Source organism: gamma proteobacterium symbiont of Lampromicra miyakona (assembly GCF_059730895.1).
The window spans coordinates 57,672-170,820 of record NZ_AP035934.1 but is presented as its reverse complement, the minus strand read 5'-3'; the positions used below and the strand labels follow the sequence as shown (position 1 = coordinate 170,820).

Sequence of the window (113,149 nt, the reverse complement as noted above, 5' to 3'; positions counted from 1 at the left end):
CTAGCGAGGACTGAAAATCCACCAGGAGGGCATTGGCGCTGGTCAGTTTTTCTGCCTGAAGGTAATTCTGTTTCATCCATCTGAGCCAGTGGGTGCTCAGCTTCAGGTGATGACAGGAAATCTAATCGGCGGGATCTGTTATTTAATGTGTATGACCACACTGGCTGAATACATGTTTGACCATCTGTATGCTTTTTCACTGACTGCGTGCGTTCTGATTGCCTTTTCCCGGCGCCGAGCCGTTGCGGAAATGGCAGATTCGGTCTTCCAGGTTTTCATACTCTTTTCAGGCAAGCGTCACAATATTACCGTATTGACAGTAGTTTCTAACACCACGCTTTCAGTGATCCGGCCTTGTATGTCCCGGCATGCCGGGACGCTGGGGTTAATCAGAAAGTGGTCCAGTTTTCGTCCGTACCGGCTGGCATTTCCTGCCTGACCCTTATCGGGACCGTTGATGTACTAGCGGCGGTCTGTATCGGGTAACGTGAAGGGGACTCTGCTGCAAGCGTGAATACTGACACTGACTGCAGCAGCATGGACGCCTGCTCACGCAGGCTCTGCGAGGCCGAGGCCGATTCCTCAACCAGCGCGGCGTTCTGCTGGGTCACCCCGTCCATCTCCGTAACGGCGATGCCTACCTGCTCAATGCCGCGGGCCTGCTCTGTGCCGGCAGCGGTGATTTCCTCAACCGTGTCGGCCAGTTGGCCCACGGAGGAGACGATGTCAGACATGGCCTCCGCGGAGCGGCCTGCCAGCGCACTACCCGCATTGACGCTGGCTGAGTTCGCCTCAATCAGCTGACGGATTTCGCCCGCCGCCGTGGCGCTGCGCTGTGCCAGCGTGCGCACCTCCCCGGCCACCACGGCAAAGCCCCGCCCCTGCTCACCCGCGCGGGCCGCTTCAACGGCCGCATTGAGCGCCAGAATATTAGTCTGGAAGGCAATGCTGTCAATGACAGACGTGATGTCAGCAATACGCGCAGAGCTTTCGCCGATGGTTTTCATGGTGCCGGTGATGTCGGCAGTGACCGCATTGCCTCTGTGAGCGACTTCACGTACGTTCACGGCAAGCTGCGCCGCCTGCCGGGCGTTGTCGGCGTTATTTCTGACCGTCACGCTGAGTTCACTCATGGTGGCAGCGGTCTGCTCCAGCGCGCTGGCCTGCTCTTCGGTGCGTTGGGAGAGATCCGAGTTACCCTGTGCTATCTGCAGGCTGGCCGTGGCCACGCTTTCAGCGTTGCCGCGCACGGTACTCACGGTCTGCACCAGTGATTCCTGCATCTCGCTGACGGCGCGAAGCAGCCTGCCGGCCTCATCCCGGCCGCTGACGGGCACGGTCTGGCTCAAGTCACCGCGGGCGATGCGCTGCGTTGCGTCCAGCGCCACGTTGAGCGGGCGGGTGATGCTGCGCGTAATCACCACTGCGGCAACAATGCCCAAAAGCAGAGCGGCAAGTGCCGCCCCGGCAAGCAACACCACTGCATGCTGGCGCTCCTGCACGGCCTTTGCAGCAGACGCCCTCATGCGCCCCTCCTGGAACTGCTGCATTTCGTTCAGGGATGCCATGTAATCACCCTGCGTATGGTACCGTTGCCCGAACAGCAGCTGTGTGGCTTCATTGTTTCTGTTCTGACGCCCCAGCGCCACCACCTCATCAATAAAGGGCAGGAACAGCTCGCCGCGAGCCTTTAGGGTAGTAAAAATTTCCTTACCGCGTACAGAATCAATCTGACCCTGAATGAGAGTCGTCAGCTCATCAACCTTCCGCCGCTCTGCCTGATAGTCAGTAAACACTTTATCTCGCCGGGCTGGATCGTTAATCAGGATGACGTTGCGCGCAAGCCGGCTCATGTCGGCGGTATAAAAACGCAGCTCTGAGGATGCGGTGGATTTTGAGTAGAGGCTGCCGGCAATCAGTTCTGTGGTACTACCCAGCGAAACGAGACGGCTGATACCGATGAGGGCCATAAAAAATACCATCAGCATCATGAAAGCGAAGGCCACACTCAGGCGAACGCCAATTCTGGTGTTGTTCATAAATTAAATTTCCTGCAGGGAAATACGAAAGAACATAGGTACCTGGCAGCATGAGCCGGAACCTGTTTTTTGTGAACGGGCAAGAAAGCAACCCTGATCCTTTTCTGTTATCGGCTCAGTGAAAAGCGTCTTTAGAGAATACCTTCTCTGGGATAAGGGAGGGCGGCGCTCCCCACTTGACGTTTTCGTCTGCTGAGCCGCACTGACCACAGGAGGAGATTCCTTTTCAAAGAAGCTAATTAAGCGGCTCCGCAAGGGAGCGCAAAGAAACGCCGCATCGCGCCGAAGCGCGTGAGCTGGATAGCGCTGAACCTGGTTCTGCCGGCGTGGGAGGTATCCAGTTGGAGTCGCCATGCCGGACGCAATTACTCCCGCCTGTGGCAGGGCCTGCGCGAGGTCACGGCAGGGCGCGGCGCCGGAGACTACTGCCGCCGATGCTGACTGCCGCAGGCAGCTGCATCGGCGGGACCGGCTGGCTACGGGTAGGCTGCGTTTGCTCGTGCTGATGCTGCTGGCGGCGACCGGGTTAGTGCAGGCGCTGGTCACCTGCTTCCGCCTGTAGCAACTGACTGAAAAGAGGGTGTCGGCGTCAGAAAAGGGCAGTTTTCAGGACTTCCTGCAGGAAATGCGCTGGTGCCGGCACGCGCTGAGTAACTGCCTGCTCTGAGTAAAAGGTGAGAAGCGAAACAGAAAAGTTAGCGTCACATAAAAACCGTGTTGACAACTACACAGGGAGGCTATGCTTAATTATCTGATGGATTTGATACTGAACTGAGAAGGCTTTGATACATGAATTCCATAGCCGAATTTTGTACATGTAACATATAGTCATTGGCTTCTTTTACATGTCCAGCATTTCTTCAGTTGAAACCTCAATGCCACGAGTTAGAGGGCTACAACCTCGCAGAAAACGTATACGTTAATCGACTAACCGCAAATGCCGCTCCCCTAACTCCGCCAGCGACGCCGCACCTAACATGCCTAAATCGCGGCTCACCTCGCTGGTAATCAAATCAATGGCTAAATTAACACCCGATAAACCGCCCACCGCACAAGCATAATTAAACGGCCGCCCGACAAAACAGGCTTGCGCTCCCAGCGCGATGGCTTTGATGGCGTCGGTGCCGCGGCGAATCCCGCTATCAAACATCACTGTCATTTCACCCGCAGCTTCAACGATTTCCGGCAGCACATATAATGGAGGGATCACCGTATCCAGCTGTCGGCCGCCGTGATTGGAGACCACAATGCCGTCGATGCCGATGGCTTTACAGCGCAGCGCATCGTTGCGGCTGAGAATGCCTTTAATCACCATCGCGCCAGGCCAGCGCGCGCGGATATGCCCGATATGCTGCCAGGTTAAGTGGCTGCGACCGCTGAAATCCCGCACCGCGTTTTTCGAAAACAGCGGCGCGCCGCGTTGCGCATTATTGTTCTCAAAATAGGGCATGCCGCTTTTCATCAGCGTCTTTAATAAGGTGCCGTTTAACCAGCGCGGATGCGTAATGCCTTGCCACGCCAGACGCAGGCTGGGACGGAATGGCGTGGCAAATCCGGCGCGCACGTTGTTTTCCCGATTGGCTTTAACTGGCGTATCGACGGTGATCACCAGAACCGGGATGGCGGCACGTTTAACGCGATCGATCAGCGCATCAATCTCCTCCAGCGTTTTCGGCAGATACGCCTGGAACCACATATCACGATTCACCTGCGCCACATCTTCCAGCCGCGTCAGCGAGGAGCCGCTCATGATAAACGGCACCTTCTTCTCCATCGCCGCGCGGGCCAGCGTGCAATCTCCGTCAAAACCGGTCAACGCCGAGATGCCCATCGGCGCGATGCCAACCGGTGCCGCGTAGCGCTGCCCAAAGAGCTCAACCCCAATGCTGCGCTGCGACACATCCACCATGTTTTCCGGGATCAGGTTGTAGCGCGCGTAGGACGCCAGCGTGTTGCGCAGCGCGATATTGTCCTCGACGCCGCCAGCAACATAGGCGAACAGCGGATGCGGCAGATAACGTTGAGCGTACTTCTCGAAGTCGTTCAGAGACAGGCAACGCGACTGCATATTGCGCATGATGGTGATGATCCAGTTGGGGGAGAAGGCAGCGGAAAACCAAAGGGATCAATGCTATTGCACTGGCGGGATTTCACAAATCTATAATTTGGCAATACTAATGTGATATTTGCATAAGAACAGTTTTCGGAAATGCAAACGCCACATACAGACCGTATTGAAGCTCCATATTTATATGGTATTAACCAGTAAGTAAGGATGATCCTGATCATCCCGGCGCACGTGGCAGGGTGTCCAGTAGGCCCTAACGGTGCAACTTGCGCCAGTTGAACACAAGGTTGTCGTTGTGGCCGTATTCCCGGGCCAGCTGGGCCATACAAGCATCCGGCTGCAGGCTCATTCCGCCATGCGGATTTTGAACTCAAGCAGCCAGTCCGGACGCCGTTTTTAACGGGTCGGGTCGTTTCAAGGTTGAAAGCGTAAAGCTCCTCTTCAAACCTTCAGGCGTGTAGTCTTCGGGCAAGGGCCAGTTGACGCCGCTTCGCCGGAAGCGCGTGAACATCTTATGTGTAGCGCCCGAACTGATGTTTAGGTGCCCTGCAATCTCCCTTAGGTCAGTCCGTCGTTAACCGGAGGCCAAGTGCCTGAGTGACCCATCGTCTTATAATACAGGGCGTGTTTTTGTCCACGGTAGTGTCCATCTTCGCGAAAGTGTCCATGGTAGGAAACACGGGCAGAAATGGAAGACGGTGTAAACGTGACGCTTACATAGAAAACGTGAACAGCGGCTTATCCGGAACATTATCCTGCTGGATGGGGCTGAGCTGAGGGGCGATCGCAAACGTATCATGGATTTGCGGCATAGCGCCCGGCGGGAGAGCCGGGAAGGGGGCAGCGCTGTCGCCTTTCAGCACAGTCATAACGCGCTCCGTGCGCTCAACGCGTTAAGCGGGCGTATGCAGGTGAACGGTGCCGCAGAGAATACGCTCGCCCCCTGGTTACGGCAGTAGATCTGCTGCCGCCGGATTTTGTAGCGTGGGAACAGAGTGCTTACGGGGTGTTCATGGCCCAGCCGCCTGGCTGGCGCCAGATGGTGCTGGTATTATCCCATTAAGTATCTGCGTTATTTACGAGTTGTGGCAGCTGCTGAACACCTGACGCGTTGTAATGTCATGTGACATTAACATACTGGTCTGGCGGATCATCCGCTGGCATCTATACTCCTCCAATAGGATTAATCTCAGTCACCATAGCATGTATGCCCGGGACCCGCGATGGACTGCCTTACACACATCAGACAGAGGTAAGACATGTATATTCGACTGGATCTTTTTGCCGACATGCTCGGCATCCGGCCGGGCGACCTCCTGCGCGCAACGCGCACGGATGGGATGCTGGCTGGCCTCCCCCTCCCCCGGCGTCGTCAGGTACGCGGCGCCGCCGTGATGTTCCTGAAAGATGAAGCCATCGCCTTTTCTAGGCAGTGGCAGACGCGATCATCTGAACCCTCTCCTCCGTACGCCGGTGAAGCGCTTGTGTCGCTGGATGAATTTGCGCGCAAGTCGGGTATTGCCCCGCTGGCGCTCTGGCAGGCCGCCAGTACCGGAAAGCCTCTGCGGGGGATTGCCCTGCCGGTAGCGGTGAAAGCTCAAGGTAACCAGTTAATGTTTTCTGCGTCGGCCGTTGAACGGTTTACCACAGAATACAGGTGCTGCTTATCGAAAAAGTAAATTAAATCAGCTTATTGCCAGTTTTTTTATTTTTTGCCGGGTTTCCTCATCATCCGGCTCTTCTATGATTATTAACTTACAGACGGAATACTGATGAATCGCACCGAATGGCTGCTGAAGTTCCGGCGATACAAGAATCTGGAAACGCTGGAAAAGGTTTACGAGCACCTTAGCTATACCGGAAACCCCGATGAAGAATTTGCCATGACGCAGGCCTATGACCATCGCAAAGCCGAACTCGTTGCGGGCAATCTGTTTGACCGTGTACCTAAGCACGTCTGGCAGTACGTAAAGTAATCCACTACAGATGCCGTCCATCCTGACGGCATAATCTCTGCCAGTAAACGGCTGTAAGTTCCGGATATCCGGTTCGCGTCAGAAGGCCGCGCACGCCTGAAGCACGCCCTCAGCGAAAATATCATCCACGTCAGCCGCTTAGCTAGACCGCCGGAATGCGATCATGCGTACAAAAACACGCCGCCTTCACGTCCGCCATCCTCGTTTCTGAATTATCCACATTAACCGCGAGACGGTTTTAATATATCTTTAAACCGAAAAGACGGTTAACTGCTAACCGGACTTTTACAATCCGTGATGATCCTTCCCAAAAAACCCGATTCCCTTTCTTTTGAAATCCGTTATTACTTACTTTTGAGAGTAAAACCTATACGGCTGCGCCCTGTGAACTATTAAATGCCCGCACTCGCCGCCAACAGACGTTCGCGCCGGCCCGTTACAGCCGCTTCGCGACTGAAGGCAGCTCCCGCAGATTGCGGTCAAAAGGCAGCAATTTCAGTAACACCAGACCCAATGGCCAGATACCAGAAATCATCAGAATCGGGTTCTATATGGCATTGAGTGAAACCCACCCTGAAAAGCATCGCGACCCTATCCGGAGGGCCGGAACAGAGTCGCTTAATAGATGGATATTGTAACTTCAGTATTGTATCGCTGTAAGGCAGATGCCCGCGGTATCTTTCTTTTGTTTCCGACCATCAGGATGATGCGCGCCTAAATGGCCGGAGCTTAAACGGCGTCCGTCAGGAGGGGTGTTGAGCTTTCGCCCCTCCGTTCTGTAACCGGCTCTGCCGGGCTCGCGGCGCCCGATGGCATCAGCGCCGTACTGAACGGTTTCCGGCGCCTCCAAGCCGCTGAAGCGGCATTCACAGGACGGACTGCGCACTGCTCGCCCGTCTGTATCGGTCTGGAGGAAAATGCTATGCAGGTCACCGAAGAGATGCGTGAAAACTCAGAAGAAGCTTACCGCCTGACGGGCGAGGTGGTGCTCAGGCTGGCCGACGCCGGACTGGAGACAACACGGCTGCGGATTGCAGAAATATTTCGCGAGGAGCTGAATACGCCGGGGAAATGGTCTCCCAGGATGAGAGAGGTGTTGTCAATAGTCATCGATAAACTGGAGATTCTTCCGGATACGCAGGACGCAGAGCCTCACCCGAGGCCGTAAGCGGCCGGCGCGGGGTTTAATGTGAACCTTAACGGCTCTGGAATAGTCGTCATGCATGAGCCCGTCTGAGGGACGCGGCGCTGCCTGAACGTAAAGGGTATGGATAAAGCAAACCCTAACGTCAGCCACCTTGCCTGGTGCGGACTCGTGGCGCTTCACACGGCCCGTCGCGACGGGCTTTCGGGTTCGGCCTCACAGGAAAACCTGTTCTTGACCCGCTGGCTGCTGAAGGAGGGACGGGGAAAAGGGCTGCGCGCCTACTTACCCGGTAAGCTTGACTACCTCTGGCGCGCCGCCAACGGCAATCTCCGGGCCCGGAACGACCTGTTCCGGCTGCAGCTCGCGCTGCACGCGGTGAAGCTGACCTCCCTGCATTTCCCGGATAAGCATCTGCAGAAGTTCCGGTGTGAGTGTCCCGCGGATACGCAGCGTACCGGCGGGCAGAACCAGTTCGCAGCAGGAAGACGCCTCCGCAGAGGGTATCAGCGTGGGAGCCGGTCTTTCGGCAGCGGTCAGCGTCACGGGGAACAGTGCTGGCGTATTGGCCGGAGTCCCCAACAGCCCCTGCTGATAAAGCCGGCGCCAGTTGAACAGCAGATTGTCATTGATGTCATTTTCGCGGGCAAGCTGCGCCACGCTGACGCCCGGCATCATCGATTTCTCCACCAGGGCGATTTTGAACTCCCGGGGGAAGTTGGGGCGGCGTGGCCGCCTGTGAACTGCCGGTGTTTCAGCAGCGGCAGGGGTAACTACGGGAAGAACGGACGATTTTCGGGAGTCCTGCCGGTACAGGCGTTTATCCAGGTTTCTGGCATCGACGCTGACCGGCAGAGGCCAGACCAGGCCAGCGTTCTTAAAGCGAACGAAGAGTTCGCAGACGGTGGTTTTGGGGATGCCTAACCTGCGCCCCGCTTCTATTCGCGAAAGATTTTCATCGAAATGAAGGCGCAGTGCCTCCATGATCCATATCCGGTTTTTCACGCGATAATGTCCATTAAAAATGATGGACACTATTGTCCCGCAACGGGAGGCAACCGGACAGACGGTCTACATGAGCCGCTTACGAGAGATCCGCCATCAAGCTGGACATTTCAGTGATGCAACCGCACAGAATTTTATTAGTGTATCTCCAAAACTTCATGAGGATATAGCCCATAAATTGGCCGAGTCCTTTTATGAAGAAAAGCAAAAATAATGGCGTATAGGGGGGATACTTAAGCTTAATTTTTAGCTTTGTGTATCGCCCAGATTCTTTTTACCTGACTTATGCTGCAGCCTGCCAGGGTGGCGGTCCGTTCAATCGTCATGCCGGATTCACGAAGCGCAATAATGCGCTCGTGCGTTTTATTGTCTGGCCTTCGCCCTTTGTACTTACCCGATGCCTTTGCCAGCTCAACGCCCTGCCGCTGTCTTTCCCTTCGCGTTTCGTAGTCGTCACGCGCCGTCTGCAGGGCAACCTTAAGCAGCATGTCCTGGACTGACTCAAGCACGATTCTGGCCACGCCGTCCTGACTTATGGCCAGCTCGGACAAATCCACTATGCCGGGGATGGCCAGCTTTGCCCCTTTAGCTTTTATCGAGCCTATCAGCTGCTCTGCCTCATTAAGGGGAAGACGGCTGATGCGGTCAATTTTTTCGGCCACAACCACTTCACCGGGTTGCAGATCGGCAATCATGCGCTGGAGTTCAGGCCTGTCAGCTCTGGCACCAGATGCTTTCTCTTTATAGATGCCAGCGACATAAAAACCCCTGCCCCGGGCATCTTCAATAATGCTGTTCTGTCGCGTCAGTTCCTGTTCATCCGTACTGACACGAAGATAAATACGTGCAATCTGCATAGCTTTAGCGGCCCCACCCTCTTAACGTAAATAATCCCTGAGCGCTTCCCGGCCGCATGTCGCTCACAATGCGCCTCAGCGGGGCTTTGTGTAAGGGCGTACTGTTCACGAGCGCCATTAGCTTCCGCTGTGCCTCGATCGCCGAACGGCTGGCTGACGAATATTTACGGGTTCTTAAAAGACGGTCCCATAAGCTGATGTTCATCAGGCGGTTTGTCAGAACATACATGGCTGTAAGCGCCTGACGCACCTCAGTCTCCTCTTCGGGCAATTCACCCTCCGCACAGAAGTCTCCCGGGGGACTGAGATAAGTTTCATCCAGTGGATGGTTTACTAAAAGGCTGAAGGGTTTCACTGCGATCTCCGGGAATGTTTTCAATACGGGCAAACGATGTTAACTGAGGGAGTGAAATTCTTTGTACGTCGTCCCCTGGATATTTATGTCGTCCCGTACCCTGATTTCAACGTGAGCATCCGGGCTGAGAAACGCAATTTTCTCTGCCTGTTTAATCTCAGTCGTGCAGATCGCAACCATTCCGGCTCGCCAGAAAGCAGAACGCCATACAGCATCAGGTTAACGTCATTGACAGTGGCCACATGTACGACGCGCTCCACCCTTCCCGAAAAAGTTTTCGTTTTTGTCACCGGCATGCATCACCCCTTTTTTATTAAGGTCTTGTGGCGGTCAGTTAGAGTATACTTAAAATGGCCGTAAGTATTATGAATGTTCAACCTGAATAGAAACCAGAGAACTGGAATAATTAAGATAAGCAATGTTAAAAGATAAATTATATAATTTGGCCCTGGTAAATTAATATGCATTACTCAGTATTTTACCGGAGCACCGTCATAAAAGGCACAATAAGAAACACATATTCTTTGATTATAATATGCCAAAAAATCCCCCCCATTATTTCACCAACCTATCACAGTACTACTACAGTAATGTGAATGTTTAATAAAATTTCATGAAAGTATAAATTAACATTGACCTTTATACCGTCAGCCATCAAAAATCACCCTGCCTATAATGATATAACACAGGGAAAACAATGGAGAAAATACTGGTTACAGGTGGTGCGGGTTATATAGGAAGTCATGTTGTAGAAATTTTGCTTCAGAATAACAAGCAAGTTCGGGTGCTGGACAATGGCATGTTTGGGCTAGGGGCACTTTACCCCTTTTATGAAAATCCTCGTTTTGATTTAATAAAGGGTGACCTGAGAAATATGTCTGACCTTAAAAAATCACTTAAAGATATTGAGGGGGTGATTCATCTCGGAGGGATTGTTGGTAACCCGGCATGCAGCTTCGACAAATTAACCTGCCAGGATGTCAATGTGACAGCCACAGAACGTCTCGCCAGTGCATCAGCAGAAGCAGGCATCAGCAGGTTTATATTTGCATCAAGCTGCAGTGTTTACGGTTATGGGGACAATCTGTTTACAGAAGAGTCTGAACTCAACCCAGTAGACTATTACGCAGAGAGTAAAATTTCTGGTGAGGAAGTGATAAAGCAGTTTTCGTCAGATATGATAATGACGAACTGCCGTTTTGCTACAGTTTTTGGTGCATCTCGCAGAATGCGTTTCGACCTTGCCGTGAATGGGATGACGGCCTTAGCGCTGAGTGAGGGTATATGTCACGTTCATGGCGGTGGCCAGTGGCGTCCATTTATCCATTGCCATGATGTGGCAAGGGCCCTGTGTAAAATCATCTTTTCCCCGGAGAGCTCGGTAATTAACCAGACGTTCAATGTTGGATCAGATGAGCTGAATATGACTCTGGCACAACTGGGGGACAAAATTGGACAATTAGTTCACAATTCAAAGGTAGAAGTCCACGGAGCGCTTTCAGATAACCGCAGCTATCAGGTTTCCTTTAAAAAAATAAGGGAAACGCTCGGTTTTGCTTCCAGCATTTCCGTAGATAAGGGCATTAGCCAGATTATCAGTCTTCTGGACAGCCATATTATCCCCAGCCCCACCTTGAACATCTATAGTAATCTTAAAACCACTCAGCAACAGGCGGCATAAATGGAAATTATAAAAAAGTCCATGACTGGAAATCATCAACAGGAGTTCCCTGAAGGCCTTCCCTTCCTGAACCCCTTTCTGCCTGAATTCAGCGAGATTGAGAATAACTTAAAGTCAGTTATTGCTTCTGGCATGCTGACGAAGGGTAAACTTAACGCCCTTTACGAAAAAAATGTCAGTGAGTTCATTAAGTCGGAAAACGTCATTGCCGTTTCTTCAGCAACCACAGGCCTTATTCTCGCCCTGCTTGCCATGGAAATCACAGGAGAAGTACTTGTTCCGGCATTCACCTTTTGTGCAACTGCAAATGCCATTGTACGGGCCGGCGCCAAACCGGTATTCGTAGACTGCCTTCCTGATACATATACAATTTGTCCGAAAGATCTGGAAAGTAAAATCACATCTGAAACGCAAGCCATCATGGCTGTTCACGTTTTTGGCATCCCTGCAGAGTGTGAAAAGTTACAAGAAATTGCGAATAAATATGACCTTAAGCTTATTTTTGATTCTGCTCATGCCATGGGATCAGAGCTTAATGGCCTGAAAATCGGAAGTCTCGGGGACGTTGAAGTGTTCAGTACTACACCAACGAAAACCCTGGTTACCGGAGAAGGCGGGTTAATCTCGACCAATAACGCAGCGCTGGCAGAACGCGTCAGAATACTTAAAGAATATGGTAACGGTGGAGATTATGATAACGCCTTCGCTGGATTAAACGGGCGGCTCAGCGAGATGCAGTGCGCACTTGGCATCGCCTCTCTCACTCATCTGAATGAAAGTATCCGTCTTCGCACAAATCTGGCGGAGATTTATAAAGCGATTATCTGTGAAATACCCGGCATTGCGCTTCAAACTGTTCCTCACAATGTGAAAACCACTTATAAAGACCTGTCGATCGTTGTCGATGCAAATCGCTTCGGCTGTGACAGAGACAGACTGGCTGAAGCACTGCTGGAAATGGGGATCCCCACGAGGAAATACTTCTATCCGGCACTGCATGAAATGAAAGCCTTCTGTAAGTACTCTCACACGCCTCTCCCCGTCACGGAAAGTATTGCGCGGAGTATCCTTTGTCTTCCTTTATATCCTGATCTTTCAAAAGATGATGCCGAAAAAGTGGCTCGAGCAATACGTACTGTTCAGGAACATCATTCATAATTGCGGGTAGAGCATGTCATACGTCAAACATATACGAAGCATGATAGGCCATCAGCTACTGCTTTTGGCAGGGGCTAACGTTATCATTCTGGACAAGCATCAACATGTGCTGCTGCAACATCGCACGGATGGAAGCTGGGGACTCCCTGGCGGACTGCTTGAACCAGGTGAATCACTGGAACAGACGGCAATCCGTGAGGTAAAAGAAGAAACCAACATCGATATTCATGAGCTGCATCACCTTAATGTTTTTTCTGGTCCTGAATATACCTTTACTCTGAAAAATAAAGATGTAATTAATGTCATCACCTCTCTTTATTATTCAGCAGACTGGTCCGGAGAGATAATAAACGATCCGGAAGAAGGGCGAGCGCTTGATTTTTTCAGTCTGAATAACCTTCCGGATACCATGGATGATGAGTATTTACACTATCTGCGATATTATCGGGAAAGGAAATGTTAAATGGGTCAGTTTGATTCGCATCCTGACGATTTATTCATACGGGCTTCGGCCCGTTTTACATCAAAGAATTCAACCTTATTCATCGCTTTGCTTTCGTTATTTCTCTACATGGGGTCTGATTTTCTTTCAAAATTGCTTCTGAGCAACGTTCCTGTTGCATGGATAGCACTATTTCGTTTTAGCTTCGGGTTGCCTCTTTTATTTTTTTGCAAACGAGGTGCTTTCAAAAGCAGTAAAACGTTAACTTTCGCAGGTGCTAACATAATCAATTCCGTGTGCGGAGTTTATGCCATTGTAGCAGGCAGTCTGTCGGGTTTTGCACTGGCAGGGCAATTAAGACCCGTTTTCTTGATTTTATTTAGCGCAGTTATTTTTAAAGTGAGTTACAGTCCAAAGTCCTGGTTGTTATTCATTTTAATAATCTCAATTAGTTTTTTGATATTCAGAGTAGATAGTAACATTGGCCTCTACGCGAATTACATTTACATTGTTAGTGTGGCGCTCCAGGCTTTTGTTTTTGCTGGGTTAAGCCGTGAGAAAGATAATCTTGTAAATTATCTTTCTGTTTATAACTTTTGCGGATTTATTCTGACTCTTATTTGTATTTTATATAACAAAATCCCGGCGCCGGACGCCATTAAATTCAACTGGATGGCTATCAGTGGAGCGCTGGCAATGGCCGGAAGCATCCTGAACATTATTTCCCTCTCTACACCATTCAGGCTTGAAGTTAGCTCAGTGAGTTATATCAGGCTTCCTTTGACACTCCTTCTTTCAGGTCTGTTTATGGGTGAGAGAATTTTATCATCAACATGGATATGCTGTATTTCTGTTCTCTATCTCGTATATTTACTGAGCAAAACTTCAGCCAAGACTCAGTAAGTCCTGTTGGCTTCGTAACCATAGTGCTGAATAAAGTGTTATGGTTACTATCAACAGTATGAATAGCCACGGCTTTAACAGACACCTCGGAGTCATTTAAGATGGCTTAAAGAGAGGTGCCCATGAGCGGTAAGCGTTATCCCGAAGAGTTTAAAATCGAAGCAGTCAAACAGGTTGTTGATCGCGGTCATTCTGTTTCCAGCGTTGCAACACGTCTCGATATCACCACCCACAGTCTTTACGCCTGGATAAAGAAGTACGGCCCGGACTCATCCACTAATAAAGAACAGTCAGATGCTCAGGCCGAGATCCGCCGACTCCAGAAAGAGCTGAAGCGGGTTACCGACGAGAGAGACATACTAAAAAAAGCCGCGGCGTACTTCGCAAAACTGTCCGACTGAGGTACGCCTTTATCCGCGACAACCGCCGTTGCTGGCCTGTTCGTTTGCTCTGTCGGGTTCTGGACGTCCATCCGAGTGGATTTTATGTCTGGCTTCAGCAGCCACATTCACAGCGTCACCAGACAGACCAGATGCTGACCGGGCAGATCAAACAGTTCTGGCCTGAGTCTGGCTGCGTCTATGGTTATCGCAAGATCCATCTGGACCTGCGGGATAGCGGGCAGCAGTGCGGAGTGAACCGGGTCTGGCGGCTGATGAAGCGTGCCGGTATAAAAGCTCAGGTTGGGTACCGTAGCCCACGGGCACGTAAAGGCGAAGCCAGCATCGTGGTACCGAACAGGCTCCAGCGGCAGTTCAATCCGGACTCACCAGATGAGCGTTGGGTGACGGACATAACCTACATCCGAACTCACGAAGGCTGGCTGTATCTGGCCGTGGTGGTTGACCTGTTCTCCCGGAAAGTTGTCGGCTGGTCAATGCAACCCCGCATGACAAAAGAGATTATCCTGAACGCATTATTAATGGCGGTGTGGAGGCGTAATCCTCAAAAACAGGTACTGGTTCATTCTGATCAGGGCAGTCAATACACGAGCCATGAGTGGCAATCGTTCCTGAAATCACACGGTCTGGAAGGCAGCATGAGTCGTCGCGGTAACAGCCATGACAACGCGGTTGCGGAAAGCTTTTTCCAGCTACTGAAACGCGAACGGATTAAGAAAAAGATCTACGGAACACGGGAAGAAGCCCGCAGTGATATTTTTGATTACATCGAAACGTTTTATAACAGTAAGCGTCGGCATGGCTCGAGCGATCAGATGCCACCAACTGAATACGAAAACAAATATTATCAACGGCTCGAAAGTGTCTAGATTATCCGTGGCGATTCAATTGTTTATTCAGGCAGCAACTACCTCTCACAGTCATCGAACTGGAAAAGGCCAAGATACTCCTTTGAAAATATATTCATGGCCCTCAACGCTACGTTCTCAGTCGTCGAATCAGGCACAGCTATTCATCTACATGTACAAGGGGACTGTTAGTCCCCGTATGTAAATGAACAGTTAGAACCGGATCTTCTCTCCCCGGCGGCGCATGCTATGCTCCCGCTAAAGCCGTAAATCAGGCAGAAAGCGGATCCACCGGATGCCGCCTTACGTTAATTGCAGGTTGGTAATATCACCTGTGGTATGTGTCCGGCCTTTACTGAATGCAGGGTAACTATCACAGAGGGTTTTGCCATTACTGTTAATTATTGCATCAGAAATAATAAGGTGGATTACAGTGAATCTGATCGACAGTCACACGATGGACGACATTGCTGCCCTCACGCGGGGCGTGTTCCGGCTGCGCGAACTCTGGCTCAGGGAAACGCGGATCGCCGGGGGAACGTGGCAGGCGGCGCAGGTGCGGCGCGAGATCGTCACCGGCGGTGGGCGGGTCATCTGCACCCTCAGCGGCGACGGCGGCCTTGTGCCGGGGTTGCATCCGCGCCGGCGGTTCAGGGGGGACGCGGGCAGCCCGGAAATCACGCACGCCGGGGATGCCGGCGTCCGGCTGGAGCGGCTTGACGCGCACCGCGACAGGATACTGGCGCAAGCCGCCCTCCCGGGGCTGAGCCGCGACGGCGATCGCGCCCGCTGAACCTGCCGGTTCCGGATGACAGGTGGGAAAACACAACAGAGCAGGAGCACAGGGGTATGGATGGCGGGATTTCGGTTTGGGTGCCAGTTATCAGCGCGGGCGCCGGTATTGCAGGCGCGCTGGGCAGCCAGTTGCTGTCGCATATTTTCATTACACGTCGTGAAAAGCGGGCATCAGAAGAAAAGCTGAACCGGGAGCGGTACTTCATCGCCACCGAGCTGGTCTTTATACTGGAAAGGTTCAGTGAGGGCTGTGTTCCTGTCGCATCAGATGCAGGGAAACCTGATGAACAGCAGGGGGGCTGGTATGCCGAAACAGACTTCCCGTCATTTGATTTTACAGAGGTCAGCGGAGACTGGCGGTCCCTGCCCCAGCGTCTGATTTACCAGTTACGCGAGCTGTTTATTCAGCAGGAAGAAGCAAAGCGGATTATTCAGAGCGCCTTCGAATTTGACGATCCGCTGGAGCCCACTGAAGGTTTTTTTACCCGGCAGTATCAGGCGACGCGTCTCGGACTTCGCGCGCTCATACTGGCTACGCGCCTTCGCAAAGTTTGTGGCATGCCAAATGCTCAGCTTCTTCGCGGCCCTAGTTCTGCGGGAGACTTACTGTGGCTGCTGTGGCGTAAACACCATCAAACTCAGGTCGCCCACCTCATCCAGACAAAGCTTTTCTGGGAAAATGTTCAGAGTCAGTTAAAGGAGTCATAAACATGGCCACAACGTTAAACAGGATGTCTGCGATGTGACCGGCCTCATCTCTTACGGGAACACCACACCGCCCGCACACCTGCCGGTGGCCAAAGACTACCCGGCCGCGCTGGCCCTCCGCCAGATGGCCGCGCTGGTCGACGACCTTCCGAAGAACCTGCTGGCGCAGGAGGTCAGCGCCCTGCTCCACTTCATGCCAGACCTGCGCCGCAAGATGCTGTTCACCACGCTGTGGAACACCGGCGCGCGCATCAGCGAGGCGCTGGCGCTCACCCGGGGAGACTTTCTGCTGCGCCAGCAGTACCCGTTTGTGCAGCTGGCCACGCTCAAGCAGCGCGAGGCAAAGGCGGATCTCCGCGCAGGACGCCTGCCTGCCGGCGTGGTGCCCCACCGCCAGGTGCAGCTATCCGGCGCGCAGTACGTTAACCAGCCTGAGATGATGATCGCCACCCTGCATCTTTAAAACCTCATATGAGTAAATACTCATATGAGGTTTGGTTCAAGGGATGTTTTGAAGGTGTATTTAATGTTTTATATCAATGAGATAGTGATTTTATTGTGAGCGTATACTCATTTGTGTTTTTGAGCTAATGTGTAAAAACTCTTTATTCCTGCTCTTCGAGTCTTTATACTCATTTACTCACGGCTTCATTTGAGTTTTAACGAAGGGATTATCTAATATGAAGGTTATTTCTTTTCTGAACCCAAAAGGTGGTTCTGGTAAGACTACTGCTGTTATCAATGTCAGCACAGCTATGGCCAGAAGTGGGCACAATATTGCTGTAGTTGATACAGACCCCCAGATGAGTCTGACAAACTGGAGTAAGTCTGAAAAAGCAGCATTCGATGTATATACTGCTGCCTCAGAAAAAGATGTCTATGGAATACGCAAAGATCTTGCTGATTATGATTACGTTATCGTTGACGGTGCTGGTTCGCTGTCCGTAATCACCTCCGCTGCCGTGATGGTCAGCGATCTTGTCATAATTCCTGTTACCCCAAGTCCTTTAGATTTCTCTGCAGCTGGCAGTGTTGTTACGGTGCTTGAAGCGCAAGCATACAGCCGAAAAGTAGAAGCCCGATTCCTGATCACTCGAAAAATTGAGCAGGCAACCATGCTCAATGTTCTTAAAGAAAGCATCAAGGATACCGGTGTTAAATGTTTTCGCACTGCAATAACTCAGCGACAGGTGTATGTAAAATCAATTCTCGACGGTGACAGTGTGTTTGAATCCAATGATGGAGCAGCTAAGGGGGAAATAGAAATCCTTACAAAAGAGATAGTTAGTAGTGTTGAGTGAATGAGTAGTTACACATATGAGTATTGATGATACTCATGCACTCAATTACTCATTTGGCTAAAATTTTTGATGCTCTATTACTCAAAAGCTCAAAAGCTCAAAAGCTCAAAAGCTCAAAAGCTTAAAAGCCTAAAGGCTCAAATACTCAGGTACTCAAATACTCAGTGAAATTATCTCGTGGAGAGTCACATGGCGCTTGAAAAGGCTCATAGCAGCAGTAATAAGAAAATGACTTTTGGTGAAAACAGAGATCTTAAAAACGTTGTCACCCCTCCAGTTGTGACTGGAAAAACTAAGCGTGTAAACGTCAATTTTGATGAGGAAAAGCACCTGAGATTCAAGGCTGCTTGCGCCAGAAAAGGTACTTCTATAACAGACGTCATCAACCATCTTGTTGATGACTGGCTTAAAGAAAACGAATAAAAGCGATCCCATGATTAATCTGCTGGCTATAAAGTTACAAGCCATTTGAGAAGATGTTAGGGGCACTGAATCTGAAGGTCATAATGAACAGACTGGTTACTTTAATTTTAGGATTTATGGGGCTTAGAAAGCTCGATGGCAAAGACAGCAAAAGCGCTGCTGAATGGGGCTTTCTCCTGAGTGCCCTGTTCATCGTGCCGCTCTTTTTCTTGCCGCACGCCAGCGAGCTGATCAAAATTGGCCTTCAGCTGCTGTGGGGGGGCTGCGTTTCGCGCGCGGCATTCATGGCCAACGACAGCTGGAAGCAAAACAAATCACGCTGAGCGATTGCAGCGTGATGGAGAGTCAATAATGTTAATGCATGAACTGTTTAAGCAGGTCCGCGGGCAGGGAAGGGTAATGACTACAATCACCCAGTCTGCAGATATGTTTAAAGGCAACGTTCGCCGGCGGCGTCCCGCGTTTGACGAGTGGGTCCGGAAGCTGCATCCTGGCGACAGACTGCCCCGGGGGCGTTACTTCAGGGACAAAAAACCGGGGCTTCCATTCTTACTCATGGATGAATTCTGGATTTATAACCAGTAAGGAGAGCAGCTCCCCGACCGAGACCCTGAAACGTCCGGAACATCCGTGGTATCTCAGAGCACCCGAGCAACGGGAATGTCGCTCCAGCGCGTTGTCCAGGCAGGAGATAACATCTCCCGCTTCATTTTCCATTCTGTATTCACGCCCTGACCCGCAAACCACAGGCTGCCGAGCCCGGACTGGTTGATGCCGTCCAGTACTTTCATCAGCTGCGCGCTGTTGGCCCGCGGCTTATCCTCATCGAACAGGTTCAGCTGACTGACGCCGTCTGGCGTGAAGTCATCGAGCATGATGCCGGCCTTCATGTAGCGTCGCCCTTCAAGCCAGATGCGGTCGAGCGATCGCATGGCCACCTCAATCACGTCGCGCGTATCCTGCGTGGGTAGGGTGAGATTCTCGCCGGCGCTGTTGCCGTAGAAGACTTCTCCCTGCGCGTGCGGCGAGGTCCGGATAAAAACGCTGATGCGCCGGCAGAACTGGCGCTCATTTCTCAGCTTCTCCGCCGCACGGGCGGCGTACTGACACAGTGCTTCCTGCATGGCCACTTTTGTCGTAATGCGCTCACCAAAAGAGCGGCTGCAGACGATCTGCTGTTTCGCCGGCGCAAACTCCTCGAGGGGAATGCACGATTCCCCGTTGAGCTCGCGAACGGTGCGCTCGAGTACCACGCTGAAGTTTTTCCGGATGAGGGCAGGGTGCGCGCGTGAGAGCTGCAGGGCGTTTTCAATGCCCATCAGATTGAGTCGTTTGCCGATGCGCCGGCCAACGCCCCATATCTCCTCTACGGGCTGGTTTTCCAGCAGCGTCGCGGTACGCTTCGGATTATTCGGCGTCAGTGCCAGCACCCCGCGGAACTGCGGCCACTCCTTGCTGGCCCATTGTGCTGATTTTGCGAGGGTTTTTGTCGGCCCCATGCCCACGCCGACGGTCAGGCCGGTCGTGGCCAGCACGTGGGCGCGCAGGCGCCGGCCGAAGTGCTCAAAGTCCTCGCAGCCATCAATGCCGGTTAAATCGAGGAACATCTCGTCAATGGAGTACTGCTCGACCTTCGGCGTCATTTCCTCCAGTGCCATCATGACCCTGTTCGACAACGAGTGGTACAGGGCGTAATTTGAGCTAAACACATGTATTTTATCAGGATATTCCTCATTTTTGATCTGAAACCACGGTGCGGCCATCTTTATGCCGAGTTTTTTGGCAGCGGCGCTGCGCGCGATGACGCAGCCGTCATTGTTGCTCAGCACCACCACCGGCCTGCCGCGCAGGTGAGGGCGGAAGAGCGCCTCGCAGCTGGCGTAAAAGGAGTTAACGTCGGCCAGACCAAACATGGGCATGATCACCTCCGGCGGGCACGGGTACTGTTAAAGAACCATGTCACGACGCCGAGCAGCTGCAGCTCATCCGGGTAAATCACCGGGTAGGCCGGATTCATGGGCAGCAGCGCGAGTCTGGGCTGCAGCTGCAGACGCTTAACCGTAAACTCGCCGTTGACCTCGGCAATCACGATATCGCCGTGAGCGGCTTCCTCGGCCCGGTCAACCACCATGACGTCGCCGTCGTAGAGGCCCAGGTCCCGCATGCTGTTGCCGCTGGCGCGCACGAAGAAGGTTGAGGCGCGCCGGCGGATACACAATTCATTCAGATCGAGCTCTTTCTCGAAGTAATCCTGTGCAGGGGAGGGGAAGCCGGCGGCGCACGGATTGGCATAAAGCGGTACCCTGACCCTCGGCGTAAAAATGGGTGGCCAGAGCAGCGTCAGGCCGGCGGTATAGCTGCCCGGGTTCATGATCTGATGCCCCGGCCATGCTGCAGTGTGACTTCAAAAGTGCTGAGTAAATCGCGCATAAAATTCCTCCTGTTATTTTACTGTTTATACATACAGTATTATCGAGGGGGAATTATCTGGCAAGAGGGAGCGAAACGGGTTGGCGCAGAAGCGAAGCCATCTGACTGACCCACCGGGAAATATTTAGAAAGGTCGGCTGGCTGATACTGAGTGACGACACCCTGCTCAGGTCAGGGTCGGCAGACGTGGAGAGGCGTTTCCGGTTGTACCCTTACAGCCCGGCGCTCAGGGGCCGGGCTGGTTTTGTTGAAATGCTGAATAAGCGTAATGTGCGTAAGCAGTCTATGCCGGCATCGGTGAAATGACGCTTCCTCGGCACGACTGTTCGTTCCTCGCGCTGCTGCGGTACGCCTCAGCCGTGACTGCGGCGAGCGTGGCGGGCTGGCAGTTAACGGCAGGTTTTTTTTCCGGACCCGTTGTGCAGGCCTGACGGATCGTTCTAATCTGGATGAAACTCCTCATCAGCTTCCGGGGCAATCTATGGATGGCCACACCTCTCCCGCCCGCTTTCTCGCTTATCTTCTGACGGAGCACGATATCTCCGTGACGCAGCTGTGTGACCGCTGCGGGCTGGACAGCGATATCGCCTGGGCTTTCCTGGCGGGGAGCCTGCCGGTGACGCAGACGCTGGCGGAGCAGCTGGGCACTGTGTTCCACTCCCCCGGCTTCTGGCTCACCCGTCAGGCCCTCTGGATGCGGACTGAATCAGATGCTGACGCACCCGCCGGTGGCGACGGGACACCACCGTGCTAAATTAACCGGTGCCGGTACGGGATTATATTCTCCGCCTTCACCAGGGGGTAAATAAACTGCAGCCCGTACCGGCACCCTGCATAAGCAGATGTCCGGACACTCTGTCAGCCATCGCCGGTGTTCCGGATAATGTCAGGCCCCTGGTTGTGAACGTTGCCGACCTTTGCCGCTACCGGATGCCATGTGAAGACGGACTCAGGCAGCGCCCCGTCACGCACAATTTCTGCCGCGCGCGCCGGCGAAGTGTCATGACTCAGCCACTCCCGGACCGCGTCGGGCTTCAGAACGAGAGGACGGCGATCGTGTATATCTACCATCCCCTGATTGCTGGCTGCGGTGACGATGACGAAACCCTCCTGCCCGTGCTCCCGGTCAAAAGGCGGCTTCCCGATGGCCGCAAAAAAAAGCGGCTCTCTGTTTCGGTGATAAATGAAGTAGGGCTGTTTCCTGGCACCGCTTTTTTTCCACTCAAACCAGCCCGATGCCGGCACAATGGCCCGCCCGTGTTCCCACAGGGGCTTAAACATACGCCCTGTCGCAGCCGTTTCGCTGCGGGCATTGATGAGCGGCGGTTTATCCCACCACTCCGGACCGTAGCCCCAGTAAACAGGATCAAACTTCAGCTCGCCGTCACGTTCACTGAGCAACAGAACCTTAGTCCCCGGCGCCACGTTGTACCGGCCAATGGGTTCAGCATCCCGGGTCAGTTCTTCCGGGCCAATACCCAGAGCGTCAAAGTAGTCATCTCTGCTGCTGTACTGCGCAAATCGTCCACACATAAGCCCCTCCTGCTATTCAGCATAGGCGGTATACTTTTGTCCGGAGGGATTATCATGTCACATAACCTTGCCGACCGGCCCCGGGAAGAGCGCGATCGGATCAGCGTGGATTTAGCCGCGGCCGGTGTCGCGTACAAAGAACGCCTGAATCTGCCGGTGAACCCGGCAGAGGTAGAGCGTCAGCAGTCAGAAGCGTAGCGCGAGTATTACAGGGAGCGACTGGCTTTCTCTGATGATATTAACGTCCGTTTCTGGCACAAAGTGGACCGTACTTAGGCGAATTTCCGCTTTGAGCGAAAAGCGGGCATTAACGCCCAATTAAAGTGTGAAGCACGTATTCACCATACTCAATTTGAATACCTTAATCACTAAATTTGAACCAAACTGAAAATGCCAAGCGTGCTGAGCCATTCTTAAATTGTTTGTTATATTTCAAGCACGACAGAGTCAATAGACAACCTTGAGTTATCAGAAATATCCTCGACAAACTCAGCCCACGTACCTCTCTCGACTCTTCGACTGCAATAATGCGAAGTAGCCCTAATGAAGCCAATAGCGACGTCATACAAATCTTGGATAAATTCTTCTATAATAGCTTCGTTGTTGTCACCGTAGGATAAAAATATAGAGTCACGATAGTTCGCTTTACCACGGTATCTAAATGCCTGAATAAGGAAATTAACTTGTCCTTTTTCTAGTGCGTGATCGCGAACTTCGCGAGCAGCTTTCGTGCGAAAGTTGTCAACACCAAGAGCTTTGAAATCACGAGAAGTTCTCACCCTCTCTTCTGTTTCCCACTTTTTGTAGCCATGAGTCCCCTTTAGATAGGAAACCAGTGCACCATGAGCAGTTTCATTATCATAAGCTCTATCATTCAGGTCGAAACGGTTAGCACCTCTATATGCAGCAATCTCGGCATCTGCAGTGTTTGAAACTAAACTAGTTAGAAGAAGATTAAATGGATATGGGATAAGTTCTTTTTCCGCGATATCTGACTGCCAAACTTTTGCTGTGGCTGTATGTGTCTCTTGAATAGAACCAGAAGATGCTGCAACCATCGCGCTAGCGGAAAAATAGATACTGTAATACCAAGAAATAATAGCTGAACGACATATGTCATATTTATCTTCGACATCTTTATTCATACTTTTCAAAGATGACAGATTATGTAAGGCCATCATTGTGTTCTCAAACACAAGCGTATCAGCTTCACGATTGACAGGTCTACGTTGTACCCGAGCATATAAATCATTTAGTTTATCATCGGCACAAGCGCCACCGTTAACGACTTCGGCAAGGGCCCTCATCCAATTTACAGTCCCCTGAAACGCAAACCGGGGCTCTGCCTGATCACCGGCTTCAAATAGCCTGTCTAATAGCCACTTACTCATGATAAACCTTTGGAAACATGCGGTTATTCAGCGGAAAAATCTGTATCTAAACACGGACTTTTCCACGTTTGTAAATTTAATGTGTGGAACACTACATCGCTTTTGTATAACTGACAACAGCTTATAGGTACAGCCGGGAATTGTATTTGTTATAAATACGGATTAATCCACCTAACAAGTGGTGGCGATACCTTGATCCGGACAAGATATTTTTGCAGTGCAACAACGTCTGCAATTGGCACAAAGCAGCCCTTGATGAAGATACCTCGCCGCTTCTCTTTACCAGATATGGCAGCTTATCTGTAAGCGGCACATTAAAACCGTATTGACTCTCAGCAATAATGAAATCTGTTTTGACAGCGGTGGGGTTGAATATGTACGGAGACTGTTCATTCAAGGTGACCGGTGAGCCAGCGCACAATTCTTTACTAAAATTTTTGCGACATGGTTTACTAACCTTCTGAAATAAATGTCTTTTTGTTCGAATGCCCAAAACACCTCGGGCATTCACACAGTACCCCACGAATTAACAATGTATATATCTATATGCAGTGTTTCTTACCCGAAAGGTGACACATGGCAGCGCAACAATATGCTGATTTCTCAGCCAATCACACCCTGCTGTTGACTACCGCTATCAGCAAATTCTTCCGCCGGATTATCCCTATGTTGGCGGTAATGCTGATTATCAACCAGATTGACCGGGCCAACATAGGCTTTGTCAAAGCAGAGCTTCAAACCGATGCCGGCATCAGTGCGGCAGCATTCGGTCTCGGAGCCGGACTCTTTTTCATCGGTTATGCGCTGTTTGAGGTGCCGAGTAATATCATGCTGAAAAAGCTCGGTGCGCGGGTGTGGCTGACACGTATCATGATCACCTGGGGCATGGTTGTGGTACTCACCGGTTTCGTCAGTTCTCCGGTGCATTTTTATTTGCTTCGTTTTCTACTTGGCGTAGCAGAAGCGGGATTCTTCCCCGGAGTTTTATTCTATTTCAGGCAGTGGGTGCCCAATGCCTGGCGCGGGCGCGCCACCGCGATGATACTGAGTGCAACTGCCAGTGCGTTTCTGTTCTCCGGCCCGCTGACCGGAGCAATTCTGATGATGCACGATTTTATGGGCATCGCCGGCTGGAAATGGGTGATGTTTATCGAAGGCAGTGGATCTATTGTGGTTGGTCTGCTGGCGGCAATGGTACTGGTTTCCCGACCGGAACAGGCACGTTGGCTGTCTGCCGATGAAAAACAGGCCCTGACGTTGCAGCTGGCTCAGGAAGATACTGCGCGTAATGAGCTCTCACAGGAATATGGTCGCTGGGGATTGCTGAAAGATCGCAGTCTCCTGTTTTATTGCCTGATATTTTTCACTATGACTATGACTGGCTACACGCTGGTATTCTGGCTGCCGCAGATCATTCAGCGCATTCAGGGATTCAACAGTTTTGAATCCGGGTTGCTTACAGCTGTTCCCTGGTTATGCGCCATCATTGCCCTGTTTCTTCTGGGTAAAACCACCGACCGCTATTGCGACAGACTTGATAAAGGGCTGGGGCTGGCAATGCTGCTTGCCGCCTGCGGTACATTTATGGCTACTACAGGTACTCCCTGGTTCGGTTTTGCCGCGATGATAGTTGCCTGCATTGGCTCAAAAGTCAGTGCGGCTTTTTTCTGGCCGATGCCACAGGCGCAATTGCCCATGGCTATTGCTGCACCGGGCATTGCATTAATCAATTCTGTCGGCAACCTTGGAGGGTTCTTTGCTCCGACAGTCTTTGGCTACCTGGAAATGCAAACCGGCAGCACCCGTGGGGGACTGTATGCACTGACCAGCATCTCGGCGATCACCGGCATCTGGTTGTTGATGCGGCGCAGGCCGGTTCCCCCCGCCTTTGGTCATATGGAGAAGGAGAAGCACCATGTCAGAGAGTCCAGTCATTAAATCAATGCGAATTGTGCCTGTTGCCGGTTACGACAGCATGCTGCTGAATATTGGTGGCGCGCATAACTGTTACTTTACCCGTATTCTGGTAATTATGACCGACTCCGCAGGACACCAGGGGGTAGGCGAAACGCCCTGTCATGCGACAACGTTAAAATTGCTGGAACTGTTCAGACCGCAGATTGAGGGGAGTTCATTGCTGCGCCTCAATGCCACCCTGAGTCAGTTATTTGCCAGCGATGCCCGCCATCAGCAAACAGCACATACCCGTGATATTCATATTCCGCAGATGAACCCTGAGAAATTCTACAATGCCGCGGCCGCAATTGAAGCAGCATTGCTGGATTTGCAGGGCCAGTTTCTTAACCTCCCGGTGGCGGATCTGCTTGCCAGCGGCAGGCAACGCGACCGTATTCCTGTGCTGGGTTATCTGTTCTATATCGCTGATCGCAGTAAAACCACCATGAATTATCAGGCGGGCCGTCGAGACAAAAGTGACTGGTTCCGGCTGCGGCATGAACCAGCGATGGACAGTGCTGCGGTGGTACGGCTGGCAGAAGCTGCACAGGACCACTATGGTTTTCGCGACTTCAAACTGAAGGGCGGTGTTCACCACGGCGACGTAGAGGTCGAGACAGTTGAAGCGTTATTGAAAAATTTCCCGCAGGCCCGTGTGACAGTTGATCCCAATGCCTGCTGGTCACTGGGAGAGGCCATAAGCTACGGCCGGCAACTTGCGGGAAAAGTGCCCTATCTGGAAGATCCCTGCGGGGCAGAACAGGGCTACTCCGGCCGGGAGACGCTGGCTGAATTCCGGCGTGCCACGGGTGTGCCGGTCGCAACAAATATGATCGCCAATGACTGGCGTCAGCTGAATCATGCTTTGCAGTTGAATGCTATTGATATCCCGCTTGCTGACCCGCACTTCTGGACGATGCGCAATGCTAACGTGGTGGCACAATTGTGCAATGAATGGGGACTGGTCACCGGCTGCCACTCCAATAACCATTTCGATATCTCTCTTGCAATGGTGGCGCACCTGGGCGCGGCTGCTCCGGGAGAGCGTCAGACGGCGTTTGATACGCACTGGATTTGGCAGGATGGCCAGCATCTGACAAAGCAGCCGCCGCAAATCCGTCAGGGTTACCTTGAACTGCCCGAAGGGCCGGGACTTGGCATCTCACTGGATATGAAACGCGTAGAGGAAGCACATGAACTCTATAATGCACTGCCGGATAAAAATCGCAACGATGCACTTGGTATGCAATTTCTGATTGAGAACTGGCGGTTTGATGCAAAAAGACCGGCTCTGATCCGCTCCTGAGTCAGGAAAAACTGGTATCGGATAGCCGGTATTGTAAGAACCCGTATTCATTCTCAGAGAGATGTAATACCGGCTTTCCACGGCATCAGATCACGTACACGGTTAGCCGGCCAGTCCTGGATATGTCCCAGTACATAACGGAGCCACGCTTCGGGATCAACACCGTTCATCTGGCAGGTGCCGATCAACGAGTACAGAACAGCAGTTCTTTCTCCCCCCTCGTCTGAACCGGAAAATAACCAGTTTTTTCGGCCGAGAGCCACACCGCGCAGCGCGTTCTCCGCAATGTTGTTGTCAATTTCTGCCCAGCCATTTGTACAGTACAGGTTAAGGGCGTCCCACTGTTTCAGCAGGTACGCGAATGCCTTCGCCGTGTCGGAGTGGCGTGACAGTTTTGTCATCCGGCTCTGTATCCAGTCGTACAGCGACTGCATCAGCGGAACAGTTCTGGCCTTTCTCACCGCCAGTCGATTTTCTGCCGGACTGCCGCGAATCTCGGCTTCAATGGCGTACAACTCGCCAATACGCCTCAGTGCCTCGGTGGTGATATCGGTCGGCGTATGGACATGCACGTCGAGGATTTTTCGCCGGGCATGTGCCATGCAGGCCGCTTCAGAAATTTGGCCATCCTCATACAGGGCATTGTACCCGCCGTAAGCGTCGGCCTGAAGAATACCACTGTACCCGCTCAGATGCTGCTGTGGGTGCATGCCCCTGCGGTCCGGCGAGTACGCGAACCACACCGCAGGTGGGAGCTGTGACCCCGCGTTGCGGTCATCCCGCACGTACACCCACAGCCGGGCCGTGCGCGTTTTGCCGCTGCCCGGTTCCTGCACCGGTACCGGAATATCATCAGTGTGAACCTTGCCCGGCATCAGCACGTACTGGCGCAACAGTTCATACAGGGGTTCCAGCAGCTCACTGACCGCACCGGACCAGCGTCCCAGCGTGGCGCGGCTCAGCTCAACGCCCTGCCGGCGGTATATCTCAGACTGGCGGTAGTGCGGTGTGTGTTCTGCGAACTTCGCTGTGACGATACGTGCCAGCAGACCGGTGCCGGCGTAGCTGCGCTCAATGGGTTTTGAGGGCATGGGTGCCTGAACGATCTGGTCGCACTGACAGCAGGCCAGCTTCGGCCGCTGCGTTTCGATAACCTTAAAGGCGCTGCTGATGAGATCCAGCTGTTCTGAGATGTCGCAGCCCAGCGGACTGAGGTCACCGCCGCAGGCCGGACAGACCGCATCTTCCGGCAGCAGCGTGATGGTTTCGCGTGGAAGTGAGTCCGGCAGCGGTTTACGGGTTGAAGACTGGCGCAACGACTGTGGGAGTACCGGGTCATGCTTCTCACCCAGCACTTCCGTCATCTCCTCCTGCAGTGCACTGATGCGTTCTTCTGCCTCCCGTACCTGGCGCTGCATTTTGTCGCTCAGCTTTTCGGAGCTTTTGCCGAACTGCATGCGCTGCAGCTTCGCAACCAGCGCCTTCAGCCGGCTGATTTCGCTGGCGTACGCCGCCACCCGCTGTGACAGGAGGCGGTTATATTCGGCCATCTGCTTAAGGCTTCGCTGCTGCGTATCCAGCAGGGCCCGGAGCCGGGTGTTTTGTGCAGAAAGTGAGCGTTCCATTCCTCCACCTTACTCCGGTTCAGATACGCAGGCCAGGCCGTTCTGTCCGCTGCGGATGCTTCCAGTTGATGCCTTCCAGCAGCATCGCAAGCTGTGCCTGAGTGAGGTGTACCCTGCCGTCACGATTCACCGGCCAGACGAAACGCCCCCGCTCAAGGCGCTTCATAAAAAGACAAAGACCATCGGGGCCTGCCCAGAGGACCTTAACCATATCGCCGCGACGGCCACGGAAGATAAACAGATGACCGCCGAACGGGTCGGCGCGCAGCGTATTCTGCACCTTTGCCGCCAGCCCGTTAAAGCTGCAGCGCATGTCAGTCACACCGGCAACCAGCCAGATACGCGAGCCTGCAGGAAAGCTAATCATATTTCATCTTTCCTTAGTTCACTGACCAGCGACCGCAGCAGTTCCGGTGTCATGGGGCCCGTCAGGCTCAGAGTGCCGCCCGGCAGGGTAAGCTTGCAACTGATTACCGGCATCGTCTCCGCAGATACGACATTACCTTTCCGGGCAGGAGCCGGAAGGGGTTCTACTGTAACCGGGATAAGCCCGGCGCGGGTGGCGGGGGCAAGCATGCCGTGCCGGTGCTGATTTCGCCAGTTAAAAATCAGGTTATCGTTAACGCCGTTTTCCCGCGCCAGCTCAGCCACACAGATGCCGGGTTGCAGGCTCAGCTCCGCCATGCGGATTTTGAACTCCAGCGGCCAGTCAGGCCGGCGTTTTTTGACGGGCTGATTCGTCTCAAGATTAAAAGCGTAGAGTTCAGCCTCGAGCTTTTCCGGCGTGTAGTCCGCCGGAAGCGGCCAGGCAATGCCGGTGCGCCGGAAACGCGTAAACATCTTGTGGGTAGCCGAGGCGCTGATGTTCAGCTTCTCCGCGATTTCACGGTATGTGAGAGCGTCATTGTACCGCAGGCTCAGCGCTGAGATGATCCAGGGCCTGTTGGTGTAAGGCGTGTTTCTGTCCACGGTAATGTCCATGTTCGCGAAAGTGTCCATGGTAAGAAACACGGGCAGAAATGAAAGACGGTCTGAACGATACGCTTACTCAGGTTCGGCGCATCCGGGCGAAGAAGCGGAAGCCGCTCCGTCGCCAGTCCCTTGCGGCGTCGCCTGCGTTTTACACTCAGGCCGTTGAGATGGTAGATGCGGTATACCCGCTTGTGGTTGACATGAAGGCCCTCCCGACGCAGTAGCTGCCAGATGCGCCGGTAACCAAAGCGGCGGCGCTCAAGTGCCAGCTCTGTGATGCGTAAGGACAGCTGCGCGTCAGCAGCCGGACGCTGAGCCGAGTAACGGCAGGTTGAAAGTGACAGACCTGCCAGCCTGCAGGCACGGCGTTGCGACAAACCTGCGGCCTCGCACATGACTTCCACGGCTTCCCGCTTCTGGTCTGTCGTCAGAACTTTCGGCCAAGAGCCACCTGAAGCGCCTCCTTATCCAGCATGGCTTCAGCGAGCAGCTTCTTGAGGCGGGCGTTCTCCTCTTCAAGCGACTTGAGCCGCTTCACTTCGGGAACTTCCATGCCACCAAACTTCTTGCGCCAGGTGTAAAAGGTAGCGTCTGAAATGGCATGCTTGCGGCAGAGTTCCCGGGCTGAAACCCCGGCTTCTGCCTCGCGGAGAATACTGATGATCTGTTCGTCGGAAAATCGCTTCTTCATGGGGATGTCCTCATGTGGCTGATGAAGACATTACTAACATCGCGGTGTATTAATCAACGGGGAGCAGGTCACATAAACAAGCCTCACTTGGACTTCTCTACCAACGACTTCGTATCTATCGAGTTTGAAATCACTTCTGCTATTTTCTAATAGTAATAACTTAGAGATTCCACTCTTTTTGTCATACATGTTTGCATCTCGGAAATCAGCAACTTTTCGCGCCTCAATATTTTTAGAAACTTCCGCAGGGTCATCAGTAGGTTTAATTGCTGAAGACATTTCTATAACCAAGTGCTTTACTTTTCCTGGGGTTATTTCAAATTTACGATTGAGGGGCTGGCTAGGGTCTGCATTTTTAGCCGCATTTCTGACAATTATGGCTAAAGAATCATAAATAAGATGATAAAAGTTGCCTACAAGCTCAATCTCATCCTCACTGAAATCAGCATCTTGGGGATCAAAATCATGAATAGTATCTTTAATTTCTGCAACTGTCGCTTCAAACAGAAGAGATACCGAAGCCTTTGGTGCCACAATTGATGGTCTTTTAAACCAACCTAGCATCGTGTTTAATTTCCTGTCGATAGAGAAATCTAATTCACGTCTAAAAGCTTCTGCAAGTTTTTCTGAATCGCCACGGGTTTAACAGACACTTCGGAGTCATTTAAGATGACTTAAAGAGAGGTGCCCATGAGCGGTAAACGTTATCCCGAAGAGTTTAAAATTGAAGCAGTCAAACAGGTTATTGGTCGCGGTCATTCTGTTTCCAGCGTTGCAACACGTCTCGATATCACCACCCACAGCCTTTACGCCTGGATAAAGAAGTACGGTCCGGACTCATCCACTAATAAAGAACAGTCAGATGCTCAGGCCGAGATCCGCCGACTCCAGAAGGAGTTGAAGCGGGTTACTGACGAACGGGACATATTAAAAAAAGCCGCGGCGTACTTCGCAAAGCTGTCCGACTGAGGTACGCCTTTATTCGTGACAACTCCCGTTGCTGGCCTGTTCGTCTGCTCTGCAGGGTGCTGAATGTTCATCCCAGTGGCTTTTACGCCTGGTTTAAGCAACCGTATTCTCAGCGCCACCAGGTAGATCTGAGACTGACGGGACAGATCAAACAGTTCTGGCTGGAGTCCGGTTGCGTTTATGGTTATCGCAAGATCCATCTGGACTTGCGGGATAGCGGGCAACAGTGCGGAGTGAACAGAGTCTGGCGACTGATGAATCGTGCCGGGATAAAGGCTCAGGTCGGGTACCGGAGCCCGCGGGCACACAAAGGCGAGGCCAGTATCGTATCGCCCAACAGGCTCCAGCGACAGTTCAATCCGGATGCTTCGGATAAGCGTTGGGTAACGGACATAACCTACATCAGGACCCACGAAGGCTGGCTGTATCTTGCTGTGGTTGTTGATCTGTTCTCACGCAAAATTATCGGCTGGTCAATGCAATCCCGGATGACAAAGGACATTGTCCTGAATGCACTGCTGATGGCTTTATGGCGGCGTAATCCCCAAAAACAGGTGCTGGTTCACTCGGACCAGGGCAGTCAGTACACCAGCCATGAGTGGCAGTCGTTCCTGAAATCACACGGCCTGGAGGGGAGCATGAGCCGTCGCGGTAACTGTCACGATAATGCGGTTGCAGAAAGCTTTTTCCAGTTGCTGAAACGCGAACGGATAAAGAAAAAGATCTACGGAACGCGGGAAGAAGCCCGCAGCGATATTTTTGATTACATCGAAATGTTTTATAACAGTAAGCGTCGGCATGGTTCGAGCAATCAGATGTCACCGACAGAATATGAAAACCAGTATTATCAACGGCTCGGAAGTGTCTAGATTATCCGTGGCGATTCACATTGTAAATCTCAGGTGTCAAAAATCCTAATGGCTTCAATTTGGATTGTACATGCAAACGTTCAGCAATAATCTCTTCTATTGCTTTATTATAAGTATCTTTCCAATAGTTCCATTTGCAATAAAACGCATAGTTTGTAAATAATGGCCTGAACTTTTCCAAATTTTCTATAGAATTAATAACACTCGAAAACATGTGACCATGGAATGTCCCATGACGGATTCGCCGGCCTATATAAGAGGCAATACCGAATACAGGATTTGAACAAAAAGCGTTGTAACTTTGGGTCACGACCATGGACAAGACAGTTTCATCACATGTGACTGAAACCCCCTTCTTGCCTGCGCCAGTTGAATTTAGCGCGCTATTTATCTCTAACATCATTTCATCCTCAATCCATGAGATGAAACGCATTGGGTCTACATATATACGATGATCATCGATTTCATTCCTAACCCTATTGATCTGGTGGTCAATTCTTACAGCTCGAGCTCGTTGAAGATAATATTCATCTCCGCCTTTGAATCCTGCCATCCATTCATGCAATGATGCTCGTATTTCAGGAATATCTGCTCGGTGAGGCGCGAGCTTGGTCAGCTTCGCTAGAAAATCTTCAGTGGCGATATCATAAATATATTCTGCGATATAAGGGTGAGTTTTCTCATAAAATTTTACCAGTTCAACTAAAGAACCATTATGATATCTGAATGTGACATCTTCCAATTGCTTCCTTAACATAAAACTATCAAGTTCATTTTTGCTGCGTTTAGCCAACAAAAGAAGAAAAATTAATTTTATTAGTTCGTTTTTTGATAGTTTTGCTGCGGTTCGTGCAGCACTAATAGGAATAGTTCTTGCGAGATCTCTAGTCAGGCCCATGAGCTTGAATAAATCCTGATCTTCAAAACCAATCTGTCCTTCTGAAGTAGAAAGCCAATAATTAAAAATCGCAGAACGAGAGGCATAACCAGAAGTTTCTAATTTTGCTAAGCTAGAGAGATTATGTGAGGTAAATTGCTTGCCAGAAACAAGAAGCTTGGGATTGGTAGCGCCAACCCAGCTATCAAGTGCTGAACTTAAACATTCAGGAAGGTTAATGATGTTTTCATGTGAAGAATCATAATAATTGTCTAACAGCGCGCGATAATGTTGAATGGGTTCATATTCTAACCATGCGCTAGATTGTTTATAAAATACGTATTCACTCTCGCCTGAAGAAGTGTCATAAGTATCAATTAATCTTTCTAAAATGTCCTTTTTTCCAAATTCTTTCGTGATTTTTGATAGTGTTGGGTAGTTCTCAATCTTGAAAAAAGCACTATTGAACTTGGCCAAAATAATACCATCTATCAAAGAGCATTTAATAGCTTCTTTCAGATAGTCCGCTAAATCTTCTCTAGACGTAGCAAATGGATGTACGCTTAGTTTTGATAATGTGCGGGAGTAACGATTTATGACACCTCTATCAGGAATATTAAGGACTGACCTTTTGCTCATCAAAATACTTTGTTCAGGTGAATATGCGTGTATCAGCGAGGAAACAACTACACCCTTAATTCCAGCTTCGTTGATTAGCTCTTCAATTTTTTCATTAGCACTATTTTGACCAAGATTCTCACGAATAAGCACAATCTTTCTTAACAGGATGTGGCTCCACCCATCTTCTTCAATTGTATTGATTATCTTAACTAAGCATTCTTCGATTTTCTGATAGGCATAAAGCTCGTCAATATCCCTTAAGGAGCATATTAGGCGCTCAAGTCTGGTGTGATACTTAATAATGCTATTTTCAAGTGAAGTAAGCACATGATTCAAGTCTACTTGATTATTAGCTTGGAGAATATCGTGAAATTGCGGTGTTTTTGGAAACAGAATTGGTTTTTTAACGGCTTTGGTTAAGACAGCGCTATTAATAATTTCATCTAAGGTTTTGTTTTTTGATTCACCAAATCTAGTACTTAATTTGGCTAATCGGGGGATTGCATTTTTTTCATCATCACTCAAAATAGCACGAAGTTGATTTCTGGTTTTGATATCAAATTTTTTATTTTCTCATCCCTGCGCATGATTCTGCTCCTTTGTATCCATAAATAAATTTTTATATAAAAAATAATATTCCCAGCGACTATGGCTTAGGGAACTCAACTTTTATTTGTAGATTGAGAAAAGAAGTGGCGTGAAACCTAAAATTAAACCTACCATACCTAAGACAAAAAACACTATTCGGAAGCATCTACCGTATGTCCAGATTGATAATAAACCAGAATTAATATTAGATTGTTCTTCCTCGCTTGAGAAAATTCGAGCGGAAGAGTGTTCATAATTGATTTCCAAATGCTTTAAAGCATTTTCTGACTTCTTAATGAGTGCAGAAACTCGACCATCAAGTTTGTAAAATATAAATGTAATGAAGCTAATAAAAAAACCTAGTATCACACTGAAATACATGAACTTGCCGCCTTGTTGTAGAGCTATTCCGCAACCTGCAACAAGTAATCCCACCACCGTTATATAAAAATTAAATACAGTCATTCGTTGCTGAGAGTGAACTTCAAAAAACTTCCAAGCATGCTCAAATGTTAATTCATTAAACTCTTTCATTTTCTTTATTTTCCAGATGCGTAGTCATAATGATGAATATTGTTTCTGAAGCTACATCCCAATGCGTTCTTATTGATTCAAGTAGTAGTATCATTTGTTATGCAAAACTGGTTGTTTGTCGGCTGGAATGTTGAAGTTAATTGATGAATTCTACCTCACTTCCGTCGTTCGTCAATAGCACGTTAAAATAAAATCATTGATGATAAAGAAAAATCCACCTTTTTAACTCAAGGTGTCTTTTTTCAATACGAGATAGAAACTCTTACCTTTTTGATGATGTCGGTCATCCCTTACGCGGATCTCTTTATTTTAACTGATTAAAATGTGAGCAGTTTAAGTTACCTCAAGTGGGGGAACTTTTGTCTGGTAGACATTGTTGATGTAGTTCTATAGAAGTTAACTGATCAACTAGGCCCAGCTTAACAACATAAGCGTTTAAAGAAGAGCTTGATGTACCAACTTCAATAAAACTATAACTTTATATAATAGGGTTTATATGAAGCTGGGATCCGACTGAGGATCCGGGTATGATGGGGATCCGGCCTGCACGGGGCAAAAACGAATAAAAATGCGGCAGCGCTGCGCGAATTCTGCAGGGGGTAAGGCCCTGCTTTTTTCTCAGAATTCACGTAGCGACGCCAGATGAATAATCGGTGGAAACATGACACATACTGCACTCCTGCCAGGCCTGACCGGCCCGGAGGACGGCGACATCACCGGGCGGCTGCGCGAATTCGTCAGCGATAGGGAAGCCTTCTCGGACAACACGTGGCAGCAGCTGCTTAGCGTGATGCGCATTGCCGGCCGCTGGGCGGCGGAGCACGGCCGGGCGCTGCTGCCGATGGCACCGGCCGATCTGCGCGATTATCTTTTGTGGCTGCAGGCGTCCGGACGCGCCTCCTCCACCATCAGCACGCACGCCGCGCTCATTTCTATGTTACACCGTAACGCCGGTCTGATACCGCCTAACGCATCGCCGCAGGTATTCCGGGCGGTGAAGAAGATCAACCGCACTGCTGTTATTGCCGGCGAGCGTGCCGGTCAGGCCATACCCTTCCGCCTGCAAAACCTGCTCTCGCTCGACGAGTGCTGGTCAGTTTCCGATCGCCTGCAGCAGCGGCGCGACCTGGCTTTTCTGCACGTGGCTTACGCCACCCTGCTGCGTATCAGCGAGCTGGGCCGCCTGCGCGTGCGTGACATCTCGCGCGCGGCGGACGGCCGGGTCATCCTGGACGTGGCGTGGACCAAAACCATTGTGATGACCGGGGGGCTTATCAAGGCCCTGGGCGACCTCTCCTCACAGCGCCTAACGGAATGGCTGACGCTTTCGGGGCTGGCCGGCGAACCCGACGCCTTCATCTTCGGTCCGGTTCATCGCTCGAACCGGGCAGTCGCTGCGTCTGAAAAGCCCCTTTCCGCCCGGGCGCTGGAGGATATTTTTGCCCGCGCCTGGCTGGAAGCCGGCGATGCCAGCAGTGTGCGGCCAAACAAGAACCGTTACCGCGCCTGGTCCGGTCACAGTGCGCGGGTCGGCGCCGCCATCGATATGGCCACGAAAAAATACAGTACCGCGCAGATCATGCAGGAAGGAACCTGGAAAAAGCCGGAAACGGTGATGCGTTATATCCGCCACGTTGACGCGCACGCGGGGGCAATGATCGATCTGATGAAGCAGTTCGACTGATTTCCGGCACCAGATGCCGTAAGTGACTAGTGCTGAGTCTCAAGATGCAGGCAAGGCACAAAGCGGAGCCGTAAAACGAAAACCGCGACAGATGAGCGTTTAACCCTTATGCGTGAAACCGTGCTCACCGCAGCAAAAATGTGGCTGATTATCAACGCCCGCGCCGCTATTACATATAAACCTCTTCTTCTCCAAGGTAAGCCATCGCATCAAGAATGGATGACCAGCTAACCTGTCGGGCCAGCGGAAAGTTGTATATCCTCATGCCGTTGTTGAGAAATACGTCGCACGTTTTTGCCCCGGTATGCATCCTGATCTCCCGGATGAGGCTTCGTGCCGTCAGCTGGCACGCCTTGCGATCGTTTATATCCAGCAGGTTCAGATCCGTTGCGCAGTTACGCATCTGTCGGACGCCAACCATCTCTCCTTCCAGTCTTTTTATCTCTCCGGAAAGGCTCTTTGCCCGCTCACAGAGTTCAGTCACGTCCGGCGCGATTTCAATCGCCCTGATGACATTGTGCAGACTTCCGGTCAGCTGCAGATGCCGCGCCGTCAGCGGCCGCAGCGTATCTTCAGCTGAAACGCGCCCGCTAGTGGCGGATGCCCCCTGCACCAGACCACTTATCAGATAACGATCGGTCAGGTCCCGGCGTATCGTGACGGCTTCACAGCGTTTCTGCCGGCGCATTGAACATACGTAGTAGCCATAGCCCTTTACCGAGATTCCGGTAAGGATCACCGCGTGACCGCAGAGGCCGCACCGCATCAGCCCGCGGAAAATATTGATAAGGTAAGGGTTAAAATTACCATCCCTTCGGCTTTCCGGTTCCCGGTACATCAGCTGCGCGCGCGCGAAATCCTCTTCGCTCATGATCGACGGGTAGTAACCGGGTATCTCCTCCGCCTCTGTCGCGTTGCACTGATGTGACGGCACGAGATACCCTATTACCGCCTTTTTTCTGACCAGTCGTTCAATGGATGAAGAGTTCCACTGTGATACTTTTCCCTTCAGATTTTCCTTCCCCTGCGCGTTCAGCGTGCAGCTGATCCTGACAAAGGACATGCCCTCAAGACGCATGCGGAAAACTGAGCGGATTACCTCTGCGCGCTCTTCTAGCACCTCAAAGCCGTCCCGTGCAGCGTTAACCTTCAGCCAGTAGGGGCACTTCGCTGTCATGATCGTTCCCGCTGCAGCTGCCTTCCGCTTTTCCGCCCAGGCAGCGCGCATGCGCCTGGACTTCATTTCGCTCTCTTCATTCGCCCGCTGGGCAATCAAAATGGCCCTGATAAGGGCGAAGGGATCGTCCAGCGAACCGCGGGTATATCGAACATTATCGCTGAGCGTGACGACGTCAATGCCGGCTTCCAGCACCGCCCGCAGACGGCCTGTAGATTCACCGATTTTCTCGCGCGACAGCCTGTCGAGGCTTTCAATCAGCAGTACCGTACCGCTCTCGACGAGCCCCCGCTCAACCGCTGCCATAAAAACGGCGAAGGCACCCCGGACGGCATGTTGGCCACGCCATGCGCTCAGCCCCATGTCCTCATATGTTACAGGATCAAGGTAATAGTCGGGATTGTGGCTGAGCCATTCACCGATAAGTTTTTTCTGGCGCCTGGCTGAGTCACCTTTCGCCTGCTGCAGCGAGGAAAAACGAAGGTATGCAATCGCCTTTTTCATGGAAACACCACCTGAAAAGTCAGTTCAAGACGTGCAGCGTACGCGTGTCGTGCAGTCTGACTACAGCGTCTTTCCACCGGTAAGATTAACGGTACAGTTCCGGCAAAACTGTCGTTCGGCTCAGATTTTATCGCTGACTAACAAGGTTTTGCCACAGCGGTCTGCTGCGTCAAATCAGGCTTGGGGTGATCATTAAAATGACTCTGAACTGTGGCCTGCCCCAGTCTTAGACAACGACCAGTAAGTGATGTTATTTTGTGCCCCTGGCCCGGAATATAACCCATTCATAATCAGGAATAACCGGCTTCAGGCTGAATGCTTATTCTGGCAACCGGCAGATTTTTCGGTGAATTCTGTTGGGGTCATCCAGCCCAGCGCGGAATGGGGACGGCTCGGTTTATGGTGTATGCGCCATGCTCCGATCTTGCACCGGGCATCCTCCATGGAGATGACGGAATTCTGTTTCTGAATGGAATGGACCAGGGGCATTTGTCCATGGGCTCGGGGTTACTCCACTAAATGACTCTGGGGTGTCTGTTAAACCCGTGGCGATTCACTGCTTCAAATGGACGAAATAAACTCTAGCTGCTGCGGAGCAGCCGTTAGACGATGACTTAGATATTTCCCTATGCATAAAATGCTTACTCCCCGCACAAAGCGAACTGACACGCAGGCCGATATTCGCTATGAGCTTAAAGCGAAAAGCGGACACAAATTTTCTGATAATAGTCAGGGCGAACAAAAACTATGCAATTAAAAAACAGAATTGATTAATAATCATTGGAATCTCTGCAAATCTGACTGATTGTTGTATGCCCGCTTACCGAATAAAAAGAACACAAAAGCCAGGCAGTAGCTCATCAGGATCACTGTGCTCATTGATATGCCGGACGTTCCGCCTATACCTGTCAGGGGCGCGCTGATCCCGCCCATAGAATACATCATCATCCCGAGCCATGCTGACGCCGTGCCTGAATGCCTGCTCTGTTGCTGCAGGGCAATCGAGCTGGCAAGTGTGCAGATGCCGCTGTTAATGGATACGGCCAGAAACAGCAGTATGATCGTCGACCAGAGCGGCAGAGTTATCCAGAATGAAGTGAACAGCAAAACACTAAAGACAAGCGCCAGCATCAGACTTACACAAAGCGTTTTGACTTCACCTGCTGTTCTGCTGATACGGGCAATGATAAGTGAGAACAGGATAAGCCCTACGCCATTTACGGCAAATGTCATACTGAATGTCTGGGGCGACATATGATAGATGTCCTGTAATACATATGAGGACGCGCCAATATAAGCAAACATCCCTGCTATCATAAAGCCCTGCAGCAAACTGAAGCTCAGGAAGGTTTTGTCTTTCAGGACACCTAAAGCATCGACAGGTTGTTTTTCAGCGTAAGAGGCTTTTTCAAGAGTTTCCTTTAGACCCAGAGCGCTTAATGCCAGAATAACTGTTCCGATCATGCCAAGAGAGATGAATAAACCTCGCCATCCGGTGTACGTAAGCTGCAGACTACCCATTACCGGCGCTAACACCGGTGCGATGCCATTTACCGTCATCAGCAGTGCAAGAAATCCCGTCAGGGAGGTGCCACTGTACATATCTCTGGCAATTGCGCGAGAGAGTACAGCCCCACCGGCTCCAGCTACTCCCTGAAAAAACCGGGCCATTATTAGTTGCGAAATATACTGAGCGAACGCGCAGGCGAAAGATGTAATGATAAATAATACCAGTGATGCAATAAGAGGTGCTTTACGCCCAACCCGATCGCTCAGAGGACCAAATGCAAACTGGCCAATTCCCAGACCGACGAGCGAAGCGGTAAGGGTTAGCTGAGCGCCTGAAGTTGATGTGGCTAATGATTGCGTCATCAAGGGAAGAGCGGAGAGATAAAAATCTGTGCAAAGCGGACCCAGCGCAGTTAATGTCCCGAGGATAACTGCTGCTTTATATTTTATTGTTTTCATATTGCTCCTGATTTAGGGGGGTTCATATTACCGGTTTGAATTCCCCCCTGCAGTTAATAATTATTCAGAAGGAGGTTCATTGTTTAGGGGGTTCTTATGGAAAATAAAATCAAACACCGTAAGGTATAAATCACGCATTTCGGTTTTATAAGCGAACTGATCCTGAAGCCCCTGACGGTACAATGCTCCCTCTGTCAGCACAGCAATAAATTCCGAAATAACCTGGGCGTTTTTTTCACTCATCTGAGGATGTGAATTACGTATCAGCTTTCCGCCTTCCTGCTTCAGCCTGTCATCAGCTTTTTTCAGTATCTGCCTGAGACGGGGATTTCGGGTTGACTCAGCGTTAATCTCCATCAGCAGATAGTCATCCTGCCGGCTGTCAGAATAGGTGAAGCTAAGTCCAGAAAGAATTCTCGCTTTATCATAAAAGTCGTGATTTTCATCCAACATTCGTTTGATGCGAGCGGAGGTTATTTCAGAAACGATTTCCTCAATAATCTCCTCTTTGCTGTCAAAGATGCGATAAACCTGTCCGACGCTGAGTCCGGCCTCATTGGCTACATAGGCCATCGGCGTGCCATGAAGACCCTTTTCCTCAAGGCATCGCCTTGCTGCATCCAGGATAATTTTATGGCGTGCCTGTCTTTTCAGATGGGCAGTTTCTGGCTTCATTTCTAACTCCTTTTCTATGTCGCGCAGGCCAGGGCAGATTTACTTCCAGCCTCCTCCAAGCACTTTGTACAGAGTGATCTTCTGGTCAAGAGAGTCTGCTAAGGTGCTCAGGTAATTTTGCCTTGCAGAATACAGGGAACGCTGAGCAGTTAACACCTGCAGATAATCATCCGCGCCATTGTTATAACGGAGTGCGGCCAGCTGATAATTTCGGGTGTTGACCTCAAGATTTTCTTTCCTTGACCGGACCTCGGCATCGTATGTTGCCATTCCGCTTAATGCGTCTGAAACCTCTTTGAAGGCTTGCTGGATCGCCTTTTCATAGTTAACAATCTCTGTCCGCTTCGACACTTCAGCGACATCGAGGTTGGCCCTGTTCTTTCCGCCTTCAAATATCGGGATATTGATGGAAGGGCCGAAGCTCCACGCTCCGGTCCCCCCATCAAACAGCTTGCTCAGACTGGAGGATGCAGAGCCGCCAGACGCCGTCAGGCTTATGCTGGGAAAGAACGCCGCTCGCGCAGCACCAATATTGGCGTTAGCTGCTTTTAATGTATGCTCGGCCGCGATGACGTCAGGTCTGCGGGTAAGAACATCTGAAGGTAATCCGGATTCCAGCTCAGGGAAGACCCAGCGCTTTTCAAGCGTGGCGTTTTCAGCCACCCCAGCCGGCAGCGGTGTGCCGAGCAACAGCTGCAGCGCATTAGCCGCCTGCCGACGCTGTCTCTCGTATTGTGAAACGTCCGCTTCTGCGCTTTTAACTGAGGTCTCCGCCTGCAGCACGTCCTGTTCAGTGACGATACCGGCAGCAAATTTCTGCTGCGCAAGCTTCAATGACTCCTGCTGACTTCCGGCCGTATCTTCTGCCACTTTCTTCAGATCTGCATCGGCACAAAGCGTTATGTAAGCTTCTGCGACCTCGGCAATCAGCGACAGTTGTGTCGCCTGCCGCGTTGCTTCGTATGATAAATAAGTTTCAAGAGCCTCATCTTTAAGGCTGCGTATCCTGCCGAAAAAATCGAGTTCCCAGGAGCTTACGGCAAGATTTCCTTCGTACTGCTGATAAGTTACAGGGCCTGTTGTCTGTGTTGAATAAAGGCCGCCCGGCAGATGTTCAGCTGTTTTAGTCAGGCTGGCATCTACTGACGGAAACAAATCTGCGCGGGTCACGCCATACTGCGCCCTGGCCGATTCCACGTTGAGAGCAGCGACCTTCAGATCGCTGTTGTTTTTAAGCGCCAGGGTGATGAGCTGGCGCAGGGTGGGGTCAGAGAAAAACTCTGACCATGCCAGTTCAGATGCGCCGGCGCCATGTGTGGATTTATCATTCCACTCTTTGGTCACGGGCACTTCAGGCCTTTTGTATTCGGGTTGAAGTGTGCAGCCAGACGTGACCATAACGACCAGAGCCGGTAAGGCAGCCAGTTTAAAATGCGCGAAGTTGATCATTGGGCTGAAGCCTCTACCTGAGATGATTTTTTAAACAGACGCTGAGATATTTTCATAACCAGGACGTAGAACATCGGAACGAAGAAGATGGCCAGGAAGGTGGCCGAGATCATGCCCCCGATCACCGCCGTACCAATAGAGTGCTGACTGCCCGCACCTGCGCCACTCGAGATTGTGAGCGGGAGTACGCCCAGAATAAAGGCCATCGAGGTCATGATGATGGGGCGAATACGCAGCTTCGCAGCCTCAACGGCAGCCTCTACCAGATCCTTTCCGTCACGCTCATGGAGCTCTTTGGCAAATTCGACAATAAGGATGGCATTTTTGGCCGCAAGCCCGACAGTTGTCAGCAAACCCACCTGGAAAAATACGTCATTCTGCAGGTCTCGCATCAGCATGGCACTGACCGTTCCCAGAATACCCAGCGGAACCACGAGCATGACAGACAGAGGGATAGACCAGCTTTCATACAGCGCGGCAAGGCAGAGGAAAACGATCAGCACTGACAGCAGGTAAAGGGCTGTCGTCTGAGATCCTGACATTTGCTCTTCGTAGGACAGACCGTGCCACCCAACTTTGTAACCCTCGGGCAGCTGTTTCGCGATTTCTTCAACCGCACTGACCGCATCACCGCTGCTGTAGCCATCAGCTGGGGAGCCCTGTATGTTTACCGCCGAAACGCCATTAAAGCGCTCGTAACGAGGCGAGCCATACTGCCACTCTCCACGACCAAATGCAGAGAACGGGACCATTTTGCCCTCATCGTTCTTGACGTACCATTTATTCATATCATCAGGCGTAATGCGCGAAGATGCCCTACCCTGGATATAGACGTCCTTAACGCGACCGTTATAAAGAAATTGATTTACATAGCTTGATCCCCAAGCTGCTGAGAGCGTGTCATCAATGTCAGAGCTGCTTACGCCAAGCGCGTTTGCTTTTTCCTCATCGATACTCAGGTGATACTCGGCCTCATCAGCCATGCCATTATGCCTGACCATTGAAAGCCGCTTATCTTTAGAGGCGAGATCAAGGAATTTATTCATAGCGGCCATCAGCGCGTCATGTCCCTGGTTATTTTCATCCTCAAGGTACATGTCAAACCCGGTACTGTTGCCGAGTTCCATCACGGCAGGAGGGACCATGGCTATCACTTTTGCATCTGGATTATTGGCAAAATGAGCCATCGTACGGCTGGCCAGGGCCTGAACCTTCTGATTCGCGTCTGAACGCTCAGACCAGGTTTTCAGCTTCACAAAAGATATGGAACTGTTCTGGCCCCGGCCGGCAAAGCTGAATCCATTTGCGGAGAAAACTGAGTCTACAGAATCCTTCTCATCCTTTAGGAAATAATCATTGAGCTCGGAAATGACTTTTTGAGTTCGCTCTGCGCTGGCATTCTGAGGCAGCGTTGTCTGAACCATCATTACGGCCTGGTCTTCATCCGGCAGGAAAGTGGTGGGTAGCCTGGTAAAGAGGAAGCAGGTTCCTGCCACAATGCCGAGATAAACAATCATGAAGATGCCGCGGCGATGAATAACGTGCCTGACGCTGCGGGTGTAATGGATTGTTCCGCGATCAAAATTTCTGTTGAACCAGCCGGCAAAACCATTTTTCTTTTTGTCATGCTGGACGGGCTTAAGGAAAGTGGCGCACAGGGCTGGGGTAAAAATCAGCGCAATCAGCACTGAAAGGGCCATTGCCGAAACAATGGTAATAGAGAACTGACGATAGATAATACCTGTAGATCCGCTGAAGAAGGCCATAGGCAGTAATACAGCAGAAAGCACCATGGCAATACCAAACAGTGCACTCTGTACCTGCTGCATGGACTTGATAGTGGCCTCTTTCGGTGGGAGCCCCTCTTCTTCCATTACCCTCTCTACGTTTTCCACCACAACGATTGCGTCATCAACCAGCAGTCCTATAGCGAGAACCATACCGAACATGGTCAGGGTATTAATGGTGTAACCGCAGGCATAAAGCACACCGAAAGTACCCAGCAGCACGACCGGTACGACCATCGTGGTAATGATGGTTGCGCGGAAATTCTGGAGGAATATCAGCATGACAAAGAACACGAGGATAATCGCCTCAATCAGCGTTTTCACAACCTCATGAATGGAGGCGCTGACCACAGGTGACGTGTCGTAAGGGTAAACGATTTCAACGTTATCAGGCAGTGTGGTTTTCAGTCTGTCTACGGTCGCACGAACCGCATTGACAGTTTCAAGAATATTGGAACCCGTAGCGAGACGCAGCGCAATGCCTGTTGAAGGCCGCCCGTTATAGGTAGAGGAGATGCTGTAATCTTCTGGTCCCAGGTCAACTGAGGCGACGTCTTTCAGGCGCACCTGTGAGCCATCGCGATTTACCTTAAGAAGAACATTTCTGAACTGCTCAACAGAAGTAAAGCGGGTTTTACTGATAATTGACGCGCTCAGTTGAGTACCCGGGGCGGTTGGCAGACCACCAATCTTACCTGATGAAACCTGGGTGTTCTGATTTTTGATAGCAGTGCTGACGTCGCTTGGGTTCAGACCATATTTAAACAGTTTCGACGGGTCGAGCCATATACGCATAGCGTATTCCGCTCCCATGACCATGAAGTCGCCAACGCCTTTGGTTCGGGCGATGGGATCTTGCATTTTTGAAACTAAAATATCACTCAGGTCAGCATCGGATAATTTTCCGTCCTTTGAAACCAGGCCCAGTACCATCATAAAATTTGCCTGATACTTGGCGACCGTCACGCCCTGTTCAGTCACTTCAGTCGGCAGAGATGTTTCTGCGACAGAGACTTTATTTTGCACCTGAACCTGTGCAATGTCGGGGTCTGTTCCCTGATTGAAGGTGGCAATGATAGAAGCACTGCCATCACTGTTACTGTTTGATTCGAGATAACGGAGGTTATCAATACCCGTCAGCTGTTGCTCAATCACCTGAACAACCGTTTCCTGTACTGTCTCGGCGCTGGCGCCTGGATAGGTGACAGAAACGGAAATCGCCGGAGGTGCGATATTCGGATACTGGTTGATGGACAGGCCTGAGATAGACATCACTCCGGCAACCATAATTAATGTTGCCAGCACCCAGGCAAAAACAGGGCGCATAATGAAAAACTTTGACATAAAGCCCTCTGTTATTGTGCTGACGGATCTGTCATGGAGAGAGAGATTGTCGAATCAGAACTTTTCTGCTCAGGTTTTTTGTACTCGCTGGTTTTAACTTTTACGCCGGCAGAAATACTCTGAAGATTGGAGACAATTACCTGCTGGCCAGTTTTAAGCCCATCAGTGATCTGCCACTGACCATTTGTCATCTGACCGGTTGAGACCGCTTGCTGTTTAGCCTGATTTTTATCATCCACGACAAATACATAAGGGTTACCCTTGTTATCTCTCATGATGGCAGACTGGGGGACGAGAATACCCGCCTGTTCAACACCCTGCAGGATAGTGCTGTGAACAAACATGCCGGGAAGCAGGACATTATCAGGGTTAGGAAACTGTGCACGGAGGGTCACTGTACCGGTCCCTTCATCAACATTCACTTCAGAAAACTCCAGCTTTCCTTCGTGGTTATAAGCCGTTCCGTCTTCAAGTGTCAGCTGGACCGCAGCTTCATGAGGACTGACTGCCTTCAGCTGCCCCGTGGCCAGTGCGCGACGTAGCTTCAGCAGATCACTAGAGGACTGACTGACATCGACGTATATTGGGTCAGTCTGCGTGATGGTTGCCAGCGCATCGCTTTGCCCGTCAGTCACCAGAGCGCCTTCGGTAACAGATGACCGACTTATCCGCCCACTTATGGGGGCTCTCACCCTGGTGTAATCCAGATTAATTTGGGCTGTCTTGAGATCAGCCTCAGCCTGAGCGTAATCAGAAACGGCCTCGTCATAAGTCTGCTTGCTGACCGCGTTTGATTTAATTAGCGATCGGTAGCGATTAAGCACGAATTCAGCGTTTACTTTTTGTGCTTTTACTTTTTCCAGGCTTGCCTCATAGGTAGAGGCATCTATCTGATAAAGCTGGTCACCTGCTTTAACTTCACTTCCCTCTCTGAAAAGACGCTTGAGAATGATGCCGCTTACCTGAGGCCGCACTTCTGCAGTTCTTATCGCAGTAGTTCTGCCCGGCAAAGACATAGATACCGCTACGGGCTGAGACTGGAGCGTGATGACGTCAACATCTAAAACATCACCCTGTTTATTTTTACTTTTTTCCTGGTTGTCACATGCGGTGACCATCAGACTCAGGCATAACAACATCAATCTAAGCTTCATAAGTTACCTGTTTGAGATTTGTTGTTCTCTTTTTTGAGAATGATCATTCTCAACCTGAATCAACAGAAGATCAATGTCATTACGAAACATTTACATCTGGAATGGTTTGAGGAGTATTCGCTCACCAGCAAACACAATGAAAAATAATTGATGTCGTAGAAACAAACGGTTTGCAGGATGGTCATCTTCGGCAAGAATGCGAAGGCTTCTATGTCTGTCAGAGATTTCTTGTCATGGCTTAATTCTGTGCTGAATTCGTCCGCAAGCAGGTGGTGCAGCTCCTCCGGCCGCCTCGAGTCGCCAACCCGAACGCTGCAGAAGCTTATCGAGCGCGGGAAGCTCGCCGGTGATGCGCGCGTCCAAGGGACTATGCTGCCGTCCGCGTTCGTCAAAGCCGTTATCCAGTGAGCTGCGCCGGAGGTAAATACCGGAAACGGACGGGCTGAGCCGCAGCTGGCGGCGGCCGCTCCATTCGTTTTCTGACAGCATCATATAGATCCAGCCGGTGAGCTTCACGGCGCGCAGGCCCTTTTCCCGCCCCTCCTCCAGCAGCCAGCTTATGTCGCTCACCAGCGCCCGGGGAAAGCGGCGCTGTTTTTCGGCGGTGGCCAGCAAGCGGGTCAGAAACAGGTTGCTCTGCGCGGGTGACGTCATGAGCCCGTCGCGGCGGGCGGTATGCAGCGCAATCAGCCCGCACCAGGCGAGATGACTGACGTTCAGGCTGTTGTTATCCATAAGCCGCATCCTTCATGCCGGACCACAGAAAAAAGTGGCCCTGAAACCCGGCATTTCATAACATCCGCCGCCCTCACAGAAACCCTTAATCGCCGTCGCGGTGTCTCTCCACGATGTCCTGGTCAGGATAGATTTCCAGCGTCTCGATCGCACTCAGCATGGTCGTTTCCATCTCTGGCGACCATGCCTGCGTTCTGGTCAGTTCTACGCGGATAAATCCGGCAATCCGCCGCCGGGGGGGTTCAAGACCGTCGCCGGCCATAGCCATGAACACGGCGTCGCTCATGGTGTAAACCCTCTCCAGTTCCCCGTGCTGTTGTTGAGTCATCTAAATAACACATATCTCTCAGACGTAGCCGGACGGGCGAGCAGTGCGCAGCCCTTCCTGTAAATGATGAGTGAGCGGCATGGAGGTAGCACAAACCGTTCATGACAGCACTGATCCATGAGTCCGGCGGAGCCGGTTACCGGGCTGATGGTGGCGAACTCCCCCCTGAACGACGCCGTTTAAGCAGCGGCCTGTCAGGCGCACGGAAGTCAGATGGTCGGAGACGAAAGAAAGGACCCGCCGCACTACTTACAGCGGTGCTAGTCTTATAGTTACAACACCCATTTATCAGCCACTGCAGTTCCGGCCCTCCGGGCCGGGCGGCCGGGGCTGGTCAGTGGGGGCAACCGGGCTTCAGGTACGGCGCGGGTCCGGTCTGAGAGGGGCTGGATGGTTCAGAGCTGGCTGATTACAGTGAATTCTTTGTCTGTTGTAACTAACTGCTCAGAAGGGGCCCGCGTCAGCGGGAGGTGCTTCAGATTCTGAGCGGCGCGGACGTTTACGGCCGCTGCAGGCGAAGGCCTTTTTGACCTGTCCACAGGACGGGTGCCGAATAGGTTTTATATTTAAAAGTAAGTAATACCTTTTTTTAAAAGAAAGGAGATCGGGTTTTTAAAAGGATCATCGCGGTTTGTGAAAATTTCGATTAGTGGTTAAAAGCCTGTCCGGGCAGAAGATAATTTACTTACCCTCTCGTGGTTATTGTGGATAACTCAGGATTGCATGGTCTCGCGATGGCGGTCAGCGGAACGGGTGATTTTCTGTGCGCCCGATCGCAGAAAAGTACGCAGTGCAAGCGACTGACTTGGACAATATTTACTCAGTTTTTTTTTCAACAGGCGTGCGAAGGCCTCCGGCGCGAACCGGATAGTTGTAAAAGGGACAGAAAGGTGGTCAGGATGGCCAGAAAGGCCGGATTTCAGGCAGGGCAAAGCCGACGCTGTGCGCCAGATGATTCAGACGAGTATCAGCAGCCGTCAGGTTGTGACCAGAAGATCGTCAGACAGCCTCGCATAATGGCCACGCGAGAGCTTCATGCGTTCCGTAACGCGGCGATCTATCTCCGCTCGCACCGCATCGAGCCCGCCAAAAAAGCGGCCGTTACGGATTTCTTTCTGGATCTGCAGGCGAACCAGCTGCTCGATATCTTTCCGGGTACGTGGCGCATCCTTCCGGGCGCGATGACGCTTCATGCCGTGTTCACGGCGCGACTTCTGGCATTCGCGGAAGCGTTCGCGCACAAACGCCCAGGCGGCACTGATAAGTTCGTCAGCGCCGGCGCGCGGCAGACCTTTCTTCTCGCGCTGACGGTTTTCCCACTCGATGCGGCTGCGGCGGGCGGCGGCGACAGCCTCCTCGGAGACGTCCAGTACCTGCCACATCAGCGGCGTAAAGGTGATGTCGGTCGGAATATTGCAGCCGATTTCTTTATCGTATTCGGTGTTGTAGGTGAGGAGTTTCAGCTGGGCCATGAACTGCACGGCGCCGGTAAATCGGGTGATCGAGAGACGTTTCTTCTCGGTGGCCAGCCCGCAGCGGATGCTCATGGTCGTGAGCGAGGCACCCACGCGGTTGACCAGCGGATTGAAGTAGTGGCAAAGCGCCTGCAGCGAGGCTTCCAGGGCCCGCATGCGCAGCTCCGGCGGGCGGGCGATAGACATCGCAACGAGCGTCTGAAACTCCATGCGCCGCGTAAAGCCGGCCGCCTTTTCACGGATTTTTTCGCAGAACGGCAGCGTTTTTTTGCCTTTTTCCGGAATGAACTCCGGATTCGGATTTTTTACCTGCCGGTAAAATGAAGTGCTTTCAGTAAGTTGCTAAGCCACGCCTTCCTGCGCTTATGTTGCACAGAAGGAGCAGGCTCAGAAGGTATTGCAGTTTTCCGGGCATGAAACTATACTCCCCGCATAGAGCAACAGCTTCTATGCAGAATAAGTGGGCCCCGTTAGTCTTCTACCTAGTCGCCAAACTGAGGAAGATTATCGGGGTTTCGTTTTTTCTGGCCTTAACTAATCAGTCAGTACCAGTCCTTTGCCACCTTTCGGCGTGGCCCGCCAGAATTCTTTACGGTTTGCAATCTATCACTTCAACTGACATACGACAAGAAAGTAATACCATTACCTATTCATCGTTGTCATTAAACGCTTTTTGTAAAAGACGCTCGATGTACTCAGCCTGAGTTACGCCTTCCTTTTCACACTCAATCAAAAGCCTGTCTTTAATCGGATTTCGCACGAAGATCTTGAGCTCTTTGTGCGTCAGCTTTTTTCTGGCCACAGCTGCCTGCTGCTTTTCAGACGCGCTTAAAGGGTTACCTTTACGATAAGGGCGTTTAGATCCTAACGAGGAAGTGACTGCGTTAACTGACTGCGACATCTCTGCCTCCTCCACTAAATTCAGAGAGAATTTGGCAGAGAATACTACAGATCTCTTAAATCAGCGACTTAACTTTGTGCAGAGGTGTGAGATACGTTGGCGCGTATCTCACCTGGAAGCGAAGAAAATCTTATTTCTGCTGGTCAGTAAGATGATTGCCAGTCTTTACCACCGTCCCATCGTGACTGCCAGTGCGCCAGGTAGGTCTGCGTCAGTGCCGGTACGCCGCGCACAACCAGCGCTTTCTCGGAGTTCGATTCCGCCGCGCTGCGGGTGTAATTGAACGAGCCCGTACTTATTCAGCGGAACGATCGCGGACGATCGCCATTCAGGCGACGGGCAGGGCGGTCAGGCTGAGGCGTACCGCAGCGGCGCGAGGAACGAACAGCCTGAATGACGTGGCCGTCAGGGGGTAAAGGTTCTGGCGGGATGGCCGATACCCCCTCACGCGCCGGCAGTGAAACCATTCTGATAATGCCGGCGCTGCTGGTTGCCCGGTTCTGCACCGGGCTTTTTTTAGCTGCCGGCGGCGCGATTGATGGCCAGCTGCAGGACGTCCCCGCTGACGACGCCGGGGATGACGGTGGTGTTGTCTGCCGAGGCATTCTCTGCAGGCATAACGATAATCCCCGGCGTGCCGGTCAGTCTCAGCATCTCCGCCAGCGCGTCGTTGTTTTCAATGAGCCTGTCGGAAGCGGCACGGTCATCACCGGAAGCGGCACCTGCGCCGGCGGCCGTGGCCACCTTTTCAATATCCTCTGCCGTGAGCTTCCCCTCGTTGTGGCCGGTCCGGTAAATCCCGTTGTGGAAGGCCATGTAGGCCTCCGCACCCTGCCTGCGGTAAATACCCAGCCCGCGGTGCGAGGCCAGCGTCGATTCCGGATAGCGTGCGGCAAAGATGGTCCAGTCGCGGAAGGCAAAGCGTACGCCGGCGTTGGCGGCCATCACCTTTTCCATCACCGGCGCCATCATGCTGCAGGCGATGCATTCGTAGTCAAAGAACTCCGTAACGATGACCTTCGAATCCGCCGGCCCCTTAACCGGTACGCCGTCGAGCTGCATCAGCAGACGGTGGGCCTTCAGCACTGACTGCACGTAAGCCTGCTGCTGCAGGGCCTGCTGGCGCGCCTGCAGCTTTTTGCTCACCTCAATGAGCACGTCGGGGTGAGCCACCAGGTAGTCAGCGGCAATTTCACCAATGCGGGCCTGCTGCGCGGGGGTAAACTCTGCATCCCCGGCCGCGTCTGATGCTGCTGACGGCAAAGCGGTGCTCATGGCCAGCGCAATGGCGGCCAGTTTCAGGATCTGTTTCATGATTTCTCTCGCATGCCTGCGCGGGGCAGGCGGAAGGTGAGGCGGCCGCACAGGGCGGGCCGCAGTAATTAACGTTCTTTTTGTATGTTCCGGGACGGTTCGTGAGAAAGTTCGGGCGGCAGGCGCTCGGGCCCCTCGTGCTGAGCCGGCATGCTGATCCCCGCCGCAATCTCTTTGTCCGTCCGCGAACCTGCGGCAAGCTCTGTTGCCAGTTCTGATTCTCCTTTTCCTGAAGGCACCGGCTGCTCCCGGCTCTCCTCCGGCATCCTGACCTCCGGATAAGCCTGCCGGCTGCCTTCCAGAACCCGGCCGGCCAGGTCCGTTTCGGCCACGGCAGGCTTCGCGACAGGGTCCACAGGCTGCTCAATGTCAGCCGCCTCCTGTGGAACTGCACGGCTGAGGTCTGCGGCGAGCTTTTCCTCTGCCGCCACGTCTGCCCGCCCGTCTCTGACGCTGATCTGCACCTCCGGCGCGTCCGGCACATCAGGCTGATGCACGTCCTGCCTGACGAGGTCTCTGATGGTCTCGTCGCCAATACCGGCGGATGCCGCCGGCGTGACCGGTTCATCCGGAACAGGCGGCGGGCTCTGCAGGCTTCTGACCGCCTCTTCCACCGCCGCCCCGGCGAGCGGCTCCAGGCCGCCGGAAACCTTCAGCAGCTGCGGAGACGGAGCGGCGTCCCCGGTCTTCAGCAGAATGCCGGATGTCGGGTATTTTCGCGCCGCGCTGAGCGCCTCTTCCAGCGTGGCCACCACAAGTGTTTCTCCGTTCCGGCTTTTCTGTACAAGTGCGGCCTGCGCGCCGTCGGTGACGATACGCCGCTCGGCCCCCCGATCGACGTCACCGCTTCCGGGGCGCAGCGGAACCATTGTCAGGCCCGCCGGTTTACCGTTACCGTCAAACACCGGCAGGGCCAGGTGAGGTTCAGGGAACTTTCGCGTCGGCGGGATGATACGTGCCGTCACGGGACTGCCGCTGAGGCCGTTTGACCGCAGGTACGCGCGGCCAATTGCGGTTTTCGACGCGGCCTGCCCCATCGCCCAGATACGCCGGGCCTGATCCCGCTCAGGCTCCGGCATAAGCGCGTCATGCGCCGTCGCCGGTCCGTTTTTTCGGACGCCGAGCGTCTCCATCCAGCCGGCTCTGTCATCTGTAACAATCTGAACATGGTCCTTCGCGCGTGAGACGTTGATATAAAACGCCCGCGCGCCGCTCATCCGCTTACGGGCACCTTCCACGCCCTCCAGCGCCAGCGAGTACCGGGCACTGGCACCCTGCGCACCATAGCCGGTGACCGCCCAGCTGTAATCCACGTGCCGGTCTGCCAGCGCTGTCGCCGGGTCGATGACCTTCACCCCGCTGCCGTTACGCAGAACAATCTCACCGTTTTCGCGCAGTTCATCGACGCGGTATTGCTCGTGCGCAGCGTGACCGGCCTGCTTCTGGGTTTTACTCAGGCGGACGCTGTCACCGGTGCGCAGCTCAATTTCACGGTGTTCAAAAACCTCGATTTCCATTGCGTTAAGCTCCTGCGGCGACCAGTAGTGCGTGCGCCCCGCTTCATCCCGCAGGGTGACGTTGCCATTTTCGTGGTCCACGCCGGTAACATGCAGATACCGCTGGTTCGCCATAACCACCTGACCGGTTTCCCAGTCCTTTATGCGGTTAAAATCGTGCCGACCGCCATTAATCCGGTCCAGAACAGAGACGGTCCGGGCTTCCCCGCCCAGCTCTTTCGCCACCACCATCGCATTATGGATGCCCTCGTTGATGGCTCTGCGGTCTTCATGCAACTGCACCATGATCATGGTCTGCTCCCGCGCCTCATCGGTGCGGCTCATAAAGTCAGCCACAATGCTGGACACCGGGTCTGCTGACTGAACAATTGATCCGCCAGGTACCACCGTACCTGCCCGGCGGGGTACAACGTCTGGCGCGACACTTTCAATATTTCTCAGCGCCGCTGCGGAATCATTACCGATGATGCTGTAAACCGCAGACTTCAGCGCCGTATCACGCTGGCGCACGATTTCCTTCATCACTGCGACGTCGATCGGGCTCCGCTCCTGCATCAGCTGGAACGGCGCGCCACTTTCAGGCGACTGCAGCTGCGCAATGTCCCCCACCGCCACGGCACGGCCATTGCCGGCAGCGATTGCGCGGTACGCCGCCGCGGTGTCCTGGTTACCGATCATGGAAGACTCATCGATAAGAAACAGCATATTGTCGTAGCGGACGTCCTCACCGGCGGCGCTGCGCGTCTGCCAGTCCAGTACAAACGACTTAAGCGTCTGTGCATCAATGCCCGTCCCCGCCATCTCTTTTACCGCCCGGTGAGTCGGCCCCAGCCCGACGATAACCGGACGCACGTCAGCCGGCAGGGTATCAATAGCCGCCTTTACCGCATTAAACTGGGTGGTTTTACCGACGCCCGCATACCCCTGCACGGCCGTAAAGCGGTCCGGACTCTCCAGAATAAGCGAGGTGGCCTCTTTCTGCCCCTGCGTCAGGCCTGACAGGAGAGACGAATCGACCTGTGCCATCAGCGGCACCTGTGTGTTTTTGCCCCGATCGATTTCACCGAGGATGGCTTTTTCCATCTCCCATGTGGACCGCGCAACGAAGTGGGGCCCGGCGCTGGTCTGTACCCCGATGAGATCACCTTCCTTAACCTGCCGGGTAATTTCATTTTCGATGAGCTTCAGGTCACCACAGAACGTCAGCGCCTCATCAAGCAGTTTTGTCCGGGAGAAAGCGACCTCCCGCATCTGCGCGACGCCGCGCGTAACGGCTTTCTGCGCGTCAGAGAGCAGCTGTGTACTGAGCGTGTCTATGGCCTCACTGGCGTCTTCCTTCCCGCTGGCCTGACGGACCAGAGACAGCGGGGAGCGTGTTGAGCGCAGGCGGCCGAGCTTCTCTTCCGCCCGGCTCAGGGCTTCGCCGGTAAATATATCGGCCTCATGGCCAGACTGCGCCAGCGCGTTAATCATGTTGACCGACAGATCCTGAGCCCCGAGGCTGGCCAGCACGGTACCGTGCTCGTTGTCCCTGCTTCCGGGGGCACTGACGTAGCCGTATGTAACGTAAAGCGGATTTGCCGGGTCGATACGCAGCGGCTTTTTCTGCCCCTCCCGCTGCACGACAAGTGCGCCATTCTCAACGGACGTGACGGTGAGGCGATCACGTGCCTTCAGCCCGGCGTTTTTGTCGCCGGCAAGCGCAAACAGTCGCTCCCCCGCAGCAACCTCCAGCTGAGACTGTGTAAACAGGCGCCAGTCACCGGAAAGTGCGCTGAGCTTTACACGGGACAGTACACCATCCCCGTCAATCAGGGAGAGCATGCGGGTTTCATCATGTACGCGGTCAATGACGTAGTGACGCGTTTCATTTTTCTCCGACCTGTCTTCCAGCACCATACCGGCGCGGTAGGTCTGAGGGAGGCGACGCTCTTTTGCTGTCATATACACCGGCGTGCGCGCCACAATGCTGACCGGCGCCTCCCCCAGTCGTCCGGCTTCTTTCAGCGCATTCCGGATGACACCAGTCAGCTGGGCCTGCTCACGCAGTCCGGCCACAACCGCCGTCACGGGACCGGCTGCGGGGTCCATTCCGGCAAAACGCTCTGCGAGTGCACGATAGCGCTCTCGCTTGTCCTGAATGCTGGTCACGCGGACCTCAATACCGTCAGACGGTGCGTTCAGGCTCTGACGTTCTACCCCCGCTGCGGTCAGCACGGACAGTGCGTTCGCGTTTGACTGCCGTCCGGCGCTGTCCAGAAACAGCAGCTGCGCGTTCTGCAGCTGAGCCTCTCCGGTCAGCACCAGCATTTCCTTCAGGCTGAGCTTTTCCGCACTTTCCACGATGACCGTACTCTGGGGAGCAAGGCTGAAGGTGCCATCAAGCATACGGCTGCGGTGGAGAAGCCGGTCTTTGAGCGCCGGTGATTTGGCAAAGCTGAGTGCGCGCTCGGCTGAACTGGTCAATACACTGACCTCACGCCCCTGTTCACGTGACATTGTCACCAGTTCTTCTGTTACCGCACGCAGACGGCCGACTGAGGCCGGTGCGCTGATGATAACGGCGGGCGCCCGGGCCACGTGCTCAAGGTGCCCGGGAACCGGACTGCCGGTGAGGCTGAAACTGACCACCCTGTTCTCTTTCAGGATATCCGCCGCCAGCGACTGCACCGACAGCTCATCCAGCAGGTGAATGTGCGAGGTAAATACGCCCTTATCACCGTTGAGAGGCACGAGCAGGTTGTCATGAATCGCCTGATCCAGCGCCCTGCGCAGGTCCGGAATGCTGTTCTGCAGTTCACCGGCGTTGTGTGCGGTCAGCAGGATGTCCCCATAGGTAAACCGCGTTTTGTTGTCGCTCAGCACGGAAATGGCGGTGCGGACCGCCTCCATCGCCTGCACTGGCGCGTCCTGCACCTCTCCGGCATCAGGCCGGGATTTTTCACGCTCGCGGGCTTCATTCATGACGCCCTGAAGATCAAAACCGACGTCGTCCATCTGCCGCTGCCAGCGATCGCGCAGACGGGCCCGTCCGTCTGCGGTTTCCGGCTTAGCGATCGGCTCTTCCTGCTCCCGGACTGCAGATTTTAACGTCGCCTCAGTGCCTGCTTCAGGGACTCTGTCAGACGCATTCACAGCCAGCTCTGGTGAGGCGGGCGGTTCCTGCCGGGTGCGTAACGGTGCCGTTTCGTCTGCGCCATACTGACTGATATCCTGCTTGCGCTGGCGCGTATCCAGCGCTGCCACGTCGCGGCTTTTCAGCGAAGCGTCTTCGCCTGCACGCGCATGAATTTCACGATGGCGCGATGAGAATTCGTCCAGCACCTCCCCGGTAAAGCCCTTTATTTCCCACAGGTCGTGCCGGCCGCCGGTGGGCAACGTTTCATACCCAATATCCTCCGCCTTACCTTTCAGCAGGTTGCGGTAAATTTTGCCGTACGTTATCTGGTTGCGGTACACCGTTTCGATGAAGCCGGCGCCGTGGATCGCATCGGTAGCCAGCGCTTTCCACTTCCCGTCCAGCTCCGTCACGTTGGCCACCACTGCGTGAGTATGGATCTGCGGGTCGAGGTTACGCGAAGTGTCGTGCGTGAACAGCGCAGCGACCATTTTTCCGGTTGGCGTGATGCGCGTGACGCCGTCCTTCGTGTCGCGCGCGCTCACCATCTGTTCCATGATGGCCAGCGTTTCTTTCACCGCATCGTGGTGCGCCTCCAGCAGGCGTTTATCGCCGCCGGCGAGGATCAGCATTGAGACGCTCTTGGGTGCCGAGAAGGTAAAGTCATGACCGGGGCGGTGCACGTGTGCACCCTGAACGTCCTTACCCAGTACCACACCGTTGGGGAGGCTGCCGTGCAGAATTCCGGTGAAAGTATCGAGATCAACCGGGCCTTCCAGCCCCAGCTCGCGCGTGCCCTCCCCCAGCCACTGGGTGGGCATGTCGTCCAGAAAGTAATAGTTATCCTTGCTGCTGTAGTAGCCGGCAGCGTCGGCGGCAGAGGCCACCGGAGCAACGGTCATCATCGTTCATATCCTCCCGGGTCCAGGCTGTCACTCATCTCCTGGTACGCCGCGTAGTCGTCGCGGTGTCGCAGGATGTTTTTTTCGTCGTCGGCCATACGCTCGTTGGCGTCGCCGTGCTGTGCGGCGCGCTCCTCCTCACGTTGCTGTTCGGTTTTACGCGGGCTGATGTGCCGCACGGTCAGCCGGCCCCCGTCGTCTTTTTCCATCTGCATGTGCAGTCCGGGGGCTTCGCTGTCGGTTTCTGCATTACCTGATGTGCTGTTCTGGAGCCTTCTCATCCTCTCCAGTGGAGAAAGCGGCGAACCCGCCTCTTTCCTGGCCGGTGCCGGCGTGGAAACAACCCTGATGATTTCCGACGGTGCTGTGACGGTACCGCCCTCCGGGACAATGGCAGGTGTGGATGATTCAGCCGGAACCGTAGTGACGCGCGGAACTACTTCGCGGCGCGGGAACGGTCGCACGTTAGAAGGCCCTGACGATGCGCTTATGTCGGGGGCAGGCGTAGCGGGAACAGCAGGCTGGCCCGGTGCGACAGACGGCTTCACCTCTCTCACGGTAGCCGGCTCCGGCGTCGTCACGGGGACGTCAGCTTTTGCCGGCGCGGCGGACGGCGAGGCAGCCGCAGGTTTAACCGGTGCGGGCGCGGAAGCGCGGTCCTCCCCTTCCAGCCACTCCTCTCCGGTCGGGAACGAAATGTCCGCCGCCCGGGCGCTGCGCTCGTTGCTTTCGATGATGCGCTCGAGCTCGGGACTCAGCCGGTCACGGAAGTCGCGCTCCATCAGCGCCGGATGATATTTCTTCTGTTTGCGGTACTTCAGGCTCAGCTTCACCACCGGATATTCGCCCGGCAGGCGCACGTAAAAGCGCAGGTTGGGCATCTTCATAATCTGGTCGTAGTCCACGATGGGCTCGTTGACCTTGTCCTTGCTGATGGAGATACCGTCCCGAATCTGGTCGAGACCGTAGCTGTTCTGTTCGCGCGCCTCGCGCCGGCGCTGATGTCCCAGCTCCTCTTCCACCATTTTGGCCACCTCGGCGCTCGGCGAGCGGCCGTAGGCGCGGGTGTTGAGCAGGTCCAGGATGGCTTTGGCCATCTCGCGGCCGTAGATGTGCACCAGCTGCGGGATGTTCTGGATGCCCAGCACGAAGCAGCCGCCGAACTTGCGCGCTTCGGCCAGCGTTTCGTTGAACTCCGGTATCTTCTGCAGGCTGGCAATCTCATCGCCGACGAACCACACGCGCCGGTCGCTGTTCTCCCCCATGCTCTGCAGCAGCAGGGTGGCCAGCGACAGCCACATGGATATCAGCGGGCGCACTGCCTTGCGGTGGCGGGCTGTGGTGGAGATAAACAGCCAACTGCTGTCATACTGCGCGTCGGTCATCCACTCGCGGATGCTGAACTCCGGTTTGCCCTCTTTATCCAGCCCCTGCAGGTAGCGCAGCGACTTGGCGTAGTTGGTCAGCACCGAGCGGATGGAGATGGCGGTTTTCTCGATTTTTTCCTCGACCAGGTTGGCCGACGGGGTGTTTTTGAGAAACTCGCGCAGGCTTTTCAGATCAATCGAGAGGCAGGTCTTCAGGAACGTCTCGATGCTGCGATCGGGGCGTGAGGCAAACTGCATGGCCGTGTCGCTGAAGATGGTGCGCGACGACGACACCCAGAACGGGTCGGAGTCGCCCTCCACCGGCATCAGCGCCGCCGTCATGTTCTCGTAGTCCACCACGTCGCGCGCCTCGCGCCACAGCACCCAGTTTTCACAGCGGCTGTCGTGCGCGTTCAGGATTTTGTCCAGCCGCTCGTCGTAGTGCGTCTCGATAAAGGTGCCGCCGGAGTCGTATATGATCGCGCGGTCGCCGCGCCGGCGGATATAGTCCAGCAGCCAGCGGATGAGCGTGGACTTGCCGACGCCGATGGTGCCGTGGATCAGAAAGTTCATGACCTCGGCGTTCTTCACCATGTTCAGACCGCCAATCTGCAGATCGGACTTCTCGCCAGCCTTTTTCAGCAGCCGGTTTACCTCCTTCGGCTTATCGGTGAGCGTCATACCCGAGATAAACTCGTCCTCGCTCTCCTTTCTGCCAATGCGCCCCACGTACCAGTAGACCACGCACAGCAGAACGGCGAAGGCCGCGCCGCAGGCGGCGGCACAGACCCGCAGGCTCTGAAGGACGATGGCCCCCTGCTGCTGCATCCACGGGTCAGTCAGCAGCTGCGCCAGCGTCAGTTTCGCCGTACACAGCCGGGCGCCAGTACCACAGTGCCAGGTCACGTCCCAGGTCGCCGCCCCGGACGGATTCATCAGAGGCACAAAACCGCTGAACAGGCTGGCGCACCCGTACCAGAAGCCGTTGCGTAGCGCATCCTCCGGCGTGACCAGCCAGAACGCGGCACCCGTAACCAGAAGGTAGAAAAGCAGTATCCAGCCGCTGATCCAGCCGTTGACCTGCGTAAACATGCGCAGGCGGTAGGCCGTCATCTGGCCACCCCGGGTGAGGTTTTTAGGGGTAAAACTCATGGAAGACTCCGGAAAGCGCGCAGGCGCAGCCCGCCCGGGGAAATCGGGCAGGCTGTTGCAGGGGGAGAAAATGGCTGAGGGGCCGTGCGGGCCCCGGAGATTATTTCAGGGTGCGCAGTGCGGGCGTGCGGTTATGTCCCGTGCGGCGCTGCAGCCAGTGACCAGCCATCAGGGGGAGACCGCAGGCAAGGAACAGCAGGTTCCAGCAGGCAAGCGTCAGGGCAGACAGCACGCTGCCGGCCGTCAGCACCAGTAAAACCAGCAGCGCAGTAATAACGCCCGGCGGCATCATATCGCCCTGCATCATGCGGGTGGCAAGGTCATACGCGTAGAGCTGGCTGTGTGTCATGAGGGTTCTGACGATGTCAGGCCCGAACTGCCACAGCACGAGGGCGCTCCAAGCAAAAAACAGGGTAGTCCAGACAATAAGGGTGCGTGCCGCACCGTTGAATGTGAGCATGGGGTTTTCCTTCAGGAAGTTAAGAACAGGGGTTAAATACAGCCGTTACAACGCTATTCCCGACGCGCGCGAAGCGCAGTAGTAATACGTCAGGGAAATCAGAGCCACGCTCCCGCCACCCCGTGCATCAGGGGGAAAGCGTAAAAGGGGATCCCGTGAGGGAGGAGGACAGCACCCGTGGTGGTGGTGGTGGTGCTGTCCCGGTGTCCGCTGCCCGAGGGGCACAGACGGGGGGCGGCAGGCGCCCCGTTGTCAGGAGAGTGTTCTCATTTCTCCTTAAGGCGCGTGCCGCCGGTTCTCACCGGTTGTTTACCAATACCAGGTAATTCAGCGATCTGCAAGCTTCAGGATGTGCTTTATGGCCGTCAGCAGCACGGCGGCCAGGATCAGCCCGCACGCCCCCATACTGATGATATAAAGCAACATCGCCGCCAGCATGAACAGGCAGAACGCTCCCGTTCCCGCCCCACCCGGCGCGGCATCCAGCAGCCGGAGCCAGTCCACAAAACGCCAGGGGAGCCAGCTGTCCGTTACGTTCACGAGCAGCAGGGTAATGATGGCGCCTGTCAGCATCAGGTTCAGGAAGACGGGCAATGAAGACGCCAGTCGTTCAATTTTTCTGCGCATGGCGCCTCCCGCACCTGTCAGCTGGATGAATTACATGATACCGGCAACGGACTTCGCCAGCTGCGCTTCCAGCACCGGCTTCGCCTCTTCAAACTTCAGGTTGACCTTGTTCGCGTTCGACACCACGCGGGTCTGGTATTTCATGCGGTTCCCCTCTTCGCTGCTGGTCTGCAGCTTGATGCCGGAAGTGCCCTGACGCAGCGCCGCGACGTTGTCCGTGGTGACGGCTGTTTTGCTGCGTTCAGAAATCTGCAGATCGGTCACCATCGTGTAATTAATATCCTCTACCAGTGCGTCTGCAGCCATACCCGCGAGCCCGGCCGCCAGGCCGACGCCGAGGATAGCACCACCGGAAGAACTGTTGTAGGCGGTGATCCCGCTGCCCAGCGCCGCGCCCATTACGCCTCCTTCGTAACCGGAGGACAGGAAACCCTGTGCCTGACGCAGATCCATCTTCTCGGCCTTCAGAACGTTGGCCTGAATCCAGTAGTACGCAGCGTCAGGGTTTGACGTCACGGTATAGCCTTTCGCGCGCAGATCCTGCGCCAGCATCGGCTCCAGATCGCTCATGTCCTTGTCGGAGGTGTTGCGAACCTGCAGGTAAACAGTCTTCTGGCTGGACGGCTCAAGCCAGACGGTCTGACTCATCTGGGTTTTGACGTCGAGGTTGCGTTTTTTGATGGCGGTGCTCATGGCACCACAACCGGAAAGCATCAGGGAGGCAGCGGCAATCGCCGCCACGAAGGCGTTACGGTATTTCATAGACGTATCCTTGTTAAATGGAAAAAACGGGACAGGCGCGCCCCGGGGCACGCTGTTTTATACAGGGATTTAGAGAGAAACCCTTCCGTCAGAATGCCGGAAGGGATATCGGCAGGAGCCGAGAGAACTTAAATCTTTTTGATGAGTCTGGCGAATTTACTCATTGCACCAGCAATACCATAGCGGGTCAGTTCAGCACTGATTACCATCTGTATAACGAGAATTGATAATAAGAAAACTAATGTGCTAATGCCGATCACTTTAGGCTCAATCACGGCCCCCACTAAAGCCACTCCCCAGTTTACAATAACTGCTCCAAGCCCCATAAGGCCCGTCAACTTTCTAATGCGGTTAATTATGAAAGAATTATTACGTGTATTCTCATCAAATGAGAGATATACCAATGCTGAGTTATATAGAGAAGCCCCAACGCCAAGTGCACTCAATACCGTTATACCCGTGGCAAACATTTCAAACTGCATTTTGTCAGAAAAATGGACGTTATTCCCAAATAGATCTTGCTCAGGAGTAAAGCTGTATGCCATCCAAAGCAGTGCCAGTACATACCCCATCACACAGGCGACTGGCCATGTCATACTGAGTTTTAATGCAGCAGCAGGCGAAACAAGTGGACGGTTTTTGTCTTCCAGATTCTGCATCAGCATGTTCACGTCATTACTGATGTCAATGCGCGTCATGGTAGCCATCGTTAAATTCCTTTATTAGTTGCCGGTTCGTCTGCGGAGTTCCTGCAGCTTTTCCTCAAACTCTTTATTCTCAGGCGTGTGCGTCCATAGTTTCTGCTTGCCCTGCTCCGTTACAAAGCCCCTGGCAAACTGCCCCTGCCCCTTATCATGTTCTCCTTTCAGTATATCACTGGACGTCTGAACAGTGGTTTTATTTTCGGCGATTTTACCGTCATTTTCCCTGACAGTTTCCATCAGGCCAGATCTTTGTGCTGCGACCCTGTCTGCCACATTACTCTGAATGCCGGTCCCCGAGGCCTCTTCATTTACGCGTTGCGACCCACTGTGGAAATTATCGGTCATGGTCTGAGACGGGACGTCTACCGGAACACTGAGGTGACGTTCCCGGTCATGTACGTCCGCAGCCGTTGCCCGGCGGATTCCGCTGTGCGGTGCCTGCGATTCACCCGCCAGTACGTTATGGCCGTTGTCCGAGTGTTCCCCCGCCGCCAGTGTCGCACTGGTACCCGACCCATCCAGCGACTGCGCTGGCTGCAGCGGCTCACTGTTCACCTGGTCACTGCGTGTTGCATAATTCCGCATGATTTCCGGCTCAAGCCGCTCGTGCATAAACTCGGTGGCCGCACCCTGCGCGCTCCGGACGTTGGTCAGGATGTTCTGCGCGTCGCTGCCGTACTTCGCGGTGGTCCAGTCCACGAACTCCTGGTTGTAGTTGGCGTCCAGGCTCGCGCTCTGCGTCTGCGACAGCGTGGCCATACGGCTGAACTCCTGGCTGCGGGTGCTGCTCTCCATATACTGATGGTACTGACTCTTTGCGTCGTTGAGCGTCGCCGCAAACTGCTGTGCCAGCGAGTTCGACTGGTTGTCCGTGTGGCTGCCCGACTCGCTCAGGCGGGTCGACGTCACCATGTCCACACCCTGACGGAAATCACGCACATACTGGCTGTTCTTATCCTGACGAAGGTCTGTGCCGGCTGAATGTGAGCCCTGTACACCATGCTGCTCGCTTAAGCTGCCCTTACCTTCTATGCCGCCATGGACTTCGCCACTGACCCCTAAAGCCCATTCACCAGCTTTACCCCAGAGCGTTTTACTGGAGTCAAACTTACCACTCATTCCAATATTTGCAGACCTGTCTACAGCTGCATTCGACAACTGACTGTAAGCTTCCTGCTGGGAGATATGGTTGGCTTTCGCATACCCCTCCACCGCAGACTGCATCTGGCTTGTGCCCTTTGAAATGTTCGTGGCCACGCTGTTGTCGCTGCCCTGGGTCACGCTGTCGCTGTTGCCGCTCTGCTGCGTCAGCTGGTTCAGCTGCTGGAAGCCGCTGGTCACGCTGTGGTTGTAGCCATCGAGCGAGCTCTGCGCCTGCTGCTCCGCCTGCCGCGCCTGCTCGGAAAACCCGCTGCTGGCCAGCGAGCTCAGCCGCATGCTCACCGGCAGGTTGGATATCGCCTGGCTGGTATCCACCACCGTGTGGCCGTCCGCCGTCTGCGTCATCATCGCATTGTTGCCGGTCTGGACGCTCTGCGACCCCGAACGGCGGAGCATGTTGGTGTCAAACTTGTTGGCGCTGACGTTATCCATCGACATGTTGTTAAACGACCAGTTGCCGTCCGCCGTGGTGGACGCCTGCCCGCCGGTGGTAAACGCCGCCGAACTGATGACGCTGCCCGCCACCTGCGAGGCGATGGCCCCGGCCCCTTTGGTCAGATAGAACGACAGCACCGGGATAGAGGCGCTCAGGTAGCCCGCGATGTTGGCCGCATCGGAGTGCTGCAGCGCCACCTGGTCCTGGTTAGACAGCACCAGCGCCGTCGTCCCGGTTTTGGTCTGCAGGTAGAAGTTGGCCAGCGAGTTGAGGATGGCGTACATCACCGGCCACATCTGGAAGTACAGGAAGCCGCCCGCGTAGATCTTCAGCGTGTTCAGGCCGAAAATCGTGTGATTCACCAGCGCCAGCGCGATCACCATCGGGAACAGCGCAATCAGTATCAGCATCAGCAGCGACTGGAACATCGGCAGCATACGGCCCATGATGGTACCGAACGAGGCCCAGCTCAGGCGCTGCTTGGTCAGGCTGGACTCCGTGGCCAGGTTCACCAGGTTCGCGGTATCCGACGACCTCGCCGCAAACCCCTTCCAGCCGTCGCGGATGGCCGCGTTGGTGATGTTGTTGCGCATAATCTGCGAGGCGCTGAGCCCGCCCGCGTAAAAGAAGTTGTAGCTCTCGTCCATCGCGTTGCCGAGCAGGCTGTCGGCGCTCACCCGGCTGCCGAACACGCGCGTGGCAAGCTTATGCCAGGTGGCGCCGCCGATGCGCACGTCCGCCCCGATAAGGTTTTTGATGACCGCCGCCGCCTGCTGGCAGGTAATAAACTGCCGGCCGCCGCCGGTGTCCTGATACAGGCCGCGCAGCGGGCTCGGATTGTCGGTTATCAGCGTCAGCGGATCGGTACTGTTGAGCAGTTGCGACACGGTGTACTTGTTGTTGAGCAGGATGTCGCCCACCACGCAGTTCTCGACGTAGTCGGTCAGCATCTGCGCCAGCTGCGGGTTCTGCGAGCGGAAGTCCGTGGTCTGCGCCACCACCTGCGAGCCGAACAGCATGCCCGACTTCGTGTAGGTCAGCGAGTCCGGGCGGGCAAAGGTGTAGTCATAAAGCTGCGCCACCCCGAAACCCGCTCCGGTAGACAGGCCCGCAATCATGGCCAGCCCCGCCGGCACGTTGTCCACCTCGTACACCGCCGCCGGGTCGGTGATGTCGTGGATCTGCACGCTGCGTTTCGGTACCAGCAGCGCGGAGGTGATGAACATGAATACCGCCAGCCAGTACAGAAACACCATCGGGTTGCGGGTTTTCACAAACGACACCACCACGCCCAGCACGCCAAACAGGCCGACGATGCGCAGCAGGGTGGTAAAGGTGCCGGCGCCGATGACGGTGACGACGCCGTTGAACACCTGCCGCCACATGTCACCGCCGTAAATGGTCCAGACTTCAGTCATGACGGATACCCCGCTGAGAATTGCCCTGCCAGAACGCTGCGATCTTGTCCGGCACCGTAAAATCAGTCATTGCCGGTCCCCCACTGATAGTTGCCCTGATAGGACGTTGAGATAATGGTCGATACCTGCTGCTGCAGGTACTGCATGTTGCGATCGATGCCGTCCAGCGCATTCTGGTCGGCGGTCGACTGCAGCTTCATCTGCGCCAGCAGCGAGGTTGCGGTCATCACGTTGTTACGCAGCTCGCCGGCGGCCTGCTCCGGGAAGTTTTTACCCGCCAGCGACTGGCTCGCCTGCTTCACCAGCTCCTGCAGATACTGGATCATCATGTCCTGCGCGATGAAGTCCGCGACCTGAATCAGGTAGGTCGGGCTCATGCCCATGCTGCGGGAGTTGGTCAGATACTTGAGCACCGGCACCGAGGTGGTGTTAATGAAGCCCTTTTCCCTGTCCGACAGGCCGGTATCAGCACTGAGCTTGCTGTCGATGGAAATCATCAGGTTGCGCACCTGGGTGACCAGCGCCACGTCGCTGCTGACCGTCACGCTGGTAACGGTCGGACCGAGGCAGAGATCCTGCTCGTCGCAGCCGTAAATCTTCGCGGTGCCGCCGCGCATCAGCACGGTGATGATGTCGCGGTTATCAACCAGCGGGGTCAGGATGGTAACCTGCCCGTCCTTGTTGAAAATGATGGAGCCCACCACGCTCATCACCAGCTCCTTCAGCTGACGGTTGCCGTCGAACAGGTGATTGCGGCCCAGCGCGTCCCAGATGAGGTTTTTGTTTTTCAGCACCTGGTCTTTATCTTTATCCGGGGCGCGACTGGTGACGCTGTCACCCTGCCCGCCCACCGTGCAGCCCTGACGGGACGCCGCCCAGTCAGAGAAAATGTTGCTCTCGCCGGCAATGTCCTGGCAGATTTTCTGATTGGACACCTGCGAAACCGGCCAGAGGCCGCCGATGATGCCCTGCGCTGCCTGACAGGAGCTCATGTTCATGGAGTTCACGTCCGAGGCCAGCTTCTGCAGGAAATCTTTGGCCTGCTTGAGCTCCGGCACCATCGTCTGCAGCGCGAGGTCAAAGGCGTAGCCGGCGGCGTTACTCATAATCTGCTTCACGAACCGCTGCACCTCGGCGCCGTTGATAAAGGAAAACGCCCCGAGGTAGGCATCGATGCCGCCGCAGCCCGCGTTCAGCGAGGGCACCTGCATCGAGATGAGCTGCACCTGTTTGACGGGGTTACGCAGATAAACCGAACCGCCGGTGAAGTAGCCCGCGGCCTGCCCCTGCCACGCCTGCGCTTTTGAGACGTTGCCGTCAAAGCCGAGACTGCCAAAGTAGCCGTTGAGGTCGCCCTGCACATCGGCCAGCGCCGGGCTGCTGATGGTCAGCGCCGTCAGGGTACTGATGAGTATTTTTCGCAGGTTCATGATGCTGACCCCGCCTGTGAATGGTCTCTCTTCTTCATTGAAAACTCCGGTCAGTCATGAATCCGTGCCGGCGCAGCGTAATGCTGACCAGCGCGCCGCAGCCAAAGCCGCCGGCAAGGGCAAACAGAAACAGCAGCGGGTAGAGCTGCAGCCCGCTCAGCAGCAGCGCATCGGTGCCGTAAGCGACACCGGCGGGCAGGCGGGCTAGGTCGCAGGCAAGCCAGGCGTAAATCCCGGCCGCCGCCAGCATTGAGGCGCAGACGAGCAGCAGCGCCGTCTCGGTTCGCGAGAGCGTAAAAGGGTGTTCCGTCATGATTTTTTCCGTATGCGGCGGGGCCGCGTGAGTTACTGCGGGGTCAGCGAAGCACTGCTCGGTACCGGCCCCAGCGTGTCGGGCGGCAGGTGGTCAATGTCGGCCTCTATCATCTGCGCGAGGCGCTGGCTTACCGTGCCCATGTCGGTATCGCCCTGATAAAGCGGATAAGCCATGTTGGTGTTCACGTTGACCATAAAGGTGGTCGGCGTCGCAATGGGCAGACCGTTGCCGAAGAACGTCAGGATCTCGCCGGCGATGGGCTCGTCCGGCCCGGCCTTGCGCGGAATGAGCGCCACCGGGAAGGATGTATCGCCGTACCCGTCAAGCGTGTACGGATACACTTTTATGCCGGTTTCATCCGCCCACGCCTTCAGTTTTGGATCAAACTTCGCGCTGTACTGGCAGCCGCGCTGCATGAACACCACCACGGCGTAGTCGTTGAGGTTCACGCGCCGGCCGTCGGTCAGCGTCATCAGATTCGGCGGCTTCACCGGTGCGCGTCGGGCAGCCTGGCTGCCGGGCAGCCCGAAGTCAGGCAGCTGTGCCCCCTGCTGCCCCTTTGCCTGCTCCAGCGCGGCGATCTCATCGGCCACGGACGCCTGCGCAAGCGCCGGCAGCAGCAGCGCTGCCGCCAGCAGAACCTTAAGCTTCATGATGGCCTCCCGGCGCGCGGCGGTGCGCGATGATCCCGGTGATAATCCCCAGAGCCACAAGGACAAAACACGCCGCCGACACGACGATCAGCACGTCGTACGTCAGGCTCTCGGAGTACGTCAGCAGCTGGCGCAGGCAGTTGAAGATAATGCCCGCCATAAACAGCGTGATAATCAGAGGCAGTCGGTTCATACAGTTTCTCCTTTTGCCCGGCGGCGGAAGTGCCACACTGCCAGCCCCGATATGACGGAAAGCATCACTGCGGTCCTGTAGAGGAACAGCAGCGTGCTGCCGGCCTCAGCAGCCCACGCCTCGCGGCTGACCGCCGTTTTCACGCACTTCACGGGCGGTGGCGCAGTTTTTAACGCATCCGGAACGGGGGTGCCGTCACGAAGTGCGGTAAGGGAGGCGGGCGGAAACGACATCACGGGCGTGGCCGGCGATACACAGCCCCATACCTGCCCCGCCGGCGCGTCTCGCACCAGATTTTCGGCCTCGCTCAGGAGCATTTGTCCGGCACCGCCGGTGTTGTGTGCGGACAGCAGAAACAGCAGGAAGAACAGCAGCGCCGGGTGGATAACCAGCGTCTGCATCAGCAGGTTCGTCAGGCCACGGGCAGCGCGCAGCCGCCCGTGCCAGACGGGTGATAGCGTCAGCATCAGGAACTCCTCAGAAGTTAGGTTTAAAGCCGGTGGCCACGTTAAGAAAGCGCTTCGCCAGGTCGTCCTGCGTCATAAAACCGTAGGCGAGCGGGCGGTAGCTTTTTGACTTCGGGTCAACCAAGAACAGCGCCGGGAAGTGGGTAATGCCCATGCGCGCGCTTTGTCCCGCGTCCTGACGGCTGTCAGGCACCTGCGGCGACACCGTGCCGTCCACGCTCACCGGTATCAGCGAGACGTGGCGCATGCGGGCAAAGTCCGCCACCACGCCTGCCATCTGCGCGTCTATCGGGTCCCCGCCCCGGTAGAAGTAGAACAGGCCGTACTGCCCGGCGAGTTCGCTGATGGCCTGCGTCTGCTCGGCCTGATCGCGCGCCTGCTGCAGCGGCGCGGTGCTGTTGTAGTGCGGGTGTTCCAGGTTGTAGTCGAGATCCGGATGGTCAAGCTGCGCCACCGCGAACGACTGGCTGAACATCGAGGCCCGGTCGGTCCAGAACTTCTGCCAGCGCAGGAAGGTGGCCGTATTCTCCGCAGACGGGTGCAGGATGGCGTTGTTCAGCGCCTCCTTCGTGTAGCCTTTCAGCACGTCAGCCTGCTCGCTGGGTGACAGCCGGCTGAAGTCCGGCACCTGCGGCGCGGGCTTAGGCTTCGGTGCAGGGGGATCGGTTTTTTTCTTCGGCTCGTTGTACCAGTGCCAGCCGGTAAACGGCTCTGCCGGCGTCACGACCGCATCAGCTGACGGTGCATCGTCCGCGAGAGCCTGACAGGCGCCCGCCATCAGCAGGCAGGCAAGCACTATCTGCTTCATTTTTTTCCTCCGGTCTGCGCCTGCACCTGCGCGGCGATGCGATCTTTCGCCTGCTTCACCATCGTGGCGGAGTCAGGAATTTTCTGGTTGGCCATGAGGTCGCTGTAGAAGTCCTGGAAGTTAATCAGGTCGAAGTTGATGGCCTGCAGCTCGGGCACCGTGATGCCGCGGCAGTTGGGGGAGTCACCGCTGCCGAAGCTCACGTGCAGCTGGTCGCGGCGCCCCTGCTCCTGAATGATACGGGCAAGCTTGCCGCCGAATACGCAGTATGCCTGCTTCTTCTGCACGCATACGCCGAGCACCGCCCGGTTGCAGGCCTCACCAACCAGCACAGTGACCTTTTTGGCTTTCGCCTTGCCGATGGCCATCTCATCGCTGTTGCAGTTGGCAAGCCCGGCGCTGTTGCCCCAGCCGGTGTCGACGCAGCAGTTGGAAAAGCCGGCCATTGCCTTGCGGCAGTAAAGCGCCTGACCGGTGAACGCCTTCACGTTTACCTGATCGGCTTTGACGTCATCGCCGGCCGAGGCCAGGCCGGCAAGCTTCGCCACCGCGGTATCAAAGCCGCTGTCGCCGGCGCCGTCGGTTCCGCTGCAGTCACCGGTACGGCAGAAGTACTGACCGCCGCACAGCAGCCCTTCTGAGCTGTAGGTGGTCTGGCACTGGTAAGTGTCCTGCTCGTGCAGGCAGGTGCCGCCTTCTTTCTGAGTACAGCTGCGGGCTGAGACCGTGCAGTTTTTGTTGGCCATCAGCGTGCTGCAGTTGCCGGTTGAGCTGACCGGCACGATATAGGCGTCCGAGTACTGCCAGCAGGAGGCGCTCTGCGTGTAGTCTTTACCGTTCTGATTTACCGTCCGGCTCCCGCCCGGGTCGGTACACACCGTACCTGCCGTGCCGGTAGCCTTTGATTTATCGAAGCCGCAGGACTCACTCCAGACAACCTGTGAGCTGGTCGTGTCACGTTCGGCAGTTAAGGGAAAGGTCATTTTCATGACAAACGTGCCATCCCGGGCGTTCTTAATGATTCCGTCACGCCCTTCACTGTAGTGACCGTCCGTGTGGTAGTGAATGTATAATGAGACTGTCTGGCCTTTTGTTACGCGCTGCGGTGTGATCGCGGCCTGCCCGCCATTATTTAGCTGGATATGATCAACCGTGAGGTCGAAGGCTTTCATCGTGTACCAAATACGATTGCCATCCGAACCGTGATAATTTGGACTTCTGGGATAGCGGAAATCCCATGTACCAGTGCTGACTACCCCGTCATCCGGCACGGTAAAGTCAAAACGTACCCAGTAATCATCCAGGATTACTGCTGTTGAATTGTGGGAATCAAGTACCAGTTCAGTGTTGTAATACTCCTTTGATCCTGTGACCTGAATGCTGCCGGTCCGTGCACACGTCTGCACCTGTGCCACGTCCCGGTCGCAGCTGTAGTTCTCAAATACCGACTTTGACACCACTTTGGTGGTGCACTGCTGGTTCGTGCCGTCCACGATGGAGCCGCTGTTCGCCTCGGCGTTTTTGCCGTTCCGGATAAAGTCGGCGTTCGGGTCGATGGTTACCGCCGGGTTCTTCGTGGACGAGTCGGATATTGCCTGCCCGGCCTCGTTCTGGCTGAGTTCGGTCTGGCCCTTATCGCTGATGCCACCATCTCCGCCCTGCACCCCGCCGTAGTAGCCGCTTTGCGAGGGGCTTGATGTGTAGCCCGGAATAACGGACGCCGGGTCTGTGCCATTTGCTGCCGATGTTCCCTGACCTTTGTTCGAGCCGGCATACCCCGCACCGGCGTTATAAGCATCGCTGACGTCGTCAGCACGGGCCCCGGTGACTGAGAACAGCAGCAGGATGAGTAGCAGGCGCTTCATTGCGCGCCCTCCGCACTCTGTAGCAGCTGCGCCGCCGTGGCTGAACAGTCACCGCGCTGCCTGACCTCCTCCAGAGCCTGCTGCACCGGCAGGCTGCCGTACAGCACATCAAATTTGCCACCGCAGGTCACAACCAGTGCAGGCACCGCTTTAATGCCGTACTGCTGAAACAGGGTCGGGTCAATCTGCACGCCCGCCTGCCTGTCCTTCCTGGACAGTTCAAACATCTTCTCTGCGGTCTGGCGGAAGTCGTTGTTCAGCAGTCCGCGCAGGGTAGCCGGAATGCCGAAGCGGCGTGCATCAGAGAGCATCGGCAGCAGCCCCTCTTCCGGAATGCCCAGGCTCACGAAATACACCGCGCGCGGGGTCTGCCGGGTAGCGCTGTTCTGATCCGCCTGTCCGGCAGCTATCTCATTCTGCATCTGCGCAACCCGCCCCTGTTGCGCGTCCGGCAGGGTGATGTTCATGCCCTGCAGCTGACTTTTAAACAGCTCCAGCTCGCGCTGCTGCTGTTTCATATAAGTCATGTCGCTGCCGGAAATGGTGGGCTGCTCAGCCGCCTGCGTGGTCGCGCAGAGCAGCGCAGCGCCGAGGGCCAGCACCGTAGTCAGTGTAATATTCATGCTGATTCCTTACAGGTAAACGCAGTTGCGCTTTCGCCACATCAGGTAGCCGAAGTTTTTCTTTGATGCGGGCGTGTTGTGCGTGCTGCCCCACAGCTGCGTGGTCGTGCCGAACGGATGGCAGTCCGAAGGTTCGGGGTACATGTTCACCATCTGATACCGCCATCGGGACTTGGGGATGATCGGGGATGGATATTCGTAGCACACCGCCACGTCCGCCCCGACCGTCTCCATGACCAGGCCCTCGCGATGCAGCTTGAACGCCATGCGTTCGCTGACCAGCAGCGAAGCCTCCAGCGGAGAAAACTCGTTGCTGGTATAGCCCGTGAACGGATACATCGAGCCCTGTGCGCCGGCGCACCAGAACAGCGGGTCCAGCGGCATGCCCGCGGTAGAAGCGATTGAGTCAGCCGCGCAGGCGCCCTGCGCCAGCAGGTTACTGAAGAGCGCCACTTCCGGATTCAGGATCATGGCAAGCGTGCTGTCGTTCCAGAGCGGGTCCACTTCAGACAGGTAGGCAATGTCCATATCACCGGTCTGCATGCAGCCTGCGCTGGTAATAATGTTCAGCCAGAAAATCAGCGGATACTTGTACCAGTGCACGTGATAGAAGCTTCCGGGTGTCGGCGCGTCGCTCTGCCCGCCGCGTCCGGTGCCGGTGCGTCCGAGGTCGATTTTAAAGCCCCCCATGTTCACCATGACGCCGGGCTCGCGCGTGACGTCCGTCATGGCCAGCGGCTCCCAGAAGCCGATGGCCAGCCCCAGCCGGTAAAAAATGCCGTACGGGCACAGCTGGATGGGCGAGGCGGGATTGGGTGTATCAGGATGCGCGCCGGATGCCAGCTGAATGCTGCCGAGCGTCATGGGGAACAGGCACTTCCAGCACACGTCGCTGATGGGATTCACCCAGCGGCCGTCGCCGGCGTTGCTGGTTGCCGCCATCACCGGCTTTGCCATAATGCCCGCTGTCAGCAGGCACAGTATGAGGAAAAAGCGCTTCATGCGTCCCGTGCCTCCGCCTTTCGCCGCAGCCAGACGCACACCGGGCCTTCATCCGTATCGTGGATGCTGCCGGTAAACCAGCCCGTGCCCGGGGGGCCGGAAGGCTGCCACTGGCTGCAGTTACCGGTTTTCCGGAAAACATCCATCATCCATTCAGGCACGTCGTTTTCCATCCAGGTCGTCGCCGACTGCAGATTGTGTTCATCAAGCCAGGCTTCAAATTCATCAGGCTGCGGATACTCATTGCCGCCTGCCGGCAGGAAAAAAGCAGGATGCGTCCAGCCGCCCCAGCGATCGCGCACGACAGGCTGAGCCGATATTTCAGCGGGGTGTGTCATAAGAGGAAATTCCGTGGTTGCGGCAGCCGGGCTGCCGGGGGTCAGACGTTAATCAGGCCTGCCTGCGGGGGGCAGGCTGAGGCGTACCGCAGCGCAGGCGAGGAACGAACAGCCTGCGCTGCGCGGGGAGGAAATTTCAGCATCACGCTGATTAGCGTACTTCACACCTGATGAGATACCAGCCGGCCGCCTCTGCGCCCCGCTGGCACCAGTCCGCCCAGCTGCCGGCGTAACCGTCCTCCGCCGCCTGCAGCTGCAAATCTTCCAGCGCCGCTTCACTGCCTAGCGGCGTAATGTGTCGCGAGCGCGCTTTCACAATTGCCGCACCCGCTCGTGCCCGCGTGTCGTGCGGTAACGCCACTTTTGCCCGTGCATCGGTGCCGAAGGTGTAGCCTTCCGGCTCAATGGCGGCCGCGAAAGCAGCCAGCAGTTGCTGCCAGTACGCGGTTTCCTCATGCGCAAGTGCACGTGCAGCCATCGCCGGACTGCCGAACGGCGCCGGCGCGGGCACTGACGTTCCGTGGCGAACGCTGAATGCATCAGTCCGATCCGCCTGCTTTGCAGGGAACACCCTGCTCACACGAACCATCACAACGGACAGCACCAGCAGCATAAGGAATAAACCGGCCGCGGGCAGATGATCCGTCAGGTCACCGAGTGCACGAATACTCGCCGGCGAAAGCGAAATTTCCGCGCGACACGCGGGCTCCGGCGCGGGCGCGCTCCAGACCGGCTGCACGGCTGGCGCTGCATTCTGCTGCATGACGGGAGCCTCAGAAGATTTCCAGTCATTAACCAGTCGCGGCAGCAGTTCATTCTGCATAAGGCACCCCCGTCAGCACCGTCATGCCGTGCTGACGCATGACCTCGCCTACATCTTTGTCCGTGAGCGAGGCCAGCACGATGGCCGACCGGACCTCTCCGCTGCATGCCAGCAGCGTCTGCAGCGCCGCGCGCATAATCATCGACTCCGAGTACAGCGGGAACTCGGCAGTCATGCGGCGCAGCCCGGATTTGTCGTCGTCATCGAGGCGCACCTGTGCGACATGACGCTTTAACTTCTTCGGGGCCGTCTGCCCCCGTGCGTTGTGACTCATTTCAGCGCCACCTCCTCCACCTTAAGCATTCTGTCCTCGCGCGTGATGCGCACCGGCGTGTGCTCAAAGCCGAATTTTGTTGTTAACGTGCCGTACTGGTCGAAGTACACCGGCTCATCCAGCGCGATGCTGCTGTCGTGCACGTTACCATTGACCAGAATGACCTTATAATTCTGCTGCCCGGCGAGCTGCGGCTTCAGCCACGCCACCTGCTGCGGGTTGTCGCCGTCGATGAAATACAGCGTCTCGCTGAAGGCGACCTTATCCAGCGGGTTGACCCTGTCTCCTGCCCGGGCGATGACGTTGCCGCGCATGTCCCGGATGGTTTCCCGCACCGTGAAGGTCGGGTCATACAGGAATGCCCTGTCCGTTTTCGCCGGCGTCAGGCCGGCCACCGGCGCGGGCCTGACGGCGTGGGCCTTCACCCGCGCCTCGGCCTCGCGCTGCAGCCGGTCCAGCTCACCGCTGTCTTTCATGCCCTGCAGGCGCTGGCCGATAAAGGCCAGCAGGTCGGGCTCGGCAATGGGAAACAGGTGGCCGATGGTGCCGAGCTCTTTCGCCTGCGCGGACCAGATAACCGCTGTGGCGAGCAGAGCAACCGCTGTGGTGAGCCGCTTCATGGCGTCGCCTGCATCTGGCGGGCGATATCGGCCTGAATCGCCGGCGTAATGTCGGTGACGCCGGCCACCACCGCGCCCTTCACCAGGATGACGCCGCCGTGCGCGGCCTGCCAGTCCGACAGGCTCGCGTCCAGCGCAGAGCCGAAGCGCTTCGTGAGCGCCGCCAGCCTCTCCTTATCCAGCGCAGACTGCGCGGTCTGCTGGCGGAAGGTGTCGATGGTGCCTTTCATGTCAAACACCACGTAGTCGGGCTGTACGGCCTGCGCAACCAGCGCGCTGACGCCGGCGCTGAGCGCGATGACCAGCGCGGCAAACGCAGCCAGCCGGACACTCCGGCGGCGCAGCAGACCGGAGGCACGCTTAACGGTTACACCCTCACGCACTGACTGTGCGTCCGGCGTTTCACTTTCTGCAGCGGATAAAGGCTGTTTTTCTTCCTGCATGACTGATTCCTCGTTATGCGGTTCTCAGACCGGCCCAGGCTTCCAGTTCGGCCATTTCAGGGCCGAACTTCCACGGTTCACTGGCCAGCAGGTACGCCGCCTCCTCGCTGGTCGCGCCCGCCGCCTGCGCGTCGCTCATGTACTGGAACTCATCCGGTTCGGTGCTGAACATGGCCCGGGTGACCGGGTCGACAAACAGCCGGTGGAAGGAGCTGCCCTTCATGGTGGAAATCATGACGGAGCTGAAGCCCGTGTCGCCGGCCGGCTGGAAGCCCTGGACGATTTCGGTTTCCATCTCGCTGAACTGGTCTTTATTTGCGGCCAGATAGGTTTTGAACGCCTTCGTATCCTGCAGCAGCGTTACCTTGATGCCGCTGTTATTCCAGGCGGCTGCGGCCGCTGACGGCGCGGGTTTGTCAGGGAGTCCGGTAAAGTCGCTGATACTCTGCGTAATAGTAATGAAGGCACCTTTGTGACGACGCACCGTGCGGTAGCCGGTTTCGATAAAGCGCGCGGCGTGCGGGTTCTGGCCGCTGAACAGGCGCCAGGCCTCGTCGATGATGGCCACTTTTTTCAGCTTGCGCGACGAGTGGAACATTTTTTCCTGAATCGCCAGTATCAGCGAGTACAGCACCGCAGAAAGCAGGTGGGGACTGTCCTCCAGGCTCAGCAGCTCCAGCACCGTGAAGCGCGTTTCCCCATCGAGCGTCGGGTTGTCCGAGTTGAAGTACTCGCCGTTGGTGCCCCAGGTGCACCACTGATCCAGCAGCAGCACCAGCTCATCGATACGGTTCATGATGGTGGGCTGCCGGCCGTACTCTTTCATTACCTCATCCGACTTCAGGTAGCCCACCACGTCGTCAATGCGCGCCTTATTCTGCTTCGCCTCGTAAGCCGCGACCACGCCCTTCTGCAGGATGGCCTCGCTGATTTTATCCAGCGCCTCTGCCGGACTGGCCAGCACGGCGAGCAGCCCCTTGATGCGCTCCGCGGAGCGCTTGATGCTGGTGACATTGGCAAACGGATTAAAGCGCAGCGTGGCGCCGTCCAGATAGACGCCCCCCGCCTGCCGGCAGAAGTTTTCATAGCTGCGCCCCATGTCGATAACCCAGCCGAAGCCGCCGGAGTTGAGCGCCTGCCGCAGCGTCTCCTGTATCAGGAAGCTTTTCCCCGCCCCGGTGGTACCTGTCACCGCAATGTTGGCGTTGGTGGTGCCGTTTTTTTTGCTGAACATATCAAAAAAAGCCAGTTGCCCCCGGTAGGTGGGCAGCGGGCTGCCGAAGGGAGACATCTGACGCTCGGCCACTACCGGCATCAGGTTCACCGCGTTAAAGCTCTTGCAGCGCAGGGTCGCCCCCATGTGCCGCATGTCGTCCCACAGCCCCTCCTGCATCAGGAACGGCAGCGTGGTGAGCCAGTTGCGCAGCTGCTGATAGCGGGGCGCCGACATTTCCAGTTCGTTCTTGCGGAACACGTTGATGGCCGCGTCCTCGCACTTCTGCTGTGCACTCGCGCTGTCGGGCGTAAAGAGGGTCAGATTCAGCGACATGTCGCACATGGCAATTTCGTTGTTCGCCAGCTCCTGGCGCAGCCCCCGCCACTCCTGGTAAGCGCGCTCCGTGCCCGGAAACAGCTTCGCGTAAGAGGTGCCGGCCTTCTTGCCCAGATCCTGCTCTTTGCTGAACGCGGCGTTCTGGCTTTTCACCTGATCCTCCACGCAAACCGTCCAGCTCAGGATAAACGGACAGGGAATGCCGAGATCGGGGAAGCGCATGTTCTGCAGGTTGTCGGACGCCTGCCAGAGCGCGAACTGGAGCGGCGTTTTGGTCATCTGCAGGCTCACAATGCGCGTGCTGGTGACGTCAGAGTCCCCTTCCTCACCAAGCGTCCGGTCTTCGCGCTGACGCGCCGTGGTGAGCCGCAGGTAGCCCGGATGGACCTCGAGCTCCGTGCTGGGATCCACGCACTGGCGGTGCAGTTCCTGATCGCCATTCCAGTGACGGCTGCTGGAAACCACCTGCCCCTGGCGATAGTTCAGCTGTTCACGCACCACCGAAAGAAAGGCTTCCGGTCCGACGCGCAGGGAGTCCATCTTTGCGGCCAGCAGCGACACGCGCACGGTTTCACGCAGCTGCACCGCCTCGTCCATTGCGCGTATCCCGCCCCGTCCCGCCTGCCCGTAAACCAGAAACACGCGGTAGTTGCGCAGATAGAGGGGGTACTCGTTTTTATTGGTCAGCCCCATCAGCGCCGCCCGCTCCCAGTAGGCTTTGGTGATGGCGTTCAGGCGGGGCGCCATGCTGCCCTGCCACATGTCGCGGCTGAGTCCCTTGTCCAGCATCTCGCCCACGCACTTGCTGGCCACCATCAGCACGGTCACCGGGGTTTTGCGCGGCAGCTTCTTGCGGAGCAGGTCGTCCAGCGCCTGCACCACCTGCTGATTGGCACCGGTCAGGGGCGCCACCTCCAGAATAAAGCCAACGGACCGGCTGTTCACGTAGAGCTCCCGGGTCTCGTCATAGGCGCGCCAGGGCAGCAGGCCGCTCAGGGACGGATAGCTGAAGCTCTGGCGCAGCAGGGCGGCAGCGTCTTTCGTACCGCCCTCGTCCCGGCTGCTGCTGAAGATGCCGGCAAGGTGTTCGAGAACGTTACTGAGCATGCTGACCTCCTGCGAATGGTGTGCGCAGCACGGTGTTCATCACGTCCTGTAGCAGGAAGCTTTTGCCCGCGCCGGTGGTGCCGCTGATAATGAAATGACGACCGCATGAAACATCCGCCTGCAGCAGACTGATACCGGGCCAGACCCGGTGATGCAGCGCGGCCGCAGAGGATGCAGATGCCCGCTGCTCATGCGCGGAACGGAAAGAAAAGCGTTTTTTCATTACTCCCCCTCGCTGATAACCCGGAAATCTTCGTCCCAGCGTGATTTCTGCTTCACGAACTCCACCACGGCGGGCTGATGGAAACTGTCCTGCTCGTCAACCCACGGCGCGATCCACAGGCGCTGCGTCGCGTCAGGAATGCGGCGGGCGTCTACCTGTCCCGGTCCGCTGTAATCACCCGGCACCACCGGTGTTGCTGCGTGAACCGGCACCGTGGATGCCCGGAGACTGTCTGCGCTCAGCGCCTGCCCGGAGACAGGACGGGGAGTCAGCGTCGCCACGCTCACGGGGCGGTAAGGATTAACGGCGGGCTTCACGTTGCCGGGCGTCGCCAGCGCCTCAGCGGCAGGCTTTGGGCCGGCCTCCTTCTGCGCGGTCAGGTCGTCGAGGCTTTTGCCTTTTGATGCCAGTTTGCTGGCATCAGACATCGACAGGCACTGGTCGGTGGCGGTTTTGTTGCAGTCAAAGTCAGAGTTCATGCCGGCGCAGCCGGTCAGCGCAGCGCACAGCAGTGCGCACGCAAAGAGTTTTTGCATGGTGATATCCTCAGTGGCGGCCGGGCCGCAGCGGTATTAAAGGTGAGTGGTGCGGGTTAATCGGATAGTGCGGGTTGCCCTGGTGAAGGCACAAAAATTCGCGATTCAGTCTGTATGCTTCTTTTTCATAAAGGTTTGCACCATCTGAAGGTCCTTAAGCGCATCCTCGCTCATAGCGCGATGGCTGCTGGCAGCGGGTACGTTTTTTACCGGTGCTTTTATGCGCGCCCAGACATCTGCGCGCGGTGTGCCCGGTGAAACCTGGCGGATGACGTCAGCAATGTACGCCGCCAGCCGCTCAATCGTGACGTCCGTGAGTGCGGGTACGTGCCCGGAATTCTCTGCCAGCGGGCGAATTGCCGCATCCGGAACCGGTCGGGTATTAAGTCTTTCAAGCCGGAACACCATATTGCCGGCGGGATGCGTCACGCGGATGAGCAGCGCTTCCGGCGGGGTGACTGTTTTATCAGGATCCATAGGCACCTCAGATTAAGATATAAGGTTAAAGAACCAAGCCGGAAAGGTGGAGCAGCAGCGCCGCACTGGCCAGACAGGCGCTGGCGGCACTCGCGATGGCCAGCCGCTGGAAGCTCAGCTGCATACAGCCTCCGTCTGAGTACTGTCTGCGGTCAGACGGTGCTGAATCACCTCGATTTCGGTGAGCAGCGCCGCGAGCTGGCAGCTGCTGGCCTGCGTCTTCCACGCTTTACGGTAGCGGAGCTGCAGCGCGCAGAGCCGGATACGCTGCTCCCGGCGGGTGCGTTTATTCATGATGGCTCCTGCAGTCAGATTCCCCGCGCTCATCCCGTTCACGCCCGGTGAAAGCAAAGGTCCGCCGCCGGGCGGGCGTCGTGAAGGTCTGCATCTCTTTATCAAGCCAGCAGGCAAGCATGGGGACCGAAATAAATCCTGCCTCAACCACCACCTGCTGCAGTTCACGCCAGGCCCTGACGTCCCGGTATGGATAGACCGCCAGCCTTCCGGCAATCAGATCCTGCCAGTTAAGCGGCTCCCGCAGCCGCATGACAACGGCGGCAGCCACAACAACGGCGGGCAGCACCATCAGCCAGCCGGCCCAGACTCGCCCGTGAGTGTATTCGCGCCAGAGCACAGCCAGTACCAGCAATGTCACCATGCAGACAGCCAGCGTGCCGGCATAAGGCAAATGGCCGTGCTCCCGGCTGGCCACCATGCCCCGTATATCTCCCAGCTGCCGGCGGCGCGACTTTTCGGTGGCGGAGGTAACGCTCATGCTGCCTCCTGCCCGGCGGCAGCCACCCGCCTGAACTTAATCCCTTCCGCACGCACCCGTCGCAGGTCAAGCTCAACCAGTCGGCCCATCAGGCTGATAAGCATCATCGCCCGCTTCGCCCCCTGCGGCTCATGCCATATAGCCGACAGCCCTTCGAACACGCCGCTCTCAATCACCAGGGCGTCACCGTGCGCCAGCGCTGGCTCACCGGAGTCCGCCGCGGGCGCGCCACGCTGCAGCACGGCCATATCGGCGTCGCCCATAATGGCGAGGCGGCTGCCAAAGCTCACAATCGTCGCCACGCCACGGGTCGCCCTGATGGTGGTGGTGTGGATTTCCTCCGGGTCGAAGCGGGCAAAAATGTAACCCGGAAAAAGCGGCTCCAGCCTGGCGCTGACGCGGCCGCCGCTCAGCCTTCTGTCGTGATACAGCGGCAGCCAGCTTTCCACGCGCTGGTTGGTGAGGTGCGCTTCTGCCTTCTTTTCCTGCGCGAACTTCGTTTTCAGTACGTACCACTGTTTCATCCGGACGCTCCTTCACTGGGGAATGGTGTCGCCGAGGCGCAGCTGGCTGGCCTGACGTAGAACTTCATCGGGGTTTAACACCGGCGCGCTGTTGCTGCCGCCGGTGCTGACCGGCTGGTTCGCTGCGGTCTGCTGCACCACCGGCTGCGGTGCCTCTTTCTGTGCTTTTTCAGCCTCGGCGTCTTCTATGGTCTCCAGGCGGAAGCCATCCTGGAACACCACGGTCACGGCGTTGCCGGCACCGATATCAATTACCGGGTGATACTGCTCGGCACGTTTAATCCAGTACTGACTCAGCGTGTCCGCCGCCTTGCTGGCACCGCCGCCGAACCCCTGTTTAAAAATGTCACCGGCACCGACCGAGGCACTTGCACCGAGCCCTACCGTCGGCGTGGCGGCGGACTTGATGCCCTCACCGAAGCCCGACATCATTCCGGCGCCCCAGGCGTTGGCGATGATGACGCCGTTACGCATCACCGGCTTGCCGCGAATGCCTTCTTTACCCTGGTAGGCAACATGCCCTTTAAACGGCATGTCGATGTGCTTGCCGTTTTTCAGGATGCAGCTGATGTTTTTGGTGCGGACCTCCCCACGCTCGCTGGAAATGTCGCCGTACATTTCCCCGGTAACGCGGCACTGGTCCATGCTGTACGTCTTACCGTTTGGCATTGAGACATCACCAATGAGCGTGATAACGACCGCGGAGGTATTCTGCTGACCGGTCACGCTGGCGTTGGCGTCGGCGCCCTCAATCATTACCGCCTCGGAGAAGGAGCCGGAGGGTATCCAGGGCAGCTTCGTCTTTTTGTCGGTGAGAGACGCGTAGGTAAAGGTGTCGCGGCTCAGGCCGCCCGGACGCACCGTGCCGGCACCGGGGTAGAAGCCCTGCCCCCGCGACTGCCCCTGCGCGGGATAGAACTGTGCGCCCTGTCCGGCAGCCGGTCCGCCGCCGGGATTGCTGATGCTCCACTGCGCCGGCCCGGACGGCCCGCCGGAAACCGGACCGCTGGCCGGGGGAGTGCCCTGGCCGGATGACGGGGTCTGCGCCGGCGGCTTTTCCGCCTGGCTCTGCAGCTTGTCCAGCGCCGTGCCAATCTGCTCCAGCTTGCGGCTCAGCGCGTCGTTCTGTGCGCTGACCGTGGCGGACAGCGTGGACAGGTCCTTCTCCAGCGTTGCTGTTTTATTCTGCTGCTGCGCCAGCACCGACTCGGACACCGCGCCGGTAAAGCGGCTGTTCACGAGCCCCGTGCCGGTGAGGTCGGCCGCCTTCGCCGGGGGTGGGTTCTTCAGGGCGGCCAAGTGCTGTGAATACGCCCAGATGCCGCCGCCCAGCGCGAGCATAACCCCGGCGGCCACGCCGGCAATCATCCACTGGCGGCGGCGCGTGGCGGTATTGATGTTGCTCATGACCCGCCCTCCGCGTCAGTGGAGAAAATCACCCACACGAAGCCTTCACCGTTTGCATACAGGGTGCGGGTTGACAGCATCACCGCCCGCACGCCCGTCTGCCAGAACTGCTTTTCGCTGAGCGCCCGTGTCACGTAGCCGGCGTTTTTCATGCGGTAGCGCACCACCCGCAGGTGCGAGCCGGCCAGCTGGCGCTCCGGCGTAAGCTGCACGCCCGCAGGTGGGTTATACGCCGGACCGCGCGAAGCTTTCACCTCGGTGTAGTTCTCCGGCACGTCGCCGTTCACCACGCTGCGGGCAACGCTCACCAGCATTTTCTGGAAGGGCTGGCTTTCCTCCCACGCCTTCGCGTCCGGGTTGGGCCTGAGCGGCACGTCCGCCGGAATGAGGTGCAGCGTGCGGCCGTTGCCGGGTCTGGGCGAGACGTCTATCGATACGCCGACGCCCCCGGCGGTTTCCAGGAACAGGGTGAAGTCCTGCCCGGTCAGCGGCGTGATCAGCAGCGCGCCGTCGGCGGTGGTGGCCTTCGTGTAGGCGTTGTCAGGACCGGTCACGGCGGTGATGAGCTCGCCGTCAATGATGATTTTGTTGGGGCTGGTGTTGCTCATCTGCGCCTTCAGGTGCGCGTTGTTCTCAAACGCGGTGCCGGCCGGGCCGGGCACCGCAGCGGCGGCCGGCAGGGCCACTCCGGCACCGGCGGTCAGCGCCACGATAAGGGAAAGAAGGGGTATTTTCATGGTGTGTTTCCGGCGTTATCGGCGTTGAAGATGGCGGGCCAGGACACCTCAGGAAAGGCCTCAAGGCGGATAAGCCCGTCTGTATAGTGCAGGCGGAGTCGCCAGGCCTGCCTGGCGTCCGGCAGGTCAATGCGGACGCTGCCGTTGGTGGTGCTGGCGTGAAGTGTGCCGCCGACGGTGACGTCACCGGTTGCGGGGTCGGTGGCCTCGTCCTCGATGCTGTACACGCTGGCGATGCCGTTTTTCTTCACGTAGGCGGCCTCGGTGGCCAGCACCTTCTTCATTTCTGAGCGCGCGGCGGGAGACGTCCAGCTCAGCAGCAGCGCGTGCTGCCGGTCAACCGTCTCGGGTGTCACGTTGAGGCGCAGGTTAACCAGCGAGCGGACCAGCATGCCGTTCAGCCGGGCGTCACCGCCATTAACGTCGGAGACAAACGGCTGGTCGAAGGCCATCGGCACGGTGAGGGTCTTCTGCGTGTGTGCAAAGTGCCAGGCCATCGCGGCGGCCACGCCGGTCCCGATAGCGAGGATGAAAACGAGCGCAACCAGCCCCGTCAGGGTGTAAACCACCATGCGATGGCGCGTCTCTTTTATCTGAAGCTTCATGGCTCCTCCCGTAAACGGGGAAAAATGCCGCCCCGCGGGGCGGCCGGGAAACTACTGCATCCAGTGGCGGTTACCGGAATCCGGTACGCGACGGAGCTGCGTGCGGAAAAGCGTGGTGGGCAGGTACCAGTAGAGCAGGTTAAGAAGCCACCAGGACCCCTGCCCCTTCTTGAGGTGGCGGATGAGAAGCCAGAGCGCCCCCCCGGCGAGGAGCATGATGACGAACATGTCAATCCAGAATCCCAGCAGCCCGCAGCCGAAAAGCACAATGAACTCCTCCGGCGGCAAGCCCATCCAGCGCTTCTGCTGGTTGAGGGTTTCCGGGAACCGGTACCGCTGCGACTGCCTGTCCTCCATGGCTCACCCAATCATGCCGTAGAACGCGCGGGTCACCAGCAGAACGATGATGAGGCCGACGAAGACCAGCGGGTTGCGGGTTTTAATGAAGCCCACCACCGAGATGATGATTTCCGCAAAGTATATCCAGCGCATCACCGAGCTCTGCAGGCCGAAGGTGTCGCTGGCGTCCTGCTGCTGCGTTTTCAGCAGGTCGGTGGCGTGAGCCAGGTGCGGGAAGGCGGTGGCGACCAGCATCAGAGCCCACAGCAGCAGGGTGAAGCGAAAAGCAGGGCCGGACTTCTGCGCGGCGTTAAGCGCGCGGAGGGCAGGCATAAAGCGGGCGGTAAAATGGCCGATAACAGAGCCGCGCGCCGAGGGGGACCCCTCAGGCAATGCTACCGCCACCTCCCCTTTATTCAGGGGGGTTAAGGCATGGGATTTCATGGTGAGTAGTCCTTGATTTGAGTTAAAGGAATGTCAGCTTGCGTAAACGGATGTAACGCGCCGTAAGTGTACATTTTCTCAAAAAAAAAAAATCTGTGACGCGCATCACACTTTTACAGTCTCCCAGGCTCCTTTTTAGGATTATTCCTGAAAGGGCGTGGCGTACGCTTGCTGCCTGTCCAGGGTGAGCCTCGTAGGGAGGTGATAACGCATGAAAGTAAAAGAAAAGATGGCCGACGGTCGCGGACGACCACGGAAATATGCCCGCGGGGAAATGCAGTACAGGAAACTATGGTTACCGGAGAACCTGCTGATGGAATTACGCGTGGCGGCACGCGTCCGTCGGTATACCACCAACGACGAAATCATCAGCCGGTTAATTACGTCGATGCAGTTTTCTCCGCGGCGTCACGTGATTAAAACCGACGAGGGACAGCGGCTGGTTGCGCTGGCCAGGATGTTCGATGAGTTTATTCAGTCCTGTCTGGATATTATCCGGGAGAAATGCAGGGATGATGAAGACAAAAATACAGATAAAAAAACGTTCACTCCGGGAAAAAGCAAGGCCTTCAGCAGCAGCTTTCCGGAGAATCTGCGCCGGGACATGGAAATCAGCGCGCGGTTTAACCGCCGCAGCGTGAACATGGAAATACAGGTGCGCCTGCTGGACTCATTTAATTACCTGACGGAGCAGCAGCTGCCGGAGAATGAGGAGGTGAGACGGCTGCGCGAACTGGCTATTTTATTTGACGAGTTCATTCTGGAAAAAGTCGTGGTGGCGGAGAATCCGATAGCGGGAAAAGAGGCAGGGGCGTAACGGAAAAAAACCGGCGAGTTATAACAACCATAAATGAAAATATTTTAAATTTAAAACCTCTTAATTATTTTCACTTCTTACCAACCGGAAGGGTGCCGCCAGCCGCTTCATTAAAACAGACGGCACCCGGCCAGTGGTTCAGGCCAGTTAAAAGGAATTCAGCGCCATTATTTATCAGCGCATTTATGAAGCTGCTTAATTCTCACTGATGATAAACATATGCCGGGCATTTATCATTCGTCTGAATGAAGGTAACTGAATGATGCCATCCCCTGCATCATTAACAAATGGAGTTCACATCCTGGCCACATCTGAAACATACAACCTAGATTCCGTGGCAGGTAATTTCACCCATTCTTCAGGCGCTCTCTGTATGCCATGCCGGGTGCTGACTGCCACCCGGATTAAAACGGGATATCCGGAGAGCGCGCAGGGGGATAAGTATACATTTCTTTTTTCTCACCCCCGCCAGGCTCATCAGCCATTCTGAGGGAAAACTTAAACTATTTAATACTTATCCCTGACCCTTACCGTTTATTAATAAATTTTAAGACTGTTACTCATAACGATGTCAGGCGTCAGCATGACCGCTCTCTTCATGCCGGACAAAATGCCGGTTATCGGCATCGCTTTCAGAGCTGTCAATTTCGGCCAGGTACTGGCTCAGCAGCGTGTCTATGCGCTCGGTTCCGCCTCCTCCTGTTGCGTTAACATACAGTTCTGTCATCATGGTCAGTAATATCATAATGCCTTCTTTGCTGCCGCTGACTTTTCTGATGAGTTCGCGGTTAAATTCTTTCTGATTGAAGGTGTCCTCTTTGTTTTTGGCTTTATGCATAATCAGACCAAGCCGTAATAATTCATTGCACGTTGATGACAGGCTGACTTCGGCCGGGCTGGCCCCGTTCTGAATGTCCAGAAGATAAATATCCCTGATTTCCTTCTCAATTTTATCTTTGACGTAAATGCCCATTCTGCCCATTATCTTTTCTCCTGAGTGGCTTAATTAACCACCGTCATATTTTCTTTAGCGTTTCGTGCTGTGGCCGGTTTAACTGCACAATCAGACGATACCAGCACTGAGTGTACACTTTGCTCTGGAATTCTGATTTATACAGGTAGTCGTTACCGACACCATCATGTCGTAGAGTGTGACACTGTACGACATACAATACACTGATTAAAAATCACATCTACATTCCTACGATACTGTATCGCAGGAACCTACGACAACAGGTAGTAGGAACCGACGATACACTATCGTAGCTTACGACACCATTGTGTCGTCGTTTCCTACGACAAAACAGGCACATACACCTTGCAAATAATCAATAAGGCCTCATAACACAATGAATTAAAACACAAAAACAGCAAGATAAAATCTTGCGAGGGGTGTGATGGAATTATATATCTCAAGAGCGGCTTGTTAAATAACGCTATCTTCCTGAATTCTCTATATCCCTGACGATGTTCATCACCAGCCCGTCAGCGCGCCGTGCGCGTCTGTAACGAATTATCTTGCATCAGACGATCTGAGCGCGTATTTTTCACACGAACCCGCCTGGCGCTTTATGCGCATGTACGTGAGACAATAAGAATGAAATGGTTTGCAGCTTTCGGGCTTGCCGCTGTATTCAGCGTGCAGGCCGCGCCGGAAATGTGTTTCACCAAAGCTGGTAAGGATTTCGGCATTGATCCGCGCCTGCTGATGGCACATTCAATACAGGAGTCGCGCATGCGTAATAACGCCCTGAACACGAAAAGCAGCGGCGGAACGCACGACGTCTGTAATATGCAGATTAACAGCTCTCACTTTAATCAGCTGAAAAAGTTTGATATTACGCGGGAAAGGTTACTTAAGGATCCGTGCATCTGCATTTACACCGGCGCGTGGATCGAGGCGCGCAACTTCAGGCAGTACGGCAGGAACTGGGACAGCGTCGGGATGTATAACACCGGCCCAAGTCCGAAGCTGATAAAACAGCGACGTGAATATGCGGCCATCATAAAAAGTATTTACCGCGTGCTGATCGCCCGCGATGAAGTTTACGCCGCCATGTCACAACAGAATAAAACAACGCCCGCACCGGAGACCTTTCTCAGCGCGGACGTCAGCACCGCATCAAAATAACCCCGGCAACCGGGGTTAAACATTATGATTTGAGTTTTGCGAACTCTTCCGCCATTTTCCACAGCGCCTGATTCAGCTTAATATCGCCATCAATACCCGTTACCGGGCGCGTGGTGGTTCTTTTTCCCTTCGCCGTTCTGCCGGTGACGCCGCCCTTGATCAGGTTTTCCTGCACGATATTAAACGCGGTCCATAAGTCGGTGCCTTTGTCATACCATGCGCGCGGCTGAATAATCCGCTCGGCTGTTACCGGCGGCTCTTTTCCATCATACTTATATTCCAGCGCCAGCTGACCCAGCAGGCGGCGTTCTTCATTGTTAACCTGAATTCCTTTCATGATGTCGATGTTATTTTCGACCTTGTCGAATACGCCCAGTACTTCATAAGCCCCCTCAATAACCTGCGACACGATATCGCCTTTATGCGGCACGCTGATTTCACCGAATGATTTCCAGCATACCAGGCCGTTGCTGCACACCTGCCGGAAAATACCGGGGATCATTTTATAACTGCTGGAGCCGTCGTGGCTGTTCAGTAATACAATTTCCGGCACTTCCCCGCCGCCGTTATTATTTCCCCGGCGCAGGCGGATCATGTGTTTGGTAAAGTCGCGGCGCTCCGGGTCGCGCACGCGGGACTGGCTCGCAAAATAAGGCTGAAAGCCTTCCTCGCGCAGTTTATCCAGCAGTGTAACGGTCGGAATATAGGTATAACGGTCTGAGCGCGAGTCATGTTTCTCTTCGGAAAATGCGCTCGGCACGACGCGCATTAATTCGTCATTGCTCAGCGGGTGATTTTTACGTACGGAGGTCGGGGCAGCGTAGCGGGTAGCAAAACGGACCATAATCAAATTCCTTATATTGAGAAAGAGGTTGAAATAAATCTGTTTTCTGACCGGGATCAGTTCCCGGCCGCAGCGGCGGCGTAATACTCCCGGACGACCACAAATCCGGTGTCGTATTCCTGGACGGCTGCGGGATAGCCTTTGTGGACATAAATCTTCAGGGCTTCCGGCTCCAGGGTGGGCTCCTCAATCAGCACCAATCCGGCCAGTACGGCACTGTGTACGCCTGCCACGCCGGTAAACTCCCCGTTCGCACGGATCCAGCGGTACAGGTCCACAAACTGAGCCGGGCTCAGGTCGATGCTTTCCTGTCCCTTCACCCATGTTTCGGTAGATTCGGCAGCGGCGGTTTTGACGTTCTGTGTGTTCATGCTGGTTCTCCTGTTGTCGGTTGCTGAAACCATGTTTCGGTGAGTTCGTTGCGGCGAAGGGCAAAGGAGCAACGACGAAGAGAGGGCATAAAGGGGCGACGACGAAAAGTTTTTGCGGCATCTGGCAAAAAGTTTTTGGCGGCGTGCACTTCACCCCTTTCTGCACGAACCGGCGGTGCTACGACCAGCCCTCCGCAACGGACTGGCCGTAACATGCGCAGACGGGGGTGGGATGAGCAGGAATGCACCCCGGACGGCTTTGCCGGTCCGGGCCTTAGCGGCCACGGCTTTTCGTGGCCAGTGAACGCGCGGGCGCGAGCCCGCTGCAGGGGTTGACCTCAGCCATCAGACCCTAGCCGCAGGCCCGGAACGCGGTCCCTCGCGGTCCGGCGGAGCTTGCCGGCTCTGCCGGTTAGCGGAGTAGGGCTCGACGACCCGGCTTGCCGGGGAGCCGAAGGGGGCCATGGCCCGTGACGTGCGGGTATGTATTATTTCAGGAGGAAAATGGCAGAAGCACAGCAGCAGGAGCAAAGAGAGCAGGACAGATCGACGTCTGTCTCACATGAGTAAGCGCACGCGACGGAAGAAAGCCGGTGCGTCAGCACAGGGTTTTTACCGGCATAGCCGCGGGGTTTATCCCTGCGCGCGCGTCCTGAAGCGGTACAGCGAAACCGCCACGATGGCCGCACCCATTATCATGGCCAAAAGCGGCAGCAGCAGCCCGTGGGATGCAGAGTACAGCATGTCAGCGCCTGCCGGTCCGCCCGCCGCCGGGTCAGCCAGCAGGTTCATTGCGCCCCACACGCATAGAAACACGCCGCCCACCGGAACGGTCAGCGCAAGGAGTTTAATCACTGCCCAGTCACCTGCGGGCTGTGGGTGCTTTGAGGCCAGCAGGCGCGCCAGCACGAAGCACATCGCGTAGCCGCACCAGCATGTCTGGCTTATATCGCCCGGCACCACGAACCGGAAGGCCAGCGCATAACCCAGGCTCAGCAGGGAACCCAGCATCAAAAAACTCATCATCGTCTCCTCGCGCGCTGCGCGGTCAGGCAGCATTGAAATTAAAATGTTCTGCAGGTGTTTTGCCACTTAAAGATGGCCAGTGCTATAGTTTTCATCGGGAACACCGGAAGTTCCCCCAAAGTCAGCTGTAAAACCGCCCGGCACTGCCGTAGCGGGCGGTGGAATCAGGCAGGGGGGTCTCCTCCCCTGCCTTTTTTCGTTCTAGTCTGTGACCTTCCGGTTATAGACCACCTTCCAGTCATGGTACGCCGCGCAGTCGCGCAGCGATTCAATGCGCACCACGTTCTCCGCCACGCCGTTCATCATCAGCACGCGCTCGATGCCCGTAAACCAGTCCTCCGCCGGGTTGAGCGGGAACCACAGGTTGCTGTTAATGCCGCTCAGCAGCGGATCGTTGCCGATGTGGATACCCCTCCCGTATCGGGTTTCGCTGCCGGTCACAATCAGCTCGCCGCGCAGCTCGCGCGTGACGGCGCAGCGCGCCAGTTCTATGACCACGTCATCCCAGCACCACTCTTTGTCCTCCGGCACCGGCAGCTCGACGCAGCGCAGATGCTTGTTGCCCGCCCGGGCGGTGCGCTGTGCGAGCCCCAGCACCGACGGTTCGTTACTCTCGCCATCCGCACCGGTGAGCCAGAATCCGTTGTAATAAAAGGCTTCGTCGCCGTTGTCCAGGCGGATAAAGCAGAAATCGCCCAGCGCACGCGTGATGTCGGCCTGCGTCACCTTTTGCTGCGCCGCGTCCGGGGACAGTGTGTTTTGTACGCTCATGACTGTACCTCCAGCTGCTGACGCACGGCGCGCATGAAGTGCGGCCAGCTGCTGAACGTCATTTTCGGGACGCGCACGCCGCGACCGCTGTTAAAGCTTTTTACAAACGCCTGCGCCTGTGCGACGATTTGCGGGTCAAAATTCATATAACTCTCCTGAGTCAGGGTTTTGATGAGGTCGCCAGTTGCGTCTGGCGACCGTTGAGAAGGCAGGGGCAACCCTGCCTTTTTTACGTCTGTGTGTCGTCGGGCTCCATGCGGAGGCTGATATCCGTCAGGCGTGCCGCCAGTGCGCCGCTCGCCCGCCCCCAGATCACCTCGCCCCGGCTGCCGAACTGCGCGTGCACGATATGGCTCGCCACAATCCACGCGCGAAACGAGGACAGCGGCAGTGCGCTGTCCTGCACGGTATCGGCAATCTGCTGCGCCATGTCGTGTAGCGTGAGCCGCAGGTGCTCGTGCTCCTCGCGGGCGCTGAGGCGGTGCTTTCCCAGCTCCGTCAGGGTCGCCAGACTTTCTGCCAGGCCCGGCGTCAGGCCCGGGATTTCTGACTGCGTGGCCGCCAGCGTGGCGGCGGTATACGGTTCTTTCATCGTGTCGCTCCTTTAGTCAGTTTCCGGTGTGTCATTGCCGGTTTCAGTGCACGTTTGCCACGTGCATCGCATGGCCGTTCCCCCATGTTTTGGGAGATTCTGGCGTGGCGGTTTTGACGTTGACGTTGTGTGTGTTCATGGCATTTTTCCTGCTCAGGTGGGTTGTCATGTTTCGGTCGATCCAGTCGCGGCGAAGGGCAAAGGAGCAACGACGAAGAGAGGGCATAAAGGGGCGACGACGAAAAGTTTTTGCGGCACCAGGCAAAAACTTTTTGGCGGCGTGCACTTCACCCCTTTCTGCCTGAACCGGCGGTGCTACGAACGGCCCTCCGCGCCTGGACTGACCGGAACAGGTCCGCCGCGCGCGAAAACGGCAAGAACACACCCCGGACGGCTTTGCCGGTCCGGTCCTCAGCGGCCACGGCTTTATATGGCCAGTGAACGCGACGGCGCAGCCGTCTGCAGCCGTTGACCCTGGACATCAGCCCGAAACCGCTCGCGGCCGAAACCCGCAGGGGTTCGGTGGCGCTTGGCGGCTTTGCCGCTTAGCGACATAGGGCTCGACGACCCGGCTTGCCGGGAAGCCGAAGGTGGCCCCGGCTTTTGCTGTTGCTTTTGCTTTTGCTGTTGCTGTTGCTGTTGACTGACAGCGAACTGATTTCATCGATTAAAATCAGTCACATGTGAAAGATCTATCTGTCATTTCATATCAAGCTGACCAGTAATGGCGGCCAGGGGGGTTTACGCGCGCTCAGCCGGGTCCGCTGCCGGACGCGGGCCCCCCTTTCTGCCCCCCGCTGCGCTCACTGCTCAGCACATTCATGGCCTGTCACGTTTATCTGGCCAGTACTGTCATAACCGTTTTCATTGCCTCGTTTTCGACCGGCCAGTGACGGGCACCGGCACCAGGCCCGGCCTGAGCATCTTTTAACCGCATAAAATCTTCTGCCACACTCAGCACCGCCGCCAGCGCGCCGGCAGGCACGCTTACTTCGCGCATTTCCTCCCGTTCTTCTTCACGCAGGTTATTCAGCATGTCCCTTACCGCCTCCCGGCCGATACCGTACCGGCGGTGATCACCTTCGTCGGCAATAAACGACAGTACCCGGCCGGCCTCTCTTTCCGTGATATCCATACACTCCGCTGCGTTCATCACGTCATCCATCCTCCAGATCAATACTGAAAGCGGGTTTTCTTCATCAAACAACTCAGTCAGGCGCGTGCTGATCTCTTTTACAGTGCCGTGCATCATGTCTTTTATCCTCAGCGGGCGGCAAAGCCGCCCGCGTAGTTAATCAGCTGCCGGTGGCGCTCGCAGTAGTGCGCACAGAGTTCTTCCTCATCGTGGCGGTCATACATCCAGCTCCGGTAATTGAGAACCAGCGCGGTGATGATGATCCCCGCCGCCTCCGCGCTTACGTCCAGCTCGCTGTAATTGCCCGGATTTGAAAAGTGCCAGCGCGCCTCCCCTTCCGGCTTCATAAAGCCGCCGCCGCCGGGCAGCTGCGCGAACTCCCATACGCCGCCGTCATAGTCGCTGAGAAAACGATCGGCATACTGGTATATATTGAGTTCGGCGCGCATGAAATCGCCGGCAAAAAGCATCGGCAGAAAGCGCATTTTCACGTAAACGTCCAGGATTTGCGCCGGCTGGGGCGCGTACAGTGCTGTGTTCATCAGAAACCTCCGCAGTCAGAGTGGATAACCGTTCCGGCCTGTGCCGTGACTGAATGACAGCCCGGCGAAAAGCGGAGTGTTCAGGAGCGACGCCGCAGGCCGCAGCGCAAGCGAGCGGGAGGCGGGATAACGGACGGCGGCGACGCGAAGCATGAGCGGAGGCGCGACGGGAGTGAGCCCGCCGGAGCGAGTGCGAACGGGCGAGGACGGCGAGCGAAGCGATCTCTTGAACACGCAGCGGCCGGGCTAAAGTGAAGTCACGGCACCGGCCACAGACCGCACGTTTTTCCTCCCCCGCCGCAGGCGGCATGAAAGCGGCGCGCAGTAACGTCCTTTTCCTCTCAGTCCTGTCCACAGCCGGCGTGCATATCAGCGCCGGAACCCTGTGGATAAAACTGGCCCTGCCGTACGCCGGCAGGGCTTTTGTATTTTGGTTATTTATTAACCACCCTAGCGATAGTGTTTCCGGATCTGCGCCGCGCGCCGGTAGAGTTCCACCAGGTCGTTGTCGATTCCCTCAATGAGTAAGCCGGTCATGCGCTGCTCCAGGCTGGCACCGTGCCAGAGGTGGCGCGCTGTCATGTCGCGCAGCCGCAGATGAAACTCATACAGCGATTCTTCCAGGTCTGCCACGTCGTCGGCCAGCGCGTTTTCAGGGGTTTGTGTACTCATGTTTTTCTTCTCCGTAATGGTCAGGCGGCGCGCGCGCTGCGCCGGGCGTAAAGGCGTCGCAGGCCGGCGGCGTGGTACTGCTTCAGCAGCTCAATACCGATCCAGCGGCGCCCACATTCCTCGGCGGCCACGCAGGTCGAACCGCTGCCGGCGAACGGATCCAGCACAATGGCGCCCGGCTGCGTAAAGGTTTCGCTCAGCTGGTGCAGGGCGCTGAGCGGCTTTCTGTCGGGTGTCGGCGGTAACCTGTACGCTGTCGCCGTGCATAAATCGAGACATAGTAATGTCTCCTGAGTATGAAGGGGCATCGGTAGTGGTGCCGTGACCTCCACACAGACGGGCGACCAGCGGAGCAAACAAGGGCAGACGCGCAAGCCGTACGCGCCGCCGGAGCGGACTGAATGTCCCGCGCGCGGCGGGGAACGGGTGTGCAGTTGTGTTTAACGCCAAGATATTTCACTATGAACAGTGAATAAACGCACCGTAGGGGAAGTATTTTTCCTTCGCTTGATGGACAAATCAGGATACGTTCAGGGATGAAAAGCTGCACTGGCTTTTGATGTAAGGCTGAATGTCTATGAAAGTATCTGAAGTAGATAGTGTTATACCTGCCCATTCATTAGCAGGTATGAAGAAAACTAAGCTTGGTGCATTGACGCACGGTAACACTTCAGGTCAGTGCATTAGCCTTCAGCCAGTTTTTCATGCCCTGAAAGTCCGCCCATGTTAATCACGCATGAATTCTCCTTCATTACCGAGCTGGGCGTTACTCCGAAAGCCTTACGGAATGCATGACTGAAATGGGTCAAATCAGAGAAACCGTGGTCAAGGGCTATCTCTGAAACACTCCGTGCCACGCCCTGAGTAAGGGCGTTTCTGCAGGCGACCAGACGTTCCTGCCATATAACAGCAGCCGGGGTTTTCTGATGGCGGGCAAAAGCTCGCGTTACAGTGCGGACGGACACATGATGTGCTTTCGCAATGCTTTCCAGACTGAGTTCAGGGTTCTTCAGATTACGACTGATATAGTTACGTACTCTCGCGTACAAATCGCGTTCAGAAGCGACTTTGTCTGTGCTCTGAAGTTCAAGACTCAACGTCAGCAGGTCCAGTATTGTCTGCGAAAAGCGCCCAGCCATTTCCGGGTTACCCGACAGAAAGGAATTATTGGCGGCCAGACAGACGATTTCCCGGAGTGGGGTTACACCGGGGCGGTTTTTATCAAGGATTGTGGCGGTCATCAGCTCCATGGCTGAAGTCTGCCCTTTGAGAAGGTGTCGTGGAATACGAATAAGATGATTATGGTTTCCGCCAATGCTGAACCGAAAGGTCTGAGCCGCATCATAAAGCACCAGGTCTCCTGCTGACAGACGGGTCCTGCGACCGCCCTGTTCAAGCTGACCATACCCCCCCTGAATATAGCCCAGCCACAGGTCATCCTCCGGCCCCGAGCGCAGATGATGTGCCTTTCTTTCCCAGTGATGCAGGGTTGAACTAAGGGTGCACACATCTACCAGCCCTATTTCACGCACCGCGAGTTCACCACTGAATCTGCCGTCAGCCTGAGGCTTGCCATCTGAAGGAATACAGTGACGAAGAATAACGTCATGCCAGTAATCAAAGCGCTGATGGACTGCAACCTCTCCGGTTGAATACCGAATTTCTCCCTGGAGTACGGAGTGATTGTTCACAGCACACCTCACATAAACAGGCGAATCAAGAATAATTGTTCCTGAATGTAAGCAATTTCCGCGCCATGCTTTCACCCCAGACTACAGGCATGAACCGACGCTGTCAGAAGTGTGTCAGCTTCCCCGGTGCACTTATTCAGGGCACACCCGCACCCTTTCTGTTCAGATTTAATCCGCAGTAACGCAATCGCCGACGTGTCCGCAACAACCAGCTGATTGTCCTGCTCAGCCAGGTAGACAGAAAAAATCTCCTTAGTATCGGTGTTGGGAATATTCATCACTGAAAAACATACCGGAGAGTTTTATGGAATCATCCATCGACAAGCACCTTAAATGCCCCCGCACGCTGTCCCGCCGGGTTCATGATGATTACGAACCTCCTTTCCCGATGTTTGTCGGCCGGGCCGATAAAGAGCTGACTCAGGTCGTCATGGCCTATCTGGGGGTGCAGTTTCATGAAGAGCATCGGCAGAAAGCGGTATCAGCCATGCAGCACATGGCCGACAGCTTCAGTCTGGATTACGGTCCGGAGCACCATGACATAACCTTTCATGTCGATAACCAGGGATTCGGGAACTTCATTGTGGTGGGCTACTGGCGGGATCCGTCAGCTTATTGCCGCTGGCTGCGCCTGCCAGAGATCGAAAACTGGTGGTCATCAGACGAACGTCTGAGTGATGAGCTTGGCTATTTCCGGGAAATCATCGCACCGCGCGCCGAGCAGTTCGAAACCCTGTATGCCTTCAAAGAAGACCTACCGGGCGTCGGGGCCCTTATGGACAACCTCAGCGGTGAGATTCAGGAACACGGCTACTGGGGATCGGTGCGCGACCGGATCCCGGCCTCACAGAATGACTGGCTGCAGCCTGACGGCGAGTTGCGCATCATGGCAGGCGATCCCGCAGCCGGAGGTCGGGTGGTGGTGCAGGGCCACGACAACATTACGCTTATTCGCTCCGGTCAGGACTGGGCTGAAGCCGATGAACAGGAGCGCCAGCTTTACTTCAATGAGATGCTGCCGCCGCTGCAGGCCGGGATGGATTTTCTGCGTGACGAGGGTCATGCACTCGGCTGTTACAGCAACCGCTTTGTGCGCAACGTCGACCGTAACGGAAACCTGCTGGATATTGCCTACGATATTGGCTTCTGGCGCTCTCTGGACCGGCTTGAGCGCTGGGCCGAATCCCACCCCACCCATCTGCTTATCTTCACTACCTTCTTCCGCGTCGTGACCGGCCTGCAGAAGCTGCGGCTTTACCATGAGGTTTCCGTTTCAGACGCCCGTTTTCAGACCTTTGAATACATCAACTGCCATCCTGGAACCGGGATGATGCGTGACGCGAAGCGCTGAGAAAAAATAATCAACAACGTCAACACTCTGGGGGGTTTTATGCACGCATTACGTTTCAGCGCGCCAGCGCTCATGCTCGCGTCTTTGCCTGCTTTCGCGGTGGAAGTAGCGCCCGGTGATTACAGCCAGTTTCCTGACGGCACGACCGTAGGACTGCTTTACTACCAGCACGCATCAACCGGCTCGGCCCACTCGCGCGGTAACAAAGTCAGCTCTGATTACAACCTGACCTCTGATATCGGCATGCTGCGTCTGCTGCACACCGTACAGATTAGTGAATCGGCAACGCTGGACCCGCAGTTCCTTTTGCCGTTTGGGCGAATTTCAGGCGGTGGGGAGGCTGCTTCGCTTGGCTCAGTCAGCGGCACAGGAGACCTGATACTGACCGTTCCTCTGAAGGTCAGGCTCAGCGACGGTGGCGACATCTTTGGTTTTTCACCTTATCTGTACGTGCCCTCGGGTAGTTACGACCATAACGATCCCCTGAATCTGGGCGAAAACCGCTGGAAAGTGGATCTGCAGGCCGCATGGGTGAAGTTCTTTACAGAACACTGGGCGCTGGACGTGGTGGGCGATGGCATCTGGTACGGGAACAACAGTGACTATGGCCCCGGTTCATCACGACTTGAACAGGATAACGCCTGGGCCGCACAGATTATGGGGCGGTATATGCCCGATCAGACGCTCTCCTTTGGGCTGGGATTCGGCCAGACCTGGGGGGGCGAAACCACCGTTGATGGTGTGAAGCAGGATGACCCGACTCAGACCACGAATATCCGCCTGACTACCACGAAATTTGTCACCCCACGCGATCAGTTCCAGATTCAGCTGGGGCGGGATCTGCGCGTGGAGAATGGCGCAGAAGAAAACTTCCGTCTGAACCTGCGCTACGCCCGCGTTTTCTGAACGTGTCTTTCCTGACCAGCTGAATGTCCTTCTCAGCCAGGTTATGGGGAGCCGACCGCGTTATGTTCAGAGCAGGAAATCAGTCTTTTAATATCTTACATGAGGAACAGAGAATGGCCATTGAACGCCCGGATGCCAGCCAGCTACAGCAACTTGCACGCCAGCTTCATCTGACTCTTTCAGAGAGTGAAGCCGCTGAATATCTTTCCCTGATGCAGCCTAACCTTGATGCCTATGACCTGATAGAGGGTTTAACGGATGAAATTCCGCCGGTTGAGTATCCGCGCGAAAAAGGCCATCGCCCCGTAGGAACTGATAATCCACTAAACGCCTGGTATTACAAGAGCGAGGTAGCGGGAGCGACCGATGGCAGGCTGAAAGGAAAAACCGTGGCGCTGAAGGACAACATCGCCCTGGCTGGCGTCCCGATGATGAACGGGGCCACCTCGCTTGAGGGGCATGTGCCCGCCTTCGATGCGACCGTGGTAACCCGCCTGCTGGACGCCGGCGCAACCATTCTGGGTAAGGCCACCTGTGAACATTTCTGCCTTTCCGGCGGCAGTCATACCTCCGATCCGGCGCCCGTCCATAACCCCTGGCGTCAGGGACACAGTGCCGGTGGCTCCTCTTCGGGCAGCGCCGCGCTGGTTGCTGCGGGTGAGGTTGATATGGCTGTGGGCTGCGACCAGGGCGGTTCTATCCGTATTCCCTCCGCCTTCTGCGGCACCTACGGAATGAAACCCACATACGGGCTGGTCCCTTATACCGGCATTATGCCCATTGAGGCCACTATCGACCATGCCGGTCCGATCACTGCCAGCGTGCGTGACAACGCTCTGATGCTGGAAGTCATGGCGGGTCCTGACGGTCTGGATCCGCGACAGTACAGCCCGCGCAGCGGGAACTATACCGCCGCGCTGGAAAAAGGGGTCAGAGGGCTGAAAATAGGAATAGTGACGGAGGGATTTGGGCTACCTAACCTTCAGCCTGCGGTCGCGGAGAAAGTCCGGGCAGCGATTGACCGCCTGATAAGCCTTGGCGCACAGGCAGGCGAGGTGTCGGTGCCGGGGCATTCGCTTGCCGCCGCGCTGTGGTCACCCATCGGCTGCGAGGGCCTGACGATGCAGATGATGCACGGCAACGGCATGGGGTTCAACTGGGAGGGCCTCTATGATGTTGCCTTGCTCGATAAACATGCCGGATGGCGTGCGAACGCAGACTCGCTTTCGCCCTCTCTCAAAATCTGTATGCTCATCGGCCAGTATGGCCTCTCGCGCTACAACGGCCGTTACTACGCCAAAGCCCAGAACCTGGCACGCCGCGCGCGCGCGGATTATGACCGCGCCCTGAGTGACTTCGACCTTCTGGTCATGCCTACCGTACCGGTTACGGCTCCGCCCCTGCCATCATCTGACTGTTCCGTAAAGGAATATATCTCCAGGGCGTTTGAGATGATTGGCAATACTGCGGCCCTTGACGTGACCGGTCATCCGGCCATGTCTGTGCCCTGCGGGCTGGCAGGGGGACTGCCCGTTGGCATGATGCTGGTAGGCCGTCACTATGCTGAAAGCACGATTTATCAGGCTGCCGCCGCGTTTGAGGCCAGCGGCGACTGGAAGCAGATGTAATAACCGGGCCGCAATGTCCGACACCGTTTACCAACACCCGGAGAAGAACGATGGCACATGACCATGAGCACAACCACACCGAGCCCCCGGCAGAGATTGCGCTGCGGGTGAAAGCGCTGGAGTCACTACTGACGGAGAAAGGACTGGTTGACCCTGTTGCGCTGGATGAACTCATCGACACCTACGAACACCGCATCGGGCCGCGAAACGGCGCCCGCGTAGTGGCGAGGGCCTGGACCGATCCTGACTATAAGGCCCGTCTGCTTGAACACGGTACCCAGGCTATTGCCGAGCTGGGGTTTTCCGGCGTACAGGGTGAGGACATGATGGTGGTTGAGAACACGCCAGACGTTCACAACGTGACCGTCTGTACTCTGTGCTCCTGCTATCCCTGGCCGACGCTTGGCCTGCCTCCGGCCTGGTATAAGTCCGCGCCGTACCGCTCGCGTATCGTTATTGAGCCCCGTAGTGTCCTGGCAGAATTTGGCCTGAACATCAGCGAGGAAAAGGAAATAAGGGTATGGGACAGCAGTGCCGAACTGCGCTACCTCGTACTGCCAGAGAGGCCTGCCAACACCGAGGGCTGGAGTGAAGAACAGCTCGCCCAACTGGTGACGCGCGATGCCATGATAGGCACCGGCGTTGCCCTGCAACCCGATGCCCTGAAAGACGTTTCGGAGGAGGCGCGATGAACGGAATACACGATCTGGGCGGTATGCACGGCATGGGCGCCGTCATTACTGAAGAAAATGAACCGCCCTTTCATCACGAATGGGAGCGCCGCACCTTTTCCTTATTTGCCTCCCTGTTTGTCGGCGGCCACTTTAATGTCGATATGTTCCGGCATGCCATTGAGCGCATGAACCCGGCGCACTACCTTGAAGAAAGCTATTACGAACACTGGATGCACGCTTTCGAAACGCTGCTGCTTGAAAAGAGGGTGATAACCCCGGAAGAGCTGGCGGGCATCCAGCAGCCGGGAAAAGCTTCTGCTGACATCCCTGTATTACGCCAGGAAATGGTGCAGGCCGTCATCATGACAGGAGCATCAGCCCGGGTTGAGACAGACATGCCCGCGAGCTTCAGGGCGGGCGACCGCGTAAGGGCAAAAAACATCAATCCAGCCGGCCACACCCGCCTGCCGCGCTATGTCCGCGGAAAAACCGGTACGATTGTCATTGATCACGGCGTATTTATTACTCCGGACACCGTGGCACACGGCCTCGGCGATCATCCGCAGCACGTCTACAGCGTCAGCTTTGACGCCACAGAGTTGTGGGGAGAAAACGCGCCGGCAAAGGACACGGTGCGCATTGACCTGTGGGACGATTATCTGGAGGCGTTATGAATACATTCACACCGGTAATGATAAGTGAACCGGGAGCAGGCAGTGCACCGTTTGAGCACCCATGGCAGGCGCAGGTCTTTTCCCTGGTCGTCTGCCTGCACAAGGCTGGACTGTTCAGCTGGAAGGCTTGGGTGGACGTGTTCAGTACAGAAATTAAAGCGCACCCGGCGCTGGCGCATGAAAGTGTCAATGATGCCTATTACCGTCAGTGGGTGGCCGCCACGGAAAAAATGCTGATGTCCCTGCAGATGACCGGCGAGGCAGAGATAAGCAGTCGGACGGAAGAATGGCGTCAGGCATATCTTAACACTCCCCATGGCATGCCGGTGACGCTCACCAGCGCGAGCTGTCCGCCCGGGCATATTCACCACCACCCGGTACACCGTGTCCCCGTGGCAGTCAGTCCGGGATCGGCACGAACTGACTCCTGAAAATTTTTCACCGAGAGATGAGAACAAATTATGGAACACATTGTTGAGAAGATTCATTCAGAGAACGCCCCTATTCCGCTCAGCGCAATCCTGCCCTGGAGCGCATTTATCACGCTGATGGTGCTTCTGTCGGTCTATTTTATCGGTGCTGAGCAGGGGGCAACTGCCGTCTTCTCCGGCAATCAGATCCATGAGTATTTCCACGATGCCCGGCATCTGCTGGGATTTCCCTGCCACTGAGGACAGACACATGACCGGAAAGCTGTTGTTGAACGGAATGTTTGCAGGCATGCTGGCGGGTATTGTTGCCTTTGGTTTTGCCCATTTTTTTGGTGAACCGCAGGTTGACAAAGCCATCGCCTTTGAAGAAACGCTCAGCGCAAAGCATGCCAGCAGTGAAAGTGTGCATCATCATAATCATGATGAGGGGGGCGAGGTTTTCACCCGCGGTACACAGTCCGGCGCGGGCCTGCTGAGCGGGATGATATTGTTCAGCGCCGCAATGGGTGGAGCACTGGCGCTGGTATGGTCGCTATGCTGGCAGCGTACCGGTCCATCCAGCGCAAGAGCGCTTGCGCTGATACTGTCACTGGGGGGATTTCTGTTTATGAGCCTGATGCCGGGGCTGAAATATCCGCCCAATCCGCCGGCGGTGGGTGATGCATCCACGATTGGTTACAGGACGATGCTTTACTTCATCATGCTGCTGGTTTCAGTCGCAATTGTTGTCACGGCAGCCTGGGGGGCTCATCAACTCCGGACACATATGGGCAACTGGAATGCAGCGCTCTGGGGTATCCTGGCTGGCCTCACGATGCTGATTGCGGCCTGTCTGCTGATGCCGACGGTGAATGAAATACCCGAAGGCTTCTCTGCGGACGTTCTCTGGCGCTTCCGGTTAAGTGCTTTCGGCACGCAACTGGCCATGTGGTGTACAACCGGACTTCTGTTTGGCTGGATGACAGAAAAGAGCCTGAATAAAGTCAGTCGCCTGCAGGCGACAGAAGCGTGAACGCGGTGATGCATCTCATTTGCCAGGGAGAAACCCTGGCAAACCGTTACACGCGTTTTCCGGCGAATGACGAGCTCTGTGAGACAGCAAGTGTAGCCCTGAGCAAGATGAAGGTAGATATCAGAGCCGGGAGTAAAATTTGGCTCGCTCCGGAGGTTGCAGCCCGACAGACTGCAGCCGCATTAGGGCTAAGGGGAGAGGTTGTTGCCCAGATGGCGGAGCCTGACTATGGTCACTGGGCAGGGTTGCCCGTAAAGCAGGTTATGAAGGATAACAGTGCAGCATTTCATCGCTGGCTGTCTTGTGACGCACCGCCGGGTGGCGAGAGCATCGCTGCGGTTATATTACGTACAGGTGAATGGCTTTCACGTAATGCGGGTGTGCAGGGGCACCACTGCGCGATTGCATCGGCAGCAGTTATTCGCTCAATGATAACGGGGCTGCTGGATGCGCCATTGATTGCATTCCAGCGGATCGATATTGCGCCACTGAGCAGGACAATTCTCACAAGTACCGGAAGCCGTTGGAATATCTGCACATTAGGTGAAAAGTTATAGTTTCTACCTAATGTTAGGAAGCTTCACATATAGGTAATGTTATCGCTCATTCAGAGATGTATCAGCTTAGAGTTCAACTGACAGTCCGCATTGAGCGAAGTTTGTGTGAAAAACTGATTTGGTAACTTAAACTTCCAAAACCAGGGCTGAAAGGTGCACTAATACGTAAAATTGGGCTCAGCTCACCAGTTGAGCAATTCCAGATCTTGCGTGAACGCACGCACTTCAATTCTGGCTCAGGGTTTTCACACAGCCTGGAAACAAAACGGACAATTACCTCGTTCAGATTTTGTCCGTGGGCGTATAGTATGCATCACCCAAAGCCGTAAACTAATCCTTTAGCTATATACCCAGTCCTTTTGATCACGGAACATCGCATTCAGTATCGTAATAAATTTTCTGATACAGGCAGTTATAGCCACTTTTTTGGGTTTTCCGCGTGCAACAAGCGACGTGTAAAAATCTTTAATTCGGGGGTTATATCGAACCGCTGAAAGCATTGCCATATAGAGTGTTGCGCGCAGACCAGACCTGCCGCCCCAGATAGCCCTTTTACCACGAAGCTGCCCGCTGTCCCTGTCATAGGGGCATACGCCAACCAGGGCCGAAATCTGCCTGCGATTCAGGTGTCCCAGCTCCGGAAGCTGACTCAGTATCGCAGCCTGAGTTACCGGTCCGATACCCTTAACTTTTTCAAGCATTTTTCGTTTTGGAGATAACGCAGCATTCTGATTCAGCTGGTCCTTTATTTCCTTATCAAGCACATCGATCTGCACATTCAGCCAGGCAATATGCTCCACAATGCCCTTCTCAATCCAGGCGCCGCTTTTTTCCTGAAGCCTAGTGATTTCCATGACACGATTCTGTACCAGCTGACGCCGCCGCGTCAGGAGCAGTGCCATTTCCTGAAGTTCTTTATCCCTGACAGGTCTGAACTCCGGTTTCATACGACGACCATACTCGCAGATTATCCTGGCATCAATGGGGGCGCTTTTTGCCACCTTGCCCATTGCCCGGGCAAAATTCTTTATCTGTCGCGGATTAATGACGGCGACAGGCAGACCCGCAGAAATCAGCATTGATTCAGCCAGAGAGTGATACCGGCTTGTGGCCTCCATGATAACGCCTGATATGTGAAGTCCTTCAAATTCCTTCAACAGTTGCATGATGCCGGAGGAGGAGTTCTCCAGATGTATCAGTCGCTCACTGGTGTCGATCCAGACATCTAAAGCGAACTTTGAAACGTCAATACCAACGGTTGTTTTATCGCTCATTTCAGTTCTCCCTGCCTTGCAGATACGGGCTTTAGGTGCGCCAGGCAATTGTTCGGGTTATAGCTGAAAGTAATGCTGCGCATAGTGCTCACCCGCGGGCTTCTTAATCCCAGGACGGAGATCGTGCTGCAGCATCAGTAAAAAAACAGGATAAGTTTAGATTCATCCTGGTTCAGCATTAAACATACAAGGACGGTGAGCGAAGCGATCTCTTGAACACGCAGCGGCCGGGCTAAAGTGAAGTCACGGCACCGGCCGCAAACCGCACGGTTTTTATTCCCCCGCCGCAGGCGGCATCAATGAGGCGCGCAGCAACGTCCTTGTATCGTGTCTCAGGCAGAGTAAGTTAAGTCTGCCTGTACATGCATTGTCCCGGGACAGAGTAGGCCGGCAACGTCCTCAGGCTGTCAGGCCCGTTGAAAAGATAAATGCCGCTCTGTCCTAATCTCAGTCCAGACCGAAGGGTATCTTTGGCCCCGCAACGCGGTGAGCCTGAATTTTGCAAGGTTGGTCAGTACTGACCTCGTGAGGATATGACATGACTGTTTATCTCGGAATTGATATTGCCAGTAAGAAATTTGATGCTGCTTTACTTAGGAATGATAGTTACCGATGTAAAGCATTTGCTAATTCAGTGGCGGGTTTTACAGCACTTCTGAAATGGGCCGGTGTGGGGGACTTTTCAGAGATCCACGCATGCATGGAAGCCACCGGTGATTACGGGACAGCCCTCGCTACGTTTCTGTATGAGAAAAAGATAAAAGTTAGTGTGGTAAATCCCTCGCGCATAAAGGGTTATGGTATGGCGGAGCTATCTCGTACAAAGACAGACAAGAGTGATTCAAAGCTGATTGCGCGTTTTTGCAGGGCTACGATACCGGCGCAGTGGCAACCTGTACCGCAACCGGTCAGGACATTACAGGCTCTGGTACGCCGGATGGATGCGCTGAAAGGCATGCTGCGAATGGAATCTAACCGTGCTGATAACGCCGATGCCAGCATTCAGCCTTCACTCCTGAGGATTACCAGCCAGCTCAAAGAAGAGATTGAAGTGATCCGGCAGGAGATTAAAAAACATATCAGCAGTAATGACGAACTGAGAAGACAGGAGGCTTTAATAAGTTCAATACCGGGTATCGGAAGCGTTACGGGTGCAGTAATTTTGTCTTTTATGGCAGACAAACAGTTCAGTAAGGCTAAGGAAGTTGCAGCTTTTCTGGGTCTTAACCCACGCCACCATCAGTCCGGCAGCTCGGTGAGGGGCAAATCAAGGATGTCAAAAACAGGAAATGCATATCTGCGAAGCACAATGTATATGCCCGCTCTGGTTGCACTGAAGCACAATCCGGATATCCGGGCATTTGGCCACCGTCTCCGGCTTGCCGGAAAGCCCGGAATGCTTATCGTCGGGGCAGCAATGCGCAAACTCATACACATTATTTTTGGTGTACTGCGTTCGGGCACGGTTTATGTGCCTCAGACAACAGGAGGACCTGCCTGCGAGTAACTGTATAAATACATAAAAAAGCACTTTATCAGAACATGATGCGCTAATCCGGCCCGGCCTGTTGCGGAAGCTGGGGACAAACCTGTTCTCTCATGAAAGATAAACCGGACGTTTTTACATCGTGCCTTTATCTGCTTTGTGCCAGAAGCAGACGTCATGAACGTTATAATGTGTTAACAATCAGTTATTGCGCTCAGGCTACAGTAATCTGTTATTCCGTAATGATTTTCTTTTCAGGTAATACTCATCCGCAAGATATCCCGTTACCGCTATAAAAGTTATTGCAGCTCCGAGTAATGTACTGCCGGGCGGTAATTCACTAAAGAAGATCCAGACCCATAGCGGTCCCAGCACTATGTCAGTCTGTGCAATCAGGCTTGCCTCAGCGGGGTCAACATACCGGCTTCCTGCCATGAAAAGCAGATAGCTCATACTCTGAGTGGTCAGCGCAAAAGCAAGCAACCACAGCAGGTCATGTAATCCGGGAAACGGAAGGTCTGGCGGCATCATTGCAAAACAGAAGACACCACAGATGGCGCATGCAAGAGCTGTGACAGCCGGCAGGTTCATTTCCGGCCACTTCCCCGACAACACTATGCTGGCGGCAAACCCGGCCGTCATCAAGAGAGCCAGTGCGTTGCCTGCCATATTGCCTTTCCCTGAGGCAGAAGCGGCCATGACAATAACTCCCACAAGGCTGATGCCCGCAGAGATAAGGGCGCGCTTTGTTATTTTCTTCTTCTGTATCAGCCAGCTCAGCCCCATAGCAAAAAAAGGAATGGTGGCGTAAACGGTCATCACACCTGCGACGCTGGTGAGTTTAAGTGCCGCTACGTAGCAGAACATGGAAACTGCCATAACAACCGCTGTTATTAAGCCTTTCAAGCCTACATTTCGGCGGAATGAAAAGTGGTGTAAATGCCCGCTCCACGCGAGCAGAACAGTCAGCGACATGAAAGCAAACAGTGAGCGCCATGCGACCATAGCCCATGTGTTCATATCTAGCATTCTCACGAAAAATCCCGCTGAGCTCCACAGGATGGCCGAGAGGCACACCATAATCAGCCCCAGTGTGTGTCTGCTCACTTTCATGAAGTGTGGCATCTTTTGTACCTGCCTATTATAGTCTTATAAAAAAGTAGAACGGTCTAATTATTATGGCTAGAAATGATACACGCAAACGGCTTTTGAATGCTGGTATACGGGTTTTCATGAGAGAGGGTTATGAAGGCGGGGGTATAACAACGATTCTGAGTGAGGCAGGAATGCCTAAAGGTTCTTTTTATAATCTTTTCCCGAGTAAAGAAGAATTTGCTTGTGCAACGCTTGACGCTTATATCGAGACGCTTCAACAACTGCGGAATGATACGCTGCTGAACAATACCCTGATTCCCCGCGTGCGCCTGATGAACTGGCTTAACCGGCACAGGGAATATATTGAGCGTGAACCTGATGCAGCAGGTTGCCTGGCCGGTATTATTGGACAGACGATTTCGGGAAACAGTGGAAAAATCCGGCAAAAAGTGTCGGCATTTTTTTCCTTCTGGGAGAGCGATCTGCTTAACGTATTTAATGACGCTCAGCATGCACAAACCCTTTCGCCGGTAATGTCACCGGAAAGTGCAGCAAAGCTTGTAATCAACAGTTATGAAGGTGTAATGATACGTATACGTGTAGAAGGAAGCACGTATCCTTACGACTTTCTGACGCAGACGTTGCCAGATATGATTTTTTGCAAACCCGCAACCGCTTCTTGATAAACACCATGCAAAGGAAAGTCCGCTTTTCGCTCAAAGCAGACCTTCACTTTCCCTGTCCTTCGAAAATGGCCTTTTTAATCCTGATCTCCGCTTGCAAGTTAAGAGGGTATCTTGCGTAGCAACAGTAATCAGCAACTTGTTAAGTTTGAATCTTATATGAAGCATGAACTGGGGCTGTCGCCGGTAACGGTAAGCGGCCGGGTTTTTATCATCCGCCACTTTCTGACTGCCTGTAATGCCTCTGATACCGATATTTTCTCTTTCAAGGCAGCCGAGCATTTCCTGAAATACCTGAGCAGTTATCGTAACTATTCGCGAAAGTCTCTTCAGCACGTTACTCACTGCCTCCGGGCGTTCTTCAGGTATGGTGCAAGAAACGGTTTATGCAGTGAGGGACTGGCCGACTGTCTGCGCAGCACGCGCGTTTACTCTCTGGATTCTGTTCCTGAAGGGCCCGCCTGGGACGATGTGCTGCGACTGCTGAGAGACGCTGAAGGTGATAAACCCTGTGATATCCGTGCCACAGCCATTCTCATGCTGCTGGCCATTTATGGCTTGCGGCCATCTGAAATCAAAACACTGCAGTTGAATGACTTTGACTGGGAACGCGAACTGCTGACCATTGACTGTACCAAAACCAGACGCAGGCGAATTTTCCCACTCTCCCGACCAGCTGGGGAAGCGGTTCTGCGCTACCTGAAGGATGTCAGGCCGCCTTCGCCTTACCGGCATGTTTTTCTTACCCTGTACGGCGCACGGCCTGTCCGGGATATCTATATGCTTGTGTCCGAGCGGCTGAAAAAACTGAACGTCTCTCTGCCCCAGTATGGGCCGCGAGCCCTGAGGCATGCCTGCGCAACAAGGCTGATGGAAACCGGTATGCCGCTGGCTCAGATAGGTATGCACCTGGGGCACACGGACGCAGATGCGACGCGTGTTTATGCCAAAGTAGATATGAAAGCACTGCGCAGGGTTGCGGATATTGATATCGGGAAATACCTGTGAAGCTTCAGAGCCTGATTGACCAGTTTATCGCCTACCGGCAGGCGCTGGGTGAAATATGGCTGAATAACTGTACGCCACGCGCTTTCGGCCGGTTTATGGGAACCGAAGCCAGTCTGGAAGACGTGACGCCTGAAAGCGTCAGGGCCTTTCTTGCCGGCAAAGGCGCGCTGACGCAGACCTGGCACATCAAACTCAGTGGCCTGCGGAGTTTATATCAGTATGCCCTCAGCCGCGGCCTGGTCGATACAGTTCCGCTACCTGTGATGTCGCCCGTCCGGCCAGCGGCATTTGAACCTTACATTTATTCTCAGGCTGAGCTGATGAGCCTGTTTAAGGCGGCGAAGACCGTTGCCTGGGCCAGAACGCTTTATTCTGGCGATTTATATCTTATCCTTCTGCTTATTTATTCCGCAGGCCTGCGTGTCAGTGAACTTATCAGCCTGAACCGGGGGGATGTCGGACTGAATGAGTGCGTGCTGAAAGTACAACAGAGTAAATTCGGTAAAACGCGCCTGGTGCCATTTTCCCCTCAGTTACGGGACAAGCTGTCGGCAGTTGAAGCCCGGAATAAAGCTACTGAGGGCATCACCCCGTTTTTCGTCACGCCCGGCGGAAACAGGATATGCACCTACACGCTGCAGAATTATTTCCGTCGACTGCGTAATGAGTGCGGTATTACCCGTCATGATGGTGCACGATATGAACCGCGGATACACGATTTACGCCATTCATTTGCCGTACACCGGCTGACTTCATGGTACCGGAACGGTGATGATGTACAGCTGCTGCTGCCTCATCTGTCCGTTTATCTCGGCCACGTTCACCTCAGGGCCACGCAGGTTTATCTCAGCATGACGCCTGAGCTTCTCGGAGAAGCCAGCCGGCGTTTTGAAAATTATGCTCTCGGAGGAAACAATGACTGATACCCGTCTGCTCAGTTCATGGGTGCGCCGCTTTCTTCTGGAATACCTGATAAGTGAGCGAAACCTTTCCATTAACACGCAGAAAAGTTACCGCGACATGCTGCGCCTGCTTCTGCCTTTCGCTTCCGAAGCGGCCGGAAAGGCAACCGATAAACTCCTCGTGGAAGACCTTTCTGAAGATTGTGTTCGCAATTTTCTGATAAGGCTGGGAGATAAACGACATAGCAGTGCTTCAACCCGCAATCAGCGGCTGGCGGGCATCCGCTCACTGGCACGGTTTATTGCCATGCATGCACCGGAATACACCGGCTGGTATGGCAGACTGAAAAGTATCCCTCTGCGTAAAAGCAGTACAGCACTCATCAGTTATCTTGAGAGAGACGAAATGGATGCGCTGCTGGCTGCGCCGGACGTTAAAACTGTTCAGGGTCGAAGGGACCATGCAGTTTTGCTGTTCCTTTATAATACCGGTGCCAGGGCAGGGGAAGTCACACATGTCACAATCGGTGATTTAACGTTGAGCATAGCGGCAGGACACAACAACTCATCGGTTGTGATCCACGGAAAAGGTAACCGGCTCAGACGTTGCCCCTCTGGCCGGAGACGGCGCGGCTTTTGCAGTTACTGAGCAGCGATCGTTTATCTCATGAACCGCTTTTCATTAATCGTGAGAACAGGCCCCTTACCCGATTCGGCATCCGTAATCTTGTCGTACGTAACACTGCTGTTGCAGCAGCCTCGGTCCCGTCACTCTTACAAAAACGCATAAGCCCCCACACTATCCGGCACACTACAGCTACGCATCTGCTACGGGCCGGCGTTGATATCAACACAATCCGGGCCTGGCTGGGTCACGTATCGCTGTCGACAACGCTTATTTATGCGGAAGTTGACATGCAGATGAAAACCAGAGCGCTGATGACATGTGAGCCACATCAAAAAGGGCAAACCAGCAAGCCATGGAAGCAACAGGAAGACGTAATGGCCTTCCTGAAATCACTCTGAAATGCTTTGTTCTGTAAGGCGCCGGGCGGTAAACAGGAGATGGAAAAATCCTGTATATTCAGTCTGGCGGGCATGCTCTGCTGATGGCGCCCGCAAGAAATTCCATTACGACAGCTGCAGAAGGATCGCGCCGCAGCTCCGGATAAGCGACCAGCCAGATATCCCTGACTGGCGGACGCGAATCGACGGTCAGTTTTAAAAGAGAACTGTCAGCATCTCCCATAAAACAGGGTAACGTGACAAGTCCCAGACCGCTTCTGGCAGCCTGCTGCTGCGCCATCAGGTCGCTTGCCCTGAATATAATCCGCCTCCCTTCCAGCAGCGATTCCAGCCAGTTTTGCTGCGTAATATGTTCAAGAGAGCGCTCATAAGCAATGAATACCCAATTCTCAGGTGGAATGTCCTGCCAGGAATGAGAGGCATAAAGGCCAAAATGCATAGTGCCTATCCGGCGGATCAGCAAACCGGGGTCATCGGGTCTCGTCAGGCGGACTGCTATATCCGCTTCACCTTTACTCAGCTGAGCATGATGTGAGACGCCTGCCAGCGAGAGCGCAATATCAGGATGGCTTTGAGTGAAGCCCGCTATGGCAGGTGCAATCAGCTGCGCTGCAACAGCTGGCGATGCGCTGATCCTTATGCTGACCGCAGGTGAAAGTGATAATGCTTTCGCCTGTATGTGAACCCGGTCTGCGATCCTGTTCATCTCATTCGCCACAGAGACAATAACTTTTCCCTGTTCCGTCAGGCTGGTTTGCCGTGGCAAACGTTCGGTAAGACGAAGTCCGAGCGAAGCTTCCAGCGCTGTTATACGGCGGCTTACGGTTGCGTGGTCGACATTAAGTTCTTTAGCCGCTGCCGACATGGACCCTTTACGTGCCAGTGCGAGAAAACAATTTAAATCCTGCCAGTCCATCCATTCCCACCTTGTGCATATCCGCACATACATAGCGCTTTTATACCCGTATTTTTCTCCATGTGAACGACTTTATAATTTTTCTCACTTAACCATGAGGATACTGTATGCCAACCGCAATCATTATCAGCCAGCCAGGCGGACCCGAAGTACTCCACGCCACTGAAATTGAAATTAAAGCTCCCGGTCCTGATGAAGTTCAGATCCGTCATGAGGTGATAGGTGTTAATTTTGTTGATATTTACTATCGATCAGGCCTTTATCCACAGTCATCTTCCCCAGCCATACCCGGCTTTGAGGGGGGCGGCATAGTGACAGCAACCGGGATTAACGTCCGGGCCTTTGCTCAGGGCGATCGGGTTGCCTATACCGGCAATCCGATGGGAGCCTATACCGAAATCAGGAATATCCCGGCCAGTCGACTCGTCAGAATTCCCACAGATATTGATATACGAACCGCCGGGAGCTCCATGCTCCGCGGACTTACCGCGCATATGCTTCTTCATAGAGTCAGAAATGTCAGAGAGGGCGACTGGATTTTAGTACATTCTGCTGCCGGAGGTCTGGGCCAGCTTGTTACACGCTGGGCAACAATGAAAGGTGCTCGCGTCATCGGCACAACGGGCTCTGCTGCAAAAGTCAAAATTGCACAGGCGGCGGGGGCAAAAGAGGTACTTCTTCATACCGACGTCGCATGGGCGGATAAGGCACGTGAAATTTCTGATGGTCGTGGTGTACATCTTGCCATTGATGGGATCGGCGGAACCATGCTTTCTGCAACGCTCAGCGTGGTACGTCCTTTTGGCACAGTGGCAAGTCTGGGCCAACCGGCTGGCCCCATTCCTCCGGTACGCGTTGAAGAACTGGGATTCACCCGCTCAATTGCACTGATGAGGCCAAGCTCAATGGCTTATGCTGATGACGCAGAACTTTACGCGCAGGGAACGAGAGATCTTATATCGGCCCTTCAGAACGGACTTATAAACCCTGTAGGGGCAGAATATCCTCTGACTCATGCCGCTGATGCACACTCAGACCTTGAAGCCGGGCGCACCACCGGAAGTGTGATTCTGACTGTTTAGTTCAGGATGTAATCAGAAACAGAAAAACAATCCCTCTGTGATTTTTACCGCCCCATTTCACGCGTTTCACTTCTGAGGTCCGAAGAGATATCAAATGCTGATACCTCTTCGGACCAGTACATTAAACAGCACGCACTGGTCGACACGCTTTAATACTCTTCCCTGTCATTATGTTGCTTTAATTGCTTTCAACCGCGCTACGGGTAAGACCTGACAACACAAAATGAACATAACGATCTCCACCACATAAGACCCGTTATGTTGAGCTCAACATAACGGATCCAGCACAATGGCGCCCGGCTGCGTAAAGGTTTCAATCAGCGGCCGCAGGATGCTGAGCGGCTTCTCGGTCGGGTGGTGGCGGTTGCCGGTGTATTCCCATGGCATCACGTCCGGCAGCGGTTTTGCCGGCAGCGGCGGGCGCCCCTTCGCCAGCAGGTAGGCACTTTCATGCTGATAGCCGACAAAGGCCGACTTTGAGGCGTAGGGCTTGGTGAAAACCAGGTGACCGACAACGCGAAAACCCGCTTCCTTCCAGGCCTGCATGAACGTGTCCACGCGGTTCCAGCCGTAGAAACTGACCGCCAGGCTGTTATCTTTCAGCACCCGGTACATTTCCCGGCTCGCCGGCAGCACCCAGTCGCTGTTTACGTCATTCGCAATGGTGCGCCCGGACCGGTCTTTAAAGCCGACCAGGTACGGCGGATCGGTGAGAATGAAATCAATGCTTTTATCCGGAAAGCCGCCCATAACCTGTACGCTGTCGCCGTGCATAAATCGAGACATAGTGATGCTCCTGTGTATGAAGGGGGCACCGGTAGTGGTGCCGTGACCTCCACACAGACGGGCGACCAGCGGAGCAAACAGGGGCGACACCGGAAGCCGCACGCGCCGCCGGAGCGGACTGAATGTCCCGCGCAGGGCGGGAAACGGGTGAGGATGTCGGCGCAGCTTCCCTTATATGCCGGGGAATATATAAACTGGATCTGCAGGTCTGGCGAGGTTCGTGCAGCAGGGGAAGCTTCCGGGGCCTGCAAGCCCGTAAACAAGCGAATGCGCACGGACTGAGCCACTCATCATTAGCCCGGACAGTTGTCTGAACCTAAATTCGTATCGTAAGGAGGGGCACCATGAGTCAGCCGGATTTGCAGTGCGTGGGAATTGACGTGGCCAAGGCCACGCTGGATGTGGCAGGAATTGTAGGAATGCCCCCTTTCACAGTCAGCAATGACGGGGTCGGCTTTAAGACGATCACCGATAAACTCAGCGGAGTAAACGTTTCGCTGATACTGATGGAAGCCACGGGCGGACTCGAGGCAAAGATTGCTGTATACCTGCAGTCAGAAGGCTTTGACGTGGTTATTATCAACCCGCGGCAGGCGCGCGATTTTGCCCGTGCTATGGGACATCTGGCGAAAACGGACGGCCTGGATGCTGCTTTGCTGGCACAGCTGGCGCGCGTGATTGACCGCCACCCTGACCGTAACCGTTACATTAAGCTTATGCCTGATGCGTCCAGGCAGGCGCTGACGGCTCTGGTGGTCAGACGGCGTCAGCTGAATCAGATGCTGGTTGCGGAACGCAACCGGCTTTACCCCTCCCACCCCGATGGTCGTGAAAGTATCAGCCGGGTCATGATGGCCCTCAAGGCTGAACTTGCTCTTGTGACCCGCATGATGAATCGTCAGGTGCGGCAGCATTTCCGCGATCAGGCCCGCCAGATGACCAGCGTGAAGGGCGTGGCGGAAATCACCGCCGCCACCCTGCTGGCCGAACTGCCGGAGCTGGGTACCCTGACCCGCCGGGAAATCAGCGCGCTTGTCGGTGTCGCCCCCGTTAACAGAGACTCAGGAAAAATGCGGGGAAGACGAACGATTTCTGGCGGAAGGGCCGGCGTGAGGTGCACGCTTTACATGGCGGTAGTAACCGCCATTCAGTTTAATCCGGCAATCAGGGCCTTTTATGTCAGGTTAGTTGAAGGCGGTAAGGCTAAAAAGGTGGCGCTGGTTGCCTGCATGCGTAAGCTGCTGACCATCCTGAACGCCATGGTCAAAAACGGAACGTACTGGGAGGATCACTTCGCACCATCCTGATCATTCTGTCACAACCCAAAAATAAGTTCCGATTATCGCCGGAAGTGAATGATTAAGGCTGTTCTGATGCCGCCCGTAAAAAGTTCTGCAGGGCCATCAGCGCCCGGCCGGTCATGGCGATTTCCGACAGCATAACGGCATCGTGTTGCTTCAGCCACGTCAGCAAGGCGGCATCGGCCATGTAGGGGCCGAATGAGCAATATGCCAGATTCAGGTGCGTCAGGTTGTTGGCCCACACGTCCAGAGAACGATACTCTCCCTCGCTCAGCTGCGTAAGGAGCTCGTCCGTTTGCGCTTTGATTTCTGTAATGCGCAGGTACTTTTCATGCATGCTTTTCCGGACCTCAAAGTAGTTGTTTTTGCGCCTGACGTACAGTTTATCCGCCACTCAGCGGCGTGTGGTCACGAGAGGACGGCAGCAGTGACGCCGGTTCATTGCCGCCGTCCTTTACTCACATGCTTTATACCCTGAAGGCCTCAACCATTCCGCGCAGCGCGTGCGCCTGCTCAGACAGTGACTGTGAGGCAGACGAGGATTCTTCAACCAGCGCGGCGTTGTTCTGGGTCACCCCGTCCATCTGGCTGACGGCAAT

112 protein-coding genes and 8 pseudogenes (1 of these 120 running past the window's edge) are annotated in these 113,149 nt (G+C 55.1%); 39 read left to right on the top strand and 81 right to left on the bottom strand.

The features are described from left to right. Positions 1–389 precede the first annotated feature (389 nt). The 3 genes from AC6I8P_RS23665 to AC6I8P_RS23655 form a co-directional block, all read right to left on the bottom strand. Positions 390–2,039: a methyl-accepting chemotaxis protein gene (locus tag AC6I8P_RS23665; RefSeq protein WP_059012376.1), complete on the bottom strand. Its 1,650-nt coding sequence runs from the start codon at positions 2,037–2,039 to the stop codon at positions 390–392. Between the two features lie 919 nt (positions 2,040–2,958). After that, entirely contained in the window at positions 2,959–4,116 is a 1,158-nt protein-coding gene (locus AC6I8P_RS23660; protein WP_059012374.1) for an alpha-hydroxy acid oxidase, read from the bottom strand. A 704-nt stretch (positions 4,117–4,820) separates the two neighbouring features. Next, positions 4,821–4,976: a hypothetical protein gene (locus tag AC6I8P_RS23655; protein WP_195910938.1), complete on the bottom strand. Its 156-nt coding sequence runs from the start codon at positions 4,974–4,976 to the stop codon at positions 4,821–4,823. A 390-nt stretch (positions 4,977–5,366) separates the two neighbouring features. On the opposite strand from AC6I8P_RS23655, the gene AC6I8P_RS23650 reads away from it, so the two are divergent. The 3 genes from AC6I8P_RS23650 to AC6I8P_RS23640 all read left to right on the top strand — a co-directional run bounded on the left by AC6I8P_RS23650 (position 5,367) and on the right by AC6I8P_RS23640 (position 7,251). After that, positions 5,367–5,786 (top strand): hypothetical protein, encoded by a 420-nt coding sequence (locus AC6I8P_RS23650; RefSeq protein WP_059012372.1) that lies wholly within the window; start codon positions 5,367–5,369, stop codon positions 5,784–5,786. A 93-nt stretch (positions 5,787–5,879) separates the two neighbouring features. Beyond that, on the top strand, positions 5,880–6,083 hold the full coding sequence (locus AC6I8P_RS23645) for an Hha/YmoA family nucleoid-associated regulatory protein (protein ID WP_059012371.1): 204 nt from the start codon (positions 5,880–5,882) through the stop codon (positions 6,081–6,083). Positions 6,084–7,005: 922 nt separating this feature from the next. Next, a complete protein-coding gene (locus AC6I8P_RS23640) occupies positions 7,006–7,251 on the top strand; it encodes a DUF2767 family protein (protein WP_059012369.1) in 246 nt (81 codons plus the stop codon). A gap of 366 nt (positions 7,252–7,617) precedes the next feature. Here AC6I8P_RS23640 and tnpA (AC6I8P_RS23635) read toward each other — a convergent pair. Continuing rightward, positions 7,618–8,262 (bottom strand): annotated as a pseudogene (gene tnpA, locus AC6I8P_RS23635) (IS66-like element accessory protein TnpA); the annotation flags it as partial. A 209-nt stretch (positions 8,263–8,471) separates the two neighbouring features. Then, the gene (locus AC6I8P_RS23630; protein WP_059013098.1) at positions 8,472–9,089 is read right to left on the bottom strand and encodes a recombinase family protein; all 618 of its coding nucleotides are present in this window, start codon (positions 9,087–9,089) and stop codon (positions 8,472–8,474) included. Between the two features lie 1,052 nt (positions 9,090–10,141). Between AC6I8P_RS23630 and AC6I8P_RS23625 the strand changes: the two genes are divergently transcribed. The 11 genes and pseudogenes from AC6I8P_RS23625 (at position 10,142) to AC6I8P_RS23575 (ending at position 18,427) form a co-directional block, all read left to right on the top strand. After that, positions 10,142–11,125, top strand: coding sequence for an NAD-dependent epimerase/dehydratase family protein (locus AC6I8P_RS23625; RefSeq protein ID WP_059013080.1), 984 nt, complete (start codon positions 10,142–10,144; stop codon positions 11,123–11,125). Continuing rightward, complete coding sequence (locus AC6I8P_RS23620) at positions 11,126–12,283, top strand: DegT/DnrJ/EryC1/StrS family aminotransferase (RefSeq protein ID WP_498031370.1); 1,158 nt, start codon at positions 11,126–11,128, stop codon at positions 12,281–12,283. A 13-nt stretch (positions 12,284–12,296) separates the two neighbouring features. After that, on the top strand, positions 12,297–12,746 hold the full coding sequence (locus AC6I8P_RS23615; RefSeq protein WP_059013076.1) for an NUDIX domain-containing protein: 450 nt from the start codon (positions 12,297–12,299) through the stop codon (positions 12,744–12,746). Next, positions 12,747–13,628, top strand: a complete 882-nt coding sequence (locus AC6I8P_RS23610) for a hypothetical protein (RefSeq protein WP_498031369.1) — start codon at positions 12,747–12,749, stop codon at positions 13,626–13,628. Between the two features lie 122 nt (positions 13,629–13,750). Next, positions 13,751–14,898, top strand: a protein-coding gene (locus tag AC6I8P_RS23605; RefSeq protein ID WP_498031368.1) for an IS3 family transposase whose coding sequence is annotated in 2 segments (ribosomal slippage) — positions 13,751–13,988 and positions 13,988–14,898 — 1,149 coding nt in all. Because the reading frame shifts where the segments join, the coding sequence is not laid out codon by codon here. A gap of 412 nt (positions 14,899–15,310) precedes the next feature. Next, entirely contained in the window at positions 15,311–15,670 is a 360-nt protein-coding gene (locus AC6I8P_RS23600) for a hypothetical protein (protein WP_498031367.1), read from the top strand. A 56-nt stretch (positions 15,671–15,726) separates the two neighbouring features. Continuing rightward, positions 15,727–16,380, top strand: coding sequence for a hypothetical protein (locus AC6I8P_RS23595; RefSeq protein ID WP_059013037.1), 654 nt, complete (start codon positions 15,727–15,729; stop codon positions 16,378–16,380). A 34-nt stretch (positions 16,381–16,414) separates the two neighbouring features. Beyond that, a pseudogene (locus AC6I8P_RS23590) lies at positions 16,415–16,840 on the top strand (site-specific integrase); the annotation flags it as partial. A 220-nt stretch (positions 16,841–17,060) separates the two neighbouring features. Further along, the gene (locus tag AC6I8P_RS23585; RefSeq protein WP_059013035.1) at positions 17,061–17,681 is read left to right on the top strand and encodes an AAA family ATPase; all 621 of its coding nucleotides are present in this window, start codon (positions 17,061–17,063) and stop codon (positions 17,679–17,681) included. A 189-nt stretch (positions 17,682–17,870) separates the two neighbouring features. After that, complete coding sequence (locus tag AC6I8P_RS23580) at positions 17,871–18,104, top strand: plasmid partition protein ParG (RefSeq protein ID WP_072217119.1); 234 nt, start codon at positions 17,871–17,873, stop codon at positions 18,102–18,104. 83 nt (positions 18,105–18,187) lie between these two features. Further along, positions 18,188–18,427 (top strand): hypothetical protein, encoded by a 240-nt coding sequence (locus AC6I8P_RS23575; protein ID WP_059013031.1) that lies wholly within the window; start codon positions 18,188–18,190, stop codon positions 18,425–18,427. Positions 18,428–18,742: 315 nt separating this feature from the next. Here the strand turns inward: AC6I8P_RS23575 and umuC are convergent, their stop codons facing one another. Next, on the bottom strand, positions 18,743–20,017 hold the full coding sequence (gene umuC / locus AC6I8P_RS23570; RefSeq protein WP_498013346.1) for a translesion error-prone DNA polymerase V subunit UmuC: 1,275 nt from the start codon (positions 20,015–20,017) through the stop codon (positions 18,743–18,745). Between the two features lie 8 nt (positions 20,018–20,025). Continuing rightward, complete coding sequence (gene umuD, locus AC6I8P_RS23565; RefSeq protein WP_072217111.1) at positions 20,026–20,475, bottom strand: translesion error-prone DNA polymerase V autoproteolytic subunit; 450 nt, start codon at positions 20,473–20,475, stop codon at positions 20,026–20,028. Positions 20,476–21,015: 540 nt separating this feature from the next. Here umuD and AC6I8P_RS23560 point away from each other — a divergent pair. Beyond that, positions 21,016–21,288 (top strand): XRE family transcriptional regulator, encoded by a 273-nt coding sequence (locus AC6I8P_RS23560; RefSeq protein WP_498031366.1) that lies wholly within the window; start codon positions 21,016–21,018, stop codon positions 21,286–21,288. A gap of 104 nt (positions 21,289–21,392) precedes the next feature. Here the strand turns inward: AC6I8P_RS23560 and AC6I8P_RS23555 are convergent, their stop codons facing one another. Continuing rightward, positions 21,393–22,067, bottom strand: coding sequence for an SOS response-associated peptidase family protein (locus AC6I8P_RS23555; protein WP_059012671.1), 675 nt, complete (start codon positions 22,065–22,067; stop codon positions 21,393–21,395). Between the two features lie 54 nt (positions 22,068–22,121). Here AC6I8P_RS23555 and AC6I8P_RS23550 point away from each other — a divergent pair. Beyond that, a pseudogene (locus AC6I8P_RS23550) lies at positions 22,122–22,262 on the top strand (DNA polymerase III subunit theta); the annotation flags it as partial. 230 nt (positions 22,263–22,492) lie between these two features. Here AC6I8P_RS23550 and AC6I8P_RS23545 read toward each other — a convergent pair. After that, entirely contained in the window at positions 22,493–23,458 is a 966-nt protein-coding gene (locus AC6I8P_RS23545) for a hypothetical protein (RefSeq protein WP_006326560.1), read from the bottom strand. A gap of 576 nt (positions 23,459–24,034) precedes the next feature. Here AC6I8P_RS23545 and AC6I8P_RS23540 point away from each other — a divergent pair. Together AC6I8P_RS23540 and AC6I8P_RS23535 are read left to right on the top strand one after the other, a co-directional pair. Next, complete coding sequence (locus tag AC6I8P_RS23540) at positions 24,035–25,396, top strand: MFS transporter (protein WP_059012673.1); 1,362 nt, start codon at positions 24,035–24,037, stop codon at positions 25,394–25,396. Continuing rightward, entirely contained in the window at positions 25,374–26,720 is a 1,347-nt protein-coding gene (locus AC6I8P_RS23535; protein ID WP_222987197.1) for an enolase C-terminal domain-like protein, read from the top strand. Before AC6I8P_RS23540 ends, AC6I8P_RS23535 begins: the two co-directional genes overlap by 23 nt. A 53-nt stretch (positions 26,721–26,773) precedes the next feature. Here the strand turns inward: AC6I8P_RS23535 and tnpC are convergent, their stop codons facing one another. The 5 genes and pseudogenes from tnpC to AC6I8P_RS23510 form a co-directional block, all read right to left on the bottom strand. Continuing rightward, positions 26,774–28,345: an IS66 family transposase gene (tnpC, locus tag AC6I8P_RS23530; protein ID WP_498031365.1), complete on the bottom strand. Its 1,572-nt coding sequence runs from the start codon at positions 28,343–28,345 to the stop codon at positions 26,774–26,776. Positions 28,346–28,364: 19 nt separating this feature from the next. After that, positions 28,365–28,712, bottom strand: a complete 348-nt coding sequence (gene tnpB / locus AC6I8P_RS23525) for an IS66 family insertion sequence element accessory protein TnpB (RefSeq protein ID WP_498031364.1) — start codon at positions 28,710–28,712, stop codon at positions 28,365–28,367. Then, positions 28,709–29,326: an IS66-like element accessory protein TnpA gene (gene tnpA / locus AC6I8P_RS23520; RefSeq protein WP_064511420.1), complete on the bottom strand. Its 618-nt coding sequence runs from the start codon at positions 29,324–29,326 to the stop codon at positions 28,709–28,711. The genes tnpB and tnpA (AC6I8P_RS23520) overlap by 4 nt, the downstream gene beginning before the upstream one ends. Positions 29,327–29,391: 65 nt before the next feature. Next, a pseudogene (locus tag AC6I8P_RS23515) lies at positions 29,392–30,008 on the bottom strand (transposase); the annotation flags it as partial. A 33-nt stretch (positions 30,009–30,041) separates the two neighbouring features. Further along, positions 30,042–30,572 (bottom strand): hypothetical protein, encoded by a 531-nt coding sequence (locus tag AC6I8P_RS23510; RefSeq protein ID WP_498031363.1) that lies wholly within the window; start codon positions 30,570–30,572, stop codon positions 30,042–30,044. Between the two features lie 126 nt (positions 30,573–30,698). Here AC6I8P_RS23510 and AC6I8P_RS23505 point away from each other — a divergent pair. Then, a protein-coding gene (locus AC6I8P_RS23505; protein ID WP_498031362.1) for an IS3 family transposase occupies positions 30,699–31,846 on the top strand; the annotation gives its coding sequence in 2 pieces (ribosomal slippage) (positions 30,699–30,936 and positions 30,936–31,846; 1,149 coding nt in all). Position 31,847: 1 nt separating this feature from the next. On the opposite strand, the gene AC6I8P_RS23500 is transcribed toward AC6I8P_RS23505, so the two are convergent. Continuing rightward, complete coding sequence (locus AC6I8P_RS23500) at positions 31,848–33,869, bottom strand: hypothetical protein (RefSeq protein WP_498031361.1); 2,022 nt, start codon at positions 33,867–33,869, stop codon at positions 31,848–31,850. A gap of 144 nt (positions 33,870–34,013) precedes the next feature. Next, the gene (locus AC6I8P_RS23495) at positions 34,014–34,466 is read right to left on the bottom strand and encodes a RipA family octameric membrane protein (protein ID WP_059012531.1); all 453 of its coding nucleotides are present in this window, start codon (positions 34,464–34,466) and stop codon (positions 34,014–34,016) included. Between the two features lie 661 nt (positions 34,467–35,127). Here AC6I8P_RS23495 and AC6I8P_RS23490 point away from each other — a divergent pair. Beyond that, a complete protein-coding gene (locus AC6I8P_RS23490) occupies positions 35,128–36,150 on the top strand; it encodes a tyrosine-type recombinase/integrase (RefSeq protein ID WP_059012532.1) in 1,023 nt (340 codons plus the stop codon). 169 nt (positions 36,151–36,319) lie between these two features. On the opposite strand, the gene AC6I8P_RS23485 is transcribed toward AC6I8P_RS23490, so the two are convergent. From AC6I8P_RS23485 to AC6I8P_RS23255, 47 genes and pseudogenes are all read right to left on the bottom strand, one after another. Continuing rightward, the gene (locus AC6I8P_RS23485) at positions 36,320–37,831 is read right to left on the bottom strand and encodes a recombinase family protein (protein ID WP_498031360.1); all 1,512 of its coding nucleotides are present in this window, start codon (positions 37,829–37,831) and stop codon (positions 36,320–36,322) included. A gap of 306 nt (positions 37,832–38,137) precedes the next feature. Continuing rightward, positions 38,138–38,320, bottom strand: a complete 183-nt coding sequence (locus AC6I8P_RS23480; protein WP_082678705.1) for an integrase core domain-containing protein — start codon at positions 38,318–38,320, stop codon at positions 38,138–38,140. Positions 38,321–38,608: 288 nt separating this feature from the next. Beyond that, positions 38,609–39,799, bottom strand: coding sequence for a multidrug effflux MFS transporter (locus tag AC6I8P_RS23475; protein WP_059012536.1), 1,191 nt, complete (start codon positions 39,797–39,799; stop codon positions 38,609–38,611). Between the two features lie 60 nt (positions 39,800–39,859). Further along, a complete protein-coding gene (locus tag AC6I8P_RS23470) occupies positions 39,860–40,474 on the bottom strand; it encodes a TetR/AcrR family transcriptional regulator (protein ID WP_059012537.1) in 615 nt (204 codons plus the stop codon). Between the two features lie 39 nt (positions 40,475–40,513). Then, positions 40,514–41,923, bottom strand: coding sequence for an efflux transporter outer membrane subunit (locus AC6I8P_RS23465; protein ID WP_195910942.1), 1,410 nt, complete (start codon positions 41,921–41,923; stop codon positions 40,514–40,516). Continuing rightward, entirely contained in the window at positions 41,920–45,054 is a 3,135-nt protein-coding gene (locus tag AC6I8P_RS23460) for an efflux RND transporter permease subunit (RefSeq protein WP_059012538.1), read from the bottom strand. The genes AC6I8P_RS23465 and AC6I8P_RS23460 overlap by 4 nt, the downstream gene beginning before the upstream one ends. An 11-nt stretch (positions 45,055–45,065) precedes the next feature. After that, positions 45,066–46,208 (bottom strand): efflux RND transporter periplasmic adaptor subunit, encoded by a 1,143-nt coding sequence (locus AC6I8P_RS23455; protein ID WP_498013344.1) that lies wholly within the window; start codon positions 46,206–46,208, stop codon positions 45,066–45,068. A 231-nt stretch (positions 46,209–46,439) separates the two neighbouring features. Beyond that, the gene (locus AC6I8P_RS23450) at positions 46,440–46,943 is read right to left on the bottom strand and encodes a DUF2913 family protein (protein ID WP_498013343.1); all 504 of its coding nucleotides are present in this window, start codon (positions 46,941–46,943) and stop codon (positions 46,440–46,442) included. Positions 46,944–47,028: 85 nt separating this feature from the next. Beyond that, positions 47,029–47,229, bottom strand: coding sequence for a hypothetical protein (locus AC6I8P_RS23445; RefSeq protein WP_153010222.1), 201 nt, complete (start codon positions 47,227–47,229; stop codon positions 47,029–47,031). Positions 47,230–48,248: 1,019 nt separating this feature from the next. After that, positions 48,249–49,073 (bottom strand): annotated as a pseudogene (repA, locus tag AC6I8P_RS23440) (plasmid replication initiator RepA); the annotation flags it as partial. A gap of 4 nt (positions 49,074–49,077) precedes the next feature. Next, positions 49,078–49,161 (bottom strand): RepA leader peptide Tap, encoded by an 84-nt coding sequence (tap, locus tag AC6I8P_RS23435; protein ID WP_072217122.1) that lies wholly within the window; start codon positions 49,159–49,161, stop codon positions 49,078–49,080. Between the two features lie 231 nt (positions 49,162–49,392). Continuing rightward, positions 49,393–49,647 (bottom strand): replication regulatory protein RepA, encoded by a 255-nt coding sequence (locus tag AC6I8P_RS23430; protein WP_059013086.1) that lies wholly within the window; start codon positions 49,645–49,647, stop codon positions 49,393–49,395. A gap of 143 nt (positions 49,648–49,790) precedes the next feature. Beyond that, a pseudogene (locus tag AC6I8P_RS23425) lies at positions 49,791–49,946 on the bottom strand (phospholipase D family protein); the annotation flags it as partial. A gap of 217 nt (positions 49,947–50,163) precedes the next feature. Next, complete coding sequence (locus AC6I8P_RS23420; RefSeq protein ID WP_498013342.1) at positions 50,164–50,961, bottom strand: DsbA family protein; 798 nt, start codon at positions 50,959–50,961, stop codon at positions 50,164–50,166. A 68-nt stretch (positions 50,962–51,029) separates the two neighbouring features. Beyond that, positions 51,030–56,501, bottom strand: coding sequence for a MobF family relaxase (gene mobF / locus AC6I8P_RS23415; protein WP_059012823.1), 5,472 nt, complete (start codon positions 56,499–56,501; stop codon positions 51,030–51,032). Continuing rightward, on the bottom strand, positions 56,498–59,017 hold the full coding sequence (gene traD, locus AC6I8P_RS23410; protein ID WP_498013341.1) for a type IV conjugative transfer system coupling protein TraD: 2,520 nt from the start codon (positions 59,015–59,017) through the stop codon (positions 56,498–56,500). Before traD ends, mobF begins: the two co-directional genes overlap by 4 nt. A gap of 100 nt (positions 59,018–59,117) precedes the next feature. Further along, positions 59,118–59,477, bottom strand: coding sequence for a hypothetical protein (locus AC6I8P_RS23405; RefSeq protein ID WP_059012825.1), 360 nt, complete (start codon positions 59,475–59,477; stop codon positions 59,118–59,120). Between the two features lie 327 nt (positions 59,478–59,804). Next, positions 59,805–60,104 (bottom strand): hypothetical protein, encoded by a 300-nt coding sequence (locus AC6I8P_RS23400; RefSeq protein WP_059012828.1) that lies wholly within the window; start codon positions 60,102–60,104, stop codon positions 59,805–59,807. A 30-nt stretch (positions 60,105–60,134) separates the two neighbouring features. Continuing rightward, positions 60,135–60,866, bottom strand: a complete 732-nt coding sequence (gene traT, locus AC6I8P_RS23395) for a complement resistance protein TraT (RefSeq protein ID WP_141496878.1) — start codon at positions 60,864–60,866, stop codon at positions 60,135–60,137. Between the two features lie 128 nt (positions 60,867–60,994). Next, positions 60,995–61,573 carry a hypothetical protein gene (locus tag AC6I8P_RS23390; protein ID WP_059012935.1) on the bottom strand — a complete coding sequence of 193 codons (579 nt, stop codon included), beginning with the start codon at positions 61,571–61,573 and terminating at the stop codon, positions 60,995–60,997. A gap of 15 nt (positions 61,574–61,588) precedes the next feature. Next, positions 61,589–64,585 (bottom strand): conjugal transfer mating-pair stabilization protein TraG, encoded by a 2,997-nt coding sequence (gene traG, locus AC6I8P_RS23385; protein WP_498031359.1) that lies wholly within the window; start codon positions 64,583–64,585, stop codon positions 61,589–61,591. Positions 64,586–64,647: 62 nt separating this feature from the next. Next, positions 64,648–66,015 (bottom strand): conjugal transfer pilus assembly protein TraH, encoded by a 1,368-nt coding sequence (gene traH / locus AC6I8P_RS23380; protein WP_498013340.1) that lies wholly within the window; start codon positions 66,013–66,015, stop codon positions 64,648–64,650. Between the two features lie 34 nt (positions 66,016–66,049). Continuing rightward, complete coding sequence (locus AC6I8P_RS23375) at positions 66,050–66,328, bottom strand: hypothetical protein (RefSeq protein WP_059012932.1); 279 nt, start codon at positions 66,326–66,328, stop codon at positions 66,050–66,052. Positions 66,329–66,360: 32 nt separating this feature from the next. After that, positions 66,361–66,984, bottom strand: a complete 624-nt coding sequence (gene trbB, locus AC6I8P_RS23370; RefSeq protein ID WP_498013339.1) for an F-type conjugal transfer protein TrbB — start codon at positions 66,982–66,984, stop codon at positions 66,361–66,363. After that, positions 66,974–67,177, bottom strand: coding sequence for a hypothetical protein (locus AC6I8P_RS23365; RefSeq protein WP_059013073.1), 204 nt, complete (start codon positions 67,175–67,177; stop codon positions 66,974–66,976). The genes trbB and AC6I8P_RS23365 overlap by 11 nt, the downstream gene beginning before the upstream one ends. Next, on the bottom strand, positions 67,174–67,644 hold the full coding sequence (locus tag AC6I8P_RS23360) for a hypothetical protein (protein ID WP_059013071.1): 471 nt from the start codon (positions 67,642–67,644) through the stop codon (positions 67,174–67,176). Before AC6I8P_RS23360 ends, AC6I8P_RS23365 begins: the two co-directional genes overlap by 4 nt. Before the next feature lie 10 nt (positions 67,645–67,654). Next, positions 67,655–68,452 (bottom strand): type-F conjugative transfer system pilin assembly protein TraF, encoded by a 798-nt coding sequence (gene traF, locus AC6I8P_RS23355; protein ID WP_498013338.1) that lies wholly within the window; start codon positions 68,450–68,452, stop codon positions 67,655–67,657. Next, on the bottom strand, positions 68,449–70,317 hold the full coding sequence (gene traN / locus AC6I8P_RS23350; RefSeq protein WP_059013067.1) for a type-F conjugative transfer system mating-pair stabilization protein TraN: 1,869 nt from the start codon (positions 70,315–70,317) through the stop codon (positions 68,449–68,451). The genes traF and traN overlap by 4 nt, the downstream gene beginning before the upstream one ends. Next, positions 70,314–70,940 (bottom strand): type-F conjugative transfer system pilin assembly protein TrbC, encoded by a 627-nt coding sequence (trbC, locus tag AC6I8P_RS23345; RefSeq protein ID WP_498013367.1) that lies wholly within the window; start codon positions 70,938–70,940, stop codon positions 70,314–70,316. The genes traN and trbC overlap by 4 nt, the downstream gene beginning before the upstream one ends. Positions 70,941–70,949: 9 nt before the next feature. Next, entirely contained in the window at positions 70,950–71,942 is a 993-nt protein-coding gene (gene traU, locus AC6I8P_RS23340; protein ID WP_498013366.1) for a conjugal transfer pilus assembly protein TraU, read from the bottom strand. After that, a complete protein-coding gene (locus AC6I8P_RS23335; protein WP_059012878.1) occupies positions 71,939–72,280 on the bottom strand; it encodes a hypothetical protein in 342 nt (113 codons plus the stop codon). Before AC6I8P_RS23335 ends, traU begins: the two co-directional genes overlap by 4 nt. Before the next feature lie 151 nt (positions 72,281–72,431). After that, a complete protein-coding gene (locus AC6I8P_RS23330; RefSeq protein ID WP_059012875.1) occupies positions 72,432–73,103 on the bottom strand; it encodes a hypothetical protein in 672 nt (223 codons plus the stop codon). Beyond that, the gene (locus AC6I8P_RS23325) at positions 73,093–73,377 is read right to left on the bottom strand and encodes a hypothetical protein (protein ID WP_059012873.1); all 285 of its coding nucleotides are present in this window, start codon (positions 73,375–73,377) and stop codon (positions 73,093–73,095) included. Before AC6I8P_RS23325 ends, AC6I8P_RS23330 begins: the two co-directional genes overlap by 11 nt. Next, positions 73,374–73,997 carry a type-F conjugative transfer system protein TraW gene (gene traW, locus AC6I8P_RS23320; protein ID WP_059012871.1) on the bottom strand — a complete coding sequence of 208 codons (624 nt, stop codon included), beginning with the start codon at positions 73,995–73,997 and terminating at the stop codon, positions 73,374–73,376. Before traW ends, AC6I8P_RS23325 begins: the two co-directional genes overlap by 4 nt. Further along, on the bottom strand, positions 73,994–74,440 hold the full coding sequence (trbI, locus tag AC6I8P_RS23315; RefSeq protein WP_498031381.1) for a type-F conjugative transfer system protein TrbI: 447 nt from the start codon (positions 74,438–74,440) through the stop codon (positions 73,994–73,996). Before trbI ends, traW begins: the two co-directional genes overlap by 4 nt. Before the next feature lie 13 nt (positions 74,441–74,453). Next, positions 74,454–77,099 carry a type IV secretion system protein TraC gene (traC, locus tag AC6I8P_RS23310; RefSeq protein ID WP_498013365.1) on the bottom strand — a complete coding sequence of 882 codons (2,646 nt, stop codon included), beginning with the start codon at positions 77,097–77,099 and terminating at the stop codon, positions 74,454–74,456. Next, positions 77,089–77,322 (bottom strand): hypothetical protein, encoded by a 234-nt coding sequence (locus AC6I8P_RS23305; RefSeq protein WP_059012868.1) that lies wholly within the window; start codon positions 77,320–77,322, stop codon positions 77,089–77,091. The genes traC and AC6I8P_RS23305 overlap by 11 nt, the downstream gene beginning before the upstream one ends. Further along, positions 77,322–77,858, bottom strand: a complete 537-nt coding sequence (gene traV / locus AC6I8P_RS23300; protein ID WP_059012866.1) for a type IV conjugative transfer system lipoprotein TraV — start codon at positions 77,856–77,858, stop codon at positions 77,322–77,324. Before traV ends, AC6I8P_RS23305 begins: the two co-directional genes overlap by 1 nt. Positions 77,859–77,963: 105 nt before the next feature. Further along, positions 77,964–78,335 (bottom strand): hypothetical protein, encoded by a 372-nt coding sequence (locus AC6I8P_RS23295; RefSeq protein ID WP_059012864.1) that lies wholly within the window; start codon positions 78,333–78,335, stop codon positions 77,964–77,966. A gap of 114 nt (positions 78,336–78,449) precedes the next feature. Further along, positions 78,450–78,629, bottom strand: a complete 180-nt coding sequence (locus tag AC6I8P_RS23290; protein ID WP_059012861.1) for a hypothetical protein — start codon at positions 78,627–78,629, stop codon at positions 78,450–78,452. Beyond that, positions 78,622–79,110, bottom strand: a complete 489-nt coding sequence (locus AC6I8P_RS23285) for a hypothetical protein (protein WP_059012859.1) — start codon at positions 79,108–79,110, stop codon at positions 78,622–78,624. The genes AC6I8P_RS23290 and AC6I8P_RS23285 overlap by 8 nt, the downstream gene beginning before the upstream one ends. Beyond that, a complete protein-coding gene (rfaH, locus tag AC6I8P_RS23280) occupies positions 79,107–79,634 on the bottom strand; it encodes a transcription/translation regulatory transformer protein RfaH (RefSeq protein ID WP_498031380.1) in 528 nt (175 codons plus the stop codon). Before rfaH ends, AC6I8P_RS23285 begins: the two co-directional genes overlap by 4 nt. Positions 79,635–79,646: 12 nt before the next feature. Further along, positions 79,647–81,041, bottom strand: a complete 1,395-nt coding sequence (traB, locus tag AC6I8P_RS23275) for an F-type conjugal transfer pilus assembly protein TraB (RefSeq protein WP_498013364.1) — start codon at positions 81,039–81,041, stop codon at positions 79,647–79,649. After that, on the bottom strand, positions 81,038–81,778 hold the full coding sequence (gene traK / locus AC6I8P_RS23270) for an F-type conjugal transfer protein TraK (RefSeq protein ID WP_059012495.1): 741 nt from the start codon (positions 81,776–81,778) through the stop codon (positions 81,038–81,040). The genes traB and traK overlap by 4 nt, the downstream gene beginning before the upstream one ends. After that, positions 81,775–82,383 (bottom strand): TraE/TraK family type IV conjugative transfer system protein, encoded by a 609-nt coding sequence (locus tag AC6I8P_RS23265; RefSeq protein WP_059012496.1) that lies wholly within the window; start codon positions 82,381–82,383, stop codon positions 81,775–81,777. The genes traK and AC6I8P_RS23265 overlap by 4 nt, the downstream gene beginning before the upstream one ends. Positions 82,384–82,434: 51 nt before the next feature. Then, entirely contained in the window at positions 82,435–82,740 is a 306-nt protein-coding gene (traL, locus tag AC6I8P_RS23260) for a type IV conjugative transfer system protein TraL (RefSeq protein WP_059012497.1), read from the bottom strand. 3 nt (positions 82,741–82,743) lie between these two features. Beyond that, positions 82,744–83,166 carry a type IV conjugative transfer system pilin TraA gene (locus tag AC6I8P_RS23255; RefSeq protein WP_059012498.1) on the bottom strand — a complete coding sequence of 141 codons (423 nt, stop codon included), beginning with the start codon at positions 83,164–83,166 and terminating at the stop codon, positions 82,744–82,746. Between the two features lie 211 nt (positions 83,167–83,377). Between AC6I8P_RS23255 and AC6I8P_RS23250 the strand changes: the two genes are divergently transcribed. Next, complete coding sequence (locus AC6I8P_RS23250; RefSeq protein ID WP_059012499.1) at positions 83,378–83,983, top strand: hypothetical protein; 606 nt, start codon at positions 83,378–83,380, stop codon at positions 83,981–83,983. A 571-nt stretch (positions 83,984–84,554) separates the two neighbouring features. Here AC6I8P_RS23250 and AC6I8P_RS23245 read toward each other — a convergent pair. After that, entirely contained in the window at positions 84,555–84,965 is a 411-nt protein-coding gene (locus AC6I8P_RS23245) for a relaxosome protein TraM (RefSeq protein WP_059012500.1), read from the bottom strand. 615 nt (positions 84,966–85,580) lie between these two features. Here AC6I8P_RS23245 and AC6I8P_RS23240 point away from each other — a divergent pair. Next, positions 85,581–86,114 carry a lytic transglycosylase domain-containing protein gene (locus tag AC6I8P_RS23240; protein ID WP_059012502.1) on the top strand — a complete coding sequence of 178 codons (534 nt, stop codon included), beginning with the start codon at positions 85,581–85,583 and terminating at the stop codon, positions 86,112–86,114. A gap of 22 nt (positions 86,115–86,136) precedes the next feature. On the opposite strand, the gene AC6I8P_RS23235 is transcribed toward AC6I8P_RS23240, so the two are convergent. From AC6I8P_RS23235 to AC6I8P_RS23185, 11 genes and pseudogenes are all read right to left on the bottom strand, one after another. After that, positions 86,137–86,958: a DUF932 domain-containing protein gene (locus AC6I8P_RS23235; protein ID WP_059012503.1), complete on the bottom strand. Its 822-nt coding sequence runs from the start codon at positions 86,956–86,958 to the stop codon at positions 86,137–86,139. A 56-nt stretch (positions 86,959–87,014) separates the two neighbouring features. Next, positions 87,015–87,329: a hypothetical protein gene (locus tag AC6I8P_RS23230; protein WP_059012504.1), complete on the bottom strand. Its 315-nt coding sequence runs from the start codon at positions 87,327–87,329 to the stop codon at positions 87,015–87,017. 633 nt (positions 87,330–87,962) lie between these two features. Next, positions 87,963–88,355 (bottom strand): hypothetical protein, encoded by a 393-nt coding sequence (locus tag AC6I8P_RS23225; protein WP_498031379.1) that lies wholly within the window; start codon positions 88,353–88,355, stop codon positions 87,963–87,965. A gap of 201 nt (positions 88,356–88,556) precedes the next feature. After that, positions 88,557–89,126 (bottom strand): hypothetical protein, encoded by a 570-nt coding sequence (locus AC6I8P_RS23220; RefSeq protein WP_222987178.1) that lies wholly within the window; start codon positions 89,124–89,126, stop codon positions 88,557–88,559. Next, on the bottom strand, positions 89,123–89,272 hold the full coding sequence (locus AC6I8P_RS23215; protein ID WP_059012506.1) for a hypothetical protein: 150 nt from the start codon (positions 89,270–89,272) through the stop codon (positions 89,123–89,125). The genes AC6I8P_RS23220 and AC6I8P_RS23215 overlap by 4 nt, the downstream gene beginning before the upstream one ends. An 83-nt stretch (positions 89,273–89,355) precedes the next feature. Beyond that, positions 89,356–89,718 carry a hypothetical protein gene (locus AC6I8P_RS23210; protein ID WP_059012508.1) on the bottom strand — a complete coding sequence of 121 codons (363 nt, stop codon included), beginning with the start codon at positions 89,716–89,718 and terminating at the stop codon, positions 89,356–89,358. Positions 89,719–90,553: 835 nt separating this feature from the next. Then, positions 90,554–90,970 carry a DUF1380 family protein gene (locus tag AC6I8P_RS23205; RefSeq protein ID WP_088518202.1) on the bottom strand — a complete coding sequence of 139 codons (417 nt, stop codon included), beginning with the start codon at positions 90,968–90,970 and terminating at the stop codon, positions 90,554–90,556. An 11-nt stretch (positions 90,971–90,981) separates the two neighbouring features. After that, entirely contained in the window at positions 90,982–91,395 is a 414-nt protein-coding gene (locus AC6I8P_RS23200) for an antirestriction protein (protein WP_059012510.1), read from the bottom strand. 450 nt (positions 91,396–91,845) lie between these two features. Further along, on the bottom strand, positions 91,846–92,067 hold the full coding sequence (locus AC6I8P_RS23195) for a YubE family protein (protein ID WP_059012511.1): 222 nt from the start codon (positions 92,065–92,067) through the stop codon (positions 91,846–91,848). A 20-nt stretch (positions 92,068–92,087) separates the two neighbouring features. Beyond that, positions 92,088–92,317: pseudogene (locus AC6I8P_RS23190) on the bottom strand (DNA methyltransferase); the annotation flags it as partial. Between the two features lie 433 nt (positions 92,318–92,750). Next, positions 92,751–93,758, bottom strand: a complete 1,008-nt coding sequence (locus AC6I8P_RS23185) for a helix-turn-helix domain-containing protein (protein WP_059012515.1) — start codon at positions 93,756–93,758, stop codon at positions 92,751–92,753. A gap of 304 nt (positions 93,759–94,062) precedes the next feature. Between AC6I8P_RS23185 and oxdA the strand changes: the two genes are divergently transcribed. From oxdA to AC6I8P_RS23140, 9 genes are all read left to right on the top strand, one after another. Further along, a complete protein-coding gene (gene oxdA, locus AC6I8P_RS23180) occupies positions 94,063–95,109 on the top strand; it encodes an aliphatic aldoxime dehydratase (protein WP_498013363.1) in 1,047 nt (348 codons plus the stop codon). A gap of 39 nt (positions 95,110–95,148) precedes the next feature. Beyond that, entirely contained in the window at positions 95,149–96,015 is an 867-nt protein-coding gene (locus tag AC6I8P_RS23175) for a transporter (protein ID WP_498013362.1), read from the top strand. A 113-nt stretch (positions 96,016–96,128) separates the two neighbouring features. Then, the gene (locus tag AC6I8P_RS23170) at positions 96,129–97,643 is read left to right on the top strand and encodes an amidase (RefSeq protein WP_059012946.1); all 1,515 of its coding nucleotides are present in this window, start codon (positions 96,129–96,131) and stop codon (positions 97,641–97,643) included. A gap of 50 nt (positions 97,644–97,693) precedes the next feature. Then, positions 97,694–98,335 (top strand): nitrile hydratase subunit alpha, encoded by a 642-nt coding sequence (nthA, locus tag AC6I8P_RS23165; RefSeq protein WP_059012949.1) that lies wholly within the window; start codon positions 97,694–97,696, stop codon positions 98,333–98,335. Then, a complete protein-coding gene (gene nthB, locus AC6I8P_RS23160; protein WP_059012951.1) occupies positions 98,332–98,991 on the top strand; it encodes a nitrile hydratase subunit beta in 660 nt (219 codons plus the stop codon). Before nthA ends, nthB begins: the two co-directional genes overlap by 4 nt. Further along, positions 98,988–99,422, top strand: coding sequence for a nitrile hydratase accessory protein (locus tag AC6I8P_RS23155; protein WP_059012953.1), 435 nt, complete (start codon positions 98,988–98,990; stop codon positions 99,420–99,422). The genes nthB and AC6I8P_RS23155 overlap by 4 nt, the downstream gene beginning before the upstream one ends. A 30-nt stretch (positions 99,423–99,452) precedes the next feature. After that, positions 99,453–99,662, top strand: a complete 210-nt coding sequence (locus AC6I8P_RS23150) for a CbtB domain-containing protein (protein WP_059012955.1) — start codon at positions 99,453–99,455, stop codon at positions 99,660–99,662. Positions 99,663–99,672: 10 nt separating this feature from the next. Next, positions 99,673–100,434, top strand: a complete 762-nt coding sequence (locus AC6I8P_RS23145; RefSeq protein WP_059012957.1) for a CbtA family protein — start codon at positions 99,673–99,675, stop codon at positions 100,432–100,434. Then, positions 100,431–100,991, top strand: coding sequence for a histidine phosphatase family protein (locus AC6I8P_RS23140; RefSeq protein WP_059012958.1), 561 nt, complete (start codon positions 100,431–100,433; stop codon positions 100,989–100,991). Before AC6I8P_RS23145 ends, AC6I8P_RS23140 begins: the two co-directional genes overlap by 4 nt. A 338-nt stretch (positions 100,992–101,329) precedes the next feature. On the opposite strand, the gene AC6I8P_RS23135 is transcribed toward AC6I8P_RS23140, so the two are convergent. Beyond that, the gene (locus tag AC6I8P_RS23135; protein ID WP_059013059.1) at positions 101,330–102,265 is read right to left on the bottom strand and encodes an IS110 family transposase; all 936 of its coding nucleotides are present in this window, start codon (positions 102,263–102,265) and stop codon (positions 101,330–101,332) included. A 538-nt stretch (positions 102,266–102,803) separates the two neighbouring features. On the opposite strand from AC6I8P_RS23135, the gene AC6I8P_RS23130 reads away from it, so the two are divergent. Then, positions 102,804–103,772, top strand: a complete 969-nt coding sequence (locus AC6I8P_RS23130) for an IS110 family RNA-guided transposase (protein ID WP_059013061.1) — start codon at positions 102,804–102,806, stop codon at positions 103,770–103,772. A gap of 198 nt (positions 103,773–103,970) precedes the next feature. On the opposite strand, the gene AC6I8P_RS23125 is transcribed toward AC6I8P_RS23130, so the two are convergent. Continuing rightward, the gene (locus AC6I8P_RS23125) at positions 103,971–104,876 is read right to left on the bottom strand and encodes a DMT family transporter (protein WP_059013063.1); all 906 of its coding nucleotides are present in this window, start codon (positions 104,874–104,876) and stop codon (positions 103,971–103,973) included. Positions 104,877–104,929: 53 nt separating this feature from the next. Here AC6I8P_RS23125 and AC6I8P_RS23120 point away from each other — a divergent pair, with 53 nt between their 5' ends. From AC6I8P_RS23120 to AC6I8P_RS23100, 5 genes are all read left to right on the top strand, one after another. Further along, positions 104,930–105,529, top strand: a complete 600-nt coding sequence (locus AC6I8P_RS23120; RefSeq protein WP_498013361.1) for a TetR/AcrR family transcriptional regulator — start codon at positions 104,930–104,932, stop codon at positions 105,527–105,529. Between the two features lie 159 nt (positions 105,530–105,688). After that, a complete protein-coding gene (locus AC6I8P_RS23115) occupies positions 105,689–106,537 on the top strand; it encodes a tyrosine-type recombinase/integrase (RefSeq protein ID WP_064511419.1) in 849 nt (282 codons plus the stop codon). Beyond that, positions 106,534–107,460 carry a tyrosine-type recombinase/integrase gene (locus AC6I8P_RS23110; RefSeq protein WP_059012607.1) on the top strand — a complete coding sequence of 309 codons (927 nt, stop codon included), beginning with the start codon at positions 106,534–106,536 and terminating at the stop codon, positions 107,458–107,460. Before AC6I8P_RS23115 ends, AC6I8P_RS23110 begins: the two co-directional genes overlap by 4 nt. Then, positions 107,453–108,088: a tyrosine-type recombinase/integrase gene (locus AC6I8P_RS23105; protein WP_230201150.1), complete on the top strand. Its 636-nt coding sequence runs from the start codon at positions 107,453–107,455 to the stop codon at positions 108,086–108,088. Before AC6I8P_RS23110 ends, AC6I8P_RS23105 begins: the two co-directional genes overlap by 8 nt. Beyond that, positions 108,046–108,465 carry a tyrosine-type recombinase/integrase gene (locus AC6I8P_RS23100; protein WP_318249830.1) on the top strand — a complete coding sequence of 140 codons (420 nt, stop codon included), beginning with the start codon at positions 108,046–108,048 and terminating at the stop codon, positions 108,463–108,465. Before AC6I8P_RS23105 ends, AC6I8P_RS23100 begins: the two co-directional genes overlap by 43 nt. Positions 108,466–108,523: 58 nt before the next feature. Here AC6I8P_RS23100 and AC6I8P_RS23095 read toward each other — a convergent pair whose 3' ends face one another. Next, complete coding sequence (locus AC6I8P_RS23095; RefSeq protein ID WP_059012605.1) at positions 108,524–109,381, bottom strand: LysR family transcriptional regulator; 858 nt, start codon at positions 109,379–109,381, stop codon at positions 108,524–108,526. A 107-nt stretch (positions 109,382–109,488) separates the two neighbouring features. On the opposite strand from AC6I8P_RS23095, the gene AC6I8P_RS23090 reads away from it, so the two are divergent. After that, positions 109,489–110,463, top strand: a complete 975-nt coding sequence (locus AC6I8P_RS23090; RefSeq protein WP_059012603.1) for a quinone oxidoreductase family protein — start codon at positions 109,489–109,491, stop codon at positions 110,461–110,463. A gap of 276 nt (positions 110,464–110,739) precedes the next feature. On the opposite strand, the pseudogene AC6I8P_RS23085 reads toward AC6I8P_RS23090, so the two are convergent. Next, positions 110,740–111,249 (bottom strand): annotated as a pseudogene (locus AC6I8P_RS23085) (DNA methyltransferase); the annotation flags it as partial. Between the two features lie 344 nt (positions 111,250–111,593). On the opposite strand from AC6I8P_RS23085, the gene AC6I8P_RS23080 reads away from it, so the two are divergent. Next, on the top strand, positions 111,594–112,556 hold the full coding sequence (locus AC6I8P_RS23080; RefSeq protein WP_059012601.1) for an IS110 family RNA-guided transposase: 963 nt from the start codon (positions 111,594–111,596) through the stop codon (positions 112,554–112,556). A gap of 52 nt (positions 112,557–112,608) precedes the next feature. Here the strand turns inward: AC6I8P_RS23080 and AC6I8P_RS23075 are convergent, their stop codons facing one another. Together AC6I8P_RS23075 and AC6I8P_RS23070 are read right to left on the bottom strand one after the other, a co-directional pair. Then, entirely contained in the window at positions 112,609–112,887 is a 279-nt protein-coding gene (locus AC6I8P_RS23075; RefSeq protein ID WP_059012599.1) for a hypothetical protein, read from the bottom strand. A 130-nt stretch (positions 112,888–113,017) separates the two neighbouring features. Then, on the bottom strand, positions 113,018–113,149 hold the end of the coding sequence (locus tag AC6I8P_RS23070; RefSeq protein ID WP_059012597.1) for a methyl-accepting chemotaxis protein. It continues 1,413 nt past the right edge of the window; the window shows 132 of its 1,545 coding nt (coding positions 1,414–1,545); its start codon lies beyond the right edge, outside the window — the gene reads right to left on this strand; its stop codon occupies positions 113,018–113,020.

Excerpts from the sequence above, each read along its gene's own strand:
- AC6I8P_RS23665 (WP_059012376.1), bottom strand. The coding sequence starts at position 2,039 with ATGAACAACACCAGAATTGGCGTTCGCCTGAGTGTGGCCTTCGCTTTC.
- AC6I8P_RS23660 (WP_059012374.1), bottom strand. The coding sequence starts at position 4,116 with ATGCGCAATATGCAGTCGCGTTGCCTGTCTCTGAACGACTTCGAGAAG.
- AC6I8P_RS23655 (WP_195910938.1), bottom strand. The coding sequence starts at position 4,976 with ATGACTGTGCTGAAAGGCGACAGCGCTGCCCCCTTCCCGGCTCTCCCG.
- AC6I8P_RS23650 (WP_059012372.1), top strand. The coding sequence starts at position 5,367 with ATGTATATTCGACTGGATCTTTTTGCCGACATGCTCGGCATCCGGCCG.
- AC6I8P_RS23645 (WP_059012371.1), top strand. The coding sequence starts at position 5,880 with ATGAATCGCACCGAATGGCTGCTGAAGTTCCGGCGATACAAGAATCTG.
- AC6I8P_RS23640 (WP_059012369.1), top strand. The coding sequence starts at position 7,006 with ATGCAGGTCACCGAAGAGATGCGTGAAAACTCAGAAGAAGCTTACCGC.
- AC6I8P_RS23630 (WP_059013098.1), bottom strand. The coding sequence starts at position 9,089 with ATGCAGATTGCACGTATTTATCTTCGTGTCAGTACGGATGAACAGGAA.
- AC6I8P_RS23625 (WP_059013080.1), top strand. The coding sequence starts at position 10,142 with ATGGAGAAAATACTGGTTACAGGTGGTGCGGGTTATATAGGAAGTCAT.
- AC6I8P_RS23620 (WP_498031370.1), top strand. The coding sequence starts at position 11,126 with ATGGAAATTATAAAAAAGTCCATGACTGGAAATCATCAACAGGAGTTC.
- AC6I8P_RS23615 (WP_059013076.1), top strand. The coding sequence starts at position 12,297 with ATGTCATACGTCAAACATATACGAAGCATGATAGGCCATCAGCTACTG.
- AC6I8P_RS23610 (WP_498031369.1), top strand. The coding sequence starts at position 12,747 with ATGGGTCAGTTTGATTCGCATCCTGACGATTTATTCATACGGGCTTCG.
- AC6I8P_RS23595 (WP_059013037.1), top strand. The coding sequence starts at position 15,727 with ATGGATGGCGGGATTTCGGTTTGGGTGCCAGTTATCAGCGCGGGCGCC.
- AC6I8P_RS23585 (WP_059013035.1), top strand. The coding sequence starts at position 17,061 with ATGAAGGTTATTTCTTTTCTGAACCCAAAAGGTGGTTCTGGTAAGACT.
- AC6I8P_RS23580 (WP_072217119.1), top strand. The coding sequence starts at position 17,871 with ATGGCGCTTGAAAAGGCTCATAGCAGCAGTAATAAGAAAATGACTTTT.
- AC6I8P_RS23575 (WP_059013031.1), top strand. The coding sequence starts at position 18,188 with ATGAACAGACTGGTTACTTTAATTTTAGGATTTATGGGGCTTAGAAAG.
- umuC (WP_498013346.1), bottom strand. The coding sequence starts at position 20,017 with ATGTTTGGTCTGGCCGACGTTAACTCCTTTTACGCCAGCTGCGAGGCG.
- umuD (WP_072217111.1), bottom strand. The coding sequence starts at position 20,475 with ATGAACCCGGGCAGCTATACCGCCGGCCTGACGCTGCTCTGGCCACCC.
- AC6I8P_RS23560 (WP_498031366.1), top strand. The coding sequence starts at position 21,016 with ATGGATGGCCACACCTCTCCCGCCCGCTTTCTCGCTTATCTTCTGACG.
- AC6I8P_RS23555 (WP_059012671.1), bottom strand. The coding sequence starts at position 22,067 with ATGTGTGGACGATTTGCGCAGTACAGCAGCAGAGATGACTACTTTGAC.
- AC6I8P_RS23545 (WP_006326560.1), bottom strand. The coding sequence starts at position 23,458 with ATGAGTAAGTGGCTATTAGACAGGCTATTTGAAGCCGGTGATCAGGCA.
- AC6I8P_RS23540 (WP_059012673.1), top strand. The coding sequence starts at position 24,035 with ATGGCAGCGCAACAATATGCTGATTTCTCAGCCAATCACACCCTGCTG.
- AC6I8P_RS23535 (WP_222987197.1), top strand. The coding sequence starts at position 25,374 with ATGTCAGAGAGTCCAGTCATTAAATCAATGCGAATTGTGCCTGTTGCC.
- tnpC (WP_498031365.1), bottom strand. The coding sequence starts at position 28,345 with ATGGAACGCTCACTTTCTGCACAAAACACCCGGCTCCGGGCCCTGCTG.
- tnpB (WP_498031364.1), bottom strand. The coding sequence starts at position 28,712 with ATGATTAGCTTTCCTGCAGGCTCGCGTATCTGGCTGGTTGCCGGTGTG.
- tnpA (WP_064511420.1), bottom strand. The coding sequence starts at position 29,326 with ATGGACATTACCGTGGACAGAAACACGCCTTACACCAACAGGCCCTGG.
- AC6I8P_RS23510 (WP_498031363.1), bottom strand. The coding sequence starts at position 30,572 with ATGCTAGGTTGGTTTAAAAGACCATCAATTGTGGCACCAAAGGCTTCG.
- AC6I8P_RS23495 (WP_059012531.1), bottom strand. The coding sequence starts at position 34,466 with ATGAAAGAGTTTAATGAATTAACATTTGAGCATGCTTGGAAGTTTTTT.
- AC6I8P_RS23490 (WP_059012532.1), top strand. The coding sequence starts at position 35,128 with ATGACACATACTGCACTCCTGCCAGGCCTGACCGGCCCGGAGGACGGC.
- AC6I8P_RS23485 (WP_498031360.1), bottom strand. The coding sequence starts at position 37,831 with ATGAAAAAGGCGATTGCATACCTTCGTTTTTCCTCGCTGCAGCAGGCG.
- AC6I8P_RS23480 (WP_082678705.1), bottom strand. The coding sequence starts at position 38,320 with ATGCCCCTGGTCCATTCCATTCAGAAACAGAATTCCGTCATCTCCATG.
- AC6I8P_RS23475 (WP_059012536.1), bottom strand. The coding sequence starts at position 39,799 with ATGAAAACAATAAAATATAAAGCAGCAGTTATCCTCGGGACATTAACT.
- AC6I8P_RS23470 (WP_059012537.1), bottom strand. The coding sequence starts at position 40,474 with ATGAAGCCAGAAACTGCCCATCTGAAAAGACAGGCACGCCATAAAATT.
- AC6I8P_RS23465 (WP_195910942.1), bottom strand. The coding sequence starts at position 41,923 with ATGATCAACTTCGCGCATTTTAAACTGGCTGCCTTACCGGCTCTGGTC.
- AC6I8P_RS23460 (WP_059012538.1), bottom strand. The coding sequence starts at position 45,054 with ATGTCAAAGTTTTTCATTATGCGCCCTGTTTTTGCCTGGGTGCTGGCA.
- AC6I8P_RS23455 (WP_498013344.1), bottom strand. The coding sequence starts at position 46,208 with ATGAAGCTTAGATTGATGTTGTTATGCCTGAGTCTGATGGTCACCGCA.
- AC6I8P_RS23450 (WP_498013343.1), bottom strand. The coding sequence starts at position 46,943 with ATGGATAACAACAGCCTGAACGTCAGTCATCTCGCCTGGTGCGGGCTG.
- AC6I8P_RS23445 (WP_153010222.1), bottom strand. The coding sequence starts at position 47,229 with ATGAGCGACGCCGTGTTCATGGCTATGGCCGGCGACGGTCTTGAACCC.
- tap (WP_072217122.1), bottom strand. The coding sequence starts at position 49,161 with ATGCCCGGAAAACTGCAATACCTTCTGAGCCTGCTCCTTCTGTGCAAC.
- AC6I8P_RS23430 (WP_059013086.1), bottom strand. The coding sequence starts at position 49,647 with ATGTCGCAGTCAGTTAACGCAGTCACTTCCTCGTTAGGATCTAAACGC.
- AC6I8P_RS23420 (WP_498013342.1), bottom strand. The coding sequence starts at position 50,961 with ATGAAACAGATCCTGAAACTGGCCGCCATTGCGCTGGCCATGAGCACC.
- mobF (WP_059012823.1), bottom strand. The coding sequence starts at position 56,501 with ATGATGACCGTTGCTCCGGTGGCCTCTGCCGCCGACGCTGCCGGCTAC.
- traD (WP_498013341.1), bottom strand. The coding sequence starts at position 59,017 with ATGAGTTTTACCCCTAAAAACCTCACCCGGGGTGGCCAGATGACGGCC.
- AC6I8P_RS23405 (WP_059012825.1), bottom strand. The coding sequence starts at position 59,477 with ATGCTCACATTCAACGGTGCGGCACGCACCCTTATTGTCTGGACTACC.
- AC6I8P_RS23400 (WP_059012828.1), bottom strand. The coding sequence starts at position 60,104 with ATGCGCAGAAAAATTGAACGACTGGCGTCTTCATTGCCCGTCTTCCTG.
- traT (WP_141496878.1), bottom strand. The coding sequence starts at position 60,866 with ATGAAATACCGTAACGCCTTCGTGGCGGCGATTGCCGCTGCCTCCCTG.
- AC6I8P_RS23390 (WP_059012935.1), bottom strand. The coding sequence starts at position 61,573 with ATGGCTACCATGACGCGCATTGACATCAGTAATGACGTGAACATGCTG.
- traG (WP_498031359.1), bottom strand. The coding sequence starts at position 64,585 with ATGACTGAAGTCTGGACCATTTACGGCGGTGACATGTGGCGGCAGGTG.
- traH (WP_498013340.1), bottom strand. The coding sequence starts at position 66,015 with ATGAACCTGCGAAAAATACTCATCAGTACCCTGACGGCGCTGACCATC.
- AC6I8P_RS23375 (WP_059012932.1), bottom strand. The coding sequence starts at position 66,328 with ATGACGGAACACCCTTTTACGCTCTCGCGAACCGAGACGGCGCTGCTG.
- trbB (WP_498013339.1), bottom strand. The coding sequence starts at position 66,984 with ATGAAGCTTAAGGTTCTGCTGGCGGCAGCGCTGCTGCTGCCGGCGCTT.
- AC6I8P_RS23365 (WP_059013073.1), bottom strand. The coding sequence starts at position 67,177 with ATGAACCGACTGCCTCTGATTATCACGCTGTTTATGGCGGGCATTATC.
- AC6I8P_RS23360 (WP_059013071.1), bottom strand. The coding sequence starts at position 67,644 with ATGCTGACGCTATCACCCGTCTGGCACGGGCGGCTGCGCGCTGCCCGT.
- traF (WP_498013338.1), bottom strand. The coding sequence starts at position 68,452 with ATGAAGCAGATAGTGCTTGCCTGCCTGCTGATGGCGGGCGCCTGTCAG.
- traN (WP_059013067.1), bottom strand. The coding sequence starts at position 70,317 with ATGAAGCGCCTGCTACTCATCCTGCTGCTGTTCTCAGTCACCGGGGCC.
- trbC (WP_498013367.1), bottom strand. The coding sequence starts at position 70,940 with ATGAATATTACACTGACTACGGTGCTGGCCCTCGGCGCTGCGCTGCTC.
- traU (WP_498013366.1), bottom strand. The coding sequence starts at position 71,942 with ATGAAGCGCTTTTTCCTCATACTGTGCCTGCTGACAGCGGGCATTATG.
- AC6I8P_RS23335 (WP_059012878.1), bottom strand. The coding sequence starts at position 72,280 with ATGACACACCCCGCTGAAATATCGGCTCAGCCTGTCGTGCGCGATCGC.
- AC6I8P_RS23330 (WP_059012875.1), bottom strand. The coding sequence starts at position 73,103 with ATGCAGAATGAACTGCTGCCGCGACTGGTTAATGACTGGAAATCTTCT.
- AC6I8P_RS23325 (WP_059012873.1), bottom strand. The coding sequence starts at position 73,377 with ATGAGTCACAACGCACGGGGGCAGACGGCCCCGAAGAAGTTAAAGCGT.
- traW (WP_059012871.1), bottom strand. The coding sequence starts at position 73,997 with ATGAAGCGGCTCACCACAGCGGTTGCTCTGCTCGCCACAGCGGTTATC.
- trbI (WP_498031381.1), bottom strand. The coding sequence starts at position 74,440 with ATGCAGGAAGAAAAACAGCCTTTATCCGCTGCAGAAAGTGAAACGCCG.
- traC (WP_498013365.1), bottom strand. The coding sequence starts at position 77,099 with ATGCTCAGTAACGTTCTCGAACACCTTGCCGGCATCTTCAGCAGCAGC.
- AC6I8P_RS23305 (WP_059012868.1), bottom strand. The coding sequence starts at position 77,322 with ATGAAAAAACGCTTTTCTTTCCGTTCCGCGCATGAGCAGCGGGCATCT.
- traV (WP_059012866.1), bottom strand. The coding sequence starts at position 77,858 with ATGCAAAAACTCTTTGCGTGCGCACTGCTGTGCGCTGCGCTGACCGGC.
- AC6I8P_RS23295 (WP_059012864.1), bottom strand. The coding sequence starts at position 78,335 with ATGGATCCTGATAAAACAGTCACCCCGCCGGAAGCGCTGCTCATCCGC.
- AC6I8P_RS23290 (WP_059012861.1), bottom strand. The coding sequence starts at position 78,629 with ATGAATAAACGCACCCGCCGGGAGCAGCGTATCCGGCTCTGCGCGCTG.
- AC6I8P_RS23285 (WP_059012859.1), bottom strand. The coding sequence starts at position 79,110 with ATGAGCGTTACCTCCGCCACCGAAAAGTCGCGCCGCCGGCAGCTGGGA.
- rfaH (WP_498031380.1), bottom strand. The coding sequence starts at position 79,634 with ATGAAACAGTGGTACGTACTGAAAACGAAGTTCGCGCAGGAAAAGAAG.
- traB (WP_498013364.1), bottom strand. The coding sequence starts at position 81,041 with ATGAGCAACATCAATACCGCCACGCGCCGCCGCCAGTGGATGATTGCC.
- traK (WP_059012495.1), bottom strand. The coding sequence starts at position 81,778 with ATGAAAATACCCCTTCTTTCCCTTATCGTGGCGCTGACCGCCGGTGCC.
- AC6I8P_RS23265 (WP_059012496.1), bottom strand. The coding sequence starts at position 82,383 with ATGAAGCTTCAGATAAAAGAGACGCGCCATCGCATGGTGGTTTACACC.
- traL (WP_059012497.1), bottom strand. The coding sequence starts at position 82,740 with ATGGAGGACAGGCAGTCGCAGCGGTACCGGTTCCCGGAAACCCTCAAC.
- AC6I8P_RS23255 (WP_059012498.1), bottom strand. The coding sequence starts at position 83,166 with ATGAAATCCCATGCCTTAACCCCCCTGAATAAAGGGGAGGTGGCGGTA.
- AC6I8P_RS23250 (WP_059012499.1), top strand. The coding sequence starts at position 83,378 with ATGAAAGTAAAAGAAAAGATGGCCGACGGTCGCGGACGACCACGGAAA.
- AC6I8P_RS23245 (WP_059012500.1), bottom strand. The coding sequence starts at position 84,965 with ATGGGCAGAATGGGCATTTACGTCAAAGATAAAATTGAGAAGGAAATC.
- AC6I8P_RS23240 (WP_059012502.1), top strand. The coding sequence starts at position 85,581 with ATGAAATGGTTTGCAGCTTTCGGGCTTGCCGCTGTATTCAGCGTGCAG.
- AC6I8P_RS23235 (WP_059012503.1), bottom strand. The coding sequence starts at position 86,958 with ATGGTCCGTTTTGCTACCCGCTACGCTGCCCCGACCTCCGTACGTAAA.
- AC6I8P_RS23230 (WP_059012504.1), bottom strand. The coding sequence starts at position 87,329 with ATGAACACACAGAACGTCAAAACCGCCGCTGCCGAATCTACCGAAACA.
- AC6I8P_RS23225 (WP_498031379.1), bottom strand. The coding sequence starts at position 88,355 with ATGATGAGTTTTTTGATGCTGGGTTCCCTGCTGAGCCTGGGTTATGCG.
- AC6I8P_RS23220 (WP_222987178.1), bottom strand. The coding sequence starts at position 89,126 with ATGAGCGTACAAAACACACTGTCCCCGGACGCGGCGCAGCAAAAGGTG.
- AC6I8P_RS23215 (WP_059012506.1), bottom strand. The coding sequence starts at position 89,272 with ATGAATTTTGACCCGCAAATCGTCGCACAGGCGCAGGCGTTTGTAAAA.
- AC6I8P_RS23210 (WP_059012508.1), bottom strand. The coding sequence starts at position 89,718 with ATGAAAGAACCGTATACCGCCGCCACGCTGGCGGCCACGCAGTCAGAA.
- AC6I8P_RS23205 (WP_088518202.1), bottom strand. The coding sequence starts at position 90,970 with ATGATGCACGGCACTGTAAAAGAGATCAGCACGCGCCTGACTGAGTTG.
- AC6I8P_RS23200 (WP_059012510.1), bottom strand. The coding sequence starts at position 91,395 with ATGAACACAGCACTGTACGCGCCCCAGCCGGCGCAAATCCTGGACGTT.
- AC6I8P_RS23195 (WP_059012511.1), bottom strand. The coding sequence starts at position 92,067 with ATGAGTACACAAACCCCTGAAAACGCGCTGGCCGACGACGTGGCAGAC.
- oxdA (WP_498013363.1), top strand. The coding sequence starts at position 94,063 with ATGGAATCATCCATCGACAAGCACCTTAAATGCCCCCGCACGCTGTCC.
- AC6I8P_RS23175 (WP_498013362.1), top strand. The coding sequence starts at position 95,149 with ATGCACGCATTACGTTTCAGCGCGCCAGCGCTCATGCTCGCGTCTTTG.
- AC6I8P_RS23170 (WP_059012946.1), top strand. The coding sequence starts at position 96,129 with ATGGCCATTGAACGCCCGGATGCCAGCCAGCTACAGCAACTTGCACGC.
- nthA (WP_059012949.1), top strand. The coding sequence starts at position 97,694 with ATGGCACATGACCATGAGCACAACCACACCGAGCCCCCGGCAGAGATT.
- nthB (WP_059012951.1), top strand. The coding sequence starts at position 98,332 with ATGAACGGAATACACGATCTGGGCGGTATGCACGGCATGGGCGCCGTC.
- AC6I8P_RS23155 (WP_059012953.1), top strand. The coding sequence starts at position 98,988 with ATGAATACATTCACACCGGTAATGATAAGTGAACCGGGAGCAGGCAGT.
- AC6I8P_RS23150 (WP_059012955.1), top strand. The coding sequence starts at position 99,453 with ATGGAACACATTGTTGAGAAGATTCATTCAGAGAACGCCCCTATTCCG.
- AC6I8P_RS23145 (WP_059012957.1), top strand. The coding sequence starts at position 99,673 with ATGACCGGAAAGCTGTTGTTGAACGGAATGTTTGCAGGCATGCTGGCG.
- AC6I8P_RS23135 (WP_059013059.1), bottom strand. The coding sequence starts at position 102,265 with ATGAGCGATAAAACAACCGTTGGTATTGACGTTTCAAAGTTCGCTTTA.
- AC6I8P_RS23130 (WP_059013061.1), top strand. The coding sequence starts at position 102,804 with ATGACTGTTTATCTCGGAATTGATATTGCCAGTAAGAAATTTGATGCT.
- AC6I8P_RS23125 (WP_059013063.1), bottom strand. The coding sequence starts at position 104,876 with ATGCCACACTTCATGAAAGTGAGCAGACACACACTGGGGCTGATTATG.
- AC6I8P_RS23120 (WP_498013361.1), top strand. The coding sequence starts at position 104,930 with ATGGCTAGAAATGATACACGCAAACGGCTTTTGAATGCTGGTATACGG.
- AC6I8P_RS23115 (WP_064511419.1), top strand. The coding sequence starts at position 105,689 with ATGAAGCATGAACTGGGGCTGTCGCCGGTAACGGTAAGCGGCCGGGTT.
- AC6I8P_RS23105 (WP_230201150.1), top strand. The coding sequence starts at position 107,453 with ATGACTGATACCCGTCTGCTCAGTTCATGGGTGCGCCGCTTTCTTCTG.
- AC6I8P_RS23095 (WP_059012605.1), bottom strand. The coding sequence starts at position 109,381 with ATGGACTGGCAGGATTTAAATTGTTTTCTCGCACTGGCACGTAAAGGG.
- AC6I8P_RS23090 (WP_059012603.1), top strand. The coding sequence starts at position 109,489 with ATGCCAACCGCAATCATTATCAGCCAGCCAGGCGGACCCGAAGTACTC.
- AC6I8P_RS23080 (WP_059012601.1), top strand. The coding sequence starts at position 111,594 with ATGAGTCAGCCGGATTTGCAGTGCGTGGGAATTGACGTGGCCAAGGCC.
- AC6I8P_RS23075 (WP_059012599.1), bottom strand. The coding sequence starts at position 112,887 with ATGCATGAAAAGTACCTGCGCATTACAGAAATCAAAGCGCAAACGGAC.